This is a genomic window from Paenibacillus sp. FSL P4-0184 (genome assembly GCF_038004625.1).
Taxonomy (GTDB): domain Bacteria; phylum Bacillota; class Bacilli; order Paenibacillales; family Paenibacillaceae; genus Paenibacillus_AQ.
Window position 1 is genome coordinate 1 of the sequence record NZ_JBBORN010000002.1, and the last position, 115,343, is coordinate 115,343.

General features: G+C 43.8%; 73 protein-coding genes, 1 tRNA gene and 1 pseudogene (1 of these 75 running past the window's edge). 56 read left to right on the plus strand and 19 right to left on the minus strand.

Annotated features, from left to right (window positions below; genetic code table 11):
• Positions 1-213: 213 nt before the first annotated feature.
• From MKY52_RS21860 to MKY52_RS21870, 3 genes are all read right to left on the minus strand, one after another.
• The gene (locus MKY52_RS21860; RefSeq protein WP_341055587.1) at positions 214-279 is read right to left on the minus strand and encodes a putative holin-like toxin; all 66 of its coding nucleotides are present in this window, start codon (positions 277-279) and stop codon (positions 214-216) included.
• Positions 280-356: 77 nt separating this feature from the next.
• Positions 357-524, minus strand: coding sequence for a hypothetical protein (locus MKY52_RS21865; RefSeq protein WP_341053485.1), 168 nt, complete (start codon positions 522-524; stop codon positions 357-359).
• Positions 525-707: 183 nt separating this feature from the next.
• Positions 708-1,538, minus strand: a complete 831-nt coding sequence (locus MKY52_RS21870) for a hypothetical protein (RefSeq protein ID WP_341053486.1) — start codon at positions 1,536-1,538, stop codon at positions 708-710.
• 533 nt (positions 1,539-2,071) lie between these two features.
• Between MKY52_RS21870 and MKY52_RS21875 the strand changes: the two genes are divergently transcribed.
• Both MKY52_RS21875 and MKY52_RS21880 read left to right on the plus strand, forming a co-directional pair.
• Complete coding sequence (locus MKY52_RS21875; RefSeq protein WP_341053487.1) at positions 2,072-6,370, plus strand: S-layer homology domain-containing protein; 4,299 nt, start codon at positions 2,072-2,074, stop codon at positions 6,368-6,370.
• Between the two features lie 35 nt (positions 6,371-6,405).
• Positions 6,406-10,539, plus strand: a complete 4,134-nt coding sequence (locus MKY52_RS21880) for a DUF4855 domain-containing protein (protein ID WP_341053488.1) — start codon at positions 6,406-6,408, stop codon at positions 10,537-10,539.
• Between the two features lie 16 nt (positions 10,540-10,555).
• On the opposite strand, the gene MKY52_RS30415 is transcribed toward MKY52_RS21880, so the two are convergent.
• Positions 10,556-10,897: a hypothetical protein gene (locus MKY52_RS30415; RefSeq protein WP_445667193.1), complete on the minus strand. Its 342-nt coding sequence runs from the start codon at positions 10,895-10,897 to the stop codon at positions 10,556-10,558.
• Between the two features lie 57 nt (positions 10,898-10,954).
• Between MKY52_RS30415 and MKY52_RS21885 the strand changes: the two genes are divergently transcribed.
• The 7 genes from MKY52_RS21885 to MKY52_RS21915 all read left to right on the plus strand — a co-directional run bounded on the left by MKY52_RS21885 (position 10,955) and on the right by MKY52_RS21915 (position 20,027).
• Positions 10,955-11,027: transfer RNA gene (locus tag MKY52_RS21885), tRNA-Lys, on the plus strand.
• Between the two features lie 407 nt (positions 11,028-11,434).
• Positions 11,435-13,216, plus strand: a complete 1,782-nt coding sequence (locus tag MKY52_RS21890; protein WP_341053490.1) for a sensor histidine kinase — start codon at positions 11,435-11,437, stop codon at positions 13,214-13,216.
• 36 nt (positions 13,217-13,252) lie between these two features.
• Positions 13,253-14,797 carry a response regulator transcription factor gene (locus tag MKY52_RS21895; RefSeq protein WP_341053491.1) on the plus strand — a complete coding sequence of 515 codons (1,545 nt, stop codon included), beginning with the start codon at positions 13,253-13,255 and terminating at the stop codon, positions 14,795-14,797.
• Positions 14,798-14,902: 105 nt separating this feature from the next.
• Positions 14,903-16,234 carry an extracellular solute-binding protein gene (locus MKY52_RS21900; protein WP_149644696.1) on the plus strand — a complete coding sequence of 444 codons (1,332 nt, stop codon included), beginning with the start codon at positions 14,903-14,905 and terminating at the stop codon, positions 16,232-16,234.
• 32 nt (positions 16,235-16,266) lie between these two features.
• Positions 16,267-17,139 (plus strand): carbohydrate ABC transporter permease, encoded by an 873-nt coding sequence (locus MKY52_RS21905; protein WP_149644697.1) that lies wholly within the window; start codon positions 16,267-16,269, stop codon positions 17,137-17,139.
• Positions 17,140-17,195: 56 nt separating this feature from the next.
• Complete coding sequence (locus MKY52_RS21910; protein WP_341055589.1) at positions 17,196-18,056, plus strand: carbohydrate ABC transporter permease; 861 nt, start codon at positions 17,196-17,198, stop codon at positions 18,054-18,056.
• A gap of 60 nt (positions 18,057-18,116) precedes the next feature.
• Complete coding sequence (locus MKY52_RS21915; protein WP_341053493.1) at positions 18,117-20,027, plus strand: beta-N-acetylhexosaminidase; 1,911 nt, start codon at positions 18,117-18,119, stop codon at positions 20,025-20,027.
• A gap of 257 nt (positions 20,028-20,284) precedes the next feature.
• Here MKY52_RS21915 and MKY52_RS21920 read toward each other — a convergent pair whose 3' ends face one another.
• From MKY52_RS21920 to MKY52_RS21930, 3 genes are all read right to left on the minus strand, one after another.
• Positions 20,285-21,487, minus strand: coding sequence for an MFS transporter (locus MKY52_RS21920; protein WP_341053496.1), 1,203 nt, complete (start codon positions 21,485-21,487; stop codon positions 20,285-20,287).
• Between the two features lie 24 nt (positions 21,488-21,511).
• Positions 21,512-22,093: a TetR/AcrR family transcriptional regulator gene (locus MKY52_RS21925; RefSeq protein ID WP_094871492.1), complete on the minus strand. Its 582-nt coding sequence runs from the start codon at positions 22,091-22,093 to the stop codon at positions 21,512-21,514.
• A 96-nt stretch (positions 22,094-22,189) separates the two neighbouring features.
• Positions 22,190-22,639, minus strand: coding sequence for a MarR family winged helix-turn-helix transcriptional regulator (locus MKY52_RS21930; protein ID WP_094871491.1), 450 nt, complete (start codon positions 22,637-22,639; stop codon positions 22,190-22,192).
• Between the two features lie 168 nt (positions 22,640-22,807).
• On the opposite strand from MKY52_RS21930, the gene MKY52_RS21935 reads away from it, so the two are divergent.
• From MKY52_RS21935 to MKY52_RS22000, 14 genes are all read left to right on the plus strand, one after another.
• Positions 22,808-23,677, plus strand: a complete 870-nt coding sequence (locus MKY52_RS21935; protein ID WP_341053499.1) for an SDR family NAD(P)-dependent oxidoreductase — start codon at positions 22,808-22,810, stop codon at positions 23,675-23,677.
• Between the two features lie 255 nt (positions 23,678-23,932).
• Positions 23,933-25,732: a cache domain-containing sensor histidine kinase gene (locus MKY52_RS21940; protein ID WP_341053501.1), complete on the plus strand. Its 1,800-nt coding sequence runs from the start codon at positions 23,933-23,935 to the stop codon at positions 25,730-25,732.
• A gap of 118 nt (positions 25,733-25,850) precedes the next feature.
• Positions 25,851-27,146 carry an ABC transporter substrate-binding protein gene (locus tag MKY52_RS21945; protein ID WP_341053503.1) on the plus strand — a complete coding sequence of 432 codons (1,296 nt, stop codon included), beginning with the start codon at positions 25,851-25,853 and terminating at the stop codon, positions 27,144-27,146.
• 27 nt (positions 27,147-27,173) lie between these two features.
• Positions 27,174-28,805: a response regulator transcription factor gene (locus MKY52_RS21950; protein ID WP_341053504.1), complete on the plus strand. Its 1,632-nt coding sequence runs from the start codon at positions 27,174-27,176 to the stop codon at positions 28,803-28,805.
• A gap of 99 nt (positions 28,806-28,904) precedes the next feature.
• Positions 28,905-29,918, plus strand: coding sequence for an S-layer homology domain-containing protein (locus MKY52_RS21955; protein ID WP_341053505.1), 1,014 nt, complete (start codon positions 28,905-28,907; stop codon positions 29,916-29,918).
• Positions 29,919-30,061: 143 nt separating this feature from the next.
• A complete protein-coding gene (locus MKY52_RS21960) occupies positions 30,062-35,218 on the plus strand; it encodes an endo-alpha-N-acetylgalactosaminidase family protein (protein ID WP_341053506.1) in 5,157 nt (1,718 codons plus the stop codon).
• Positions 35,219-35,312: 94 nt separating this feature from the next.
• Complete coding sequence (locus tag MKY52_RS21965) at positions 35,313-39,281, plus strand: family 20 glycosylhydrolase (protein WP_341053507.1); 3,969 nt, start codon at positions 35,313-35,315, stop codon at positions 39,279-39,281.
• Positions 39,282-39,377: 96 nt separating this feature from the next.
• Entirely contained in the window at positions 39,378-44,258 is a 4,881-nt protein-coding gene (locus tag MKY52_RS21970) for a discoidin domain-containing protein (protein WP_341053508.1), read from the plus strand.
• Between the two features lie 49 nt (positions 44,259-44,307).
• Positions 44,308-45,027, plus strand: a complete 720-nt coding sequence (locus MKY52_RS21975) for a cohesin domain-containing protein (protein WP_341053509.1) — start codon at positions 44,308-44,310, stop codon at positions 45,025-45,027.
• 54 nt (positions 45,028-45,081) lie between these two features.
• Complete coding sequence (locus MKY52_RS21980; protein WP_341053510.1) at positions 45,082-48,993, plus strand: glycosyl hydrolase family 95 catalytic domain-containing protein; 3,912 nt, start codon at positions 45,082-45,084, stop codon at positions 48,991-48,993.
• 309 nt (positions 48,994-49,302) lie between these two features.
• A complete protein-coding gene (locus tag MKY52_RS21985) occupies positions 49,303-50,676 on the plus strand; it encodes an extracellular solute-binding protein (protein ID WP_076283291.1) in 1,374 nt (457 codons plus the stop codon).
• An 86-nt stretch (positions 50,677-50,762) separates the two neighbouring features.
• A complete protein-coding gene (locus MKY52_RS21990; RefSeq protein ID WP_341053512.1) occupies positions 50,763-51,659 on the plus strand; it encodes a carbohydrate ABC transporter permease in 897 nt (298 codons plus the stop codon).
• A gap of 13 nt (positions 51,660-51,672) precedes the next feature.
• Entirely contained in the window at positions 51,673-52,539 is an 867-nt protein-coding gene (locus MKY52_RS21995) for a carbohydrate ABC transporter permease (RefSeq protein WP_339246646.1), read from the plus strand.
• A 65-nt stretch (positions 52,540-52,604) separates the two neighbouring features.
• Positions 52,605-56,726: a beta-N-acetylglucosaminidase domain-containing protein gene (locus MKY52_RS22000; RefSeq protein WP_341053514.1), complete on the plus strand. Its 4,122-nt coding sequence runs from the start codon at positions 52,605-52,607 to the stop codon at positions 56,724-56,726.
• A gap of 118 nt (positions 56,727-56,844) precedes the next feature.
• Here MKY52_RS22000 and MKY52_RS22005 read toward each other — a convergent pair whose 3' ends face one another.
• Positions 56,845-57,210, minus strand: coding sequence for a VOC family protein (locus MKY52_RS22005; RefSeq protein ID WP_076283288.1), 366 nt, complete (start codon positions 57,208-57,210; stop codon positions 56,845-56,847).
• 203 nt (positions 57,211-57,413) lie between these two features.
• Here MKY52_RS22005 and MKY52_RS22010 point away from each other — a divergent pair, with 203 nt between their 5' ends.
• From MKY52_RS22010 to MKY52_RS22040, 7 genes are all read left to right on the plus strand, one after another.
• The gene (locus tag MKY52_RS22010; protein WP_341053515.1) at positions 57,414-59,453 is read left to right on the plus strand and encodes an alpha/beta hydrolase fold domain-containing protein; all 2,040 of its coding nucleotides are present in this window, start codon (positions 57,414-57,416) and stop codon (positions 59,451-59,453) included.
• Positions 59,454-59,634: 181 nt separating this feature from the next.
• Entirely contained in the window at positions 59,635-60,216 is a 582-nt protein-coding gene (locus MKY52_RS22015; RefSeq protein ID WP_076283286.1) for a TetR/AcrR family transcriptional regulator, read from the plus strand.
• Between the two features lie 83 nt (positions 60,217-60,299).
• On the plus strand, positions 60,300-60,758 hold the full coding sequence (locus tag MKY52_RS22020; RefSeq protein WP_341053516.1) for an FMN-binding protein: 459 nt from the start codon (positions 60,300-60,302) through the stop codon (positions 60,756-60,758).
• A gap of 20 nt (positions 60,759-60,778) precedes the next feature.
• Positions 60,779-61,300 (plus strand): flavodoxin family protein, encoded by a 522-nt coding sequence (locus MKY52_RS22025; protein WP_341053518.1) that lies wholly within the window; start codon positions 60,779-60,781, stop codon positions 61,298-61,300.
• Positions 61,301-61,434: 134 nt separating this feature from the next.
• A complete protein-coding gene (locus tag MKY52_RS22030) occupies positions 61,435-62,082 on the plus strand; it encodes a hypothetical protein (RefSeq protein WP_042186601.1) in 648 nt (215 codons plus the stop codon).
• A 300-nt stretch (positions 62,083-62,382) separates the two neighbouring features.
• Positions 62,383-63,192 (plus strand): acyltransferase domain-containing protein, encoded by an 810-nt coding sequence (locus MKY52_RS22035; protein ID WP_341053519.1) that lies wholly within the window; start codon positions 62,383-62,385, stop codon positions 63,190-63,192.
• Positions 63,193-63,456: 264 nt separating this feature from the next.
• Entirely contained in the window at positions 63,457-64,695 is a 1,239-nt protein-coding gene (locus MKY52_RS22040) for an RICIN domain-containing protein (protein WP_341055591.1), read from the plus strand.
• Between the two features lie 132 nt (positions 64,696-64,827).
• Here the strand turns inward: MKY52_RS22040 and MKY52_RS22045 are convergent, their stop codons facing one another.
• Both MKY52_RS22045 and coaA read right to left on the minus strand, forming a co-directional pair.
• Positions 64,828-65,832 carry a glycosyltransferase family 8 protein gene (locus MKY52_RS22045; protein WP_341053520.1) on the minus strand — a complete coding sequence of 335 codons (1,005 nt, stop codon included), beginning with the start codon at positions 65,830-65,832 and terminating at the stop codon, positions 64,828-64,830.
• Between the two features lie 160 nt (positions 65,833-65,992).
• On the minus strand, positions 65,993-66,928 hold the full coding sequence (gene coaA / locus MKY52_RS22050) for a type I pantothenate kinase (protein WP_341053521.1): 936 nt from the start codon (positions 66,926-66,928) through the stop codon (positions 65,993-65,995).
• A 179-nt stretch (positions 66,929-67,107) separates the two neighbouring features.
• Between coaA and MKY52_RS22055 the strand changes: the two genes are divergently transcribed.
• Positions 67,108-68,184 carry an alpha/beta hydrolase family protein gene (locus MKY52_RS22055; protein ID WP_341053522.1) on the plus strand — a complete coding sequence of 359 codons (1,077 nt, stop codon included), beginning with the start codon at positions 67,108-67,110 and terminating at the stop codon, positions 68,182-68,184.
• A gap of 60 nt (positions 68,185-68,244) precedes the next feature.
• Positions 68,245-68,895 (plus strand): suppressor of fused domain protein, encoded by a 651-nt coding sequence (locus MKY52_RS22060; RefSeq protein ID WP_341053523.1) that lies wholly within the window; start codon positions 68,245-68,247, stop codon positions 68,893-68,895.
• 29 nt (positions 68,896-68,924) lie between these two features.
• Here MKY52_RS22060 and MKY52_RS22065 read toward each other — a convergent pair whose 3' ends face one another.
• Positions 68,925-69,305, minus strand: coding sequence for a VOC family protein (locus MKY52_RS22065; RefSeq protein ID WP_341053525.1), 381 nt, complete (start codon positions 69,303-69,305; stop codon positions 68,925-68,927).
• Between the two features lie 221 nt (positions 69,306-69,526).
• On the opposite strand from MKY52_RS22065, the gene MKY52_RS22070 reads away from it, so the two are divergent.
• Positions 69,527-70,564, plus strand: coding sequence for an NADH:flavin oxidoreductase/NADH oxidase (locus MKY52_RS22070; protein WP_076120013.1), 1,038 nt, complete (start codon positions 69,527-69,529; stop codon positions 70,562-70,564).
• Positions 70,565-70,727: 163 nt separating this feature from the next.
• Positions 70,728-71,165 (plus strand): MarR family winged helix-turn-helix transcriptional regulator, encoded by a 438-nt coding sequence (locus MKY52_RS22075; protein ID WP_341053527.1) that lies wholly within the window; start codon positions 70,728-70,730, stop codon positions 71,163-71,165.
• An 89-nt stretch (positions 71,166-71,254) separates the two neighbouring features.
• Here MKY52_RS22075 and MKY52_RS22080 read toward each other — a convergent pair whose 3' ends face one another.
• A complete protein-coding gene (locus MKY52_RS22080; protein WP_341053529.1) occupies positions 71,255-71,839 on the minus strand; it encodes a GNAT family N-acetyltransferase in 585 nt (194 codons plus the stop codon).
• Between the two features lie 257 nt (positions 71,840-72,096).
• Here MKY52_RS22080 and MKY52_RS22085 point away from each other — a divergent pair, with 257 nt between their 5' ends.
• The 5 genes and pseudogenes from MKY52_RS22085 to MKY52_RS22105 all read left to right on the plus strand — a co-directional run bounded on the left by MKY52_RS22085 (position 72,097) and on the right by MKY52_RS22105 (position 85,799).
• A complete protein-coding gene (locus tag MKY52_RS22085; RefSeq protein ID WP_341053530.1) occupies positions 72,097-75,855 on the plus strand; it encodes an alpha-L-arabinofuranosidase C-terminal domain-containing protein in 3,759 nt (1,252 codons plus the stop codon).
• Positions 75,856-76,114: 259 nt separating this feature from the next.
• The gene (locus MKY52_RS22090; RefSeq protein WP_341053532.1) at positions 76,115-76,636 is read left to right on the plus strand and encodes a serine O-acetyltransferase; all 522 of its coding nucleotides are present in this window, start codon (positions 76,115-76,117) and stop codon (positions 76,634-76,636) included.
• Between the two features lie 110 nt (positions 76,637-76,746).
• Positions 76,747-78,579, plus strand: a complete 1,833-nt coding sequence (locus tag MKY52_RS22095) for a UbiD family decarboxylase (protein WP_076300818.1) — start codon at positions 76,747-76,749, stop codon at positions 78,577-78,579.
• 433 nt (positions 78,580-79,012) lie between these two features.
• A pseudogene (locus MKY52_RS22100) lies at positions 79,013-85,186 on the plus strand (rhamnogalacturonan lyase family protein).
• A gap of 148 nt (positions 85,187-85,334) precedes the next feature.
• Positions 85,335-85,799, plus strand: coding sequence for a DUF2269 family protein (locus tag MKY52_RS22105; RefSeq protein WP_042186633.1), 465 nt, complete (start codon positions 85,335-85,337; stop codon positions 85,797-85,799).
• Here the strand turns inward: MKY52_RS22105 and MKY52_RS22110 are convergent.
• The 5 genes from MKY52_RS22110 to MKY52_RS22130 all read right to left on the minus strand — a co-directional run bounded on the left by MKY52_RS22110 (position 85,771) and on the right by MKY52_RS22130 (position 92,526).
• Positions 85,771-86,931 carry a glycosyltransferase family 4 protein gene (locus tag MKY52_RS22110; RefSeq protein ID WP_341053533.1) on the minus strand — a complete coding sequence of 387 codons (1,161 nt, stop codon included), beginning with the start codon at positions 86,929-86,931 and terminating at the stop codon, positions 85,771-85,773. The two genes, MKY52_RS22105 and MKY52_RS22110, sit on opposite strands and share 29 nt — an antisense overlap.
• Before the next feature lie 144 nt (positions 86,932-87,075).
• Positions 87,076-87,918 carry a sugar phosphate isomerase/epimerase family protein gene (locus tag MKY52_RS22115; RefSeq protein ID WP_341053535.1) on the minus strand — a complete coding sequence of 281 codons (843 nt, stop codon included), beginning with the start codon at positions 87,916-87,918 and terminating at the stop codon, positions 87,076-87,078.
• Positions 87,919-87,935: 17 nt separating this feature from the next.
• Positions 87,936-89,036 carry a mandelate racemase/muconate lactonizing enzyme family protein gene (locus MKY52_RS22120; protein WP_341053538.1) on the minus strand — a complete coding sequence of 367 codons (1,101 nt, stop codon included), beginning with the start codon at positions 89,034-89,036 and terminating at the stop codon, positions 87,936-87,938.
• Complete coding sequence (locus MKY52_RS22125; RefSeq protein ID WP_341053540.1) at positions 89,023-89,739, minus strand: rhamnogalacturonan acetylesterase; 717 nt, start codon at positions 89,737-89,739, stop codon at positions 89,023-89,025. The genes MKY52_RS22120 and MKY52_RS22125 overlap by 14 nt, the downstream gene beginning before the upstream one ends.
• Before the next feature lie 441 nt (positions 89,740-90,180).
• On the minus strand, positions 90,181-92,526 hold the full coding sequence (locus MKY52_RS22130) for a helix-turn-helix domain-containing protein (protein ID WP_042186641.1): 2,346 nt from the start codon (positions 92,524-92,526) through the stop codon (positions 90,181-90,183).
• A gap of 179 nt (positions 92,527-92,705) precedes the next feature.
• Here MKY52_RS22130 and MKY52_RS22135 point away from each other — a divergent pair, with 179 nt between their 5' ends.
• The 11 genes from MKY52_RS22135 to MKY52_RS22185 all read left to right on the plus strand — a co-directional run bounded on the left by MKY52_RS22135 (position 92,706) and on the right by MKY52_RS22185 (position 105,796).
• Complete coding sequence (locus MKY52_RS22135) at positions 92,706-94,223, plus strand: extracellular solute-binding protein (protein ID WP_341053543.1); 1,518 nt, start codon at positions 92,706-92,708, stop codon at positions 94,221-94,223.
• 177 nt (positions 94,224-94,400) lie between these two features.
• The gene (locus MKY52_RS22140; protein ID WP_042186645.1) at positions 94,401-95,963 is read left to right on the plus strand and encodes an extracellular solute-binding protein; all 1,563 of its coding nucleotides are present in this window, start codon (positions 94,401-94,403) and stop codon (positions 95,961-95,963) included.
• A gap of 104 nt (positions 95,964-96,067) precedes the next feature.
• Positions 96,068-97,036 (plus strand): ABC transporter permease, encoded by a 969-nt coding sequence (locus MKY52_RS22145; RefSeq protein WP_042186647.1) that lies wholly within the window; start codon positions 96,068-96,070, stop codon positions 97,034-97,036.
• Between the two features lie 21 nt (positions 97,037-97,057).
• Positions 97,058-97,933 carry a carbohydrate ABC transporter permease gene (locus MKY52_RS22150; RefSeq protein ID WP_042186649.1) on the plus strand — a complete coding sequence of 292 codons (876 nt, stop codon included), beginning with the start codon at positions 97,058-97,060 and terminating at the stop codon, positions 97,931-97,933.
• A gap of 41 nt (positions 97,934-97,974) precedes the next feature.
• Positions 97,975-99,078 carry a glycoside hydrolase family 88/105 protein gene (locus MKY52_RS22155; protein ID WP_341053545.1) on the plus strand — a complete coding sequence of 368 codons (1,104 nt, stop codon included), beginning with the start codon at positions 97,975-97,977 and terminating at the stop codon, positions 99,076-99,078.
• A gap of 110 nt (positions 99,079-99,188) precedes the next feature.
• A complete protein-coding gene (locus MKY52_RS22160) occupies positions 99,189-100,310 on the plus strand; it encodes a glycoside hydrolase family 88/105 protein (RefSeq protein ID WP_341053548.1) in 1,122 nt (373 codons plus the stop codon).
• A 22-nt stretch (positions 100,311-100,332) separates the two neighbouring features.
• On the plus strand, positions 100,333-101,694 hold the full coding sequence (locus MKY52_RS22165) for a glycoside hydrolase family 28 protein (protein ID WP_341053551.1): 1,362 nt from the start codon (positions 100,333-100,335) through the stop codon (positions 101,692-101,694).
• An 11-nt stretch (positions 101,695-101,705) separates the two neighbouring features.
• On the plus strand, positions 101,706-102,596 hold the full coding sequence (locus MKY52_RS22170) for a dienelactone hydrolase family protein (RefSeq protein WP_341053553.1): 891 nt from the start codon (positions 101,706-101,708) through the stop codon (positions 102,594-102,596).
• A gap of 27 nt (positions 102,597-102,623) precedes the next feature.
• Entirely contained in the window at positions 102,624-103,580 is a 957-nt protein-coding gene (locus tag MKY52_RS22175) for a pectinesterase family protein (protein WP_341053555.1), read from the plus strand.
• A 386-nt stretch (positions 103,581-103,966) separates the two neighbouring features.
• A complete protein-coding gene (locus MKY52_RS22180; protein WP_341053557.1) occupies positions 103,967-105,472 on the plus strand; it encodes an alpha/beta hydrolase family protein in 1,506 nt (501 codons plus the stop codon).
• A gap of 90 nt (positions 105,473-105,562) precedes the next feature.
• Complete coding sequence (locus tag MKY52_RS22185) at positions 105,563-105,796, plus strand: hypothetical protein (RefSeq protein ID WP_341053559.1); 234 nt, start codon at positions 105,563-105,565, stop codon at positions 105,794-105,796.
• 102 nt (positions 105,797-105,898) lie between these two features.
• Here MKY52_RS22185 and MKY52_RS22190 read toward each other — a convergent pair whose 3' ends face one another.
• Positions 105,899-106,792: an AraC family transcriptional regulator gene (locus MKY52_RS22190; RefSeq protein WP_341053562.1), complete on the minus strand. Its 894-nt coding sequence runs from the start codon at positions 106,790-106,792 to the stop codon at positions 105,899-105,901.
• 196 nt (positions 106,793-106,988) lie between these two features.
• Between MKY52_RS22190 and MKY52_RS22195 the strand changes: the two genes are divergently transcribed.
• From MKY52_RS22195 to MKY52_RS22215, 5 genes are all read left to right on the plus strand, one after another.
• Positions 106,989-107,840: an aldo/keto reductase gene (locus MKY52_RS22195; protein ID WP_341053564.1), complete on the plus strand. Its 852-nt coding sequence runs from the start codon at positions 106,989-106,991 to the stop codon at positions 107,838-107,840.
• A 92-nt stretch (positions 107,841-107,932) separates the two neighbouring features.
• Positions 107,933-109,912: an ATP-dependent DNA helicase gene (locus tag MKY52_RS22200; RefSeq protein ID WP_076283257.1), complete on the plus strand. Its 1,980-nt coding sequence runs from the start codon at positions 107,933-107,935 to the stop codon at positions 109,910-109,912.
• A 581-nt stretch (positions 109,913-110,493) separates the two neighbouring features.
• Positions 110,494-111,537, plus strand: a complete 1,044-nt coding sequence (locus MKY52_RS22205; protein ID WP_042186676.1) for a YeiH family protein — start codon at positions 110,494-110,496, stop codon at positions 111,535-111,537.
• Positions 111,538-111,650: 113 nt separating this feature from the next.
• Entirely contained in the window at positions 111,651-112,463 is an 813-nt protein-coding gene (locus MKY52_RS22210) for a MerR family transcriptional regulator (protein WP_341053566.1), read from the plus strand.
• Between the two features lie 203 nt (positions 112,464-112,666).
• The gene (locus tag MKY52_RS22215) at positions 112,667-114,604 is read left to right on the plus strand and encodes an FAD-binding protein (RefSeq protein WP_341053569.1); all 1,938 of its coding nucleotides are present in this window, start codon (positions 112,667-112,669) and stop codon (positions 114,602-114,604) included.
• Positions 114,605-114,677: 73 nt separating this feature from the next.
• Here the strand turns inward: MKY52_RS22215 and MKY52_RS22220 are convergent, their stop codons facing one another.
• On the minus strand, positions 114,678-115,094 hold the full coding sequence (locus MKY52_RS22220; RefSeq protein ID WP_341053570.1) for a MarR family winged helix-turn-helix transcriptional regulator: 417 nt from the start codon (positions 115,092-115,094) through the stop codon (positions 114,678-114,680).
• Positions 115,095-115,231: 137 nt separating this feature from the next.
• Here MKY52_RS22220 and MKY52_RS22225 point away from each other — a divergent pair, with 137 nt between their 5' ends.
• Positions 115,232-115,343: the start of a DUF2798 domain-containing protein gene (locus MKY52_RS22225; protein WP_076298598.1), read on the plus strand. 347 nt of this gene lie beyond the right edge of the window; the window shows 112 of its 459 coding nt (coding positions 1-112); its start codon is at positions 115,232-115,234; its stop codon lies beyond the right edge, outside the window.

The following is a 115,343-nucleotide window of genomic DNA, read 5'->3' on the forward strand; positions in this document are numbered from 1 at the left end:
CTAAAGAAACGGCAGAAATGCCGTTTTTTTGTTGTTTGGAGAGTGGAGTCACTTTTTTTGGTTTAGATCGTGGTATAGTTTGGGTAGATAAAACGTACAATGCAAAGAGAGCCGTGCGTCAACACGACTCTCGGTGCAATAGCCGCTTTTAAGGGCGGCGGCTTTCAGATGTTCAGTCAGAAAATAGACCGTTTTCCTTTTCGATAGGGCGGTCTATTTCTTTTTGAGGTAATTTAGCAAAGTAATAACGAACATTCCGAACATGAACATCAGTGACAACGCTTAATAAACCTCCATGGCCTCACCTCCCTTCGGGGAGATTAGCGATCATTGAGTCTATTAGGGTTTACCGAGATTCAGTAGAACTGACGCCATTCACCACCGTCTACTTTTCTACGTATCTCGGTCAAACATTTCAACCAATGAAATAAATCGTTCAGCAAATCTTCAATCTGATCCGTCATGGACAGCTTGGTAGCGCCAGCGAAGATCTCCGTTGATCTGGACGAATCGAATTTGTACACTGTGAAAGACTCCGCCCGGTCTTTCCCTTCAAAATCCTGATCATAACGTTGGACAATGGCTGTGATTGCTTGTTGTTCGCTTTCTGTTAGGACATATTCCCTCGTGCATGTGTAATAAATAGAAACACTGATAAGTCATTCCCCCCAAACATAGAAATGGATGCAATATCCAGTTACTGTTCATTACCCTCCAAAAGTCGAAAGCAAACTAGGCCAAACCTGCATTCTGGCGCCGCATGAAGGACAATTCATATCCCCGGCCAAATACGGCAATTGGTTCAAAAAAGAGGAATCGCCCAGCTGATCGGCTCGCTCCGCCAGTATTTGATGTTCCGCTTCAACGAATGCCTCAACGGGAGTAACCTCATGTGCTGCCTGAAGGGGTTCGAATACCGGATCTTCCGCGAATGCTTGTATACGACCGCCTTCTCCGCTCGGCCACAAGTAAGCCTCTTGATTACATGCTCCGCAAACGGCCACATATTCGTCGCCAGCCGTAAAATTCAGAAACATGTTTGCCACGCTCTGGGATTCCCGATAAGCCGCGTCGGCAATGAGAACATATCTTTTTTCGGTATCGCTGCTTATTTCTTGTTTGGCGTAGGCCAACATCTCTGGAACCAGCGAAGCAAGCTCCGCTATCGCTTTTAAGTAAGATTGGTAAATCTCCGCGCAAACCTCGTTTCCCGCTTCAGCAGCGAGTCCGTTCCAATCAGAGGGATACGGCTCAGATCTTGTTTTGTCATGACACGACTCGATAATCCCGCAAGTGATGTAGATTTCATGGCGCACTTCCATATTTTTTGATTCGAGAGCAAGTTTGGCCAGATAAGGTACTGCCGCGTAAGTGACGGTATAGATCGTATTTTGGTGATATAAGTGCTCCTGGAATAGCTCGTCGAAAACTTCTTTATCGAAATCAAGCATCAGACGCTCCAACAGTTCAGGTACCATTTCGCCCGACTCGTAAGGACCGGTTAGCTTGCCCCACAGTTCGCTGTTTAATTGTAACAAGAGGAATCACTCCCATCCCTATTCAAGTGGATACATTTTCTATATTATCCTATAAGATCGGCGGGTCCTGAATAGGGCAACGGATATACTCCCCCTCGAGAATAGGGCTTAAAGCCTAGGACGATTCCCCTTAATTCCACATCAAAAGCCAAGATTTGTTCATGGGTCTAGTCGTTTTAGACTCCCATTACGGGTAGACGGAGAATGTGCAGGGCGTAGCGTATCCCCTAGGCTCCATTTCCATAACATGAAGAAAAGCCACTTCTACTGAAATGGCTTTTTTCTTTTTCACTACTCTTCGAAAGGATCACGATTTTGTACTATTAATTAGCATGAGATATGACAGAAATGCTGGCATGCTTGATTCATCATAGAAGGCCGAATGTCCACATTTGTATATGTATTGTAAAGACAAGTATATCGATGAAACGAATGCCCCTACTTATAATAAAATTGCTGCAGCAGTTGAGCATGGAGGGTCATGCGGTAAGCTGGAGTAAAATTCGAGCTAATAAACAACGGGGGGGATCTTAGTGCGTTTACGGTATAGGAATATTTTTTTAGTGTTTTTTGTTACCGCTTTCATTTTAGTTGCCGTTTCATCGGAGAAGTCCGACGCCGCAACAGGTAATCTGGCTTTAGGAAAGACGGCTTATTCGTCGTCGAACGAAGTAGACTTTTTCGGGCCTGAGAAAGCGGTCGACGGTGGCAATCGGGATGCAAGCCGCTGGTCTTCGGAAAGAACGGATGACCAGTGGTTCTACGTTGATCTGGGCGAGCCTGTAGAAATTGGAAGAGTAATCATCAACTGGCAGACTCCGGCGGAACAATATCAAGTTCTTGTGTCTGACGATGCGGTAACCTGGAGGAACGTATTCGCGGACAACCGCGTGCTCGTCGCCCGCGGACCAGTCGAGGATACGATCGATTTTGAGCCGACACTGGCGCAATACGTTAAGTTCCAAGGAGTAACGCGACGTCCAATTGAGGATATCTATTACGGATACTCCTTCTGGGAATTCGAGGTATACAAGGGCAAACCGCTGTTGCCGCCTATGATGGATGCGGTCAAAAACAGCATCGTCGTCTCCGAGGGAGACACTCAGCTGAACCTGCCCGCTGTACCGGATGGTTATACGCTGACACTGGTGAACACGGACAGCTTGCCGGTGATCGACGAGCAGGGCAATATTCATGCGCCGCTTGTGGATACTCAGGTTCAGCTGCTGCTGCAAATCGAGAGCGACAGCGATCCGACATATCTGTTAGCGGATAATGCGCTAGTCACCGTACCTGGTCTTTACGAGCAGACGAGCGATCGGAACCCGGAGCCGCGAGTCATTCCTTCTTTGCGTGAGTGGCTGGGCACAACCGGCGAGTTCCGCTTGACGGATAAATCCAATATCGTCATTCGCGCGGAGGATGAAGCGGCTCTGCAGGGGACGGCCAATATTTTGCGGAAGGACTTGCTTGAATTAACGAAGCTTCCGCTGACGGTTACGGTTGGTTCACCTCAAGAGGGGGACATCTATTTGGTGCTGGATGCCGCGCAAACGGGATTGGGGACAGAGGGCTATGAGCTGAATATCGGCGAATATACTTCCGTCGCTGGCTCCGATCAGACGGGCGTCATGTTCGGCACAAAAACGATCCTTCAACTGCTCGGCCACGATGCCGATCATAAGACGATGCCCAAGGGGCAATCGCGCGATTATCCGAAATACGCGGATCGCGGCTTCATGCTCGATGTGGGCCGCAAGTTTTATACGATCGAATTTTTGCGGGATTATGTGAAGTTGATGTCCTACTATAAGATGAACCGGTTCCAGATTCATCTGAACGATGATGTCGGCGATTTCGGTTACTTCCGTCTGGAGAGCGAGAAATTCCCGGGAGTGACGAGCAAGGACGGCTTCTATACGAAGCAGCAATTCAGAGACCTGCAGCTGCTTGGGATGGAATACGGCGTAAACGTCGTGCCGGAAATCGATACACCGGGCCATTCCGGCGCGTTCATCGCTTACGACCCTAGGTTGGGCAGCAACAATCAGCTGGATATCAATCGTCCGGAGACGCTCGACTTCATTAAAGAACTCTTTGACGAGTATCTTGACGGCAGCAATCCGACCTTCGTCGGCCCGGACGTGCACGTCGGCACGGATGAATATTTCGGTGACGACAAGGAGGCGTTCCGCAGGTACGCGGATATGCTCCTTAACCACATTAACAGCAAAGGCAAGCGCGCTCGTCTGTGGGGCAGTCTGTCCGCATATGACGGCACGACGCCAGTCAGCAACAATGCGACGATGGACATCTGGTATGAGCCGTACGGAAGTGTCCTGCAGGCCATTGAGCTTGGCTACGACGTTGTCAATACCAACACGAACTTGCTTTATATCGTTCCGCAACTGTACCGCAGCTATTTGAATTACGATTTTATTTACAATGAGTGGGAGCCTAATGATTGGCTGGAGACGAAGCTTCCTTATGGGCACCCGCAGGTAAAAGGCGGCATGTTCGCGCTCTGGAACGACGTGTCCGTAGAGAAGGGCGTCTCCATGGCGGACTCGCATCAGCGTATCTTGCCTTCCATGCAAGTACTAGCGGAGAAGCTGTGGAGAGGCAACCGCGTCGACCGGAACTTTGCAAGCTTCCAGGCGGACGCCGCAAAGTATGTGGACCCGCCAGGAGTTCATCAGTCGCACAAGCTTCAAGTCGACAATGAGCGCAATATCGTGCTCGATTATACTTTCGACGAGGGCTTCGCGGATCGTTCGGGCAACGGCTTTGATGGCAACGCGGTAAATGCAGGCGGGGAGAAGGGAATCTTCGGGCAAGCAGTAAGGCTCAAAGGGGGAGCAAGCTACGTGGAAACGCCGCTTCGCACGCTCGGTTTCGGATGGACGATGTCCATGTGGATCAAACCGGACGCTGACAACCCGCAAGGAGCTGTGCTGCTGGAATCTCCGGATGGACAGCTGAAATATAACATCGGGGGCAGCGGCAAACTGGCCATCACGAAAGAAAATTACGTCAGCGAATTCAATTATAAGCTGCCGACCGACCGCTGGACCCATGTCATAATGATCGGCGACGACACGGGGACCTCCATCTTCATTAACGGCAGTGAGTATACGGCTACTCTCAAAGACGGCTCCAAGTTGGAAACGTTCGTATTGCCAGTAGCCAAAATAGGCAGTGAAACGAATGCTTTTAAAGGCTTGATTGACGAACTCATCGTAAGGAACACCTACGTGGACCTACATGGAAATCTGGCTTTGCATAAGCAAGCCGAATCCTCGCTGCCGGAATCCTCGTCCTACACGGCGGACAAAGCGGTGGACGGCAGAGGGGACACCAGATGGTCCAGCGATTGGGTGGACGATACCTGGTTCATGGTGGATCTGGGTGAAATGAAGAACATTGATGCTGTATCTATTTTGTGGCAAACGGCTTACGGCTCGAAGTACCGCATTCTCGTGTCCGAGGACAAGGAGAACTGGACGAATGTCGTGAAAGACAACAACGGCGAGATTAACGGCAAGCCGGGACGCGTCGTGACTACCTTCCAAAGCACGCCGGCCAGATACGTGAAGTTCGAAGGCGTGTCCAGAGCTACAATGTTCGGCTATTCCTTTGAGGAATTTGAAGTGTACGGAGAGGAATATAAGCTCGGCAATCTACGGCCGATTATCGACCTGTTGACGGCTATTGAGGCCAACAAGCTCGTTGAGGACAATTACTCTCCTGAGGGCTGGGCACAGCTTCAACAGGCGATGGTACAAGCGACTGCGGCGATTCAAAACGCCCAGCTGACTCGTCCTGAGGCCGAGCAGGCGTATGCCGGGCTGAGCGTTGCGCGCGATCGTCTAACGATCGAAGACGTAATGGGTCTGATCGAGCTTAATGTGAATGAAAGCATTGCCGCGAATCTCTATCTACCGCAGAAAGGACAGCTCGGCACGCGTATCGTCTGGAGCAGCTCGAAGCCCGACTATCTGAATGCCAACGGACAATTGTTGCAACGTCCGTCAGGCAGCGACATGGAGGTCGTGCTGACCGCGACGATCAGCAAGGGAGATGCATCCGCGAAAAAAACGTTCAAGATCAAAATCAAAGCGTTGCCTAGCTCTGGTGGCGGAGGATGGGTTCCGACTCCAATAACTCCAGATCCGGAAGGAGGCCAAAACGGCGGTTCGAATCCGGGAGGCGGAGATCCAGGCAATGGCAATGAGAACGGCAACGGCAATGGCGGGGAGTCTGGCGGATCGACAACGGTTCGACTGAACGATATTGCGAGCCATTGGGCAGAAGCGTTCATCAAACGGGCCGTCGAGCTTGGATTCGTAGCGGGCTATACCGACGAGACGTTCAAGCCGAATAAGACGGTCAGCAGGGACGAATTCGTCGTCATGTTGGTCAAAGCGTTGAAGCTGAAAGGTACGAACAGTTCGCTGGACTTCGCGGACGCAGGTTCAATTCAAGCTTGGGCGAATCCTTATATTGCACAAGCCTTGGAATCCGGCCTGATCAGCGGCTATGCGGATGGGACCTTCCGTCCGAAGGCTTCGATTAGCCGAGCAGAACTGGCAGCGATGATTGTTCGCGGCTTGGGCCTGAAGACTTCGGAAGGGCATGAGCTCTCTTATGCGGACGCGGATCAAATCCCGGCTTGGGCGAAGCCGTACGTGGCAGCAGCCCAGGAGGCGGGAGTAATGAACGGTCGCGGGGACAACCGGTTTGCCCCGGCCGCCTCGGCGACGCGTGCTGAAGCTGTGGTCGTCATTCTGAACATGCTCGATGCGCTTGCAGAATTGCAAGCGCAGGAGTAGAACTAATTATGTATAGAAAGAGAGCGTGAGCTTAAGTGAAAACTAGACGAAGTTTGACTGCTTTGCTGCTTGTCCCGGTCATGCTATTCTCGTTGATATCCTCCGTGTATGCGGAGGAGCCGGGCGGAGAGAGTGCCAGCTTTTATAATTTGGTTCAAGGGAAAACGTACACATGGTTGGATCAGCCGGAGGACACTTTCCCGGATGACGGGACGAAGCTGACGGACGGCAATGCCGTAGACACATCCCGTGACAGCGGCAACTGGGTGGGCCACCGCTACAAGAAATCCCGTTCAGTTGTGTTTGATCTAGGCGAGCAAAAAACGATCAAGGACGTGAGCGCGCGTTTCTTGCAAGATTGGCCGAACAACGAAACGCTTGTACCGCTCACCGTTTCATTCTACGCGTCTGACGATGGGGTGAACTGGGGCGTATTGTCTCATAATGCGACTAAATTGTTATGGGGCGATCAGACCAACACCGAGACGTATAAATGGGACGGCAGCCCAGAGACCGGAGTCGTCAAGCGTGGCGATTATACCGAAGGATTGGTTTACGCTCAGTATGTGAAAGTGGTGTTCTCCGTGCATCCGAGGGCGTGGACTATGATCGACGAGGTGACGATAACCGGCGCGGACGGCTTGATCGACGGAGCCCAGCCAGTGCAGCCCGAACCTTATAGTCTCCAGCAACCTGGGGAGGCTACTGGCGGGATTGAAAATTTGGGCTTGCTGTATAACGGGCATTACCCGGATGGTACAGGAACCTGGACGAAGGAACGGGTTATCCCTAATATCAGCTATGTGAACAAGCAGGGAGAGCCTGTCGATTGGCTGTTCGACGGCGTGCTGTATCTGGGTTTGACGTCGGAAAACGGCAGAGGCTTCGGCGCGGTTGAAGCGGCCGGCAAAGCCAGAAGAGTGGAATGGGAATGGTATTTGAATAAAACGTTTAACACCGGCGGCGATATGAGCGCGCTGAACGAGGCGACGGCCGAGGTAGGCGCGAAGCTTGGCGAGCCTGACCGTAAGACGAAGGTTGTTATGATGATACCCGATCCGGGCGAATATCAGTCCGATTTTGGCAGCATTAACGATGAAAATCTGGACTTCAACCTAAGTGTGGTCGGTAATGCCGCATCGCTGAACAACCGGGCCAAAGCGATTCAGTGGTGGACCGATGAAGTACAAGCAAGATGGGCGGCTGCGGGCTACTCGAATCTGGAGCTCGTCGGCATGTATTGGCTGGAGGAACAAATAAGCACGCATTCGACTGGCCCGGAGATGGTCAAGAAAGCGAGCGACATCGTTCATAACGCTGACCTGAAGATGTTCTGGATCCCTCATTCTTTGGCTTATAAGAAATTCATGTGGAAGGATGTCGGCATCGATGCCGTATCTCTGCAGCCGAACTATTTCTTCGAGAAAATGGAGTTCTCGCGTCTGGAAGATACAGCGGATATGGCGAAACGGTACGGCATGTCGCTGGAGCTGGAGTTCGATGACCGGATGATCAATGACGCCGTCTTCCGCGAGCGGTTCATCGATTACTTGAACAGCGGCGTGGATACAGGGCTAATGCAGCAAGGGTATAGAGCGTACTATCAAGGCAACAACGCCATTTTCAGCGCGGCGAAAAGCGAGGATCCTGCTACCCGCGTCCTCTACGATTGGCTGTACCAATTCGTGAAGGGCACTTATCAGAAGCAAGACGCCGCTGCGCCTGATGTTGTAGCGCTCATGAACGGGGAGCCGATCTCGGAGCATACGATTGTGCCTGATACGACACAAGCCGCCTTCACCTGGGCCATTCCGGGAGATGATGACAGCGGTATCGTCAAAGTAACGGCCAAGTATGACGGCAAACCTTATACGCAAGGAACTATAGTAGATCTGACGGGCAAGCCGGGCAAGCATGTGCTGGAGCTGACGGTGGCGGCTGCCAAATCCAAGACGGTTAAGTTCGTAATAGAAGCTCGTTTGGGCGCTGAAGGTCTATTGGCTCTTGTTGATAAATACGCAGACAACAAGCAGCTTAGCAATGCCGATACGGTACGCGCTATGCGCAACGCTCTGATTATGATGGAGCGTACGCAAGAGAGCGATTCTGAGGAAGCCATAGGCTATTTGCTGGCATTCAATGCGAAGCTGGAAGGGGCTAAAGGCCTTGAATTTGTAACGAAAGGCGCTTATACGGCCCTGAAGGAAGGCGTGTATTACGAGATTGGCAGCATCGCACAAGACAAAGAAGCAGAGGCATCCTCGACGGAAGCCGCAGGTCTAGAGCCTTCTAAGGCGCTGGATGGCGCACCGGGTACGCGCTGGGCGAGCCAAGTGCGCGATACGGCTTGGTTCCAGATCGATCTGGACAGCAAGCAAACCTTCGATACGGTCCGCATCGATTGGGAATATGCGCGCGCGGACCAATACCGTCTGAGCGTCTCGGATGATAAGCAGACGTGGGAGCCCTTGAAAGTCGGCAACAATGGCGTGGTTAAAGCGTCCGACGGCAAGAATACGCTGGTATTCCCGGCAACGACGGCGAGATACATCAAGTTTGAGGGACTGAATCGGGCTACGTTCTACGGTTATTCCTTCTATGAATTCGGCGTGTACAATCTTTCCCAGCGGCAAGAGCTGAAGACATTGGACGGCATACAAGCCGCCGTGGACGCCTCCACGAAGAAAGTTACGATCAATGGGTTAGTCATGAACGGCAAGAAAGAACATTTGTATGTCAAAGTGCTTGACCCAAAAGGCAACATTCAATATACCGGCCAGACGGGCACTGAGGATGACGGAAGCTTCCGCATCGCCTTTACGTTGACCGGAGAAGAGCAAGGACTGTATACGGTCGAGCTTGAAACGGATGACATGACGACTCCAGCGCAGGCCGCCTTCGAATATCGCAAGCCGCCTTCCACTGGCGGAGGCAATGGGGGCAGCATTGGAGGCGGTTCGGCGCAAGATCCGTATACGTTGCAAACGTACGATTCAGTCAAAGCCGTGCTTGTCCCGACATTGAAAGGCAATCAGGCTGTGGCTTCGGTCGGAGTAGCAGATCTGAATGCCGCGATTCTCAAGGCAACAGCCGACAGCAACGGCAACAAGCATATTCGTCTTGAATTAAAGCTGTCGAACGCGGCTGTCAGCTATGCTTTGGAGCTTCCCGCAGCTAATCTGACGAACCAGTCTAATCTGATTCTGCATATCTCCACGCCGTATGCCCAGCTTGCTTTGACTGGCGACATGCTGGCTGGAGTCAAGGAGAATGCCGGAAAGCTGCTCGTTATCGTAAGCGACCATGCAGGCGAGTATCGCGGCAACGAAGCGGCTGGCCGGATCGGCAACAGGCCAATCGTTGAAGTTGCATTGCAACTGGACGGTGAAGCTCTGTCTTGGAACAATGCGAAGGCACCGATTTCCATTGCGATTCCGTATTCGCTTCAAGCGGGCGAGCAAGCTGCTGATCTGCAAGCTTTCGAGCTGACGGGCGACAGCGCGGCGGCAATTGATGGCACGTCTTATGACAAAGACAAGGGCGTACTGCGATTCTCCATCGACCAAGTCGGCGTCTACGCTGTCGGCGGCAAGAAACCAGTTGCGTTCACTGACCTTGGCAAGCATGAATGGGCGCGCGAGGCGATAGAGAAGCTGGCCGAAAGAGGTATCGTCAAAGGCACTTCGATCGAAAATGGCACTTTCAGCCCCTTAAATCAAGTAACGCGAGCTGATTTTATCCTTATGCTGGTGAACATGCTTGACCTGCGCGCCGAGATTACCTCGACGTTCACCGATGTGAAACCGAATGATTATTACTACGATGCGGTGTCCATCGTCAAGCAATTGGGAATCGTTTCGGGAGTGAACGAAGTTAACTTTGCTCCTCGTGACTCAATCAGCCGCCAGGACGCTATGGTTATGCTAACCCGAGCGCTTCAAACGACGGGGGCAATCAAGCCGTCCGCATCCGGTTCAACACTTGAGGGCTTCCGTGATGCGAGCCAGATTGCGCCATATGCTGCGGACAGCGTGGCAACTCTGTTCGAGCATGGGCTGGTTACGGGCTCGGGCGGCTATATGAAGCCGAAGAGTACGACCAGCAGAGCGGAAGCGGCGACGTTCTTGTATCGCGTTCTTCAATTAATCGAGGGGCAGCAGCAGGAGTAGACGCGGGAACAATTGATTAAAGCACATTCCGATTAGTGCGGCAACGCGACCGGAATGTGCTTTTTCGAAGATACAGAATAAAACTTCCTGAATGGACGGATGAAGCCGGTAAGCCGTCCCGCGCTTCCTCGGGTGTCCTGATGCGCCGTCCGCGACGAATGGTAACGCACAGCGCTTCGCTCATCCACCGGAGGAGCTCCAGGTCGGGGCCTTCGGACCGAGGGCCATGCGGGGTATAGCCGGATAACGTTGTCCCGACGAAATCCATAGAATGGATTGCAAGTTGTTTTTTTTGGAAAATTTTTGATTGCCTCGGGGTGTCTTTGGTAGTGAAACCAACAACGGCGGGAGAGCGCATCGCTGGCAGCGATGAGGTCAGGGATTCGATCCCCCTTGGCCCCACCAAACATCATATGTACTCTTAGCTCAGCTGGTAAAGCAGTAGATTCTTAATCTATTTGTCCAGGGTTAGAGCCCCTGAGAGTCCATCCTAAAGAAACGGCAGAAATGCCGTTTTTTTGTTGTGTGGAAAATGAATGGATTATTAATTGATTTCAATCATGGCATACTTTGGGTAGAAAAAACGCTCAATGCAAGCAGAGCCGTGTGGAAACACGACTGCCGGTGCAATAGCCGCTTTTCGAAGGATCAAACAGGAAATAGACCGTATTCCTTTGCGAAAGGGCGGTCTATTTTTTTGTGCTGAGGTAAGATCCGGTGCTCTCTCCCGGTACATCGACGACCTCAAGACCTGGCAATGCTTCATCAAGTCAACAATAGACTCTAGTCGGTACGAGCGACTTAGGTTATTATGAAAGCGCAAACAAGTTTTCTGGAAGTCTTGAAAGCTACAATTTAGCTACAGAGCACAAAGGTAATCTGAACGGAGGATACGATGGAAAACTGGTTAGGTAAATCGTTAAAGCAGAAGCTGAGCTTGTTGATTATTATTTCGGTATTGGTACCGGTGTTGTCTCTGGGACTGTTCTCTTATTATATTGCTGAAAGCTTAACGGAGGAGAAAGCGAAAAGCTCCGGCATGAACACGCTTCGGCAAATTGGTGCCTATTTGGAAAATATGGTGAGCGATGTCGAGAATCTATCACTATTCCTCATCGGCCACCCTGATGTCCAAAGCTATTTGAAAACACCGGAACACGATTTGTTAAAGCAAACCTCGATCGTTAATTTACTTACAACATTATCGATTTCCAAACCATATATCGCCAATGTCATGATCGAATCCAATGAAGATAATAAGCCATCTGTTTCCTTCAGATCCGTCCTCGAATCAGAATGGACCGATATTCAAAGCGAGTATCCCGGTTATTATGAGGAATATCCTAAATGGTGGTCTCCGGTGCATCACTTCGTTACGTCGGACGGCAAAGAGGATGTCATTACGATGTCGCGGCCGATTCGCAGCACATCCAAATATTACAGCATCGGCATGCTTAAAATTAGCTTGACACAATCGGTTATCTCTAGCCATTTAAAGCAAGCTGGACTAGAGGGTGAAGGCGTCGCCCTGCTGTTGGACGGACAAAATCGGATATTGGCTGGGCCAGAAGGGTATTCGACTAACAAGAACTTGAACGATTATTTTCCCGGAATAGTTGATTTCAAGAGCAAGTCGGGTTCGTTCGATTACGGAGAAGCGGAGGAGCGGAGTACAGTACTGTACTACCAGATGCCGAATGTTAACTGGAGGCTCGTAGGCATCATTCCGGCAAAAGCTTACAGAGCGCAGAACCAGTATTTTTTAACGTTAACTGCAATTGCAGTCAGCATTTCCATGCTTTTTGTCATCGCTTTTGTACTTGTACTTATTCAAAAGGTGACGAAACCGCTGTCTGCATTAACGAAGTTTCTTAGGAATTCCAGCCCAGACGAACCACTGCCGACGCTGCCCGTCACATCGATCGATGAGGTTGGACAACTGATTATTAGCTATAATCGGATGAGCTCGCGAATTATTAATCTAACCGATGAGGTGAAGCACAACGAAGCGTTGAAGAAGGAAGCGGATATGTCGGCGCTTCAAGCGCAGATCAATCCGCATTTTCTATACAATACGTTATCGTCAGTCCACTGGATGGCACTAATGAAGGGAGACGAAAAAATTGCAGATATGGTCGGCTCATTGAGTGATTTTCTTCGTTTCAGCTTAAATAAAGGACAGGAATATTGTGCAATCAGCCAAGAAATTTTGCATGTAGATCATTATGTGAAGATCCAGTCCATTCGATATCCAGATAAATTTGATTACGAGGCGAATATTCCGGCGGAGCTGCTCGATATGAGAATGCTGAAGCTGCTGCTCCAGCCGCTAATTGAAAATGCGATGATTCATGGCATTTTGAAAAGAGAGGGTAAAGGAAGCATTATCGTTAAAGCGGTGTCAGCGGGAGAGCGTATTACGTTTATTGTTCAGGATGACGGTGTCGGCATGAGCAGGGAAAGATTGGAGCTGCTGAGGGAGAAGATAAGCGCAAACTTGGGCATTGATCCGCTAAAGAATAATGACTCGGCAGGTAGCAGCTACGGATTGCGCAACGTGCATAATCGGCTGCAGCTTCATTATGGGCATGAAGCCGGTTTGCGGATCGAAAGCGTAGAAGGAAGCGGCACTAAAGTTAGTTTTACCATTATACCGATCCAATCAGAAATCAAATAGGCTACAACCTTTGTGGGAAGGAAGGAGAATCTGTACATGAAGCTGTTAATTGTAGATGACGAAGTCATTATTAGGACCGGCCTTAGCACGGTTATTAAATGGGAAGAGAATGGCATTGAGTTGCTCGCGCCGGCTGCTTCCGCGGAGGAAGCGCTGATGCGCATTCCGATAGAGTGTCCTGACATCATTCTAACCGATATTCGGATGACGGGAATGACGGGATTGGAATTGTCTCGCGAGGTTAAGCGGAATTTTCCTTACATTGAAATTGTTATATTGTCTGGATTCGATGATTTTGCATATGCACAGCAAGCGATGCGGGAAGGAATAAGTGATTATTTGCTTAAAAATAGCCGTCCTGGCGATATCATGACTGCGGTTATGCGCGTGAAGCAGCGTATCGTCAGCAGACGGGAGGCCGTGCTTCAAGAAGTCATCCATCAAACGGCGTTCCGTTGGAAGCAACTAGATCGGTTTCTTCGCGGGGACAATCTCCTGACGGAGCGTGAAAGTGAGGAACTGTTGATCTATTATCCTGAGCTGAGGCTCGGATCGGATATGGAGAAGCTAGAGTTATGGCTAGTTACATCTGCGTCTCCACTGACAATGAAGGAGGAGACGGAAAGTGAAATGAATGAGGCGGCTGCGATGATTAGGAATTCACTTGGCTGCGTCATTCTGGATTGGGAATATGGATGGCTGCTTATTTTCCGCAGGGGGCAGCCGGGCGCGAAGCGATTGGTTAAGGCGTCGATGGAGCGGGCGGAGCGCGTTTATAACCAGCCTTTTTTTGCCGCATGCGGTGTATGGGCCAGCAACGTGGTAGAACTGAGGGAGTCACTTCGCACCGCCGAACATACCGCCTCGTACCGCTGGTTGGCAGAGGAAGCAAGAATGCTGGCCTATGAGGATATTAAAGATCGGAAAGGAATGCAGACCGTTTGTACGGAAGAAGTGGAGAGTAAGCTAACCGCCGTTCTGAGAAGCGGGAGCCGAGAGGTCGTAAAACAGTGGATTAAAGGTGAACTGGCGAGCATTAGACAGGATGCGGAAGCGACGCCTTGTTCCGTTCAAGCGTATTTGCATTCCTTGATTGTTGGAGGGTACCGCTGGCTAGAGCGTGCAGCAGCGTCCGTTGGTCAATCGATGCCGAAGCTTCCACAGCTTGAACAGTTGGACATAAAGCTGCTTACTGCGAACCCAGAAGAAACTTTGCAGCAGATGCTGCTTGCGATCCATGCGCAGTATGAACGATTAAACGGCAGCAGGAATGAAGCCATTGACCGAACTGTAGCCTATATACGCGAGCATCTTGCAGACAGCTTGTCTTTGGCGCAAGTAGCGGCAAGCGTACATATGAATCCGAACTATTTTAGCAAGCTGTTTAAACAGGAAACAGGTAAAAACTATATTGAGTATGTAACGGAAGCGAGAATGGAATGGGCTAGCCGTTTGTTGAAGGAAACGCCGGCGAAGGTGAGCGAGATCGCTAAGCGGGTAGGCTACGAGGATATGAAGCATTTTAACCAGCTATTTAAGCGTTACAGTGGCGAAACTCCTTCGCAATACCGTTCAAGATGAATCGACGAAGGTGAAAATACCCCCCGTATGGGCTTAATTTTCCCCCCTACGACTTCTCGTCTGTCTTATCTATACTAGGGTTATTACTAAAGGGGGAATATTTGAATGAAGAAGAGACTTGCGTTTGTAACGACAATTATCTTGATGATTGCCCTTTTGGCAACCGCTTGCAACAATAGCGGAAAAAAGGAGCAGAGCAATGAAGACAACAAAAGCTCTGGAGAAAAAACGAAAATATCAATATGGCATAACTTCGCGGGTGACGACCTGCGTGCCAAAGCGGTTAGAGACCTGATTGACAAGTATAAAGAGGAGCATCCAGACGTTGAGGTAGACGCGCAAGCGATCCCGGTTGACGGTTATCGTCAACGCCTAAGCACGGTGGCTGCGGCAAATGAAATGCCAGACGTATTTTTCGTATATGCGGGCAGCCAATCCCAAGAGTTCTATGATGCCGGTAAGCTTCAACCGATTACAGAGTTGATGGATAAATACCCAGAATGGAAGAACAGTTTCTTGGCAGGTGCATTCGACCGCTATGAGTTTGAAAAAGGACAAATTTTCACAGCGCCGCTCGGTATGTCCGCAACTTCGTTCATGTATTATAACAAAGATCTTTTCGAGAAGCATAGTGTAAAAGTGCCGACTACTTGGGAAGAGATGATGACTGCAATTAAAACATTCAACGACAACGGCATTACTCCGATTGCCCTCGGCAATAAAGCGCCATGGGTTGCACAATCGACGATTATCGGTTCGTTGGCTGACCGCGTGACGGGCACGGAATGGTTCTTGAAAGCTGCAGCTCAAGATGGAGCGTCTTTTACAGATCCTGTGTTCATTGATGCTTTGGGCAAGTACAAAGAGCTCGTTGACAATAAAGCGTTTCAAGATGGCGCAAATAGCATCGACAACACGCAAGCAGAGCAATACTTCATTCAAGGCAAGGCAGCTATGATGATTAACGGCGCTTGGTCGCTTACGAATCTTGCAGCATCCGCAACTCCTGAGCAGTTGGCACCTATCGAAGTCACAACAATGCCTGGCATAGAAGGTGGAGCAGGCAAACCGAATACGATTTCCGGTGGCGCAGGCGCTGGCTTTGCGCTTAACAAAAATACAAAAGGCGCACAGAAGCAGGCAGCACTTGATCTGATCTACGCAGTAAGCGGACCGGATGGCCAAAAGGCGATCGCAGAAAGCAACTCAATGGTTATGTACAAAGTAGAACTGGATAAGTCGAAAGTAAGCCCGCTTTACTTCAAAGCTTATGAATTGGCTGTGAATTCTGAAATTACGCCGGTATATGACGCCTATTTATCTGCTGAAGCAGGCGAAGTGATCAACAACGGTCTTCAAGAGCTTATGATGGGCGGTAAGCCGGAGGATGTAGCTAAAAAACTGCAGGATGCGCAAGCGCGTTCGACTAAAAAGTAATCAGACAAAAGTACGTAAAGGAGGCTGTCGCCATGCCTGCATCATTGCGCAGCAGAAGCTTCGTCATCATGGCGCTGCTTCCTGCACTACTCATCTTTATCATCTTTGCGATCGTCCCGATTTTTTGGTCAGCTTACTACGGGTTCTTTGAGTGGAAGGGACTCGGTGCTGCTAAGCTTATCGGGTTGGATAATTATCGAATGATACTAGAGGATCCAGTATTCTGGAGAGCACTGAAAAACAACCTGATCCTTGTTGTCTCGGCAGTAATAGGTCAAGTATCGGTCGCATTGCTGCTTTCATTGTTCTTGCTCAAGAACACGATGTTCAATCGGTTGATGCGCTCCGCCGTATTTCTCCCGATGGTGCTGTCTACAGTCGTCGTCGGTCTCATCTGGGGCTATATTTATCACCCGCAAATCGGTTTGCTGAATCAATTATTGGAGACGCTGGGACTGGAATCTTGGCGCCGACCTTGGCTAGACGATCCTAAAATCAATATGTTTGCCGTATCGATCCCGATTAACTGGGCGAATATCGGCCCGTATCTTATCATTTTCATCGCTGCACTCCAAAATATCTCTTCAGAAATTGAAGATGCTGCGAAGATCGACGGGGCGGTAGCCTGGAGAAAGCTGTTTTTCGTGACGCTCCCGATGATTTGGGGAACAGTTGTTGTAACCATCGTACTGTGCATATCTGGAAGTTTGAAGGCATTCGACCATGTTATCGTCATGACGCGCGGCGGTCCTGCACAATCGACAGAATTGCTCGCCACATATATGTACAATAACACCTTTACGGTATACCGTTACGGCTACGGCTCTGCGGTATCCACAATGATTATTCTGATTAGCGCCGTGCTCATTGGCCTAAATCATATCATCACGAAGAGACGCGGCTAATGGGCGGTCGGCTAATGTTAGCCCGGCCGATGAAGGAGTGAATCGCTATGCAAGCAATGATAGACGCTCGGTCGGAGAAGATGAGAGGCTCGCTGTGGCGTAAGCCGATTTCCGGAATTGCGAAAATCATCCTGTTATTTTATGCCATAATTACATTGTATCCGCTATACTGGTTAGGAATAAGTGCATTCAAGTCGAATCAGGAATTTTTCAATCGTCCCTATTCCTGGCCGCAGCATTGGCAGTTCGACAATATAACCCGGGCATGGGATCTCGGAAATATGGGCCGGGCGGTGCTCAACTCCACAATTGTTACCCTCTCAGCACTGCTGCTGACCATTGTGCTCGGCATGCTTGCAGCTTATGTGCTTGCCCGGTTCCCATTCAAGTTGAGTGGCGTTGTAAAAGGATTGTTCTTGCTAGGCATGCTCATTCCAATTCATAGCACACTCGTTCCATTGTTTATTTTCATGAACAAGCTCGGGATGCTGAATACGTACTGGTCACTCATCCTACCGTATACGGCATTTGAATTACCAATTGCGATCTTCCTTGGAATGTCCTACATCGTATCCATTCCGAGAGAAGTAGAGGAAGCGGCGATGATCGACGGCAACGGCTGGTGGGGAATCTTTGGACGCATCATTTTCCCATTGTCCCTGCCGATCGTCGCTACGATTACAATTCTTGCATTTTTGAGGTTTTGGAATGATTTCTCCTTCGCGCTCGTCTTTATTAATTCTCAAGCGTTGAAGACGCTGCCCCTCAGCTTGTCGCTCTTCTCCGATGGATTCGGAACGGACTACAGCTTAACGATGGGCGCGATGTTTATTGCTGCAATACCAACCATTCTCATCTTTTTGATCTTCCAAGAGCAAATTATGAAAGGCATGGTAGCAGGCTCGGTCAAAGGTTAACACCCTTGATCGAGTTTTTGGTGTAATTTTATATATTTCATTTTTGTGGAGGGATTGATAGTGAAGTTACATTTTATAGGAGAATTGAGCGAGCTTCAATCAGGGCTTCAGTTGCTGCTTGCCGAACTTAAGTCAGAATGGTCGGAGGATGGAATTCCCGTTTTAATAGAACCGTCTTCAGGAGAACTGGAAGTTGGTTATGATGGTAAAAGCGCTTATATTCGTTATAGTGCTAAACATCAGTTCTTCCGCGGCTTGGGACTGTTGATTCAGAAGATTAGTGGCGGAGAGCAATTTCAAATTACAGAGCAACAACAATTCGATGCGATCGGTCCGATGTTTGATTTATCGCGCAATGGAGTGCTGACCGTTGAAAGCTTCAAGTTTATGCTGCGCAAAATGGCGCTGATGGGCTTGAATAGCGTCATGCTCTATTTGGAAGACACTTACGAGATAGAAGGCGAGCCTTATTTCGGCTATATGCGCGGCCGTTACTCGGTGGCGGAGTTGAAGGAAATCGACGATTACGCCGATCAATTCGGCATTGAAGCGTTTCCGAGCATTCAGACACTGGCTCATTTGGAGGAGTTTTTGAAATGGGAGCCGGTAAAGGAATATAAAGATACAAAAGGCGCGTTGCTAGTTGGAGCGGAGAAGACCGATCGTCTGGTCGAAAATATGATTGTCAGCATTAGCGCGCCGTTCCGCAGCCGGAAAATCCACATCGGCATGGATGAAGCGGAAGAGCTTGGACGCGGTAAATTTTTGGATCGCAATGGACATATGAACCGTTTTGATATCATGACAGGCCATCTGGAGCGGGTGCTCGCAGTAACTCGACGGTTAGGGTTGAAACCGATGATGTGGAGCGATATGTTCCTGAAGCTGGCTTCAGCTAACGGTGAAGATTATTATGGCCATGAGACGCAAATATCAGAGGATATGTCGAGCCGCATTCCTAAGGACATAGATATGGTTTACTGGGACTATAACCACGTCGAGGAGAAGGACTACGAAACATTGATCGCCAAACACCGGCCGCTCGGCAATAATCTTATTTTTGCGGGTGCTGTGTGGGTATTCAATACGTTCGGCGTCAATTACGGGCTATCCTTGCCGGCGACCGATGCAGCGCTGACGGTATGCAAGAAGGAAGGCATCCGGGAAGTTTATGCGACGATGTGGGGTGACGACGGAATGGAGAGCAATCCGTACATCGCTTTGCTCGGCTTGCAATTTTATGCGGAGCATGCTTATTCTTCATCGACGCCGACTGACAAGGCGCTGGCCGAGCGCGTTCGGTTCTGCACCGGCATCGAGGCGGATGCTTACATGGGGCTGAAGTATTTGGACGAGACACCGGGAGCTGCAGCAAATAATCAGAAGCAGAGCAATCCGTCTAAGTTTCTGTTGTATCAGGATGTACTGCTGGGGCTGTTCGACAAACAGATTGATGGGCTAGATATGGCGGCTCATTATGCATGGGTGGAAGGCGAAATTACTAGCCGCAGAAAAGCTGAGGCAGAGCTAGATTACTTGTTCGAGGTGCCGCAAAAGCTGTGTGCGGTGCTGAAGCAGAAGAGCGAAATCGGTCTTGAGCTGAAGCGGGCTTATGACAGTGGAGACAAGGCAGTGCTTAGGCGGATTGCAGAGGATGTTTTGCCCGAAATCTCGCTGGGTGTGCAAAATCTTCGCGCCGCACACCGGAAGCAATGGCTATCGATGTTCAAACCGTTCGGCTGGGAGGTGCTCGATATTCGTTACGGCGGCGTTGTAAGCCGGCTGGATACAGCGAGCATGAGGCTGTTAGAATATGCGGACGGAAAGCTCGAACGGATCGAGGAGCTGGAGCAGGAACGATTGTTGTATAGCACGACGAACCGTTTCACCGACAAAGGTGCAGGCTGGTGCAGCTATTATTACCGCATGGCGTCACCTAACGTCTTTTTCCATGTGATCAATCCATTCTAGGTTGAAGAATTATTCTCAAGCAAATTGAAATCAAAGGTACTGGTCATGAAGTGATGGTTAGGGGCTCCGTTTTTTGTATATTTAATGTACAAGCAGTGGGAACGAGGATAAAATACGTGGTGAAGACTGTAAATGATTAGATATAAAGAAAGCTGTCGAGACATTCTCGACAGCCTGAGCAGCTCGAGTCCCCATAGAGGTCGAGCTGTTTTTATTTTGTAAATCTTACTATTGGCTATGCGCATTTGTTCCTCACCTTAATTTACCAATCCGCTAGCGGATTGTTTTTCTTTCCATACCATCGTAATTACAAGACCAATAAACATAATGACAGCCGCAAAGAGATACGGATAGTTGATGTTTACATCAAATAATACTCCGCCTAATGCAGGACCGATGATATTACCAAGGCTAGTATAGGTTGAGTTCATGCCAGCGACAAAGCCTTGCTCTTTTTCAGCCGTTTTTGATAAATAGGTCGTTAGTGCTGGACGGAGTAGGTCAAACGCGAGAAAGATGAAGCAGGTTACTAGCAGAACAGTTAAATAGTTATTGATCATGGTGGAGGCTACAGCTAAGGCTACGCCAGCAATTAAGCAGAGTTGAATGAGCTTTTTTTCACCGAGCTTATCTACCATTTTACCGAATAAAAAGACCTGCACAACCACCCCGAAGATTGAGCTTATTGTAATGATGGTTGCAATATCCCGTGGAGTGAAGCCGAATTTATGATCAGAAAACAGGCTAAACACAGTTTCATATGCCGATAAGCCAAAGGCGAGGACAAACACTATAATAAACGCAATAATATATGCTGGATGAAACGAGCGTTTCAGATCACTGATAAAGTTGGTGTCTTTTTTAAGTTTACTGATTTCCAAAAGCTCCTCTTTGGATAGTGGCTCTTTCAGAATAAATATCGACGAAATACAAGTGATTAAGGCGAAGCCAGCAGCAAAATAGAATGGAGCACGTATACCTAGTTCAGTAATAAATCCTCCGATTCCTGGGCCAATAATAAAACCAATACTAATGGCGGCAGAAACATAACCCATTGCCTTAGGTCTTTCCTCTACTGAGGTGATGTCCGCAACATAGGCAGTGACAGCAGGCATAATGAATGCACCAGCAATCCCTCCAAGAATTCTGGCGATATAAAGAACGGATACATGTGTGCCTAAACCAAAGATTAATTCCGATGCACTGAAGAGCACTAAGCCGATAACGATCATTTTTTTTCTGCCGTAAGTGTCAATCCAACGCCCTGCCAGAGGAGACATGAGTAATTGCGCGAATGCAAATGCTGCTACAAGATACCCCATCGTTTTACCTGACAAATGCATAATGTTCATAAAGGAAGGCATAACAGGGACGATCAGCCCAACGCCTAGAAAAACAATGAATATGTTACTTAGCAGAATGAGTAAGACTGTTTTTTGTTCTTTCAATGGTTTCTTCATGAAGTAATACCTCTCTTTGTAGAATCACAGCTGTGAAATACCTCTCCAAAATACGGTCCATGAGGCATTTAGTTTTTCATTTAAACGGATTTCATTATTGCCATACACAAGCTCTAGCATGATCGAATCAACTACACCTAAAAAGGCAAGCGTTGGGATGGAGGCTGCATCTTCCATGATGACTTTGGCATCGATCCAAGCTTGGAATTTACTTTCAAGTACGGGTTGAATCTTTTTCTCTGTGTCGATTACTTCTTCATCAATCGCTTTAGCAAGATGGGGCGGTGGAAAAAAAGAGATACGCAGCCAAAACTTTAACTGCTCGTTCTTTTGAAACATATCAATGACCAATTGCAGATATCCTAATAAATCTGTTTTAGGATTTTGAGTCCCTACCTTACTCAAATATTGTAGTTTGGATGAGATTTCTGTCTCTTTGGCATCTTGTAGAACTTGCAGAAAAAGATCATCCTTCCCTTTGAAATGGGCATAAAGAGATTGTTTTTTCATCCCGACTTGCTCAGCAATTTGAGACAAAGAAGCCCCCTCATATCCATGAGTTGTGAAACATTTCAAAGCAATATCTTTAATTTCTTTACTTTTCAAAAAAATCACCTCGATATTAACGAACGTTCGTCAGTTATACTATCAAATTAAATTATTTTATGCAAATGAAAATTAACTCCACAATGCATAGTATGGCTAAAATCCATTGAATTCCTTAAGCATTTCGGTAAAGGTCTCAAGCTGCTGGTTATCCCATTGAGCAATACGCTCGTAAAATACGAACTCCTTATCCTGCAACGCAGCAAAGGTTTGTTGTCGTCCAAGCTCTGTGAGCGCAAGAAGTACAGCTCGACGATCATGTGGAGAGTCTTCCCTTTTAACATACCCTAAATTCTCAAGCTGTTTGAGAAGACGACTAACCGAACTACGATCCATAGCTGTTGCTTCCGCCAAAGCAGAGGCGCTAGTCGGACCATAGGAATACAGCCAACGGACGATATGGAAAGCAGCAGGTTGTATAGAAGAATCGAAAGCGGCGGCAGTTCTGACATTCAGTGCATGTGAGGCGCTAATAAGCGCATTAATTTGTTCGCCGAGCTTTAACTCGAGTTGTCCTCTTAACGTATCTTTGCGTTCGACATTCATTGGTTGAACCACCTAACGTAGATTATTATTCAAAAATTTTATACTTTTAATTAGTTGACATATATCAATCACTTGAATATAGTTGACATATATCAATTATATGTTTTCGATAACATCCTGTCAAAATGAACTTGCAGCTGTTTTAGTCCTATATAAAGGAGAATGAAGATGACGACAAAACCGATTATTGTAATTACTGGAGCTACAAGTGGTTTGGGACAACTCGTTGCCATTGAAATGGCAAAGCGTGGTGCTCATCTTGTTCTGACTGCTAGGAGTGAAAGTCGCGCAGAAGCTACTCAGAAAATGATTAAAGAGAGCGTACCTGCTGCCGAAATAATTTTTTTCTATGGGGACTTATCCTTAATGAAGGATGTCAGTCGTTTGGGGCAAGAAATATCTGACGCATATCCGAAGATAGACGTGTTATTAAATAACGCAGGACTTCATGCTTTTGAACAGCGGATCACTGCTGAGGGATTATCAGAAATGATGGCCGTGAACTATTTTGCCCCATGGATATTGACTCATACTTTACAGCATTCTTTGAAGGCAGCGGGAAGTGCGAGAATAATAAATGTGGCTTCTGAAGCTTCACGCACTCATGGAGAACTTAAGCTACCTGAGGATCTGATTAATACCTCTGATTTTACGGCTAGAGGTTCATCTGAGATATATGGAAAAACTAAATTACTTAATATCATGTTTACCGCTGAACTTGCTCGCCAATTCACAGGGACCGGAGTTACTGTCCATGCATTAAATCCAGGCTTTAATGTAACAGGTCTGGGGCGCGAATTGTGGTTTGCACCTATGCTTGAACGTGTATTGAAGTTTCTTCATATTGGGAATCCACGTAAGGGAGCTGATATCATTATTCGTTTAATGATCGATCAAAAATATCAGGAGACCACAGGGGGATATTTTAATGTTGGAACAGGCAATCCAATAGTGCCCGTACATCCAGGTGGAGATAAGGAAATGGAAAATAAATTATGGAATGATACGCGATTAGTAATACATCAGATAACTCAATGACAAAAGGAGCTGATCCTAAAGTAGAACTTTCTACAATAGTGTCGGCTCTTTTTCATTTTGAATCAGCTCGTAAGCGATGTCGAAAGATGAAAATAAACTCGGATTTATTTGTGAAGTAAATTTGAATGTGTAATATTCTGAGTACTTTTGTCGCCATGCAGGAAGTAGCACAAATTTAAGGGAATATGTTGTTCAATATTCATGGTGAGGTAGAAGTGAGCGGTTATAAGTTATCTTTTAAAGGGGAGGGAACTTATGAGAAAAAATTGGCGGATGTCTAGCACATTAAGGCTTTTTTTTATACTTGTAGTCATTCTGCCGATCATCTTATTCTCCATCATTATTCTAAATATTTATAAGCGAGATATTCTTCAGCAAAATACATCACGATCTCAGCAAACGGCTCAAGCGATCTCCTATTCCGTTAGTCAGGAAATAAGGAGGTTGACGGGACTATTTGCTTCCATCGGTATGGACAGGGATGTGATGGCAAAGCTTTATGAAATTAATCGTAAGAGTGGAGTCGAGAAACAGCAGGCTTACTATGAGCTAAAGGTCTTAATAGAGAAGTACACGGCATCCATCTCAGGACGAGTACTGTCAGTGAACTTCCTATTTAAAGATCATCAATCCTATTCGTACTTAAAGAACTTGAATTTGGATGATTCTTATTTTCGCCAAAAAACGTGGTATGGGCAGGTGCTGAATAATCCCGATAGCGTTCATTTTCTGGGGATGATGCCCAATATTTTATATGGTAACTACAATCCTTACAATATGGTTGCTGCCCTATCTCCAAGTGTAATCAATCCTTTATCCCAGCTAGAAATGATTCTTTTTACGTTTGAGAGTAGTGCCTTTGATCATATTTTGCAGTCACGTGATAATACGGAATCCAGCCTTTTCATCGTCACAGAGGAAGGTCAAATTATCTCATCCAATACCCTTGCCTCTAGAGGGGGGGGATTCCAAATGCACTGGTTCGCAAATCGTGGGCCGGAGGAAAAAGGGTACGTTGTGGATGTTAATGGTGAAGATAGAAATTTGATAACCTACGCCAAGATTGATCAGACCGGATGGTGGCTTGTACAGTCCATTCCATATGCTGATCTAACAGCCAATTATCTTAGTGTGAATTATATCGTCTGGGTGTTTGCATTGATGATCATCTTAGCATTTATTCTTGTTTCATTTTACTTTGTATCTAATGTTACTAAGCCGTTAAATGAGCTTCTCCGGCAAATGGATCTGGTTACTGAAGGTGATTTAAACGCTAAATTTATGAGAACCGGCAGCCTGGAGCTAATTAAGCTTGGGCATTCTTTTAATCATATGACGGAACGTATTCAGGATCTGCTCTACCATCATGAAAGGCAAGAGGTGGAGAAGCGAAAGGCGGAGTTTGCAGCACTTCAGTCGCAGATCAATCCACACTTTTTAATAAATACGCTCAATTCAATCAAGTTTATGGCTTTAATCAGTAAAGCAGATAACATACGGAATATGACACATGCGCTAACTCGTCTGCTGGCTTCTTCTTTTAATCGAGGTGGAATTCTGACTACGATTGATGAGGAAATAGATCATTTAAAGAATTATTTGTATATCATGGAGATTCGTTTTGGTAGACCCATTCAAACGAGATGGGAAGTAGATGAGGATTTAGCAGGTTATTATATATTGAAATTGCTACTACAACCTATTTTAGAAAACAGTATTATTCATGGACTAAAGAATGTTGACTATCCTGGTATCATCGAAATCATAGTGAGCAAACAAGCGGAAGATCTTCTTATAACCATAGCTGATAATGGTGTAGGCATGTTGGATATGGATGCTCAGGAATATGACAGCGATGGTATACGCCATCAGCATTCTTTCAGTGGTATGGGAAACAGTAACGTTAATAAGCGAATTCAGCTACATTACGGGAGGCGTTACGGTTTAAAGTACGAGAAGAATAAACCTCAGGGAACGATAGTATCGATAAGGCTACCGTTGATCGACACGCCGGAGGAAGAGATGCAGGATCAGTTGTTAGGGGAGGGAGGATGAAGCAAAATGCTGCGGAGGATCATAAAAGATCATAGTCCAGAGGGAAAACATCATTCATGTGTAACTTCAGAGGAGGTATGATGGTATAAACTTTTTTCGAAGGCTGTGATTAATAGAAGTGAAAATAATACTTCGTGTGTCTTTAATAGGGATCATTTCTCTTATTTTTGTAGGTGGCTTCTTCTCTTTAAGTAAGTTCAGTCCCAAAGGAGGGGCAATAGAGCAACAACAGGGAAAGGTGAATCTGGATCAACCGATTAAAATAAAATTCGGCATGTGGGAAGCGAAGACAGATATCAAATTTTGGACGGAAAAGGTAAGAGACTACTCTAAAATTAAGCCTAATGTAACGGTTGAAGTAGAGACAATTCCCGATAATAGCGGTCAGTATTTAAAGGTTCGTTTAGCAGCCAATGATTTGCCGGATATTTTTTACCTGAAGCCAGATGACCTACTCACTTACAAAGCAGTACTTCTTCCACTGGATGGATTAACCGCAGCAAAAAACAATAAATATCCCGCTAGATTAGATCATTCCATTCTTGGTTTACCTCTTGTATCCTTCTCTGAATATGTCTATTACCATCCAAGTATCTTTCAAGAGGTCGGCGTAGAGATTCCGCAAACGATGAATGAATTTATGGATGTGATGATGAAGATTAAAGCGCATGGCAAATATATTCCGATTGCGATTGGCGGGAAAGAGAATTGGACGTTTTATCCTTTTACTGAGTTCGGGCCGCCTCTACTATCCAAGGATGAAAATTATTTATCTTCAATCGCACAGACGAAACGCCCTTTTGGAAAAGGTTCTCCTTTCGAGAAAGCAGCAGTGATGATTAAGAAAATAGCAGAGAATGAACTAGCAGGGCGCGATGCACTCAATATTGGTGTGGATCAGGCAACGCTGCTGTTTCAAAATAATAAAGCGGCTATGCTTGCACTCGGTCAGTGGTATCTTAGAGATCATTTATCCAAAATGAAGGATGATAAAGATTTAGATGCGTTCACATTGCCCTGGAGAGAGACAACTTCAGAGCGTTTGCAGGCAATCACTATGCCAGATCAATATATGGCGATCAATAAAAATTCCAAGAATACGGAAGAAGTTAAAGCATTTTTGGAGTGGGTATTTAGCCGGGATGTTTACCAAGTGTATATTAATTATTCGCAAAATTCATCGACAGTGATCAATATCGAATCATTCCTCCCGTTCTTCAACAATGTTCAAGAGAAGCACCCCTTTGAGCCGTTTATGTACCTGGGGATCGATGAGAAGTTTGAAAAAGTAAAAAATGCCATACAGTTTGATGAAAAGAAGGCTGCACAAGAAATTTTTTCAGGTGCTGAGGTGTCCGATATTCAAGAAAAATTGAATGATGATTGGGAGATAGCGGTTGAGGCTTTGAGGTAATCCTATAGATCAATTATGGAGGGATTTATGATGAAATTTAAAGCTCTCATTGTTGATGATGAACCATTAGCTAGGTTAGCCCTCCGGGAGTACATATCCATTGCTTCGACCGATTTTGAGATTGCAGGGGAAGCAGGAGATGGTAAGGAGGCATTAAATATGCTGAAAATCCATCCAGATGTGGATCTAGTTCTGGCGGATATTCAAATGCCAAATATGAATGGAGTAGAGCTACTCGAAGCACTGAATAACACTACTTTTTCGAATCAACCGTTAACCATCATGCTTAGCGCATACGGAGATTATTCTTTTGTAAGAGATTCCTTTGTGCTCGGCGCCTTTGATTACATTGTTAAAGCCAAGTTAGATGAAACTTATATTGCACCGGTACTGACTAAGACTGTGGATGAATTGAAGCGGCGGCAAAGCTCCTCAAAGACAGTATCAACCTTAGAGGACGTAGAAGCTTCGATCTGTTCTGTTCTGCATCGACTTTGCCTATCGGATTCTTTAGAAGTGACAGATGATGATATAACGCCTTCGTTGGAGCTTGTTCGAAAGCATATGGGGGAAAAAAATCTGGAGGTTGCGCTTCTTAGACTATCAGATACCGTTCAATTTGAAGATTCACACCGTATGATTATGCAGACGATACGAACGGTAACGAATCGAAGTAGAAGTGAAGGGATCTGCAAAGTATGCAGATATGATGACAGGCAATATGTTTTGTTCTTCTCTTTTCCAGAGCAATGCAGCATCATCGCCATTCGTAGATTGACAGACATAATCTTGTCTGAGGTGAGCATGAGATTAAAGCAATTCATTAATTTGAAGCTTTCTATGGGCATCAGTGATATTGTGGATGGTCATCAACAGTGGAACCGATTATTCCGCCAAGCTGAACGATTAGCAGGTTTGAGTTTCTACCAGGGGTACAATCGATTATATTATCCGGAAGCTGAAAGGCGTCCATCTATTAAGGAAAGTGACTGGAAAGAAGCATGGTATTTGGCTAGAACCGAAATGCTGAAGTCATTAAGTGATCCGGATTTAATGAAATGGCAGGAGGTCTATGAACAATGCTGTAACTTGTTGATTCAGCGATACCCTTGTTCACCTGAACTTATCAAATCAGATGTAGTCGATATGACTTGGGAGGCAAGCGCATTAATTTATCAAAAAGGCGTTTCTTGGGAAAAGCTTCATGATAAGCTGCCTTATCCCATCACGGATCATATTTATAAGCAGGAAACCTGGGAGAATACGGTGCATTGGTGCCAACTGTTCTTGGAACATCTGCATCAAAAGCTGCATCCGAAAGATCAACCCAAGGAATGCTTTCTTAGCCCTGTTGTTGCTAAAACGAAAGAGCTAATAGAGAAAAACTTTAACGAAGATGTCCATTTGTCGAATATTAGTCAGATTGTCGGTGTAAGCGAGAGCTATTTAAGCAAACAATTTTCCAAAGAAATAGGTGTTAATTTCATTCAGTTTCTGACGAATCTGCGAATCGAGAAGGCTAAAAAGGCGCTGGAGAGTGGAATGAAAATATACGAGGTTTCTGAGCAAGTAGGATACGTGAATCCGGAACATTTCAGTCGTATTTTTAAAAAAATCACAGGAATTAGTCCCTTAGCTTATCGCAGAGAGAATGAATAACAAAAATAATCAATGTTGAACAAAATAAATCATGTGTATCCGATTTCAAAATCAATATGATAGGGGGGAGTTAAAATTCACGGGTGAAGGGATGTTCTTATGAGACGCAAACGATTCACATTCGCACTAATCTGTACGTTATGTTCTTCCATGTGGTTGAGTACAGTCCATGCTGAAAAAGTCTCTGACTTCGAGATGCAGACATCAGCTTCTGAATCTGCTAATTCTACGTTCACCGTTACATTAAAGGGTAAAGATATTCAAGACTTATACGCATATGAAGCTAAATTTAATTTTGACCCGAAAGTGCTTGAGATTGTAAAAGCAGAAACGAAGATCAAAGGCTTTTCTGTATCTCCAATCGTTAAAAACAATGAAATTACGATAGCCCATACCAAGATCGGAAATGTGAATGGTGAAAAGGGTAATTTGGACATTGCCACGATTACCTTTAAAGCTAAAAGGGCTGGTACAACTGCAGTAAAATGGACCGCATTAAAGGTTCTTGATCGTAATCTGAAAGATCAGGAATTCACCCCGAATCAATCCTCAACATTCACCAAGATTTTCAGCGACATCGTCTCACATTGGGCGAAGCAAGATATCATGGAAATGGTCACTAAAGGAATTGTTGAAGGCATGGATGCCGACAGCTTTGCCCCGAATAATAACATCACTCGCGCACAATTCGCAGCTCTTATAGCCAGAGCATTAGATCTTACAGAAGGTTCTGGAGGTAATCCGTTTACGGATGTGAAGTCAGGAGTTTGGTACGAAGATACGGTAAAGAAAGCTTATGCGGCCGGAATTATTAGTGGTTTGTCCACGACGAAATTTGCTCCGGAAAAAAGCATTACTCGTGAAGAAATGACAACGATGCTGATGCGAGCGAAAGCTTATGCTTCCGGTGTAAAGGTCGATAGTATGGCCTCAGATTCCACCACTGCGTTTAAAGATGATAGTAAAATAAGCCCGTGGGCTAAAGCGTCGGTGGGGTTTGCCTTAAAATCGGGATTAATGAAAGGTAGAACTCAGACTACATTTGCACCAAAAGAATCTGCAACAAGAGCGGAATCAGCCGCTGTTATCAAGCGATTGTTAAATTCCAAGTAATACAAAAAAACATATAATGACGCACCTTCTTATGGAAGGAGGGCTCATTATGGTCTTGTGATGTCAAAAACATACAATTAAAGGAAATATGTGAATTGATAATGTTCATTCTACTTATATTTAAGTGAAAAGAGGTCGTAGAGATGAGAAAACGTTACAAAGCGGTTAGCTTGCTATTGACGTTGTTGCTAGGGGTACAGCTTGGCTTGCCATCGGCAGCCGTATTCGCGGCTCAAGAATCGGACGTGTATTTCAGAGATTACAATGATGGCAACATCAACGGATGGGCTGCAGCTAAGGGGACCACTACTTTTTCGGCGGATCAAGGTGCTGTTAAGGCGGTGACACAAGGGGTTGTTATTTTAGCAGACCAAGATTCACCTCAGGTTGCCAATGCTGAATATGAGGTGAAGTTAAAATTTAGTCAGCCTGCCACACGATTTGGACTGGTCTACCGATTCGTCGATAGCAATAACTACAATGTTATCCAATATGATGCGGGTTCTTGGGGCTGGGATGCAATGAAAGGAGGGACGGAATCGTATGGAAATATTACGGCTCCTAGTTTTACCTTTGCTGCTGACCAACAGTATACCCTCAAATTGCGCTATGAGAAAGGTAGCGTAGCTATATCGATCGATGGCAATAACGTGCTTACGACGAGTCTTCCCTCATTATCGACAAGTGCAGGGAAGATTGGACTTCGCAGCTGGTTTAATAACAAGACCCTATGGATTGACGATGTGAAGGTAACTCCAATTGTATCCACTGATCCAGTACCGAGACCGATTACGATTACAGAAACTTTAAGCTCGGATACGATGAAGGTTGAAATCGATAAAGAGTTCCCACGGGTTAAACAATACACATGGTTAGACAGCGGCGCGGAAATGTATGGACAATTAAATGGATTTAATGAAATAAAAATCAATGAGAAGTCCTATTTCGTAGTCGCTTCTGATTTTAGTAAAAAAGCAGCAGATGCCACTCATGGTGAGTCTGCAGCCTACACGCTTCAGATTCCAGAAATTAAAGTGAATCTCAAAGTTGAAATGGAGGTTCAGGATAACATACTTCAGTTCAAAGTGGCCAGCATTGAAGAGAATGGTACTGAAAAAGTGAAAACGATCGAATTCCCTGATCATGACCTTGTCTCTGTAATTGGAACCCAGCCTACCGCGCAGGAAACGGCTGTCCGGATAACTGGGGGCTGGAACGTTGTACAAGACGAATTTAACGACCTTAAGACGGGAGTAGCAGACGTGAGTGGGGGACGTGCATATGCAATCGTTAACTCCGACGTCTTAGCTGCGAGTGTAATCACCAATGTAGTAAATGGTTTTGATAAGGTACGTATTAAGGTAGGCGATGATACAGCGCTTCATACGAAGAAAGCAGCGTTATCAGGAGGCTCATGGGTTTATCGTGGAAGTACTGTGCTTGATCCGGAGCCATTGCCTTGGGCTAAGGTTGTACTGACTCCAGATGCGAATGGAGACAATGTTGTTGACTGGCAAGATGGGGCCATTGTATATCGTCAGAATACGGATGCTCCAACGGGCAGTGAAATGATTAGGGACAATATCTCCTATATCAGCATGAACATTGGATCTACTACAACTTCTCCGTTCTTGCGTGCTTTTGATAATGCGAAGAAAATTTCTAATCTCACGGATGGCTTTGGACAGCTGATTCTATTCAAAGGATATCAAGCGGAAGGACATGATGACTCTCACCCAGATTACGGCGGTCATATCGGTATTCGTCAGGGTGGAGAGAAGGATTTTAATTATGTTTTGAGTGAAGGCAAGAAATACAATATCCGTGGCGGTGTACACATTAACGCAACAGAATACGCGCTGGATGCTTTCGGCACCAAAATGGAAAATATGAATCAGCCATTGAGTAAAGGTTGGGGCTGGCTGGATCAAACATTCTATGTTAACAAAACCAAAGATGTGGAATCCGGTGAATTGAAAAGACGTCTGGATATGCTGAAAAGCGACACAGGCGACAACCTATCCTTTGTATATGTGGATGTATATGATGGTGCCGATTACAATGCGAAGAAACTCGCAGATTATATCAACGGTAACGGCTGGATGCTCGGTACAGAATTTGCAGGACCTCTGTTTGAGCAGGCCTCTTGGGTTCACTGGGGAACAGATCCGGGGTACCCGAACCAAGGTGACGATAGTAAGGTTACCCGTTTCCTAAGGAATCAATCACTGGACGGCTTCTTAACAACCCCTTTACTGAAAGGGAATAAGCAGGTAGGCGTGGGTTACTGGCAGAACAGTGCTCCATTCTACAGCTACCAATCAACTAGTGCGGCATTCTTCAATCACAATCTACCAACAAAATATATGCAGCATTTCCCGATCATCAAGATGACCGATAACCGTATCGATTTTGAAGAGAAGGTTGTAGTTGAACGTAAGCAGGACGGTAAGATCCATTTAAGTAAGGATGGTCGTGAAATCGCTATCATGACAGATAGCAGCAACATTAGTGACAGTACGGTCTTTATTCCATGGAGTCCTGAGACAGAAGATAAAATCTATCACTGGAATCCAGCAGGTGGCCAAACGACTTGGAGTCTTCCAGAATCATGGAGTAACGTAACGACGGCACAGTTGTATAAGCTGACAGATTTAGGACGTGAGCATGTTGGCAGTGTAGAAGTAACTGGAGGTAAAGTCACACTTACCGCGCAGCCGGGGATTGGTTATGCCCTGTATAAGACAACAGCTGCTGAAGAGCCGGAAATGGTATGGGGCGAAGGGAGTTCGGTAAAGGACCCGGGCTTTGACAGCCAAACATTCGGTAACTGGAAGAAAACTTCCACAGCTGCAAGTGATGATCACATTAAATTTGTGAAGAACAGTAACGCTGATGACCAGCTTCAAGTGAAGGGTCTTGGTGATGCAGTAATTCAGCAGGAGATTACCGGACTTACACCGGGCAAGACGTATTCTGCATCAGTATGGGTGAAAGTAGATGGGAAACGCACCGTGGAAATCGGTGTGAAGCAAGGGGCTGACAAGGTTGTCAATACACTGGATAACACAGAGCATGGCTTTTTAGCCCAGCAGCATAAATATGTGAGCACGAACTTCCAGCGGATTAAGGTTACCTTTGATGCGGTTAGTGAGACCGCCAATCTCTATTTGAATGTAGAAGATGGAAGTTCGACTGTAACCTTTGACGATGTAAGAGTATGGGAGAATCCAACCAAGACTGACGCTGGTAATTCTGTATTGTTCGAGGATTTCGAGAACGTTGATGAGGGCTGGGGTCCCTTCGTTTATTCTAAAATAGGTCCAGTTCGTACGCATTTAGTTGAAAAAGGCGACAATCAGATCATGAATTATGTTCTGGATGGTAATTGGTCGCTTAAAACGAATGAAGATGCAACCGGTGAATGGCTGCGTACATTGCCTCACACGCTCCGAATGAAGGAGGATAACCGTTACCATCTGAAGATGGACTACAATTCAGATGAGACGGATATGTACACAGTGGCTATTCGAGTGAAGGAGAATGGGGTAGTTCGTGATCTGGTTAGTGAGAATTTGAAAGAAGGACGCGACACGCTGGATCTATCTTTTACAACCGAAGGGGCGAAAGATGCCTATCTGGCCATTATTAAAAACAAGCTGAACAGTCAGAAGGAGTTAACCGGTACGCTGGTGGTCGATAACATTCGAGTCGATGATGAGGGTGCGATCGTTCCGGAGGAAGGTGTACTTGTTTCGACTATTACACTAACGCCAAATAAGATGGATCTGAACAAAGGAGAGTCTAGTTCCATTAGCGCTCTAGTTAAACCAGCAAATGCCCACGACCGGACACTGCTCTGGACTTCTGACCACCCGGAAATTGTATCCGTGGATCAAGCCGGAAAAGTTACTGCACTTCAAGCGGGAACAGCCATCATTACTGCTACCGCAAAGGATGGAAGTAAAAAAAGTGCAACCTCGACGATTAATGTGTATATGCCTAACACGCAAATCCCACAATCGCAAATGACTGCAACGGCGAGCAGCTTCCAGCCTGGAGGTGAAGCGAGTCTTGCACTCGATGGAGATATGTCTACAATCTGGCATACGAAATGGACCCCGGCACACTTACCGGAATCCATTACTTTGGACCTCGGAGGCAAATATAACATTAATCAATTCAATTATTCACCTAGAGTATCTGGAACCAATGGAACGATTACAAGCTATAACCTGTACACGAGTGTTGACGGAATGAATTTCACAAAAATTGCAGATGGATCATGGTCCCTCGATCAGACCACAAAAATTGTTCGCTTTACAGCTGTAGAAGCAACATATTTGAGACTTGAGGCTATAGAAGGCGTGGGTACCTTTGCCTCTGCTGCCGAACTCAATGTGTTCAAGACGGAGGATGAGGCAGAAGCAGTAAAAGTCACAGGCATCGCTATGGATAAAGAACAGTTAGAGATTAAAGTAGGCAGCACGGGCGAATTGAACGCTGTGATAGAGCCTCTGAATGCTTCGAATAAAAAAGTGCTCTGGAGCAGCAGTGATGAAGCTGTAGCAACCGTTGAACAGCAAGAAGGTCATGCTCTAGTTAAGGGATTGAAGGTAGGCGAAGCCGTAATTACGGCAACGACAATGGATGGGGGCTTCTCTGCGACCAGCCGTGTCATCGTAATAGAAACAGACGGCGAGTTAAAATCTTCCTCTACTTTGACAGCGCCAATTCAAGTTCAGCCAGGAGAAGTGTTCAAAGTTCAATATGGACTACGGAATCTGTCTGATAAGATTTTTGCGCAGGACATCGCCCTAGAATATGCCGCGGATGTTATGGATTTCGTTGAGGTGCGCTCGTTAATTAGTGGGGTAAGCGTTATTGATTCAATCAACAGCACCTCAGGTAAACTTCGCTTTATTGTAGCAAGTGAAGGTGCGACTCATGGAATTAGTAACAGTGCAGACGTCCTCGAATTAACCTTTAAAGCGAAGGAAGTTAACCAAACGGTAAATGGGGCAATCGCTGTTAAGAGTGCAATCATTTCAGATGATCAGGGTAAAGAAATTTCGGCAGCGAACTCTTCCGTAAACGTAGAGATTGGTAAGAAGGGAACGCAAGGCGACATCAACGGTGACGGTAAAATAACGATCGGGGATCTGGCGATGGTTGCAGCGCAGTACGGCAAGACTACAGCAAGCCCAGATTGGGAGAAAGCGAAGAAAGCCGATATGGACGGTGACGGCAAAGTCGGGTTGGAAGATTTGGTTATTGTAGCACGCAAAATTGTAGAGTAATCAAAGTCATAGGCCAGGTACATGTGTGAGTAACTAAACATGATGTACCTGGTTTTTTTCAAAATTGATGATTTGACTAGTAGGAGGATGACAGATGAAAAAATGGGTTTACGCCTTTACAGTTTTTTGTCTAGTGCTTTACTCTACTCCACTACCATTTGCAGCAGCAGCTGAAGCAGAGAATGCTAAACCAAAAGTGATACCAAGTTTACAAGAGTGGACTGGCGGTAGTGGTTCTTTCAAGATGACTGACAGTTCCAGAATCGTAATCCCCACAAGTGAATGTTTATGTGAACTACCAGCTACCGCAGAGGTCTTTCAAGAGGATCTTAAGGAATTAACCGGATACGATTTACCGATTGTTCAAAATAAGCCTGCTTCTAAAGGGGACTTCCTGCTTAGGCTTGATAAGACAGCTGATGAATCGATTGGCAAGGAAGGCTACTACTTTGAAGTAGGAGATTATGTGGAAATACATGCAAACACCGAGACCGGTGTGTTCTATGGAACAAGAACGGCACTACAAATTTTGGAGCAAGATCCTGAGAAGGCAAGCATTATAAAAGGGGTAGCGAAGGATTTTCCTAAGTATGGAGAACGCGGTTTTATGCTTGATGTAGGACGAAAGTTTTTCACGATTGATTTCCTGAAGGATTACGCCAAATTTATGTCCTATTACAAAATGAATGATTTCCAGCTCCATCTGAACGATAACGAGATTTTTAAGGATAACAGCAGGGAGCATTGGAACAAATATACGGCTTTCCGTTTAGAAAGTACCAAATATCCGGAATTAACGGCAAAGGATGGTCACTACACGAAACAGGATATGCGTGAATTGCAGGACATCGCCCAAATACGGGGACTTAACATCACGCCGGAAATTGATACCCCCAGTCATGCTCTTTCATTTACAAAGGTTAGACCGGATCTGGTTAAGGATAATTTGCCTGTCGATCATCTGGATATTACACGTCAGGAAACGGTCAATTTCATCAAGGATGTGTGGGACGAATATTTAGATGGGGAATGGTTTGATTCAGAAACGGTTCATTTTGGAGGCGATGAATTCGCACCTAATGATCGGACTACTTTTGAGAAGTATCGCGAGTTTTTGAACACGATGAACGAACACTTAAAGAGCAAGGGAAAGAAATCAAGAATGTGGGGCAGCTTGAATGCATTCCCGGGTACCACGGTAGTAGATAAGGATATAGCCGTAAACGCCTGGAATAACGGTTGGCAAGATCCGGTAGCATCGGTGAGAGATGGATTCAAAATTATCAATACGGTGGATTCCACGCTCTACATTGTACCGAAGGCTGGATATTACCATGATTATCTGGATTCTCAGTGGTTGTTTAATAACTGGGACCCAACGAACTTTGGTGGAAATACGAAGCTGCAGGAAGGTGAGCCGAACCTGCTCGGTGCGATGTTTGGGGCCTGGAACGATATGATGGGCAAGAAAGTAAGTGAGGCGGACGTCCACGATCGTGTGAAGAAAGCGATGCCTGTCCTTGCAGAAAAGATGTGGAGAGGCCAGTCCACGGACAGCACATTCACCGAGTTCCAGCAGTTGTCAGCGAAGCTAGGCGAAGGTCCTGGAACGAATTTATTACATGAAGTGAATACGGCCACTGATCTTGTTGTTCATTATCCATTTGAAGAAGGCGCGCAGAGAGTCTCTGATCAGTCCGGAAATTCCTATGATGCTACATTAGGAGCTGGCGTTACTCGCGTGGATGATGGAAAAACAGGAAAAGGCGTACGGTTTGCAGGGACTTCAGATCATATTCAAACACCGCTGCAAATAAAGGGCTTCCCTTGGACGGTGTCCACGTGGGTTAAGCTTAATGATCAACAAGAAGCAGATGAAAAAATACTGATGGAATCCGAATATGGTGCAATTAAGCTGAAGCAGAAAGGGACACCAAATGCCGGATTCACCCGAGAGGGCTATGATTACAGCTTTAATGCAGCGATTCCAGTTGGGCGCTGGGTACATGTTGCCTTCAGAGGAGATCTAAATGGAACTTCTCTGTATATTGATGGGGATCTAAAAGGTTCTGTTACTGTAACGACAATGCTACCTGCGGCTATAATCGGCAGTTCATCCAAAGCATTCACTGGACTACTGGATGAATTCAAGATTTTTAATCGGGTGCTATCAGGAAAAGAAATTGCGGAGGAAGCAGGATCACCCGCTTGGACCATCAATTTAGCTGCTCACAAAACAGCAGTAGCTTCTTCCATCGAAGTATCTCAATTTCCGGCTAGTCTTGTAGTGGATGAGGTTGATACGGGAGCTTCTCGCTGGTCCTCAAAATATACCGACAACGAGTGGATCTATGTTGATTTAGGCCAAAGTACTGACATTAGCAAGGTTATTTTCAAATGGGAAAGTGCTTATGCCAAAGGCTATAAAGTTCAAGTATCCGATAATGCGGAGAACTGGCGGGACGTTTACACGACTAACGCTGGCGTTGGCGGAGTAGAGATTGTCAAATTCCCAACTGAACAAGCGAGATATGTCCGAATGTTAGGTACGAAGCGAGTGGGAACCTATGGTTACTCCATGTATGAATTTGAAGTCTACGCTCCTAACCCAGAGGATCCTGTAGAAGTTCCAGCGCCTGTGAGATATTCAGCGAGCTTTGAGAATAACTCGCTCGAAGGCTGGGAGCATGTCATTGGTAAAGGTGTCGGACGTATGGAGCTTGTAGAAGCACCTGATCAAGCGGGTGAGCATGCCGTTAAGTTCACCTCCAACAGTGTAAATAATCTGTTTATCGATCAGCAATCTCCGAGCATTGGAGATGGTGAGATCGAGTTTAAGATTACGCCGCAGAGTGATGTTATACGAACGGGTGTTATTTTGCGCTATGTCAATAATGATGCTTGGGCTTCTATAGGCTTTGATCAAGGTGCTTGGTACTGGGTGAACGCTCAGGATTCGTACGGTTTATTGAGCAATGCCCAGGCCGCCAAATTGAAAAAAGGCACAACATCGACCGTAAAAGTGAAGTTTGAAGGGAAACATGTAACACTGATTATCAATGGAACGACTTATTTCGATGATGCTATTGCACAGATCCCAACAGACGCTGGGAAAATGGGGGCTAGAGTATTCGGTCCTTCAGTTACCGTGTTTGATAATTTTATGTACAGCAATAACGTTCCTGAAGTTCCGGTAACCGGTATCAAGCTGGATAAAGCTGAGATTTCGATGAAGGTCGGAGAAACACAAACGCTAAGTGCCTCCCTTCAACCGGGGAATGCAACAAATAAACAGGTGACCTGGAGTAGCAGCGATGGCGCTATTGCGACTGTTCAAGTTCAAGGCGGGAAGGCTGTCGTAACTGCGTTAAAGGCAGGAACCGCTGATATTACTGCAACTACCGTATCCGGCGGATATAAAGCGGTGAGCAAGATTACGGTGGCAAGGGAGGTTCCAGGTGAAGCAGCAACAAGCTTAGCTGCTCCGCAAACCATTCCTTATGGTCAGAATTTCGATATAACGTTAGGCCTACACAATGTTACAAAGGCGGTGTATGCACAAGATATCACGATTGCATTCGACGCTTCACTAATCGATTATGTATCCGCTAATGCGTTGGTGGACGGCGTGAGTATCCTTGAGACGAAGAATACAGAAGGCACTGTACGTCTGATTCTGGCTAGCCAAGGTTCAGGGAGTGCGATTAAAGGGGATGTTGATGTAGCTAAGATTACCTTTAAGGCTAAGGATCTGACAGAACCCCAAACCGGACGTATTACTGTAAAGCGTGCAACGCTTGGGGATAGCGATGGACAGGAAATAAGCGCAGCCACTTCCTCGGCTCAGGTGAAGTTTACAACATCAACAGTGCCAGAACCTTCTAAGGATTTGAATGGTGATGGAAAAGTCAGCATCGGCGATCTGGCTATTGTCGCAGCTAACTACGGAAAGAGTTCTGCAGACCCAGATTGGGATAAGACGAAACGGGCAGACATCAATAGTGACGGCAAGGTCGACCTGACGGACCTGGTGCTTATAGCTAAAGACATTGTTATTGAATAACAATAGCAACTTGAATCCAAACGGCAAGACAAGGAATTCAAACTACAGTGGAGGCTGTATCCTGTCTTGCCGCTTCATTTGAATGGAGGGAATGGATTGAGATCAATTTATAATCGCTTTGGTATGTGGATGCTGGCATTGATGATCCTTATGGTTACAGGGCTCATGATTCGCCCGGAAACCGCCCATGGTGCTTCCGTGGGTAACATTTCTGACTTCGTAAAGAAAGATAATAACACGTTTGAGATTACGTCAGGCTCTGACAAGATTAAAGTGATTTTTCAGCGGGAGGATATGTTACGGATTTGGCTTGGTGTGAACGGGCAATTCAAGGAATTGTCAGGAAAAAGCGCGGAAAAGCCGATCGAGCCAATCGTCATCAAGGATGATTTCGGACCTGTTAACGTAAAGTGGTCTGATGAAGGTACGTATTACAAGATGGAAACAGGAAAATTCGTGCTGAGAGCCTACAAAAACCCGTTAAAGTTCGCCATGTACAAAAGTGACAACCAAACGGTGGTGTGGGAAGAATCCGCTAGCTTGAACTATAACGGACAGTCAGCCTCACAACAGCTTATCCGGGGTGAGGATGAATATTTCTACGGCGGCGGTATGCAGAATGGATTCTTCAATCATCGTGATCGCAAAATTACCATCGCTAACAACTATGGGGATTGGGGAAGCGGTACAGTTTCGAATCCTGCACCATTCTATTTGAGTACTGCAGGATACGGAGTGCTTCGTAACACTTTTCAAAGCGGTACTTATGATTTTGATTCGACCGTCAAGCTGACGCATAACGAAAATCGGTTTGATGCTTATTATTTCTACGGTGAGACAATGAAAGATATTTTGAACGCTTATACAGATCTTACAGGTAAACCATCCTTGATTCCTCGTTGGGGTATGGGGCTTGGTGATGCGGATTGTTACAACAGAGATCCAGAAAAGACCTCCGATGTCGTTAACCTTATTGCTAAAAAATATCGGGAAAATGATATGCCTGGAGCCTGGATTTTGCCGAATGACGGATACGGTTGCGGTTATACGGATCTAGGCAACACCGTTGACGAACTACATAAGGAAGGTTTCTATACCGGACTATGGACTCAAAATGGTGTTGATAAAATTGCGCAAGAAGTTGGCGTAGAGGGTACAAGGCTCGCTAAACTCGACGTTGCCTGGGTGGGACCTGGATACGATTTCGCCCTGGGTGCCAGCAAACAGGCGTTTACAGGAATTGAAGATAACTCTGACGACAGAGGTTATGTCTGGTCCGTTGGTGGCTGGGCAGGTACCCAGCGATATTCTACCGTCTGGTCCGGAGATCAGTCGGGCAACTGGGAATACATTCGATTTCATATCCCGTCGATGATCGGAGCAGGGCTATCTGGGATACCGTACTCAACCGGAGATATTGATGGGATTTTCGGAGGAAGCGCTAAAACCTACGTTCGAGACTTACAGTGGAAGATCTTCACTCCAATCCTGATGAACATGTCTGGTTGGTCAGCCAAAGATAAGCAGCCTTGGGTATGGGGAGAACCTTATACGAGCTATAACAGGGATGCATTGAAGCTAAGACAGCAATTGACACCATACTTGTATACCTATCTCAATGAGTCTTACGAGTCCGGGGCTCCGATCATGCGGGGAATGATCTATTCTTATCCGAATGATCCGAACTCCAAAGGAACTTTAACACAGTATCAATTCATGTCCGGGGAATCGTTCCTGGTTGCGCCAGTATATACCGACACGACTATGCGAAACGGAATATATCTTCCGAAAGGAAAATGGATCGATTACTGGACAGGAGAAGAACATTACGGTTCAAAAATGTTAGACGAATACAATGCTCCACTGGATCGCTTGCCGCTTCTAGTAAAGGGCGGGGCTATCATCCCGATGTATCCTGAATCGTTATACGACGGTCAGGTTCCTCCTGATCCAATTACTTATGATATTTATCCTTATAAATCGTCAAGCTTTACGATGTATGAAGATGATGGTACATCGAAGGAGCATCGTACAGGCAAATTTGCCAAAACATTAATAACCTCCATCGCTCCTGAGCAAGGGAGTGGAGACTTGATTATCAAGGTTGGAGCAAGCGTAGGTGACTATAAAGGCAAATTGGAGTCACGTAAGAATCAGTTTACAATCCACATGCCAGATCACCCGGAGGCTGTTTCTGTAGATGGAACATCCTATCCTGAATTGCAGTCCAAAGCAGCATGGGATGGAGCAACAAGTGGCTGGTACTATGCTAAGCAAGATAAAGGTGGCATCCTGTACATTAAAACACCATCAATATCCACTGATAAGGAATTTGTTGTGAAAGTCGCAGGCTTTACAGCAGATACGACTCCACTAGTAGATGCTGTCAAAATTGAGCTGCCTCAGGTGGACACAGACCCAAGTCGTATTCCGCAGGAAGATATGATTGCAACTGCAACGAATGCGGCTTCGGATACGCCGGCAGCTAATGTGCTGGATGGCAGCTATGAATCGATATGGCTTTCTTCAGCAAATGCTGGAAGTAAGCAGAGCATCACTTTAGACCTGGGGATTAAACAGCATGTGAATAAAATGAAATACTTGCCAAGACAGTACGGTGGCAAAGACGGCACAATTACAGGTTACAAGCTGAATACGAGTATGGATGGAATCAACTATACGCTCGTAAGCAGTGGACAATGGAATGATGACAAACTAGAGAAGACGGTGAATTTTGATACAGTTGAAGCTGTTTTTGTGAAACTTGAAGCGACAGAAGCTGTTGGAGGTGTCGTATCTGCTGCAGAGATCAATCTGTATCGTGATCTATCACAGCCTTCACCGACAGTGATACCTAAAAATGAGATGACAGCCTCAGCGAAAAGCTTTCAGCCTGGTGCGGAAGCAGCTAAAGCGATTGATGGGGACCGGAATTCCGCATGGCATACGAAATGGGATGGATCCGATAAACTCCCGCAATCCATCATTCTCGATTTAGGTAAGGTTCGCAATATTAGCCAATTCCGATATGCACCACGAACGGATGCTGGGAACGGGACCATTACTTCATACAACCTTTACGTCAGCACAGATGGAGAAGCATATACGAAGGTATCCAGTGGTACATGGCTCAGAAACAACTTGAAAAAGTACATCCTTTTCGATAGTGTTTCCGCCCGCTATGTGAAGCTTGAAGCAGCTGTTGCACTTGGAGGGTTCGCTTCGGCTTCGGAGGTCGATGTCTATGAGGCGCCGAAGGCAGCTCCTGAAGTTCGATTGATTTCAGAAGGTAAACCTGCTACAGCGGACAGTGCGGATCAAGCGCATCCGGCTGGCCTCGCTAATGATGGGAAAATGGACACATTCTGGTCAGCAGCGGATACGAACAATGGCCATAGCTGGACGGTTGATCTTGGCATGATGCATTCCATTAAATCCTCCGAGGTTTCTTTTGAACACAGTAACAAGGCTTATCAGTACAAAATTGAAGTTCGGGAAACCGCGAACTCCAATTGGATTACAGTAACGAATCGAACGAATAATCAGGAAACTGGCACCATTCAGGATACATTTGGAAGCCAGGGTAGATTCGCTAGAATTACGATCACCGGACTGCCTGATGCTCAATCAAAGGCTGCTATTCGTGAATTCAAGCTGTTCGGCATCCCGCTGGAAGACGGACAGAAGGTTACTGGCATAAAGCTTGACCGTGAGACACTCTCACTTAAGGCGTTGGATGCACCGGTTCAATTGAAAGCGAGCATTGAGCCTGAGAATGCCGGTAATAAGACAGTTAAGTGGGTAAGCAGCGATCCTGGTGTTGCCAGCGTGGACAGTAAGGGAATGGTCACACCAAAAGGGCAGGGTACGACATCGATTACCGCGACGACGGAAGAAGGCGGATTTACAGCAACAAGTGTGGTGACGGTTACTGGACAGAGCAACCTAACCGAAATTCCGCAAAGTCAAATGAGTGCAGAAGCTACGAGCTATGAAGCAGGCGAAAACGATCCGAATTTGGCATTGGACGGCGATCCGGATACACATTGGCATACGAAGTGGTTTAACGTTGATCCACTTCCGCAATCGATTATGGTGAATCTGGGTGGAAAGTATACCATCAGCAAGCTAGGATACTTACCTCGGCCGGATGAAGGCAATGGCACAATTACTGCTTACAACGTGTACACAAGCACCGATGGTGTGAATTACACGCTCATGACAAGCGGGAACTGGCTGCGAAGCAAACAGCTCAAGGAAGTGAATTTCGCTCCGGTGGAAGCGACTCACATTAAGCTGGAAGCTGTAAAAGGCGTGGGTGAATTCGCATCCGCAGCCGAGATTACAGTGTATCAAGTGCAGCAGGAAACGGCTCAAGTGCAAGCCGTATTGAGTGCTGATGCATCCGTTACTTCCGGCAAGCCTTTTGTTGTCCGGTATGATGTGAACAATATCTCCGGGAAGGTATTTGCACAGGACATCACCATTCAGTACGATGCTGACCGCATGGATTATGTGTCCGCTAAATCACTGATCCAAGGTGTTGCGATTGTTGAAGAGACAATTAAAACACCTGGAAAGCTTCGTTTGATTATGGCGAGTGAAGGTGCGGAATACGGATTAAGCGGAAATCAACAAATTGCCGAGCTGACATTCCAGGCAAAAGAAGTATCTGAGACGGTTACCGTTAATATCAGCGTGTCAGAGGTACTGCTAGGTGATGAAGACGGAGCAGAGACCGCAACTGCACCAGCTACAATCTCTGTAAAAGTGAAACCAGAACAAACAGGAATATCAGGCGATCTTAACGGCGACGGAAAAGTCAGCATTGGTGACCTGGGTATCGTTGCTGCACACTACGGCAAAGACTCATCAAGTCCTGATTGGCAGCAAGCGAAGCGTGCGGATATGAATGGTGACGGTAAGATCGATATTACAGATCTTGCTCAATTAGCGAAACAAATCGTAACTCAATAAGACACGCTAACATCCTGAACAAAATTTAAAAGATGAAGGTGAGAAGAATTTGAACAGTAGTCGATGGTACAAAAAGGCGGTAATGATGACCATTATCGCCGTGGTTTTAAGCTGTGTATCTTTTACGAATCCTGTAGTGAACGCAGATGCATCTGATCCTACGCCTTCTGCTACTTTAGTAGGGAGTAAGAAGATTGTTGCGCCGGGGGAGTCTTTTACCGTGAAGTATGGGATCACCAGTGTCTCCAGTGATGTGTATGCACAGGACATTACCTTTGAATTTGATCCGGCTGTCATGGAATACCTTCCAGATTCAATCCGCTCACTGCAGGAAGGCGTAATTATTATCAATGAACCATCTACAAGTACTCCCGGTAAGCTACGGGTTCTCTTGGCAAGTTTGGGTAGTCAGTATCCGATTACTAGCGATGCTGAAATTGTTGAACTTGGTTTCAAAGCAGCAGATGTAATACAAGACACAGAGGGAGTTATCCGGCTTACTCAAGCGATAATAAGTGACAGTCAAGGGGAAGAATCCGTGCTCCAACCGGTATCCTTAACCATTCAGATCACAGTAAATACGGAATTACCTGGAGATCTTAACGGCGACGGCAAAGTGAGTATTGGTGATTTAGGTATCATGGCCGCGCATTACGGTAAGGATTCCTCCAGTCCAGATTGGAGTAAGATTAAGCACGCAGATCTGAACAAGGACGGCAAAATAGATATTACTGATCTTGCTGCACTTGCGAAAAAGATTGTGGAGTAGTAGGTTGCCTCATTTTTACAATCAGTGGTTGTTATTATGAGAGGGGATCAACGCATGCCAATCGGTAAAAGTAGATTAGTCAGAAAGACTGCAATTCTACTATCTGTATGGATCGCTTGCTCGCAGCTACTTATCAGCATACTTCCGTCTAATGGTGTTTTAGGTCCAAAAGTGTATGCAGATGTTCAGTCGGCAGCTGAAACTGCGCCTGCGGCAGATCAGGATTTGTCATTATGGTATCAAGCACCGGCCACGAACTGGGAGACGCAGGCGCTCCCTATCGGAAATGGTTATATGGGTGGCATGGTATTTGGTGGTGTTGAGCAGGAGCGAATTCAATTTAATGAAAAGACACTGTGGAGCGGTGGGCCTGGAGCAGATTCAAATTACCAATATGGTATTAAAGACGGTGCTCAGCAACATGTTGAGACCATAAGACAGCTTCTAAAAGAAGGGAAAATTAATGAAGCTAAGGCTCTTGTAGGGAAGATTACTGGTGTTATGGGTGCTGGTGATAGTTCTTTCGGAGCGTATCAAGCATTTGGTGACGTGTTCTTAGATTTTAACCGTCAGTCAGCGTATACGGTAACAGCGAGCTCGGATAATCCACAATACGGAGAACCTATTTCCAATTTAACCGATGGTTCGGTAAATACGAAATGGTATTCAGGTGATGGAGCACCACCTTTTTGGGTGCAGTGGGCATATGAAGAGGCTAAGGTAATTACCGGCTATTCGTTCACTTCAGGGAATGATGTACCTGATCGGGATCCGAAGAGCTGGACGCTGAAAGGCTCGAATGACGGGCAGCAGTGGACCCCGCTAGATAACAGATCCAATGAAGAGTTTGCAAGCCGCAAACAGAAGAAATCATATACTTTTTCCAATACTACAGCTTATAAATTTTATAAATTCGATCTTGTAAGCAAGGGCGGAACGAAAATTCAATTGTCCGAGATGGAGATGACAAGCGCATCGGGGAATAGCGGTGCTCAGACGTACTCTGATTATCGGCGTGAATTGAATCTTAATGATGCCATGGCAAGAGTGTCCTATACTTCGGGCAATGTAAAATACAAGCGGGAGTATTTCATCAGTTATCCGGATAAGGTCATGGTCATGAGACTGACAACGGAAGAGAATCAGCCGATGACCTTTGATGTTCGCCTTACTGGTGCTCAGCCCTCTAATACCGTTAAGGGCGAAGGAAATAAACTAACGCTAAGTGGAAAGGTACCCAGTAATAAGATGGCATACGAAGCGCAGCTTCAAGTACAGCATGAAGGAGGAACTGTAACAGCGAAGGATGGGAAACTTACCGTAAACGGTGCGAGTGTTGTCACGATCCTAATGACCGCTGCAACAGATTATGCCAATAATTATCCTACGTATAAGAATGACAAGACGCCAAAAGAAATTGTAGAAGCGAACCTAAACGCAGCATCCGCTAAATCATTCAATCAGTTGCGTGCATCCCATTTGACAGATTATAAGGAACTGTTCGATAGAGTCTCACTTGATCTTGGTGGGGTTGCTACAAATCTTCCTACGAATGAGCTTTTGAATGGTTATAAAACGAATGCTAGTGACGGAGAGAAAAGAAGCTTGGAGGCATTATTTTTCCAATATGGCCGTTATTTGCTCATTGCATCCTCCCGGGAAGGCTCACTGCCTGCCAATCTACAAGGGGTATGGAATCAAGTAAATAATCCACCATGGAACAGTGACTATCATACGAATATCAATGTGCAGATGAATTATTGGCCTTCCGAGGTTGTTAACTTAGCGGAAACCGATATTCCGTACATTGATTATATTGATTCCCTGCGCGAGCCGGGTAGGGAAACAGCCCAAAGACATCATGGAATTGAAGGGGAAGGCTGGGCGATTCATACCGTCAACAACCCATTTGGTTATACTGCACCAGGCTCTGATTTCTATTGGGGCTGGTCACCGGCTGCCAACGCCTTCATGGTGCAGCAGGTGTGGGATCACTATGCTTTTAGTGGAGATAAAGATCTTTTAAGAGGCCAAGTGTATGACATTATCAAAGAAACAACACAATTCTGGGTTAAATACCTGGTCGAAGATTCAGACGGAAGTTTAGTATCATCTCCTTCCTACTCTCCAGAGCAAGGGGATATATCCATCGGTGTGTCTTATGATCAGGAATTAGTCTGGGAGTTGTTCACACAGTTCATCAAGGCTAGTGATATCTTGGGTGTGGATGAACAGCTGCGTAACGAGGTCATGGAGAAACGAAGCAAGCTATGGATGCCGCAGGTCGGAAGCTGGGGGCAGGTGCAGGAGTGGAAGAATGATATCGATAGTCCAACAGATCAGCACCGCCATATCTCGCATCTGATCGGCTTGTATCCAGGCACGCTTATTAATGAAGTGAATAATCCGGAGCTATTTGCAGCAGCAAGAGTCACCTTGAATTCTCGTGGCGATGGTGGAACGGGGTGGAGTAAAGCGAATAAGATCAATTTATGGGCACGTCTGCTTGATGGTAACCGTGCACATAAACTGTTAGGTGAGCAGCTTAGAGGCAGCACGCTCGAAAATTTGTTCGATACACATCCACCGTTCCAAATTGACGGTAACTTCGGAGCAACTTCAGGAATCGCAGAAATGCTTCTACAAAGCCAAACTGGAAGTATCGATTTATTAGCTGCTTTACCAGATGCATGGGCTACCGGAAACGTTAAAGGACTTGTGGCAAGAGGTGGATTTGAAGTGGATATGCGCTGGGAAGGTACGATCTTGAAAGAAGCCTTGCTTACTTCTAAGCAGGGTAATAAGGCTTCTGTTAAATATCCTGGATTTGTACAATCCAATAAATTCAAGGTCGTTCGCGTAGGAAGCGGGGAATCCATCAACTTCACGGTGAATGGGAACTTGATTGAATTCCCTACAGTGAAAGGACAGCAATATAAGATTGTATCCAGTGTAAAGCCACCAGTGCTTCCAATAAAAGTAGATGATAAAGATCCGTCGATTGTATATACCGGAACGTGGAGTCCTTACAGTGACGCAGGCGATTACAAAGGCACAGAAAGCTATAGTAATCAGCAAGGGGCTTCAGCGTCGTTCATGTTTACAGGAACATCGATTAAATTTATCAGCGCTTTGCAGGCAAACCACGGACATTTCGATGTGTATCTCGATGGAGGGTTAGTCGCTGAGGGTGTTGATGGATATGGTCCATCGACGATGAAGCAGCAGGTATTATTCCAACAATCCGATCTCTCCAAAGGGGAACATACAATTAAGATTGTCGTGAAAGGGGCGAAGAACAACGCCTCTTCGAATACCATTGCGATGATTGATGCTTTCGAATATGTTCCTGTTGAACGGAATGAACCTACTGCGATAACTTTAAGTGGACCTAAGTCGATAAATCAAGGTCAGACCTTTACAGTTGACATGGGCGTAAGCAATGTCACGGATGCGACCTATGCGCAAGACATTCGATTGAAGTACGACGAGAATCTTCTAGAGTACATCTCGGGCGAATCGATGAACGATGGGATACAGGTGTTAGAATCAAAGAATGATCCAATCGGAACCATTCGCCTAATCACGGCTAGTACGGGAACTGGTATAACCGGTGATGCCAAGGTGCTTGAACTAAGCTTCAAAGCAAAGCCAGTGACGAAGTCTGAGTTAGCGAGCATAAAGGTAAGCAGTGCTGTATTTGGTGACGCGAATGGACTGGAGACAGAAGCCGATCTTTCAAATATCGAAGTCGAGATTAAGGCGGATGAGCAACCTCCGATAAAATCCGGAGACTTAAATGAGGATGGTAAAGTGAGCATTGGTGACTTGGCGATTGCAGCTTCGCACTATGGTAAAGATCAGAATAGTGTAGATTGGCAGACGGCTAAGCGTGCAGATCTTAACAATGACGGAAAGATCGACATTATGGATTTAGCAGCAATTGCTCAAAAAATATTGAATTGAGAGAAGGACACCTGAGTTTTTACTTAGGTGTCCTTCTTTTGTAAAAATATAAGAATATATAAGTTTCACGCTTTACATTATCCTTTTACTTCTCGCATTAACGCTTACCATCCTTATAAGGACGCAGAAGGCATTAATGCTTGAAAAAAAGGTTCTATAGGACAAAAAGTATCAACTCCACATCAAAAGAGATCATGTGGTTACGTTTTTATAGCCTATATAATGGAAAAGTGTTAATAGAATTACAGTCAGAATTGCAAAATCAAGTGTTTACAGAAGTCGAGCAAGTTTATTCGAGGGGGATAGCCAATGAAAAGCAAGGGGAAAAAGAAAGCGGCATTAAGTCTAGTTATGATGTCCATTGTATTGTCTCTGGCAGGATGTGGCGGGGGGACAAATGGGGCTGAAGCTCCAGCTCCCGAGAAAACAACAGCTGCGACGCAGACTGAGCCAGCGAAGACAGACGAGCCCAAACCTGAAGAGCCGAAAGTAGCGGGAGACCTCGAAATCCAATACTTTGTCGGTGGATATGGAGACGGTTGGTGGAAAGAAGTCATTGGTGAATTCAAGAAGAAGTACCCAGATGTCAACATTAAAGAATCCGCAGGTTCACAAATCAACGAGCAAATGAAGCCCCGCTGGATCCAAGGTAATCCACCAGATGTTGTATACATCGATGGAGCAGGCTCGAACGAAACGCAAATGGTGCTCGACGACCAATTGATGGATATTACAGATTGGGTTAAAGATGCGAGCAATGTGGACGGCGAGCCGCTTACGAGCAACTTGATCGCACCTCCACAAGACTACAGTGGCAAAAACTATACGATTCCACTCGTATTCGGATCATGGGGAACCTTCTATGATGAAACCCTGTTTACTGAAAAGGGATGGGATGTTCCGAAAGATTGGGATAGCTTTCTTGCCACTAGTGAAAAAATCAAAGCGGATGGCGTATATCCTTACATCCATACCGGTAAATACCCATACTACATCGTGGGAGGTCTCTTAAATACAGGTTTTGTATCTGAGAATGGAGACAATCCGCAAATCTTGAAGGATCAAGAAGCAGCAAAAGAAGGTTCTTTCAAAAATGATGCTGTAGCGAATACCTTGAAAAAGATCGTTGATATGAGGGACAAAGGGTATTTCGATAACGCATCGTTCGGTATGAGTCATACAGACTCCCAAATGCTCTTCTTACAGCATAAAGATGCAATGATTCCTAATGGCTTGTGGCTCGAAAATGAAATGAAAAAAGATGTTCCAGAAGGCTTCAAATTTGGATTCATTCCTTCCGTTATGCAGAAGCCAGGCGGTAAATTTGTGGCTATTCCTTACACTAGTAACATTGCAATTGCAAAGAAGGCTAAAAATCCAGATGCAGCAAAAGCATTTATTGAATTTATCTTTACGAAACAAGCCGCAGTTCGTTGGGCTGAGCTGACTGGCGCTTTGATGAACGTCAAGGCAGATCTGGAATCTTCAGGCGCAAGTGATGTTGTTAAAACGGCAATGAAATATTTCAACGGTAGTGACACGATCGTTGCTCCTGTATTTAAATTGGCCGCGGACATTGAGCAGGCTGAGAATGATGCAACCATTGCATTGCTGCAAGGTTCCATTACACCAGAAGAATGGATGGACCGTATGGAGAAGGCGGCAGCCAAAATCCGGAAGTAAGTTCATGACTCTTCTTTCTAAACAATCAGAGGACATACGTGCCTCTGATTGTTCTTTCAAATTTAAGGGGAGGATGGCTTACGCCCATGAAGAAGAATAAATTGTGGAAACGTAATTTGTTTATTGCGAGTTTCTTGCTGCCTACGTTTGCTATCTTTTGTTTATTCACTATTTATCCGCTGTTTCGAGGCTTGTACTTAAGCTTCTTCGATTGGTCAGGCGGTTCCGAATCGATGAATTTTATCGGTATTGATAATTATAGACAATTATTCTCGGATGAGATTATACCAAAAGCCATTTCGAATGATTATTTCTTGATTTTTTGGAAGGTCATCTTAATCATGTTATTTGCAACGTTTTTCGCAGTATCATTAACCCGTTTAAAATTGAAAGAATACGGTTTTTACCGAGTGGTGTTTTTCTTTCCGAATATCATTTCCGTAGCCGTTATCGGTGTATTGTGGAGTTTTATATACAATCCCCGTCTTGGATTCCTGAATGCGTTCATCTCGTTATTTACAGGAAAACCTGTAGAAACGAACTGGTTAGGTGATTCAAACCTCGCAATGTGGTCACTTCTTCCTCCTAGTGTATGGGCTGGTATCGGATTCTATATGCTGCTTATCATTGCTTCTATTCTAGGTATTCCTTCCTCGCTATATGAAGCAGCCAGTATTGACGGTGCGGGGCAATGGCAACAGTTTACTCGAATTACATTACCTCTGATCTGGGAGCAATTCAAAACCTCTATCATTCACATCGTAATCACAACACTGAACGGTTCCTTTATTATCGTTAAGCTGATGACGGATGGTGGCCCGGACAATCAGACACAAGTTCTCGGTTATTATTTGTATCAGATGGGCTTCAAGCAGTTCCATTTAAGCTACGGGGCCACCATCGGGGTGCTGATCTTACTGTTATCTTTAATCACTACTCTAATTTTGCAGCGCATTCTTCACCGAGAGTCCATTGAAATGTAAGGAGGAAAATACTTTGAACGATAATCCCGCCAAAAAACCACTTCTGCTGATATCAAAAATTGCAGTTCGATTTTTCCTCATCTTGTGGAGCTTGGTAGTCTTATATCCTGTTCTTTGGACATTCCTGACATCCTTAAAGGATAATCAGCAGGTTATGCTCGGGAAACCGTGGGATTTCCCATCTATTTTTCGTTTTGAAAACTATTCAAATGTGTGGAGCAGAGCAAACTTTGGCGATTACTTCCTGAACTCCATTATAGTAACCGTGGCTAGTACACTGTTATCGCTTATTATGGCTGCTACAACAGCATATATATTAGCTCGGTTTACCTTTAAATCTAGAGGCCTGTTTTATTTTGTATACGTTGCTTCAATGATGATTCCAACCACACTCGGATTGATACCGTTGTTCTTTCTTCTCGGAGATATGAATTTGTCCAACTCCTTAGTAGGGCTCACGCTTGTTTATTCTGTCGGAACGATTGGCATCCTTCCATTCGGTATCTTCTTTCTGGTTGGATTTTTCAAGGCACTTCCCCGTGAGCTTGAAGAAGCCGCAACAATTGATGGATCTTCACTATACGGCGTTTTCTTCAAGATCATGTTGCCATTATCGAAGCCAGGATTAATCACAGTAGGAATTATGAATGCTTTAACGGTGTGGAATGAGTACATTATGGCCACAGTATTGATCAACGATCCAGCGAAATACACCATTCCTGTCGGAATAGCCATTATGCAAGGGGAAATGCAATATAGAACGGAATGGGGGCCATTGTTTGCGGGTCTTTCCATTTCTATGATTCCCGTCATTGTGATGTATGTGTTGTATCAACGTCAAATTACGGGTGGGTTAACAGCAGGTGCGTTGAAAGGTTAATTGCTGGTATTTAAAATTTCAAGAAAGTATAAGGCGTTTTAGCTAGTGATAGGAGGGTTAAGGAAATGCCGAAGAAGATTCTCAGTATCTTCATTACACTTATGATGGTGGCCGGCTTGTTCTCCAGTTTTGCAGCTGCAGCGGATGTAGCTTCTGATCTTCCACAAAAAAATGCAAAAATAACGGAATCCTATGAAATCTATCCATTACCGCAGCAACAAACCGAAGAAGAGACAGCCTTAACCATTACACAAAATGTAAACGTTGTTATTGAAGATTCGATTGACCAGCCGACAAGAAAGCTGCTTCAAAGGATACTGGATTCCAAATCACTTCAGGTCACTGAGTCAGTAGCTGTAGTAGCAGGGAAAACAAATATCTTTTTGGGAACTAGAAATTCATCAGGCTATGTAGACAACTACTTCACTCAGAATATTCCCTATGAGGCGGATCACTTCAATGAGCTGGACGCTTATGTTCTTAACGTTAGCACCAAGCAACAGAATAAAGGTGTTATTGCGATATTAGGTAAAAATACGGATGCGGCTTATTATGGCCTGGCATCGCTGAAGATGATTTTTGATCAAATTCCTGATCTGCAGGTTCGTAATCTCACCATCGAAGATTTCTCTGATACTCGCTCACGGGGATTTATCGAAGGCTTTTACGGCACACCTTGGTCACATGAAGATCGAATGAGCTTGATGCGTTTCGGTGGAGAGCTGAAGATGAACTCTTATATTTTTGCACCTAAAGATGACAAGTACCATAACGCGCAATGGAGAACACCCTATCCTGCAGCTGAGCTTGCCAAGATCAAAGAACTGGTTGATGTTGGCCATGAATCCAAGACGCAGTTTGTATGGGCAATTCATCCAGGGTTCAATATGATCAATTGGAACAATTATGATGTAGAACTCCAAACCTTACTTGCAAAGCTTGAACAATTGTATAGTGTAGGCGTACGTCAATTTGGACTATTTATGGATGATATCAGCACATCACAATCATTAGTGGATAAGGATAAACATGTTAAGCTTATTACGGATGTTGCGAATTGGGTAACGTCCAAGAAAGACGTCAAATCATTAATTTATTGTCCTCCATATTATAATAAAAGCTGGACAGGAACGACTGGCAGACCCTATCTTGAAGCCTTGAGAAATGTGCCAGAGAATGTAGATATAATGTGGACCGGAAACGGTGTTGTTGCCTCTGTTAATGCGGCTGATATGCAGTGGCCGAAAGATGCACATGGAAGAGATCCGTATATGTGGTTAAACTGGCCAGTGAATGACTATAAGGATGCAAGACTGCTACTTGGTAAAGCTGAATTGCTCATTCCAGGTACACATAATATTTCAGGTGTAGTGTCTAATCCTATGAAGCATGCGGAATTATCTAAGGTCGGTATATTCGCGGTAGCGGATTACACTTGGAATGTAGATGATTTTGATCAAGAGGAGAGCTGGCTCGATTCATTTAAGCATATTGCTCCAGAAGTTGCCTCTGAGCTTAATACGATCGCCTATCATATGAGTGACCCATCGCCTAGCGGTCATGGACTTGTAGTAGGTGAATCGGAAAATATCAAAACTGAGCTAGCGCAATTCTTAAGTCAATACTCAAGTGGTCAGCCGATAGAAACGACGGGGAATACATTGATTCAAGAATTTGATCTAGTATTGGATGCCATCGCGTCGTTTAGAGTAAATAACACTAATGAAAATATGGAAGAGGAAATTGATCCATGGCTAAATAGCTTGCAAAATGTCGTTCTTGCCGATAAATCGGCAGTTCTCTCTGCGATAGCGATCCAGAAAGAGAATGTAGATCAGGCATGGGAGGAACTTGCTAAGGCCACAAGCGCATTAAGCTTATCCAAAACATTCAAAATTGAGAAGCTTAATTCTCCAGATGTGACAGTCGAGGCAGGAGCAAAGCGGCTGGTTCCTTTTGCTGAGCAGCTCATCAATAAACTGGATGCTCAGATTTATACTTTGATGGACCCGGAATATGTTAAACCTCTAGCTGTAAGCTCTTATGGTTCTCCTTCAGGATTAAACCTGATGGTAGACGGAGATTTAGCAACGAACGTCTATATTCAGACCCTTCAACAGAATGGAGACTGGTATGGTGTTGATTTTGGAAAAACCATTAAAGTGGAAGAAATTGCGATCACACAAGGTAGAAATGATGCGGATCACGATATATTCCAAAGGGGGATTCTTGAGTATTCCGTGAACGGTCAAGAATGGACTGCAATCGGAGAAGAGCGTTCCGGGTATAAAATTTCTGCTTCCGGGCTCAATGTGGAGGCAAGGATGGTTCGATATCGATTGACTCATGCTGGAATACCTGGAGGTAAGCCTGATTTATGGACGGCAGTTCGCGAGTTTTCCGTAAATGCAGGTAAAGATAAGGTAGCCATTTACACCGATGTAACCGAGTTGAAGGATACTCCTGTTATGGTAGCAGATAATTCTGTGCAATTATCGAATATGAACGGAATCACATTAAAGCCATCCCAATATGTTGGGATTAATTTGAAATCCATTGAAGAGATCACGCAAGTGGTGTTGGAAGCTTCAAACGGAGAAGTTCGGTTAGAATCCTCAAAGAACGGTGTGGAATGGGAACAGGTTAATGAGGGGAATGGGGCGTTTGCTAGTGCTGCCTATTTCCGGATCATAAACAAGGGAACTGAGAATATCACTGTAGATCTGACAAGGCTCATGATCAAGCTGAACAAATTCTCTCCACCTATGATTACTCATAATTACGGAAGCATTTATGAAGGTTCTATCAACAACGTGTACAATGCTTCTTTAGAGAACAAGGTTTGGTTCGGTTCGATTCAATCGAAAGGGAAGTATATTCAGATCGACATGGGCGGTGTGGTGAATGTCCAGAATGTAGCTGTCGTGATTGGAGACGGTGAAGGAGATTTCTTCCGTAAAGGAGATTTACAGCTGTCGCTAGACGGAGAGACATGGGATACGATCCATACGTTTACTAATCCGAGCGATCGGAGTTTGAATTTCCCAGAGCACGAGGTGCCTTACCGTTATAAGCGAGTTCAAGTTGACGGTGGGAAGCAAGCCCGATATGTAAGATTGATTTCAACAGAAACACAAGATGCATGGCTCGCGCTCAATGAAATTTTGGTTAATGAAGGAATTGAAAGACCTGGAACTGCCAATCCGGCTATTCAGGCTGAACCTGCTGGAGTTATAGGGAATGAAGCGTCTCTGTCCGTTGACCAAAAGCTATCCACCTTCTATATGCCGGGTACTGGGAATACGGGTTCCTTAAATTATAAGTTGTCGAAGGATACAAAGGTAAAAGAAGTGATAGTTTTGCAAAATCCATCGGATAATTCAAACGCTGCGGTGTCCGTGCGAGATGCGAGTGGATGGCATAAGGTAGGTAACCTGTCCTCATCTTATAATACATTTGATACCTCCAAGTATAGTAATGTGTTTGAAGTGAAGATTCAGTGGGAGGGTTCGACTAAACCCAAAATCCACGAGATCATTACCGTTAAAAAAGACGGGAATGGGGAGGTTGATCCATCGGGTAAGATGACTTCTGTTCTGTCTGGGGTAGACACTGTAGCTGGCGGAAGAGATTTTCAACTAGCGTTTGGAGTGAAGAGTGTAACTGAAGCTGTCTATGCGATGGATGTAACCATGAACTATGATCCTAAGCTATTGGAATTCAAATCGGCTACTTCCTTGCGTAGTGGAATCCAGGTGCTTGAAACCTCTAATAACACGCCAGGAAAATTGCGACTACTGGTGGTCAGTGAAGGAGCGGACAATGCTGTGACTGGCAATATGCAGCTGGTAACCTTGGATTTCGGTACTAAAACAGTGGCGGAAGCTACAGAGAGTACTATTCAGATTGAAAAAGTGATCGTAGCAGATGCGGAAGGCAAGGAGAGCGAAACTGTTACGTCGAGCCATAAGCTCAAGATAACTGCAGAGGAGCCGGAGCCTGGTGTGACTGGTGACATCAATAAAGATGGCAAAGTGTCCATCGGTGACTTAGCGATTGTCGCTGCTAATTATGGCAAGGATACTAGCAGTCCAGATTGGGCTGAGGCCAAACGTGCCGATATCAATAAAGATGGCGTGATTGATTTGAAAGACTTGGCGCTGGTAGCTCGTAAGATAACAGAATGAGTAGTAGCCTTCAACCTATAACAAATTAGCAGATATAATCAAAAAAAAGGAAGTGTCACCGCAGCCATTTCATGGCTTTTGGGACACTTCCTTTTTTTTTTGCTTGAAGAGTGCTAGCCTAGCTATGCTCCGCTAATTGTACCTCGAAGCCGTCCGGGTCCAGTATATATAAGAATCGCAGATGGGGATTTGGTGTGATCGGTCCGCGTGCGACGGGGATGCCTTGGCTTTTCAAATACGCTATGGCATCGTCGAGCGATTCCACTTCGAAACCAACAGAAACGCCGCATTCCGGCTTCAGTGCCGGATCACTACCCTGAATAAGCTCGATTTTGGGCTGATCCACCGTGCCTAACATAACAATTTGTTTTCCTCTACTCTCAAATCTGCGGTCAATGGGAAGCCCCAGAATCCGGTTATAAAAATCAAGGGAAGCCTCCAGATCGCGCACCCTAAGCGTTACCCAATTCATTCTCAACTTCATGATTGTAATGTCCTCCTCTATCTATTTCTATGACAAAGCCGATCCTACTTAATTATACGCTTTCTTGTTCACTAAAAGTTCGTAATATTAAACCTAATTCACGAAGGAATACATAATTGTTAAACGATGCCTTGAATTCTAGAATGATGATATTGGAATTATATTACTTTTCAAATCTAAAATCATTCTGGGAGGTTGTCATAATGAAGCGTAGGCTTATTTACGTTCTTACGATCCTAGTAATCGTTCTAGGTTCCTGGTTGTTACTGCATAACCAAGAGAATAAGAGCGCTTTAGAAAAGGAAGGAAAAGAAGTGACTAACGTGATTACTACTGACAGTAGTACATCAGCGGCTAAAGTTACTGTCAATAACGGACAAATTTCGGTTCAGTACTTGACTCCCGCTTATAAGGTTACAGTGAAAGGAGATATTTTGTATGCGAGCAAGAAGAATGAGACAGATGCTCTAGAACCGTTGAAACTCGATCTGTACGAGCCGTCTGGCGATAATAACGAGAAGAGGCCTGTATTTATTTTCATTCACGGTGGTGGTTATACAGAAGGGAATAAGAACGATGCAGCAGACTTTTCTACGGGATGGGCGAAGCGAGGATATGCTGTATTGTCCGTTGATTATAGGCTGAAAAAAGATCCATTTACTAATTTCAGCAGCACACTTAATGACGCTTATGAAGATATAACCGATGTGATTAAATGGATCAACGATAACGCAGAGATTTACGGGATGGATGCAAGCCGTATTGTTATCGGTGGTGATTCGGCGGGGGGACATCTAGCCATAAACTTTGTCAATCAATATGTATCACAGGATCCTTCCATCATTAAATCTGTATTTTCTATTGTTGATATTTATGGCGGTGATCTGACGAAAAGTGCGGACAGCAAGCTGCCGCCGGTCCTCATCATTCATGGAACGATAGACAAACTGGTGCCGTACCAGCAAAGTGTTGAATTGGCCGAACAGCTGAAAGAGAAGGGGGTGTATCATAATCTACTCACCATGGAAGGTGTCGGACATGACTACAAGAATGATAAATACATCGATGAAATTATGGAGACGACAACACATTTTCTATGGAATGTCATGAATAGTTCTGATCTTACAAAGCTGCCAGAGAATTCCGGAATTTCGATTGCTTCCGGCGATGCCTTTGATATTAAGCTGCCTGAGGCCTGGATACTTCGTGAACAGGAGGAAGAAGACAGACTTCGGATACAGGTTCCGGAAGGCTTGGTACGAGGAAACGATACACTGTTTGTCTCACGAGACGAAGATCCTAAAACGGCAATGAGCTTCGCTGTCAATGTTAACGTAATCGACCCGCTGATGGTGAAATATGAGACATTTTATGATGAAGCTGCTAAGGAAATAAAAACTCATTTGGATGTTACTAATCAGTCTACGAACAATTTCAATGGTTCAGTGGAAGCCGATTATGAAACAGGACGTTCTACTCAGGGGACCTACAACGCCACTGTGGAGAATCTGGAATCAGGAAAGAGTGTGCGGTTAGAGATTCCTGAGCTTGCTAGAGGACAACGGACGCTTAAATCTTATAATGACATAGGTAATCTATTGCAGACGACGTTAGATTCCTTTAACGCACTGTTGTTGCCAAAACTCAGTAAGCCCATTGAAATCAATGGTAACCTATCAGATTGGAGTGATCTGGCTCGCTTTGATGTGAAGGATATCAAAATCAATGGTTGGCGAGGTGAGCAGGATATCAGTGCGACCGGTTCCTTAGCTTGGGATGCGGATAACCTTTATCTAGGGGTAGAAGTTATAGATGACAAGCATGAACAGTCGGCAACAGGCGATGCCATTTGGAGTGGGGACAGCATTCAGATTGGGATAGGCATTGCAAACTCAGACGGAACGGTACCCTCGGAGTATCATGAACTAGGTGTGGCTCGGGGAAATGCAGGGAATTTACTCAAGTGGCGCTGGCTAACCCCAAGGGGATTCAATATAAATGATGCCCTAGAGCTAAAGTATGCGGTGAGTCGTTCAGATTCAACAACCAGCTACGAATTAGCCATACCCTGGCGTGAACTGAGCCATGACATTACGCAGGTGAAGCAAGGAATGAAGCTTAAGTTTTCGCTGCTGGTCAATGATAATGACGGCGAGGGGCGTAGAGGCTGGCTGGAATACAATAGTGGCATAGGTTCTTCGAAGGATGTTAATGCCTTCGGGGATCTGTACCTGATGGATTAAGAGGATCTCATGAAACTATAAGTTTCTGTAACTATCGGGAAAACGGCAGAGATGCCGTTTTTTTATTTTATTGTCGCTCAATGAACGAAAAGATAACAAATAAGTTTTGCATTGACACATCCAACTTTTGACATTATGATATGAATGAAAAAATAATTATTCATTCATGGAGATGCGGAAAGTGGAAGATAAAAAAACAAAGATTTATGATTGTGGGAAAGAGATATTTAGCAATAAAGGTTTTAAGGATACGAATGTCTCGGACATTACAAAAAAAGCTGGAATAGCTATAGGAACCTTTTACAACTATTATCCTTCTAAGGAAAAGCTTTTTATGGATATCTTTCTTGAAGAAAATGCGAAACTCAAAAAAAACTGTATGGAATCCCTTGACATGACCCAAAGCCCGGTGATTGTAATTCGGCAGATGATGGCACTCAATGTGGAAGGCATAATATCCAACCCCATTCTAAAGGAATGGTACAACAAAAGTGTTTTTGGGAAAATCGAACAGCTTTATCGAGAAGAAACCGGCATTCAGGTGAACGATTTCCTATATGATAGCTTCCATGAAATTGTGCAGCAATGGCAAACCGAAGGCAAGATGCGAAGCGATATGGACAGCAAAATGATTATGATGGTCTTCGCCGCCATGATCAATGTGGAAACCCACAAGGAAGAAATAGGACTGGAGTTCTTTCCACAACTACTGGACCATATGATGGAACTAATCATGAAGGGTCTTACAGACTGCCCCAAATAGAACGAATGAGGCAGTTTTTTCATCTCTTAAAGTGAATGAATATAAAAATATTCATTCAAAAAACTGAGAAGAGGGGCATGCGAATGAACATTGTTGTAAGAAGTAAAAGGAAGATCTCAATGTGGATGGTTATACTGATCATCTTCGTCGTGATTGTAGTCATCGTATGGGGAGGGATTCTCTTAAGCGCTCCAGGGAGGCGTGAAGTTCAGAAGCTTACTATCGACGTCATTGATTTCCAAAAGCTACGTGATGGAACCTATGTGGGAGAATATATCGGCACAAAGGATCATTCCAGAGATACCAAGGTTCAGGCATCAATATCTGAGGGTCAAATATTAGATATTAAAATACTCAAAGGCGCTTTAGATAAAAATGGAAATCCGCTGAAAATGAAGGGGGGGATAAGCATTGGTGATTTGTTTAGACATGTGATTGAATCACAATCACTTCAGGTAGACGTTATTAGTGGGGCAACGATTACCTCTAAAGCACATCTTAAGGCACTAGAAAATGCACTGGAGCAAGCAAAGACGAAATAATTCGTTTCAGGAGGGCTAAGATGAACATTGCAGTCATATCGTATTCATTCACAGGCAACAATGATGCATTAGCTGGCAGTGTGGCTAAAGAACTGTCATCTGAATATTTTCAGATTTCTGAATCCAAGCCGCGGACATTGAGTTCCATTACAATGGATATGATTTTCAGCAGAATACCGTTGGTACAGCCATCACCTAATGTATTAGTGAAGTATGATTTGATCCTCTTTTTCGGGCCGATCTGGATGGGGCAAGTGGCCACACCACTCCGACCCTATTTAAAGCATTTGAAAACAAACCCGAACAAGTATGTTTTTATTTCAATCAGTGGTGGAGCGGATGGACCCAACACGAAGGTACCAGGCGAACTCAGGAAAAGAACTGGGGCTGATCCCGTTGTATTTATAGATCTGTATATCGCTGACTTAATATCGACAAATCCTAAACCGACACGAAAAGCTACTTCTGCTTACAAGTTAGATCCTGGGGATATCAAACAATTAACCAGTATAGTAGTGAAGAAAATAATAGATGTGACTTAAGTAAGAGTTGACCCATAAATAAACGGCAGAGATGCCGTTTATTTATTTTCTCCTCAACTGGTAGGAATTTGTCTATTATTAAAGTGTCAGTTCAATTCACTAGATGGTATGATAGGAGCGGGAGGGAATTTAAAATGACCAATGAGATAACAAATGAGAACGAAGAAACATTAAACGAGAACGAGGAAATAACCAATGATCCAGAAATGTCTGAGGAGGATATGAATAAGCTAGTGATGGCTGTTCATCATAACGGTCTCGTAGCTTTGAGAGTGCACTTTCAAGACGTTGAAGGACAAGTGTTGAATATGGAGGCCTACGGCCCGGTTTTTGTTTTTCACGTAAAGTCTGAGTTAGACCATGTCTATTCTTGTGGCTTTTTTCTGCGTGAATTGATTGCAAGATTCCAATCGGGTAAGGATCCTGCAGCATGGATGGCTTCATTCTTTGTTGATCTGATGAAGATTGAGGGAGGCAAAACGCTTCCAAAACCGCCTTCAAGTGAAGAAGAAGCTAAAGCGATCATAGACAATGTATTAGTTCCGCAATGTATTAAAGAAATAACTGAAGAATTTGCGCCAGAAGATGTACATGTTGGACTAGCTTGGAACGAAAAACTAGGTCCGGTTTTCGAGGCTGGATTTCCAGCGATAAGCGATGGGAATAACGTTTGTGCGTTCCCACTGCATTTATTGTTAACGCACTTGCAATTGAATCGGGATCCTTCCGAGCTGCTTGTTCAAGGCATGTATAACATCCGTAAGGAACATGGATTGGAGTAAAACAGGCTCCGAGCCCTGGCCATCCATAAAACAAAGAAACGGCAGAAATGCCGTTTCTTTTGTTTTATTTTATGAGTTCTTACAATCCGTAGAATCAATTCACTTCAGAAGAGCTTTAGAATTCACTAGGTGTTAGGCCATATCTGCGATGCGGTCAACGATTCCGTTGACAACAGAAGCACTTGATTCTATATTATGCACAACACGATATGGATTCTATAGTTATGAATTTAGCATTCCAGCGCGTGAGAATGTATATTTAAGGCTATGATTTAACGTAGTCTTTTAGGAGGTTTTCTAGTGAACATCAGAGCATTGTGTGAAGGGATAAAGCTTGATCCAGCGGCTAGACAGCAGGTTTATGAGTTTCAGATGAAAGAGGATCAATATCTAGTTTATAAACAACATTTTTATTTTGATAGATTTTCTTTTTTTGAATCTGTGAAAGCATCGGAGGGCTATCGAAAGCTACTATTATATTTATTTGTGAGATTCGCAGTAGATGCTTATGAAGAGTATCGTATTCGTAACATTGAGGATGAGATCTATTATGATACATTCTCAGATATTCAGATCTGGTGCATGCAATGTCTGCGTGATTACGGTGTATATGGTATCGAAGAATATAACTGGCTGCAAGAGCATGTTCAGCTTCGTTTATTTCGTTTGGGAAGAATGCAATTTCAACCTTTTGCGATGGACCGCGATTTAGTTGTTGATGGTTGTAAAATCTTTACCAATCAAATCGTGCTTAATGTGCACATTCCAGCGGGAGAGCCTTTATCCGTTCAAAGTGTCGAGGAATCCTTTCAGTTAGCCAGAGTTTTTTTTAGAGGTATAACTCCAGTGTTTATTTGTCATTCATGGCTGCTTGATCCGGAATTAAGTGAGATCATGAACCCAGAATCGAACATTATTCAGTTTCAAAGTCGGTTCTACATTTATGAAGTCGATAAAAGTTCCAAGGAAGCAGAAGAAAGAATATTTAGTAAACTAAATATGACCCCTCAAGAGTACGAAGAGAACACCCAACTGCAACGGAGTGCAAAAGCCTTTTTAATTGCAGGAGGTAAACTAGGAAGTGGCTATGGGATTAAAGTACATAAGTAAGGTTGAAATCTTGGCATATTACGGATAGAGAAGACGTACACTGCAAATGAAGTGATGCGTTAACCTGACTCTGGCTGTAATAGCTGGTTTTGGGGATAGCGTTTTGTTTTATCCAAAAACGAAACCGGTTTCAAATGTACGAGCGCGCCGTGCAATGAAATCAATAAGTTCAAAGAGGTGATTCCATTGGGCTGACCCTGGGCAGATATCGTCTTAAGCATTCCTGTGTCCTATGATTTTTTCATTTATTAGGAGGAGACGATGATGTTGAGAAAAGGAAAAATGCTAAGTCTATTTCTGCTGTTTACACTCATGATTGCTCTAGTGCCTACAGGTAATACAAGTGCAGCCTCGAACTGGAATCTGGTATGGAGCGATGAATTTGACGGGAATTCTCTGAATACTAATAATTGGTCGGCTGAAATCGGCACGGGGATCGACGGTTGGGGAAACCATGAGCTTCAGTATTATACCAGTCGTCCACAGAACCTGCAGGTAACAGGTGGGAATCTAGCAATAACAGCGCAAAAGGAATCGTATGGAGGAATGAATTATACCTCTGCACGGATCAAAACACAGGGACTTAAAAGTTTTACCTATGGAAAAATCGAAGCTAGAATCAAGCTGCCTTCAGGCCAAGGACTCTGGCCGGCGTTTTGGATGCTGGGATCGAATATTGATTCGGTGGGTTGGCCGAAATCTGGGGAAACGGACATTATGGAGCATGTGAACAATAATGCTTCTGTTAATGGGACGGTACACTGGGATGCCAATGGGCATGCCAGTTATGGTCAGGTTTCCGGTAATCTTGATTTCTCTCAGTACCATGTGTACAGCGTGGAATGGGATACGAATTATATTAAATGGTTTGTAGATGGCAACCAATATAATGCTTTTTATATCGAGAATGGAACTGGAAATACGGAGGAATTTCAGAAACCCTTCTTCATTCTGCTAAACCTTGCAGTGGGAGGGGATTGGCCTGGAGGACCAACCGGTTCAACTGCTTTCCCTGCACAAATGCTGGTTGATTACGTACGTGTGTATCAGACTGCGCCTAACTCAAGCATCGTGAGTGGCGGGATTTATACTTTAGCTGATAAGGCTAGTGGTAAGGTTCTCGACGTTGTAGATGTATCTACAGCAAACGGGGCAAAGATGCAGCAATGGACCAATTACACAGCCAATAATCAGAAATTTAAGGTGGAAAGTACAGGAGACGGCTACTATAAGCTGACAGCAGTGCATAGTGGAAAAGTGTTGGATGTGCCGAACTCATCAACCGTCAGCGGCGTACAGTTGCAGCAGTGGGATGACAATGGTACCAACGCTCAGCGGTGGAGCATTGTAGATGTAGGGGGTGGCTACTATAAACTCATTTCTAAAGTAAGTGGCTTAGCCATGGATGTAAACGGAGCCTCAACGGCAGATGGTGCAGCGGTTCAGCAGTGGACGGATAATGGAAGCGATGCTCAGAAATGGTTTTTTACTAAAGTGAACTAAAAGGATCTATCATACAATCATGTTTAAGAAAAACGGCAGAGATGACGTTTTTTAGAATGAAGAGAAACCCAATTCACTGGATGGCCTTGGGTTTCTCGAGAGCCTGAGCCCCTATTCAATAGGGGCTGCTTTTTAGCGTTTAATACGTCGTTGATATTGAATTCTTGTGTTGATTACTGTCCCTTTTCTTCTCCTAATCGTTCTAATTAATTTCAATTGAAACAGCGAAAGGGGCGAGATTCTTGTGCGAATAATTTTAATTCTACGTTTATAAATGATTCGTCTATTACTTTTTCGCATGAACCGCCGCTTAACATAGCTGACCTTCCGTCTTCTTCGTTTTAATTTGGCTTTAAAAGCTCTCCAAGGGGTTAGATTTAGGAACTTACGATATAGCGCAAATCCTGAGGAATCTTTATTCCAGCATTTCTCATCCCCGGCAAAATGGACAATTTTATTATTGTAGTCATGATCTGGGATGGCCATGTTAAATGAATTAAAACGGATATCGAGAGGGAGGTAATTCGCTCCAAAAACTGCATTTAGAACATCCTGGTCAGGCATGGTGACATCAGGGAAAGTGCGCAAGAAGTTCAGCATCTCTTGGTACCAGTTCGTATTCTGGCGGATATTATTCAAAGCAAATACGATCACTCCAGAATTAAAATAAATCTCGGGATTCAGCCCTTTGGCGCTCACAATAGATGCAACATCCATAATGCCCTGATCCCAAATCGCCCCTAAATATTTTTCATTCAGCTCGACCTGCCACAGCTCCGCGATGTCTATGTTTACCAATACATCACAATCCAGATAAATAATTTTGTCAGAAGGAATTAACGCGGGAAGCAGCAATCGGTACATACTTGCATGTGTCCACATATCGATAGAATTAATATTGGCAAGAACCTGGAGCATATCTTCGGGTAAAGTAATCGAATAAAAGCTAATCGTATGCTGATGTTTAGTGGTTAATCTGGTGAGCTTTCGCTTGTTAACTTCGGTTAAAGAGGCATCATGTAAAATATGAACATGAATTGGGGAACTTGTATGATGAAAAACTGACGCTAAAACGACACCGGCATGCTCTACATATTTTCCATCCTTATCTTGAAAGGCTAAGGCAATTTCGATCATTTGATTTATCCTCTCTCTACATTAGTGTACGAATGTACCACAGTATACGTTTGCCCTGGCGAGAGGATAATGGCATTACACCTACGATATTCACCCAATTTTTTTGCACATAAAAAACCAAGCTCTGCAAATCAGAGGCTTGGTTTGTGAAAGCACTTATTTATTTTCGCAGCTTAATGCGATCTATGTGATGATTGTTATTCTTAAATAGTATAAGATCTGCACGATTTCTGGTAGGCAAAATATTGTGTATCAAATTTTCAAAATTGATTTCTTTCCATATTCTTTTCGAGATCTCGATAGATTCTTCTAGTGATAACTGTGCATATTTTTTAAAATAAGATTGCTCATCTTGGAAGGCGGTATCTCTAAGCTTAATAAACCGGTCAATATACCATTTCTCAATATTATTCATATCAGCATCCACATAAATTGAAAAATCAAAGAAATCAGATACAAAATAGTTTGGCATACTTTGATTAATTGTCAAACTAGTCTGAAGAACATTTAATCCTTCAACAATTAGGATATCCGGGTTCTCGATCGTAATACATTCATTTGGCACGATATCATAAGTTAGATGCGAGTATACAGGACTTTGAACACCCGAAACACCAGACTTCACTTTAGTTAAAAATGAAATTAAACTACGTGTGTCGTAGCTTTCAGGAAATCCCTTTTTCTTCATGATTCCACGCTTTTCCAGCTCAGCATTGGGAAGTAGGAACCCGTCAGTCGTAACTAAATCTACTTTTGGATGAGAAGGTAATTGAGAGAGGAGCTTCTGAAGAAGTCTAGCGGTTGTACTCTTGCCAACAGCGACACTTCCGGCGATGCCTATGATAAATGGACCTTTTTTAAGATCATTATTAAGAAAGTGATTTATAGAATCTTTAAATGTATGAGAGGCTTGAAGCTGCAAATGTATCAATTGGGATAGAGGAAGATAGACCTCATTTACATCCTCAATCGAAATTTTATCGTTAATACTTTGGATATCGCTAAGCTCTTCTTCTGATAATTGGATAGCGGTGAAATCGCTTAGCTTCTTCCAATCCTCACGTAAATAAAGTGTATATGCTGAATTATTCACCATTAAAGTTTCCACATCCCTGAGTTTTTTAAAGATTCACCTGCACTTAGGTATTATAACCGTTCATTCAACTTGATTCCATTCATAGCAATCGACATTAGTATGGACATTATGGAGAATTCATTTCAATAAATAGGAAAATAAATTAAAATATAGTGAACGAGGAAGAATGGAGTGGAATCATGGGAGTTTTTCGAAAAGTTGAAGTATTAACTGATTACACGCGCAAGGGTACGTTCCAAGAAGAGTCAGAGCCCAGAAAAATCGTGATAAGTATTTATTATCCGGATAAGGATGGTTTGCTCGATAACAACGAATCTGAAATGAAATATATGGATCTTTTCCGGCCCTGTGAACAACATGCAAGAGAAATTCTACAAGATATTGGAATGAATATGGATATCATAGATGGATTATCTATCTCAATCAGCGAGGGAGCATTGCAACAAAAATCCAAACGATCCTATCCTGTCATTATCTACTCTCCTGCACTAGGCTTAGATAGAGATATGTATATTTACAATATACAAGCGCTGGTAAAGCGAGAATTTATAGTGGTAACCGTCAGTGCTGCTTATGAAGCCATGTTTACAGTTAGTCCAAGTGGAGAATTTATGAATCAATCAGAGGTCATGAGGACAATACAGGCTACAGATTATAGCGAATTACATCACTTAATTTCTATTCGAAAAAAGGATATAAAGTATGTATTAGATCACCTATCCAATCTGAATTCAAGAATGGAAAGTTTTGATATGGACAAGGTTGGCATTATTGGACATTCAATCGGCGGTGCTACTGCATTAGATTTAACTATGGAAGATGATAGAATTAAAGCCGCAGTTTTATTAGATGCAAGTATGCATTTATATATTGAGAATGAAGTGAAGAATACGGTACCCCTACTTGTAATAAGGCAAAAAGCTTCTACTTTAGAATCGCTAAGCATTATTTTACAGGAAAAAATAGCAAATGATTTCATCAAAGGACAAGAGAAGCTTTTCCGGAATTGGAATGGATATAAGTCTTTTTTGAAAATACGAAAGGCAACGCATATGTCCTTTAGTGATATGCCTCTTTTTGAGGAGGACGAAACTTTATATCATAGAACTTGTGGGATTCATAATCAGATAAATGAGCTTGTCGCTAATTTTTTTCAAGAGCATCTATTGAATCAGGGGAATGCTTATTCTACATTCATTAGTCATAATCATAGTGATTTCTGTGAGATCAATGGCAGTGGAGAAGAAATTCTGTAATCTAGTAATAAAATCCTTTTTGTTTATACCGATAAACATATATAAGGGAGGGGATTATAAATGCATTCAGCTCAGTCACATCAGATGATATGTAATCATATTGAACAATACATAGGGGTTATTGATAATGTTTTTAAAGAGGTTATTTCAGATGTTCTGTCCATTGATATTCTAATTGTTAACCCGACGCCTGAGCGGAATTACTATACTTTAATTACATCAGGAATGAGTGAATTTGCGATGCAGGTTCCAGATGGTGCAGAAGAATATCAATTTACTGAATTAATGATTTGCCTTCCTCCTACATGGAAGCTGTCTGATGAGGCTTTTAAGGACGAAAGAAATTATTGGCCAGTTCGTGCGCTAAAAACAACGGCTAGGTTTCCACATGAATATAATACTTGGCTCTATATGGGGCATACGCTAGTAAACGGTAATCCAGTAAAGCCTTATAGTGAGGATACAGGATTTCAAGGGATGTTTGTGTGGGTGCCAGATGTTGAAGATAAAGCTGGATTTTTTAATTTGGAGATGAACAGTGAGAAAGTGGTGCACTTCTATACTTTAATTCCGCTTTATGGAGAAGAGTTAGATTATAAAGTTAAGCATGGCGAGGAAGAACTGCTCAATAAGTTAAATAAGATTGAGGTCACCGATGTTCTGAATCCTTCCCGTAAAAATAGCTGTAAGAAGATATTTGGACTCTTTTAAAAATAGAAAAACGGCCGAGGGCCGTTTTTTTATCCTTTAATCCCAAAAGCAAGCCAGCGCCCATCAACATCTTCAATAACAAATTCCTTGTTATTATAGTCGGTGTTAGCTAATGCTCGGACAATGTTAACACCAGCCGCTTCGAATTCTTTCTCCAACTGCTCTTGCTGTTTCGTAATAAAATAGGCATCGTAACCATAGCCATACAATTCTCGATTAGGAATAACCCTTTGTCCTTGGGATTGAGTAAGGATAATTTCTGTATCATCACGATAGAGGCAAACATGCGGTTCTTCCGTATCTAAATAGGGCACAACTTGAAAGCCTAAGTACTGATTGTAATAAGCAGCGGTGCGCTCGATATTCAGGGTAGGAAAGATACTATGTGATTGTAAAAGCTTTTTGTCCACTTGTGAGTTCATCCTTTCTAAGAAAATAGATACCCATATATTACCTTGCGACAAAGATTTCAACAATACGTGGAGTTATTAAACCGCAGGAGACATTCATGGTTGACACCATAGATATTCTATAATAATATACATGCATGAGCATACATTAATTAATTTCTGCTAAAACATGTTTTTAATGTTCATAATAAATTTAGTTTTTTATAAAGAGGAGAGATATCATGAAGAACTTGTTTACCCCTTATGAAATGAAGGATTTGAAATTGAAGAACCGCGTGGTTATGCCTCCAATGTGTCAGTATTCAGTGACTAACAAGGACGGAATTGCTACCGATTGGCATTATAATCATTACGTAAGCCGCGCCATTGGAGGAACAGGATTAATTATTATTGAAATGACCGATGTAGAGCCTGATGGCCGAATTACAGATTTTGACCTTGGCATTTGGTCCGATGAGCAAATACCTGCATTGGCTAGAATTGTTGATGCTTGTCATGCTTATGGAGCAAAAGTAGGTATTCAAATTGCTCATGCTGGGCGTAAGGCAGAAGATGCAGCAGTTCCTGTATCCTCTTCTGCCGTTCCATTTGATGCTGACTCCAAAACACCACGTGCCCTAACGACTGAAGAAGTGAAGGGTATGGTTGAAAAATTCCGGCTCAGTGTGAAGCGTGCGATTCAAGCGGGGTTTGATGTTATCGAGCTTCATGGTGCGCACGGTTACCTTATTCATCAGTTCCATTCACCACTAACGAATCAAAGAACAGATGAATATGGCCAAGATTTGACCTTGTTTGGTACTGAAATCATTCGTGCAGCGAAAAGTGAAATGCCTGAAGGAATGCCATTGATCATGCGTATCTCAGCTCAAGAATATGTAGAGGGCGGATACGGCATTAAAGAAAGCTTGGCATTTAGTAAAGCTTATAAAGAAGCTGGCGCAGATATTTTCCATATTAGTGCAGGTGGTGAAGGTCCTATCGCGGCGGCTGGCAAGCCAGGAACACATGCGGCGTATCAAGTTCCTTTGGCAAGAGAGATCAAATATGGTTTGAATGTACCGGTGATTGCTGTAGGCAGATTGGATGAACCTGCTCTTGCTAATGCAGTCATTGGGAATGAGGAAGCAGATCTTGTTGCAGTTGGTCGGGGGATGCTGAGAAATCCATATTGGACGCTGGAGGCTGGGGTTGAGCTTCAGCAAGACCCTAGTATTCCTCGGCAGTATGCCTTTGGATTTCCTAGAATTAAAGGCTAAGGAATAACGAACTAAATGGAATCATTTGGAAAGACCGACTTCTTGGAGAAACGGTCTTTTCTCTTTTTTGGATTAAGCTTGGCACAATGGATGTGGAGTGTAGTACTATTATATAGAAGAAAAAATTCATGAATAGTCATACGCTCAGGAGATGAAGAGATAGATGAACAAAATTCTTAACAATGACCTTATCGCGAATTGGTTGACGTTAACGCATATACAAATGAATGTGACGAATGAATTAGAAGTTAATTTGCAAGCGAATCATGGATTATCTTTAAAAGAGTTCTACTTGTTATTATTCTTGTCGGAAGCCCCAGAGAAAAAACTGAAATTGCAGAAACTTGAATCCATGGTTGGTTTAAGCCAAAGTGCCGTTTCACGTCTAGTTAGCCGGTTTGAAGCCAAGGGCTGCGGAGCCTTAGAGAGAAAAGCATGCGACAGTGATCGCAGAAGTATTTATACCTCCCTAACCTCCATTGGTGAGGCCAAGCTCATCCGTGCACAAGAAACCTTTAAAGACACGCTAATGAAGGCATTCCCGGAAAAAGATGTAGAACAGCTTCTAGCGCAAATGCTTCGTATGAAGCAGCAATCATGAATCAGCTCAAAAAAACCTCTGTTTAGGTAAATGGATCGTATCTCCATTTCCCATGCAGAGGTTTTTTTGCGTGAGAATTTCTTATTCTATTACCGCTTAGAAAGCTGGTAATAATTATAGCTTTCATTTTCAATCGTAATTTCATTCATTAAGTCGAAGTCACATTTTTGTATGACTCTATTTGAGGGCGTATTGTGTACCAGAGCAATAGCGTTTAATACATCGGTAGAAGTGTGCTCAAACAAATACTTAATTAACCCCTCGGCAGCTTGTGTGGTATACCCTTTGCCGCGATGATCCTTGGATATGGCATACATGATTTCTCTGTTCGGAGCGGGTAATTCATCCTTCATTCCTGTACAGCACCAACCGATAAACTCATTCGTCTCTTTTAAAATAATGCCTAAACGAAGACGAAGCTCCCCGATATTTCCATCCGCAGAGACCGCTTGTAGAAACTGTTGGTTTTCTTTTATTTCATAGTTTATTAACCAATCTAGCCGTTGTTCTTTAGGGACATTCCAGTCGGGCAGAAATTCTATGATTTCAGGCTGCGTGGTAAGTGCGTGAAACTCGTCTAAATCCTCCACTCTAAACTCTCGTAACAGGATATCTTTACATTCAATTGTAAATAAATCGCGTTTTGTTGTTTCATAACCTACATGGTTATTCATATTTCATCTCTCCTTCATACATTCTAATTCATTTTATCATGAATAAAAGGGTCTATTTGGTAATTTTTAATTATAAAAAAGTTTTCTTTTATTTCACACAAATATTAATTAGTTAATATATTAATTGATTATAAAGTGTGTTATTATGTTTCGTATAAAGGTTAAATGATTCACGGATGGGGCGGTTTTGTCGTAGTAATCAGTAGATTGGTTAGGCTTTTATGATTTCTAATACAAAAGATGACAGGTGATCTTCTATGAACAATGACAACAGTAACAAATCTATTAATGGTAATTTGATAGCGCATTATAAGTTTGATAACCCCGATCATGTGGGTCAAGATTACTCAGGGAATGGGAACGATGGAACCGCTTCAGGGACTAAGCTGCCATCCATACAGACTGTAGCGGGTAGAAGTGCTGTTTCACTAGCGGGTGGAGAACATGGCACATCCTATATTTCTTTGCCAGATGATCTTCTTAAAGAGGTCAGCGACCAAACGGGCCTTACTGTCTCGACTTGGATGCATGTAAGTACTGGCGGGAGTTTATGGGAAAGACTGTTCGATTTCGGCAAAGGCGAGACAGGACCCTATATTTTTTTAACGCGTAATTTCCGGGGGACTTGTTTTGCGGGGGAAGATTTAGTCGCAGATCCTGGTAAATCCTTTGCTGCTGGTGAATGGGTGCACGTTGCCTTTTCGGTCACAGGAACAAAAGGTGGAACACTAAGCAGTGCAGGACCTGTGATGTATGTCAATGGTGAGATCGTTGCGGATGGAATGATAAGTCAGACTTCTAGCGGTACATATGCTAAGCTACGCACGTGGTTTGCTACATTTGAGGATCAAGTGAATTATAGTAACAATACGATCGGCAAGTCCCAGTACGCTGCAGATGTAGATTTTGGCGGCTCTCTTTCGGACTTCCGTGTATATAAAGCGGGATTAACGCAGGACGAAGTGATTGAGATTATGTGTGAGTCTTTGACAGATGAAGAGATCGTTAAGCTCGCAAAAGATAAATATTTAACCTTCACTAGCTCAATCATCACCAAAGATATCGAATTACCAGCTTCGCTCATGGGTGGAAAAGTTGACGTGTCCTGGGTATCCAGTGACTCAGCAATTATTTCTAATGCGGGAGTTGTAAATAAAACCGTCCATTCTGCTAAAGGTGTAACGCTTACAGCAGTTTTGAAAAAAGGTGACAGTACAGTAGAGAAGAGCTTCACCGTGTCTGTGCTCCCAGAAGGTTTGCCCCCCTACACCTTAACGATCGATGGAAACCATGAGATTTTGGATGTTAGCGAAGTTCTATATGGCCTATTCTATGAAGATATTAATAATGCGGCAGATGGTGGAATTTATGCAGAGCTAGTGCAGAATCGTTCCTTTGAGTCGTTTGCTTTTGACAGCTATTCGCATGTATGTGGTGTGCACGGGACTTCAACAGGAAGAAATTATACACCTCTTCATGCATGGTCCGGTGACACGGACAAAATGACGGTTCATCATACAGGCGGCTTGAACGATTTCTTTGGAATCGAAGATAAAGATATGAATGCGCATTATGTGACAGTAGCAGATGGCGCGACGATCAATAACAGAGGCTTTGCGGATTCCAATCAGCACTGCTCAATGTTTATTAAGAAGGATGCTAAGTATAACTTCACGATTTGGGCGAAGGCTGAGGCAGCGGGAACAATCACCCTGCAATTGCTCGACAAAGATGGTAAAGCCATTAGCGATACAACGGTAGTTGAGGTGTACGGTGACGGTAACTGGAAGAAATATGGTGTAGATTCTAAGTATGTATTAACAGGATCTGAAACTATACTCGGTCAGCTGGCGTTAACCTTTAACGGTGAGATTTCCATTGATATGGTCTCCTTAATGCCGGAAGATGTTTGGGGCGCTGGGGAAGAAGAACGTTCTGCTACAGCTCACGCTAACTATAAGGGGAATTCGAACTATAGATTAAGAAAAGACTTAGTGAATGCACTTGTTGATCTTCATCCTACATTCTTACGTTTCCCGGGGGGCTGTATTTCTGAAGGCTCTCACATTTGGGAGAATGTGTACGATTGGAAAGAGTCTGTCAACGATATTGAGCTTCGCAAAGAGAACTATAATGTATGGGGCTATATGATGACCATGGGTCTTGGATATATGGAGTATTTTCAATTAGCCGAAGATTTGAATGCAACACCACTTCCGGTTATGGCCTGCGGCGTACTGTGTCAAGCTCGTTCGGATTATGCGAATCCAGCTGGCGGTGCGTTAAGAGATTATTATGTGAAGAACTTTACGGATCTGATTGATTTCGCGATTAGCATGGATTTTGACAATAACGAGTGGGCCGCTTTGCGTAAAAGGATGGGCCATGAAGCAGCGTTTGACCTGCGTTACTTGGGCGTGGGGAATGAAAACTGGGGAACAGAGTTTTTTGCTAACTTCGAGTATTTTAAAACAACGATTGATGAATATATGGTGAAAAACTACCCTGATCATGAACTGACCATTCTTTCTACGGTTGGCGCACAAGCAGATGACGATGCTTATCAGCAAGGCTGGAAATTCTTAAGCGGAAATCTACAGGGCTCGGAACAGATCAGCTTCACGGATGGAACATCGAGTATTGAAGAGACGGTTACCTGGTATGAGAAACAAAAAAACTACATGGATACGATTGCGGACGAGCATTACTACCGTTCCAACGAGTATTTGTTAGAGAATGCGGATCGCTACAATTACTATTACAGAGCTTATAAAGAAGACGGCAGCTTGGACGAGGCTGAAACTTCGAAGGTTTTTGTGGGTGAATATGCTTCGACAGATAAAAATACTTTGGCAGGAGCGATTGCTGAAGCGGCGATTATGTCCAGCTTCGAGAATAACTCTGATGTGATTAGACTAGCTGCAACGGCACCTTTGTTCAATAAGGTATTAACAGATGGCACCTACAGATGGACACCAGATTGCATTTGGTTTGATGATGAAACTGTATGGTACACGCCGAACTACTATGTTCAACAGCTGTACGCTAAATATCTCGGCACCAAAGTGGTTGGCACATCGTTCTCGACATATCGCAACGGGGAAAAGGTAGACCTCATTCCTCACGGAGGAATTGAAGTGGCTGCCGGAAAATCATCTGTAGTTGTGAAGCGGGTGAAGGTTACTTCGAATACGGATGACAGCGTTATGTTAGAGCAAGATTTTACACAGCCGCTGCATGAAGCTTGGAAAGTCATTCCTGGTTCTGCTGGATATACGATTGATCCTTCCAAAGGTCTAGTCTTGAAGGCACAGAACAGCGGGCTGAATGGATTGTATATTCTCAATGACGCGTGGACTAATTATAAAGTAGAGGTCGTTCTTGAAAAAGCTTCCGGCGAAGATGGCTTCTATGTAGGTGCAGGTCTGACAGACATTTCACCGGAAAATAAAGATGTTATCGAATATGCGATTGGCTATAATGGCGATGCCACAGGAGTCAAGGTGTACAAGCAAGGGATTGAGGCTTATACACTCGGTGATTATTCCTCTAGTACAGCAGCGGGTAACCTTAGAGCTAGTTGTTATGAAGAACTAGCGGATCATACGGAATATACCATCACTGTTAATTATGGTGGAGCAGATGGCAAGCATTTGATTTGCTCTTACACAGATGGCAAGACAACAAGCAAAGTGCTTGATTATAAGCTCGAAGCGTATAACAGAGAAGTATACAATTCCGTTACTAAAGATGATAAGCATCTCTATGTGAAGCTTGTGAATGCGGATCGTGTAGAGAAAGCAACGAAGCTTGATCTGAAAGGCTTAAACGTAGCTACTACCGGTAAATGGATTACTTTAACGGGCGATGCTTCGCTAGTTCACACACCTAATGTGAACAGAAAAAATGATGAGAAGGTTACTCCAGTTGAAACGGAAATCAGGTTTGATAAAGACACCGCAATTGTAAATCTAGCTGCTCATTCTGTGAACGTGATTGTTCTGGATCTTATTTAATAGAAAAGATAGCATTCAGCGCGCGCCGATATCACCTCGGCGCGTGTTGTTGTTTAGGAAGGCTTGTAATCGGTTGATGTTTATATAGGGAGAACTGTCCACTTCTTGATGAATCTCTGAATCTAACATACACTGGTGAAAGCACAATCACCCGAATGACTCTCCATCCTGCGATCCTCCCAGAATATTTTTCACCACACTAATGCTTTCATTTCACGAGAATATAGTTCATATCTTGCCCCTATAGGAGGATGATACAATGATGAAATCATTCAAAACGGACTGGAAGGCAAATCTAAAAAATCCACAAACGATTATGGCTTTGTTTACTTATCGTTTTGGAAATTGGGTGTATTATCGGGTGAAAAGTGGCCTGATCCGCAAACCTTTGTGGCTCCTATATCGAATAATGGATGTGCTTTTTGTTCGAATTGTTGCCAGTGGAGAGCTTCATGCAGAGGCACAAATTGGTGATGCACTTCATTTACCGCATGGGTTAAATGGCATTATCATTAGTCCTAAAGCGGTGATTGGTAACAACGCTACTATTTTTCACCAAGTGACCATTGGGGGGAGAAATAACTTAGGGGAACCCGTGATTGGTGATAGAGCATTTATCGGAGTAGGTTCTAAGATACTAGGCCCGGTTACGCTGGGGAACGATGTTAATATCGGAGCTATGTCTGTTGTGGTTAAGGATGTGCCGGATAATGCTTCAGCAGTAGGGATTCCTGCTAGAAATATTTTGCGAGATGAACCCAAACCTGAGAATACAAGATAACGGCGGGATGTTCTATTACATAGGGTATCGCTTTATTTTAATAAGTTACAGGGTATAATTAAAGCATCCAAGAAATCTTGTAATAACCTTCTAGAGATCGGAGTAATGAAATGAAATATAGCAATTTAGAAGAGTGTGTTAATGATTTAGAGAAACATGGACATTTGGTTCGTATTCGTGAAGAAGTGGACCCTTATCTGGAGATGGCCGCGATTCACTTGAAGGTTTATGAAGCTGGTGGCCCTGCATTATTATTTGAAAATGTAAAAGGCTCGAAATTTCGTGCCGTATCTAATCTTTTTGGAACGCTAGAGCGCAGTAAGTTTATTTTTCGGCGTACTTGGAACTCCACACATAACGTAATTGCACTTCGTAACGATCCTATGAAGGCACTTAAGAATCCTTTTAAATATGTAGGGACAGGACTATCCGCAAGAAAAGCATTGCCTATTAAAAAGCCGGGTGGTCTACCAAGTGGTTTTCAGGAAATCAGTATTTCTGATCTTCCGCTGATCACACATTGGCCGGAGGATGGTGGCGCTTTTGTCACATTGCCGCAAGTGTATTCCGAAGATCCAGACAAGCCTGGCATTATGAACTCCAATCTGGGGATGTACCGTGTTCAATTGAATGGTAATGATTATGAACTCAATAAAGAGGTTGGTATTCACTATCAAATTCACCGCGGTATCGGTGTGCATCAAGAAAGAGCTAATCGAAAAGGAGAACCGCTTAAAGTGAGCTGTTTTATCGGCGGACCTCCAGCGCATACGTTATCGGCTGTAATGCCTTTGCCAGAGGGTATGAGTGAGATGATCGTTGCCGGTTTACTTTCGGGACGTCATTTTAGCTATAGCTATGTAGATGGATATTGCATTAGTAATGATGCGGATTTTGTGATCACAGGGGAAATTCATCCTGGTGAGACGAAGCCGGAAGGACCTTTTGGCGATCATTTAGGTTATTACAGCTTGGTGCATCCTTTTCCAGTTATGAAAGTACATAAAGTGTACGCTAAAAAGAATGCAATCTTTCCATTTACGGTTGTCGGCAGACCCCCACAAGAGGATACCGCTTTTGGTGAGTTAATTCACGAGTTAACGGGTGGAGCTATCCGACAAGAAATCCCGGGTGTCAAAGAAGTTCATGCAGTAGATGCTGCAGGTGTTCATCCCCTTTTGTTTGCGATTGGCAGTGAACGGTATACACCTTATCAACAAGTGAAGCAGCCAGCGGAGATTCTTACGATCGCGAATCGGATATTAGGCACAGGTCAGCTTAGTTTAGCTAAATTCTTGTTTATTACAGCTGAAGAGAAACAACCTATCAGCACACATGATGTTGAGGATTTCTTGACGTATATTTTAGAGCGAATTAATCTTCGCAGAGATATTCATTTCTATACGAATACAACGATTGATACCCTTGATTATTCCGGTACAGGACTAAACAGCGGAAGTAAGGTGATTTTCGCTGCGGTTGGGGAGAAGAAAAGAGAGCTATGTACAGAGGTTCCTGACATACTTGAAGAACTACAGGGATTTGGACATGCAAAGATGGTGATGCCGGGTCTCGTGGCGCTTCAAGGCTCTAAATTCACTACTTACGCTGAAGCAGCGCAGGAAATGAACAAGCTTAGCGAAGCGATTCAAGAACAGGGAGCACTCCCATCTTGTCCGATGATTATTGTGTGTGATGATAGCGAGTTCTTAAGTGATAGAATTGAGAATTTCCTATGGGCGACGTTCACACGCAGCAATCCTTCTCATGATATATATGGCGTGAACAGTTCAACGGAGTATAAGCATTGGTCATGTGATAACGTGATTATTGATGCGCGTGTAAAACCTCATCAAGCGCCACCATTAATTCCGGATCCAGTGGTTCAAAAGCATATTGAACGATTATTTGCTCCAGGTGGGAGCTTAAACGGTAAGATCTAACCATAACTCAAAGACCTTCTTGGGAAACCAAGGAGGTCTTTTTGCTGTTTTTTGAAATGATTTTACTCAAATGAAATTAAAAATGTATAGGTGTATTCTGGGTTTTATGTCCCAGCTTGTCACAAAATCGTAGGATTTTATAACTAGAGGCGAGTGAATTGAACGGTTTAGTGTATGATAAACTCTGTTTTTTAAATGTTCATAGTGAAACTTAGGTGGTAGTATCGTGTTGGATATGAGTGCATCTGGAAATAATTATCCAGAAAAGTGTCTGAGCAAGGAGGAGGGGATACGCGCACGAATTGAACTTGTATTTGAAGAACGAATGACAATAAAGCTTATTGTAAGCGTTTACTACAAAAGGGCCAGATGCGTACTAAGTTCTTTCAATCATAAGAAAGCGGGTGAAGCACGGAAGATGAAGAGAAATAAAATGGGGAATAAAATACTTATTGTGTTATTGTCGTGGGTCTTCATTTGTTCATCTCTATTTCCCTCTACAACATTTGGAGTGCAACCAGCCAGTGCGGATTCAGGTCCAATAACTTTGCGATATGATTTTGGAACGGCAACAAGTCCTGAAATGAGTGGTTATACAGCCGTGTATGAATCAAAGTTGTATACGAAGGAGCTAGGATATGGTTTAGATCAGGCGGTTGCCTCAAGAAATCGCTCGGGCGGAGATGAACTGACTAATGATTTTGTACTGGGATTGTCCTACGCCTTTCTAGTGGATCTTCCTAATGGGGATTACGATGTGACTGTATTCTCAGGAGATTTATTGGCAGGTACAAGTACAACTAAAACTACGATTACCTTAGAAGGTGTTACGGCTGGTTCAATAAGCAGCAAGCAGGCTGTAAATCAAGCCACTTACCGCACGACTGTCCAAGACGGTCAACTAACCGTTGGCATCACGGGTACAGGGGTTGGCGGGTATTTAAATGGACTTATGATTCAGCAAATCGTGCCGGGTCCACTGCAGGCTCCTGAGGGCTTAGCGGTTACGAATCTCTCGCCCACTGCGGTCTCTCTCGGGTGGAGCAGCGTGACAGAAGCAGTCTATTACAATATATATCGGACAGAGCTTCCTAGCGGGACTATTCAATCGGTAGCTCAAGTTACTGCTAACAGCTACGTGGATTCAGACGTAAATGAAGGCAGTGGCTACATTTATAATGTGTCTGCTGTTAAAGGCAGCGGTGAGGAGTCTGCTTTGAGTGCACCTGTGACGGTAGATGAAATTCCGGGGGCAGAGGTTCCGGCAGCACCAACGGGCCTTTCGATTGTCAGCGTGGGTGCGAGTTCTGTTCAGCTAAGTTGGAACAACGTGGCGGGAGCTACCCGTTATACAATCTTAAGGTCTGATTCAGCAGATGGATCCTTCCAAGAGATTGGCCAGTCGGAGACAGCGACATTTACGGATGTAGCAGTGGATACCTCTAAACGGCAATATTATGGGGTAAAAGCTGCTAATGCCCAAGGAGAATCCCAGTTATCTAACAAAGTTGAAAGTATGGTATACACGCCACCTGTAACATTGCCAGAAGGAAATGTATATTCCTTTGATTTTGGCCCAGGTGCTGCGGCGGAAGGTTATCTTAAGGTCGATGCAGGGGTATCTTATTCCTCTGCGGTTAAATATGGATTTACGGATATATCAAAGGTAACTGGTGTAGACCGGGGAACCACTGATCCTTTGCGATCGGATTTGGTGGTCCCTAAGGATACTACCTTTAATGTAGATTTACCGAATGGTGACTATACTGTGTCACTTATCGCTGGAGATAGCGCCGGAGACACAGACATTGGCATCAAAGTAGAATCCATTCAAAAAGTTCAGAAGACAAGTAAAACAGCTGGTCAGTATTTGGAAATGAGCTTTGATATCGCTTTGGTGGATGGACAAATGAACTTGGTGTTCTCTGGCATGAAGCCTAATATCAATGCACTGGTGATTACTAAGCAGCCAGATCGTCCTGCTAATGAATTGCCTACAGTTTATATTGCGGGTGATTCAACTGTGCAGACTTACGATCCTTACTGGATACCACAGGCTGGCTGGGGACAAATGATTCCTGATTTCTTTAGTGAGGAAGTAACGTTTAAGAATCACGCTATCGGAGGCCGCAGCTCTAAGTCATTTATTGTAGAGGGGCGGCTGGATGAAGTACTCCGAAAGATACAGCCAGGTGATTATTTCCTTATCCAATTTGGCCACAATGACGCAACGATCAGTGTTCCTGATCGGTATGCCTCTCCAGCAGATTACAAAAATTATTTAAAAACGTATGTCGAGGGTGCCAGACAAAGAGGAGCGACTCCGATTCTGGTGACCCCGATGGGCCGCAGAGATTATAATGCTGCCACGGAAAAATTTAATGTGAGTTTCCCTGAATATGTGCAGGCGATGAAAGAGGTAGCCAATGAGCTGCATGTGGAATTGGTTGATCTTAGCGCGCTAAGTGTCGCTTATTACAATTCGATCGGTTTTGCAGCTACACGCTCTGTATTCCTTCACCTCGATGCAGGGATATATGGTGCTTTCCCGAATGGGTCGGCAGACGATACTCACTTTCAAGAGTACGGAGCGATTCAAATGGCTCGTCTGCTGGCCAAAGGAATAGAGCAATTAAATATTCCGCTCTCCAGCTTTGTACAGGACATTAAGCAGCCAGAAACAGTGCCTGCCAAGCCAAAAGGTCTTGTGGCGGGAAGTATCAGTAATGCAGGTGCAGTACTGAAATGGGATAAAGTAGAGGGTGCTGATATTTATAAAATCTATCGTAAGCTAGCGTCAGAAGCTGAAACTGCTTACGCATTGGCGGGAACTGCCACTGTTCCAACTTTAACATTAAGCGGAATGGCGGAAGGTAACAGCTACTCCGTTCGAGTGACTGCAGTAAATGGGTTAGGAGAGTCTGAGCCTTCAGATGAAGTTAAGCTGACTACGAAGTCCGCTCAATATCGTTATGATTTTGGACCTGTTGGCTCACCCGTTGCCGCCGGTTATACGGAAGTGAACCGTAATGTACTTTATACAACAGAACGTGGTTATGGCTTGTCCTCAAGTGAAGGTATGAGTGATCGAGATCGCGGTAGTGCGACTGATGCCCTTCGTAGAGATTTCGTGATCTATTTTGGAGGTTCGTATGAATTTAAAGTTGATTTACCGAATGGTTATTACTCCGTTAAGACCTATACCGGAGATTGGATTGGTTCTACCAAGACGAACGTAGCAATTGAAGGCAAAGATTATGGAACAGTCTCTTCAGGTAAGGAAAATATTGCTGAGAAGCTGTATAACCAGATCGCTGTCAAAGACGGTCAGATGAATCTTGTTTTTAGTGGCACAACGGCTCATCTCAATGGACTGGAAATCACACCTCTATTATTAGCCCCAACGAATCTAAAACTGGCTAGTCTGGACTTAAACAATGAGCCTATCACAGCTAATCTATCTTGGGATGGTATGGATGGTGCGTTGAAATACCGAGTGTATCGTCAGGCAACGGTTGCGAATAGTGCAGAGCTGCTGGGCGAGACAACAGAGCCGCTTTACACAGATACCACTGCGGATATCGGTATGGAATACATCTATACGGTAACTTCGGTGGACAGCACGGGACTGGAATCCGTAACATCTAATGCCTTAAAGGTGTCTATGATTGATCCAGCTGTAGCAAAAGCAGCCGTACCTAGTGGTCTATCAGTACAATCTACGAACAAAAATGATGTGACCTTTACGTGGAATGAGGTATCGGATGCAAGGATGTTCAACATTTATCGTGCGAAATCCGCGGATGGTGAGTTCATTCTAATCGGCAAATCATTTGAAGCTTCATACACAGACACGACCATTTTAAGTACAATTCCTTACTATTACAAAGTTGCCTCGGTAAATGCAGGCGGTATCTCTGATCTTTCCGCTTCGCTGGAAACCTCAGCGGTGACAACGCTATACCGGAAGATGGAGGCGCTGGATCGTGCACCTGTAGCGGTTAAGACAGATGCGGGTGTTTATATCAGCTGGCGGATGTTAGGTCTGGATCCAGAATCGATTGGATTCAATCTGTATCGTGGGGAAGAGAAGCTAAATGATTCGTTGATTACGCAAAGCACGAACTATCTTGACACTTCCGGTACAGCTGACGCCAAATATAGAATTACATCAGTAATCAATGGAGTCGAAAAAGCGGCTTCGGAAGAATTCAGCGTATGGCAGAAGCAATACCTATCTATCCCCTTGCAAAAACCAGCAGATGATTACACCAAAGACGGTCAGCCTTATACGTATAGTGCAGGGGATGCAAGTGTAGGGGATGTGGATGGTGATGGGGTCTACGAAATCATTATGTTATGGTCGCCTTCGAACAGCAAAGATAACTCCCAGGCAGGTTATACAGGACTAGTCTATATGGATGCTTATAAGCTAGATGGCACACGTTTATGGCGGATTAATTTAGGACCTAATATTCGTGCGGGCGCGCATTATTCACCATTCATGGTTTACGATTTGGACAGTGACGGGCGTGCTGAGATTATGCTGAAGACAGCAGATGGTACGGTTGATGGTCAAGGTACTGTGATCGGTGATACTAGTGCAGACTATCGCAACAGTTCGGGTTATGTGCTCCTCGGCAATGAGTATTTAACAGTGTTCGAAGGGGCAACAGGCCGGGCTGTGGATACGGTTAGTTATGATCCGCCGCGTGGTGACGTAGGTGCTTGGGGCGATGCCTATGGTAATCGGGTGGACCGCTTTTTAGCCGCCGTAGCTTACTTAGATGGTGAACAGCCAAGCGTGATTTTCAGTCGTGGATATTACACTAGAACTGTACTTGCAGCGTATAACTATCGCGGAGGTAAGCTAGAGAAGGTATGGCGATTTGATAGTAATGAAGAAGGGTATGGCGATTACGCAGGGCAAGGAAACCATAACCTTTCAGTAGGAGATGTAGATGGTGACGGCAAGGACGAAATAACCTTCGGCGCGATGGCGATCGATGATGATGGATTGCCACTGTATAATACAAAGCTTGGTCATGGGGATGCGATCCATTTCGGAGATCTTGATCCTACCAGACCGGGGTTGGAGGTCTTTGATGTACATGAGCATACCGATTCCAAGTATGGTATTGAAATGCGTGATGCAGCTACAGGGGAAACCATATGGGGTGTGTTCACAGGAATTGATACTGGACGCGGAATGTCAGCAGATATTGACCCGCGTTATGCTGGGGAAGAGGTATGGGCTGCAACGATCACCAATGAAGTGTAGATCCCTGTTACAGGCGTATACAGTGCACAGGGAGAGCTAGTCACGAATAAGCTGCCTTCCTCAACGAATTTCGGCATTTGGTGGGATGGCGATCTTTTGCGGGAATTGCTGGATTCTAATCGAGTGGATAAGTGGGATTACACTAACCAGACAACAGCTAATTTGTTAACGGCAACTGGGGCCTCTTCTAATAATGGCACCAAGGCGAATCCAAGCTTGCAGGCGGATCTGTTCGGGGATTGGCGTGAAGAAGTGATCTGGCGAGCAACGGACAGTTCTGAATTACGAATCTATACAACAACGGATATGACAGATTATCGTATCCGCACTTTGATGCATGACCCGATCTACCGACTGGGAGTGGCTTGGCAGAACGTGGGTTATAATCAACCTCCGCATCCTGGATTTTTTCTTGGCGAAGGCATGGAACAACCAGCGGCGCCAAAAATTCAATATGTAGGTTCACCGGGGGAAACAGAAGATACTACACCACCTGCAATCACGGGTTTACCTTCTACTCAAATGAGTGAATCGGATGTTTTGAAAGTACAGGTCGTAGCAGAAGATCCTGAATCGGGTGTTCGTAGTCTGGATATCACCTTTGATGGAAAAGAAGTTGTCTATGGAGATGAGATTCCACTAACAGGACTTACGGGATCACATACGTTCATCGCAACAGCTGTGAATAACGCTGGACTCTCGACGACAGAACAAGTAATTATAGTCGTAAACGGGCCTCAGAAGGCTACAGGAATTCCGGGGCAACCGGTTCTATCCAATAACAATGGGCAGGATACAGGACTCTTGGATGGTGATTACCAAATCACAATGAACATGTGGTGGGGCAATAATGGTACGATCTACAAGCTATATGAGAACGGTACCTTAATAGACACGCAAACCTTACGTGACGACTCCCCAACCGCACAGACCGCAGTGACTAGTGTTACTGGAAAAGAAAACGGTACCTACACCTATACTGCTGAGCTGACCAATTCTTTTGGCACAACGGTGTCTGCTGCTCATGTGGTTATCGTGAAGGATGCTACACCAGGTAAGCCAGTGTTATCTAATGACAACTGGGATGGTGATGGAGAGTATAAAGTGACCATGAATCTATGGTGGGGGATGAACGGCAAAGTGTATCGCTTGTATGAGAATGGAGTGCTGATCGATACACAGACTTTAACAGCAAATACTCCGAATGCCCAAACGGCTTCTACTTCGATCACGAATCGATCTCCGGGTGTTTATGAATACCGTGTAGAACTGATGAATGATCAAGGCGTTAGTGAAAGTACAGTTATGAAAGTCTCGGTAAAATAATTAAGCAATAGTTAAAAAAGCGCCTACGTCGGTAATATCCGGCTAGGCGCTTTTTGAGATTATCTAAGATTTAAAGGATTCTGCAAGACTATTTCCACTATCATCGTCATATGAATCTAAACAACGAATGATAGGGAGGATTGTAATCATGGAATTGACGGATATTATCTCTAAGATTGTGGTAGTCATACATGTTATAGCGGCCATAGTGGGAATTGGACCAGCTTTTGTGCTGCCAATACTGACAAGCTCTGCCAAGACAGGCAGCCAGCTTCGTTTTGTATTTGGCATGATGAAGACAATCAACAGATTCCCTAAAACGGGTGGAATTACCCTGATCGTTACAGGCATTTTGTTAATGATCATTGATAAAATGGGCTTGTCGGTGTTGTGGATCAATCTTTCGTTATTATTTTTTATCGTGATAGAAGTCATTATTATTGGATTTGTTGAGCCTCGATTGAAAAAGCTGACCCAGCTCGTGATGGCGAGTGAAGGCGACGAAATCCCTGTAGGCTACAACGCCGCTATGAACAAGATCGCTCCGTTAGAAGCAGCTGTACATGTGCTCACTATCGTCATTATTATATTAATGGTAGTAAAGCCGGTATAAGATCGAAGCGTCTATTCTCAATGATCTCTTCATAATCGCGAATGAGTCCATCAAAAATGCTCTCCCACGAGCGGCCGAGCGCCAGCTGTCGCCCCTCATAACCCATAGCAGTCAGCTTTTGGGGTTGCTCTATACATGCACAAATCTCACGAATAAAAGCATCCGGGGAACGAGGTGGGGCGATTATTCCGGTGCGACCGGGTGTAACCAGATCCTTCACCCCGCCTTCATTTACGGCGAGGACAGGCAGTCCAGAGGCCATGGCTTCAAGGACAACATTACCGAAGGTTTCCGTACTGGAAGGGAAGACGAATAGATCAGCTGAGGCATACAATTGGGCAAGCTCTTCACCGTGTTTGTAGCCCGTAAACGTGACATTTTGCGGCGCCTGCGCCCGCATCTCTGATAATAAGGGACCGTCTCCAACAACTAACCAATGTACCTGAGCTTGCATAGACTCGGGCAATTGCTGCATGGCGAGAGCAAGGGTGTTGATATCTTTTTCAGGAGCAATCCTTCCCACATACAGAAGTAATATCGGTGCGGTAATTCCGTAACGATCACGGACCTGATGGCTGCGTTTTTTCGGAGTGTAGAGATTGCAGTCGATGCCTCTAGACCAAAGCTTCAAACGTTGAAAACCTTGAGCTTGTAGGGAATCGAGTGTTTCATTGGAGGGAGCGAAGGTAGCATCGCAGGACCGATGAAACCACTTCATGTACTTCCAATAAAGAGGAACAATTTTTTTCATCCGATAATATTCAAGATAGCGATCAAAATGGGTATGGTAGGAGGCGACATGAGGCAGGCCAAGCTTTCGCGCATAGCGAAGGCCGCATAGACCAATATTGAATGGAGTAGCCAAATGAAGCAGATCGGGTCGAAAAGCTTTTAGCTCTGACTGGATGGAGGACATATTCGGCAGCGCGAGTCTACATTCCGGGTATAAGAAAAAGGGGATACTGGTAATGGGACGTATGGGATCGGCATAACTGTCTTCAGGAGCAGATTTCGGCGAAAATAGCAGATGCTCGATACCTCGCCGGTTCAAATGAGTGGTTAAGCGCTGAAGCGTAAGTGAGACACCATTCGTTTGCGGAAGAAATGTGTCTGTAAATAAAGCAAGACGCATAGAACCCCTCCCAGGTACTCTTGATGTCTTGATCATAACAGCCCATTATTTCATGGAGGTCAAACGGATGTTAAACAGAATATAAAAATCCACTGCACAAGGTAATGAGGTGTACAGTGGATTTTTTTGTATGTGATCTTATATTTACACTTCTTCATATATCTGCTGTAAAAAAGCGATGCTTTCTCTTAGATGCGATTCAGGAGTACTCTCTAAAATACCCTGAATATGAGGACGTTCATATTTCATATAACGAAGGATCGGCTCAAACTCTAGCCACCCTTGACCTACAGGGACTATTTTTATGGCTCCATCTTGGACGATAAAATCTTTTAAATGAATGATGGCAATTCGATTTCCTAGAAGCTTCAAAGCTTCCATAATAATAGCTTCCTGATGCAAGTAATTTGTAGGTGACATTAGATTTGCGCAATCCAATATGATCTGAAGATTATTAGAAGGAATCTCATCCAACAGTCGGCGAGTTAAGGAAGCGGAATACAGCGGATGATGAAGTCCTGCTTCAATACCTACCGTCACACCAAAACGTTCGGCCTCTGCGACCATTAGCTTTACCGAAGTAACGACCTGTTGAAAAGCTTCTTCTGTAAAATTATCTGTGGTATACCCAAGTCCCATACTTCCGGTTTCCGTACCTACTAGACTGGCACCGAAATCTCTGGCCAAGCGAAGATGGGTATTGAACTCGGCTAACGCTTGTGCCCGTTTGTATGGATTGGTGTCTACAATATTAACGTAACAGCCAAGCACCGCAATCTGAATACCAGCCTGTCTAAAGGCATTTCCGTAATAACTAGCTGTTCCAGGGCTTATAGCAGTCAGACTCGGAGTGCTGTCAGGAAAAGATTTCTTAAGTGCAAACTGAATATGAGCGAAATTATAAAACTGAAGCTTCTCAATTAAATCCTTCAAGGGAACTTGTGTGAAATCATGTGCTCGAATACCTAGGTGCAGGGGAATACTCATATGATAGATCGCTCCTATTAGTATTGTTGTTTGTGAGGTGCTAATTTATCCCAGTCAAAGGTAACACCAGTGCCTGTTACTTCAGGCGCAACTGCCATCCCATTGTCTTTGTTAATCACTAGCGGGCGAGTGGTGTATTGATCGATAGGGAAGCTATGCATTTCGAGATAACCTGCATTTGGCATAGCTGCTAATAAACTAACGTGTAATTCCTGCATCCCATGTGTGGAAACGGAAAGGTTATAGGCTTGTGTTAAGTGAGCCACCTTTAACCAGCCCGTAATTCCGCCTATATTGGAAGCATCCGGTTGAGGAAAATCAACATGACCATATTGCAGCATGTGATGGAATTCGGTTAATGTTCGCAAGTTCTCTCCGCCTGCAACGGCCATTCCTGTTTCTTCAGCAATCCGTGCATAGCCGACATAATCTTCCGGAATTGTTGGTTCTTCTAAGAAGAGAATGTCGTATTTCAAAAATTCGCGTGCGGCTTTTATCGCTTTTTCCACACTCCAGCTCATATTGGCATCGACCATAAAGGCTACATCTGGGCCGACCAATTGGCGTACCGCAGCCACTCGTTCCACATCTTCAGCTAATGTTTTTTGGCCTAGTTTAATTTTGACAGCCTGCAGGCCCATATCTAAGTATTTTTGATTGTTGAGGAGGAGCTTTTCTAATGGGAAATTCAAATCAATCGCTCCGCCATAACATTTGACCTCATTGCTTGCGCCACCCAGAAGTTTGTAAAGCGGTTCATCTGCTTTCTTCGCACGTAAATCCCATAAAGCGATGTCACATGCTGCAATGGCGAAGCTAGCCAGACCCCCGCGAGCAACATAATGTATTCCCCAGTTCATCTGCTCCCAGATACTTTCCACACAGCTAGCATCCTTACCGATTAAGATCTGAGTTAATTCATTCGCAATTAGTGAGCAGATCGCTTTGCCGCCAAATCCGCCAGTATAGGTATAACCTACCCCTTCACGACCGTCATCGGTTTTAATTTTGACAATGGGAACTTCAAAGTGAGTGTGCAGTCCGTGTTTAGCGTCCTCCATGATTTCCGGCAAAGGGATACGATAGTATTCTGTAATAACTTCATTAATTAGAGACATCTGTGATCACTCCTTGTAGTAGTTGTTGTAAGTCTGTTAATGGTAAGGCAGTAGATTGTTCAATAGCCTGAACCACAAGTCTGGCGATGTGCTGAGCACCTTGAACAGAGAAATGAGTATCATCCATAACTCCATTTGGGTAATTCGGATGTGCTTTTTCAGGCAAATGCATGAATAACTTTTTGGATTCTTCAACACCTAACGAACGATAGAGCACTTGCGAAGCTGCGAAAATATCAAGCAGCGGTGTGTGCGTTTCTTCAGCTACCTGCTTCATAGCCTCGGGATAAGCGCCTACAGCAAGCGGGTCAAGCTCTCCATCGGAGTTGAAGCGGCGGCGACTTACAGAGGTTAGTAGAACCGGAGTCCCGCCTAACTGCCGAGCAGCTTCAATATATTGAATTAGGTTGCGGCGATATTCAGTGTCGGGATCAGTGTAACGCAAAGGATCTTCTTTTTTCTCATCGTTATGTCCAAATTGAATGAAGAGGTAGTCACCGGCCTTGAAGTCTTTAAGGATGTCCTCCAGACGGCCGTCAGTTATAAAAGATTTGGTACTGCGACCATTAATGGCGCGATTCTCGATTCGAACAGAAATCCCAAAATAACCGTGCAGGTATTCTCCCCAGCCAGTCATAGGTTTTTCTCCAGCGCCTTTGATAGCCGCAGTGGAATCTCCCGCGATAAATAATGTGGGTGTCATAGGATCTTCTCCTTGAATGTAGTGGTGTTTACTTAGCCATTTCTCAGAAAGGGAAAGCCATTGCTGGCAATGAGGATGTTCTTTAGCAAGCCCTAAACCATGCCCTAAACCATGCCGTCCTTATTCTCCACAGGAACGGTGGCATCATTTGCAGTAGTCCATATAAAAGTTGGAGGTGGTAGAGAAGTCATCTGTGATTCTGAGGAGTAGGCGTGAAGCTCAGCTTGTGTTGGGCGGTCTCCCAGGCGTTGCAAGGGGATAAAGGGTGAGTTGTGAGGTTTCCAGAGAGAGCTCGGTTTGTTCTGTATGGTTGGAATGTACACGGAAGCTCAACATTGTGTTCCAATTCCTCCTTAAAAGGTTATATGCACACGTTAACATATTTCGAAAAAAAAGAGAGACTCTTTTTTTTGATTCCACCTGAACAATAGTTCTCTCTTTTTACATTGATTCGTCAAAGGTGGATTTAAGTTTTGTGCCAGCGTTGTGATCCCGGTATTGTCCGGGTGTCATGCCTTCCTGCTTACGGAAAGAGCGAATGAAGTTCTGAGAGTTGTTATATCTTAATTTGGCTGCAATATCTTTAATGGGCATGTCAGTTTCCTTCAGCCATTTTTTCGCCATTTTAAATCGGTACATCGTTAAATATTCGCTGAAATAGTACTGGGTCTCCTTACGGAAGACGCTGCTGATATAGTTGGCATTATAATGCAGACGTGAAGCACATTCTTCTAAAGTAAGATCTGTATCGTAATCATGTTGTATTAAATCGATGATCTTCTCTGAGATGTTGTGGTATTGAGCATTTTGTCTGCTGTTAAAAATCTTGATCATCGGATAAATGACCATGCTCCAGAACCAATCTTCAATCTCCGTTACAGTATGGAGGTCATGCAGCTCCTCAAATATGGAACCATTAGCATGATAAATTTGATTTAAGCTAATACCGGATTCCTGCATCATAATGAGTAAATTATTGAGTAAGCGCGTCAACGGGATCTGGTATTCCTGTGGTGAAAGCTCATGAGCAAAGATAGATTTGAAGAGCAAATGAATGAGTTCTTTTGCTTTATCTGTTTCAGCTAATTTGATAGCGTCCAGTAAGTCATTTTCTTTATGAGTAGGGTAGTTCAAATTCAGATAGTGCTTGCCAGAGTTAATATTTTCATACTGGATAATGACACCTTTACCAAGTTTGATCCGATGCTTCAGTGCTTCGAGTCCCTCTCTGTAAGCCGTGGATAATTTATCGAAGGTGTTGAAGGGAAGGCTCAGACCAATGCTCACCTGAAGCTTTAGGTAGTTGTTTATTTCCTGCTGCAGCTTCTCCGTTAATGAATATAATGTCTTGTGAAAAGACTCGGTATCACTGTCTGGACTCCCCAATAAGACGACTACTGCATGATCCATAATTACTGGTGCCAGTCGTTGTTCAGGGCAGACTAACTCTTCGATTATATTGTGGGCAGCGAATAATAAGAGATTAAGATCTTTTTTCTCATAGCTGGAATCATCGGCAAAATCAATCGACAACGTAATCACAGCCATCGTCTTCCATTCTTCGAGCTGCTTATGGTAGCCGAATTGTTCCAGCTCTTCATGCAGATCGCGCTTCTTAACGTTGCCATGGAAAGCATTGATTAGGAAGAAGGTACGCACCTGTTGGATATGCTGACGGACTTCTTTTTCCAGCTGTGATTTGGATTGGAATAAAGAATGAACTTGTTCTCCAATAATCTGAAATTCATTCGTGTGTCTGGATTTAATGTCCGGTTTGCGTTGGCCCATTTGATTGAGTAGTCTTTCAATGGGAGTGTACATCCGTCTTGAACCGATCCATGCCAAGAGAATAGACAATAGAAGCATAAAGCTACACACGAATATCGTAAACAGGCTAATTTTTTTGGATTCTTTCGTTAAACTTTCCATGGATGTGACCGAAAGATAGACCCAGCCATTCATCTGAGAGCGCATGTAAGTGACGGAGTAATCCTTCTTGTGGATCCTGGTCTTAAACTGACCTGAAAGTTTAGATGGATTAGTAATGAATGAATCTTCTGTAAATCCGCCTTCTTTCATTGGTTTCCCGATCAAGTTGCGGTCCGGATGGAGCAGGAATCGACCTGTCTTATCCAGAACGATAATATCATCGAGTGGCTGTACATCCGAGTTAATGAAATCCTGAAGACTGCAGACAGGAATATTAGCTAAGGCAAGCCCATATTTTTGCAGCTTATTGGTTGGGAGTTTCTTGATAAGACTAATGCTGTAGTTACAGCCTGTGACGTTAATGCTTTCCTCACTGTAAAATATGGAGGACGGGTTCAGGATCCACGAGGTATCTTCGGCAATATTCATCAGGTTGGTGAGCTGCGCATGGTCCTTGTACTCATTTAAGCGATAAACGCCAGAATTTTTGATCATCCAATTTTGCTGCTGATTTAATAAGATGACATCTTCCAGCTTCGTATCGAAGGACTGCATATTGCGAATTTCGTTTCTTAAATCATTGTATAAAATGAAATCGGTTTCATTTAAAGGGTTGTTTAGTGCTTTTTTTAATACACTAGAATTGATCACTTGGTTTAATGTTTGATTGACAGTTGTTAACTTATGTTCTACATTTGAGGTGATTTGTAAGATTAATTCCATTTTGCTGTTGTTAACGTTTTTTTGAATTTCTTTTGAAGATGTGAAATATGAAAAAGAACCGATGAACAACACAGGCAGCGTGCTAATTACAAAGGCAAACATCGTTAGCTTACTTAGAAAGCTTAATGGTCTCACGGGACTCAGCACCTTTACTTATGTAGAAGTAGACACTTGATCTAAGTGTATGTAACTTGGTATGAAATAACAATAATCATCTCGTTCTGTGATAATCATTAGCTCTAATTATGCTTATAAATTGTAAAATTTTCAAGATATAGAGTGATAATCCTTACAATACCTAGGAGGCCACAGAAATGTCTAAAGTATCTATGGGTAAAAGGGCAACGCTGTATTTCTGCTTATTTACCATGCTCGTCTTCTCTTTTTTAAGCGCTTGCAACGATAAGGAATCTGCCGAAGCCGGCCCAGTAGTATCTCCCACGAGCATCTCAATTTTGGCACCCCTTCATTTTCCACAACAGCCTTCGAAAGAGATTATGGCAGAGATCGAAAGACTGACAGGTGTGAAGCTCGATATAAGGTGGGTTCCAGAGGGGGTCTACACGGATAAGATGAACACGGCGCTTACGACCAATTCCCTGGGAAAGGTCACATTTGTAAAATTCTCAGATTACAATCTGGTGAAAAATGCTATTCGTTCGGATGCCTTTTGGGAGATCGGCCCCTATCTTCAGGAGTTCTCCAATCTTAAACAACTGAACCCTGCTATTCTTAAGCAGACTTCTGTAGATAGTAAGATCTATGGCCTATATACGGAACGCCCCTCTTCCAGACAGGGGGTCATTATTCGTAAGGATTGGCTCGACAATCTCCATTTAAATAATCCACAAACACTGGATGAACTGTATGAGGTTATGAGGGAATTTACATACAACGATCCAGATCAGAATGGAAAACAGGATACCTTCGGATTAGTCGATCGAAATGATCTTGTGTATGGGGTATTCAAGACATTAAGTTCGTATTTTGGCACCCCGAATAATTGGAAACTAGAGAATCATCAATTCGTTCCTGAATTTGTGACCGCTGAGTATATGAACACCATGAATTTCATGAAGAAATTATATGATGAGAAAATTATTAATCAGGATTTCGCCTTAACGAGCAAAGAAGTACAACGTGATAAGTTCATTAATGGTATTGCTGGTGTATTTATTGGCAGTATGACAGATGTAAAGCGGTTGTCTATTGAAGCTCAGAATTTGAATCCAAAGGCAGAACTTACGTTAATCAATCGGATCGAAGGGCCAGTAGGATATAAGGTGTGGTCGATACCCAATTATAATGGACTCTATCTCTTCTCCAAAAAAGCCATTGCTACGGAGGATGAACTCCGCGAGGTACTCGAATTCTTTGATCGAACCATGGATAAAGATGTAGCGAATATAATGATGTATGGGTTTGAAGGGCGCCATTATAAGCTTGAGGGAGGGAAAATCATTCTTCCCGAGGAAACCTCAGAACTGCGGGTGCAAGAAGTAAATCCGTTATATTCTTTGATGATTGCAGATATTAGTAATAAGAACATTATGGAAGTGGCTCAGAAGGAGCAATTGACCTCACTTGCGGATCAGCTAAGTAAAGATAATGAATCTTTTCTGGTCGACGATCCGACCGTGTCTTTAAGCTCATCCACCTATGATGAGAAAAATGTGGAATTGTCTACAATCATTGTGGATGCTACGTACAATTACATACTAGGCAATATAACCGCTGAGGGATTCCAGAAGGAAGTTGAGAAATGGAGAGCTAGCGGAGGAGATCAGATTATTAAGGAATATGGTGAGGCTGAGCTTGGGATAGAGAAGTAAATAGGTTAGTTTGATCCACTGCGGATGACGCGGTGGATTTTTTTGTGTTATCACCATAATCATTTACTCAGATCCCTTTAAGAACGGGCCTTTATGGGGAAATGATTGTTTTCGTAACCTTGCCGACGATGTAACGTGGAACTCGTAACCAATACAAATTATGGAGGTCAAAATGGTATGAAGAAGAAATCCTTCACCATGTTGTTGACGGCACTGTTAGCGTTCAGCACATTGTTAGCTGGATGTGGTGGTAACAACAACAATCAAGCAAGTTCTGAAACTGCAAGTGGTGAGAGCACTGCTAAGCCGGTTGAGACAGAAGCACCTAAAGAAGAAGTGAAAGCAGGACCAACAGAAATTAAGATTATGCTTCCATTAAATATTCCAGAGACCCCGCCTGATACGATTAAGCTTGAACTTGAAAAATTGACCAACACGAAGCTGACCTATCAATTTTTCCCGGCTGATACTTATGAAGAAAAACTTAATTCATCTTTTGCAACCGGCTCACTGCCGCAAGTGACGTACTTGAAGAATCAGACAACCTTCATTCAGATGAAAGAAGCGATAAAAGACGGACAATTCTGGGAAATAGGTCCGCTATTAAGCGAGTTTCCTAATTTGAGTAAATTGAAACCAGAAATTCTGAATAATACGAAAGTGGACGGCAAGCTGTACACCTTATATATCGGCCGCCCTCTAGCACGTCAAGGTATCATTTACAGAAAAGACTGGGCAGATAAATTAGGACTTGCTGCACCAGCAAATGTAGATGAATTATTCGAAATGGCTAAGGCCTTCACGGAACAAGATCCAGACGGTAATGGACAGAAAGATACTACAGGTATTATTGACCGTAATGAGTTGACCTATGGAGCTTTCAAAACTGTCTCTTCTTGGTTCGGAACACCGAACACCTGGGGAGAGAAGGATGGAAAATTAGCACCTGAATTTACATTCGATGAATATTTCGACACGATGGACTTCTTCAAAAAAGCTCGTGATGGCGGATACATTAATCAAGATTTCGCTGCTACCAGTAAAACAGATGCTGTAAATATGTTTAAGGCTGGAAAGGGTGGACTCTATATTGGGGGCTCCATGCAAGATATTGATTCCCTCAATAAAGATACTATTAAGAATAACCCTGATGCTGTTTTGGATGCGCATAGTATGGTTGCAAGTCCAGATGGAAAGTATGCTCAATGGATGATTCCAGGCTATAACAATGTTGTCTTGTTCCCAAAATCTGCTGTGAAGGATGAGGCAGAACTCAAGAAGATTCTTGCTTTCTTTGATCAAATGATGACCCCAGAAGTAGCTAATTTGATGTATTGGGGAATCGAGGGTACTCACTATACCGTTGAAGACGGTAAAGCAAAAGCTACAGATGACAAAGAATTGATTGAACGTGAAGTAAAAGGATATAAGGACAGCGTTATCGGCGAAGCTGAAACCAATGGAATGTACGAGAACTATAACACGCTGCCAGGAAGAATTCATGCGGATCAATTGGTTCTTGAGAATGTCAAGGTGGGGGTACCAGATCCAACAGCTGCGATGGATTCGGCTACGTACACAGAAAAAGGTGTTGAGCTTCAACAGATTATTACCGATGCAACTTATAAATATATCTATGGACAGATCGACAAAGCAGGGTTCGAAAAAGAAGTTGAGAACTGGAAGAACCGTGGCGGAGCTAAGATTATTGATGAGTACAACGCATTGTATAAGAAATAAAACCTAGCTGAAAAGGTTGTTGATTTTGTTTCAACAACCTTTTCTCTTCATAGTCACATGGAGAAATAAAGAGTTTGAATAAAGAAGGAGAAAGGAAGAGAATCATGCAGGAACTCACCGCACAGCCCAGTCCAGCTCCACAAATAAAGCGTGAGACTTACAAGAGCAGCAGTGAACTTAAAAAGCGTCTGTGGAGAAATAAATGGCTCTACGTCATGCTAACACCGGGAGTGCTATATTTTATTATTTTTAAATATTTTCCTATGTACGGACTAATTATCGCCTTTCAAGATTACAAACCTTATCAAGGAATAACAGGCAGTAACTGGGTAGGAATGAAGCATTTCAGCAGGTTGTTCACAGAGCCGGATTTCTTAAATATTTTAGTGAACACACTTGTGCTTTTCGGATTAAACATTCTTATCTATTTCCCAATGCCGATTATTCTTGCCCTGATGTTGAATGAACTTCAAGGCAGCTTTTTCAAAAGAACCTTTCAGACGATCTTCTATTTGCCCCATTTTCTGTCGTTGGTTATCATCGTCTCCATTTCTTTTGTAATGGTTACGATGGATGGAGGAATTATCAACGAGCTACTTTCCTATTTCGGATTTGAAAAAATTAATTTCCTGCTGAATCCTGGATGGTTCAGGCCCATGTATATTATTCAGGTGATTTGGAGAGAAGCAGGCTGGGGAACGATTATTTATTTAGCTTCCATAGCTGCCATTGATCCAGGGCTTTACGAAGCATCACGTATGGATGGTGCTGGACGACTCAGACAAGTCTGGCATATTACACTTCCAGCGATTAGAGGCGTAATTATCACATTATTTATTCTGAAAATTGGTTCCGTTCTGGATCTTGGATTTGAACATGTGTTTCTGCTGCTTAACTCCATGAATCGAGAAGTTGCGGAAATTATCGATACGTATGTATATACTGCTGGTCTGAGACAGGGGCAGTTTAGTTACAGTACAGCCATTGGATTCTTCAAATCAATTGTCGGCTTGATCATGGTTATGTTGGTGAATAAAGCATCTAAGAAAATGGGAGAAGAAGGCGTTTATTGATATGTTGTGGGAGGAATAGAAATGGTAGAAGATAAAACAATCAGTGGCAGAATTTTTTCTGCTATAAACTTCACGCTGCTTGCGATCATTGCTTTAATAACTGTGCTCCCCCTTGTTCACGTTGTAGCAGGCTCTTTCACAACGAGTGCAGAACTAGCTTCTAGTAAGTTTGTACTGATCCCAAAGGTATGGAGTCTGGAAGCATACAAGTTCATCTTTTCAACGAATACAATATTTAAAGCCATGGGTGTTTCCATTGGTGTTACGGCAGTCGGTACTTTCCTCAGTTTGTTTATAACTTCTTTGATGGCCTACGCTCTTACCAGAAGAGATCTGGATGGACGTAAAGTGGTTAACTTTATGGTTGTGTTCACGATGCTCTTTCATGGTGGAATGATCCCAACCTTCCTCGTGGTAAAGGAATTGGGACTAATAGACAGTTATGCAGCGCTTATTCTTCCTTCAGCAATTAGTGCGTTTAACATGATCATTTTGAGGAATTTTTTCCAAAATATACCTGAAGGTTTGGAGGAGTCGGCCAAAATTGATGGTTGCAACGACTTCGGAATATTATTTCGAATTGTATTGCCATTATCCTTACCTGCGTTAGCGACTATCGGATTGTTCTATGCGGTTACGTATTGGAATACTTACATGAATGCGATTCTGTATTTGGATGATAGTTCGAAGTGGCCAATACAGGTTCTGCTCAGACAAATTGTTGTCCTTGCCAGCGGTATGGATCACAGCTCTACACTGGATACAACTGTTCCACCGCCAGACCAAACCATTAAAATGGCTGTTATCGTTGTTGCTACTTTACCAATAGTTTGTGTATATCCATTCATACAGAAGCATTTTGCCAAAGGTGCCATGTTAGGTTCTATGAAGGGCTAATAAGAGGAAGAGAGAGATTATTCTTTGGAAGGAGCTTGGAGATGACTGGCAGGATACCAACAACACCAATGGATTGGGCAAAAAAGGCATGCGATTCTTTAATGGATACTTACAGAGCGGGAGAGCTTCCTCCAGCACATCGTTGGCATTACCATCAAGGTGTATTTCTGTGTGGTATGGAGCTTTTGTGGAATGCTTATCAAGAAGACCGCTATATTAACTATATTCAGGAATACGTGGATGATTTGGTAGATGAATATGGTAACTTTTATTTCGCCCGCGATGAGCTGGATGCTGTTCAAGCTGGACAACTGCTGTTTATTCTTCATAAACGGACAGGTAAACTCAAGTATCACATTGCTGCGGAGAAGCTGAGGAATTTATTGCTTACGTTAAACAAAACCTCTGAAGGTGGGTATTGGCATAAGGATAAATATGCTAACCAAATGTGGTTAGATGGGCTTTATATGGCAGGCGTATTCTCGTTAAAATATGCTAATGTCTATGGCGATCCTAGCTTGCGTGATACAGTTCTCCATCAAGAGATGTTAATGCGTAAGTATATGAAAGATGAGACAACCGGGTTATTGTATCATGCTTGGGACGAGAGCCGCCGGATGCCATGGTCAAACCCGGAGACAGGGTGCTCACCGGAATTCTGGAGCAGATCGCTGGGCTGGTATGGTCTCGCATTGTCGCAATTTCTTGATCTGTTGGCCGTCCAAGACCCAGCCCGAGCTGAATTATCTTCTACTTTACGTGATTTTGTTGATGCCCTTATTCGTTATCAAGATCCGGTAAGTGGACTTTGGTATCAGGTCGTAGATAAGGGGCATGAGCCGGATAATTGGCTGGAGGCCTCAGGTTCATGTTTATTCGTCTACACGATTGCCAAAGCAGTGAAGCATGGCATTGTAAGCGATGTGGAAGTCGCTACAGCCGCGGCTAGAAAAGGGTATGAAGGGTTAATCCAAATCATTCAGTGGGATGAGCAGGATAGGTTGATTTTGCCGGACATCTGTATCGGTACTTCGGCTGGGGATTACGAGAGTTACGTCACTAAACCTAAAGTTAAAAATGATTTACATGGCGTAGGCGCGTTGGTGATGGCTTGCGTTGAGATGGAGAGCTTAATCCAAGGGTGATTCGATTGAATTCTTACTAGACAATGACTTGATTCTCTGGGACTGAGAATCAAGTCCTATTATTTTGTGGGAAAGTTATTCTTAAATTTAATGATAATCAGGGGGTTGGGATGAAGAGATCTCATTGGGCAATCCGCACAGCAGACTCAATCATGGCGAGGACACCAAAGCTCTATGAAGATAAAGGCTACAACGGAAGCTGGACGTATGACTATGGTGTCGTATTGAATGGATTTGAATGGCTTTGGAAGCAAACTGGTGATGCGAAGTATCTGCAATTCATTCAAGATCAGATGGATAACTTTATTCAGGAGGATGGCAGCGTTAAGGGTTATCGCCTAGATGAATACAATATCGATCACATTAACAACGGGAAATTATTATTTACGCTATATAAAAAAACCAAGCAGGAAAAATATAAACAAGCGGCTACCTTATTTAGAAAGCAGCTAGAGACACATCCGCGAACCTCAGAAGGTGCTTTTTGGCATAAAAATATTTATCCCTATCAAATCTGGTTAGATGGTCTTTATATGGGCGCGCCTTTCTATTTAGCCTACTTGCTAGCTTTTGAAGATGGGCAAGGGCTTGAAGATGTTACAAAACAATTTATCTTGTGTGAGAAGCATACGAAGGATTCGGAAACAGGTCTGCTATATCATGCATGGGATGAACAGCGTCTTCAACCTTGGTGTGACCGCAAGACAGGATGCTCTCCAAACTTTTGGGCGCGTTCACTTGGCTGGTATCTTATGGCTTTAGTAGATGTTCTAGAGTTATTGCCGAGTGAGCATTCCGATTATTCAGAGCTGGTGCGTATCCTAAACGATACTTTATCAGCTGTAAAGAAATATCAGGATCCTGAATCTGGCGTCTGGTATCAAGTAGTGAATCTGGGGCAACGCAAAGGGAATTACTTAGAGGCTTCCGCTTCTAGCATGATTGTGTATGCTATGGCAAAAGGTATTCGATTAGGCGTATTAGAGGCTAGTTGGTACGAACCGTTAGATCTCGCCTTCCAAGGACTTATCTCAGAGTTTGTTCTTGAGACCAAAGAAGGATGGGTCAATTTAAATAAGAATTGCCAAGTAGCAGGGTTAGGTGGAGCAGATCAACGCGACGGCACGTTCGCTTATTACATTAGTGAGCCTATTGTTACTAACGACCAAAAGGGTGTCGGTGCTTTCTTGCAAGCCTGTGTGGAGTACGAACAATTAAGAGGCTGGATCTGATATAGAATAGGAGTGCTATAAAATGTCCGTATATAATATTGAGGATTTTGGGGCGCTTAAGAATAGCGGGATGTTAGCGACAGAGGCGATTGCGCATGCGATTGAAGCGGCAAGTGAGGCTGGTGGAGGAACCGTTTATGTGCCAGCAGGTACTTTCTATACGGGTGCGATTGTTATGAAAAGCAATATTGAATTAAATTTAAATCCAGGAGCGATTCTTTCATTCAGTACGAATTCGGTGAATTATCCTGCGGTGGAATGCAGATGGGAAGGGGTGAAGCAGCAGGTTCATACGCCTTGTATTCATGGCAAAGGTTTAGTCAATATATCGATCACCGGAAATGGAACTATTAATGGTAATGGCAAAGCATGGTGGGATGTATTTCGGAACCGCCCTGAAGAGCTCAAGTACCCCCGTCCGACTTTGATTGGATTTGATAGCTGTCAGCGGGTAACGATTAAGGATGTCTCGCTAGTGAATTCTCCAAGCTGGACCGTTAATCCTGTGGGCTGCTACAATGTGACGATTGATAATCTGTCCATTAATAACCCGGCTGATTCTCCGAATACAGATGGTATTAATCCAGAATCTTGTACGAATGTTCGGATTAGTAACTGTAATATTGATGTAGGTGATGACTGCATTGCTATCAAAGCGGGAACTGAAGATACGAAAGAGCGCATTCCATGCGAGAATATTACGATCACCAATTGTACCATGGTTCATGGACATGGGGGAGTTGTACTCGGAAGTGAAATGAGCGGAGATATTCGTAATGTAACCATTAGTAACTGTGTATTCAAACAAACCGATCGTGGCATACGAATGAAATCAAGACGTGGACGAGGAGGGACGATTGAAGATATTCGGATCAGTAATATTGTAATGGAAGACGTCATTTGTCCGTTCACACTAAATCTATACTATTTCTGTGGACCTCGCGGGAAAGAGAAGTATGTGTGGGACAAAAACCCTTATCCGATTACAGATGAAACGCCATGCTTTAGACGAATTCATTTCGCCAATATTACCGCACGTAATGTACATGCATCTGCGGGATTCTTATATGGACTTGCAGAGCAGTATGTATCGGAGATTACTTTTACAAATATTGATATCTCCATGGCACGTAATGCAATTCCCGGGCATCCGGATATGATGACAGGGATCGAGAACATGAACAATCGCGGATTTTTTCTGGGCAATGCAAGGGATGTGCAATTTCATCAGGTGAGCATCGAGAATCATGAAGGGCCTGCTTTTTATATTGAAAATGGCGAAGCGATAGAGATCATGAATTGTCATTCGAAGAACACGAGCAAGCCTGAAAAACTAGTAGAACAAGTTACAGTTTCGCCCACAGAACAGAATGTGTGTCCGTAAGGGAGGGAACCATGGAGCGTGATAAACTGAAGGAACTGTTGGGCGATCTTCCGTCGGATAAGCCGATTGCCGTAACTGTGATGAACCAAGAGGAGCGGGACGGATATAGTCTGGAATCTCTTTTACTGGATCTTAATGGAATTGAACAGGTGCCGGCTTATGTGGCAATCCCTTTGGATAAGGAAGGACCGTTTCCACTAGTTGTCTTTAATCATTCTCATGGAGGGAATTACGCGAATGGACGTAACGAGTTTGTTCAGAGTAGTTCCTATTTGCAACAGCCCTCTTTTGCTAAAGTCTTAACAGAGATGGGTTACGCTGCTTGCTGTATCGATATGTGGGGATTTAATGAGCGTGGTGGCAGAACAGAGAGTGAGTTAGTGAAGGAAATGCTGTGGCAGGGGCAGGTCATGTGGGGCATGATGCTATATGACAATATTCGTATGCTAGATTACATGTGCCAACGTGAGGTTATTGATACGTCACGAATCGCAACAATCGGTATGTCCATGGGTGGTTTGATGGCATGGTGGCTGGCTGCATTAGACGAACGAGTCGGGGTGATTGTCGATATTTGTGGTCAAGTAGATGCACATACCCTAATTGCTGTAAGAGGACTAGATCACCATGGTTACTATTCTTATGTGCCCGGGTTATTGAAGCATTTCACAACGCTCGATATTCAAAAGCGGATCGTTCCCCGCCCGCGAATGAGCCTAGTAGGCAGAAATGATCGGCTATGTCCCACTGAAGGAGTAGCACTCTTGGATAGGGGGCTGTCCGAAGCTTATCAAACGGCAGGGAAATCAGAACATTGGCAACCTGTCATTTCTAGTGGTGGGCATATGGAGACCTTGGAAATGCGGACTCTATGGCAGCAATTTTTGGCGAAGCATCTCTAAAATCCATAGAAGGGAACTGAACCAACGATGCTAGTAGTAGGCAAAGAATCCTTTTGTGACTATCACACGATTCAAGAGGCGATAGATTCGCTAGAGTGCGAGCCATCGGGCCAAGCAGATACGCTTTATATTTTGTCAGGCATCTATAATGAGACAGTTAGGATTTATCGCTCTTATTTAACGATTATAGGGATTGGCCTCGTGGAAATAACCATGAATCATTATGCCAAAGAGCGTGATGAAGCGGGTAAAGAAATCAATACGTTTGCTACACCAACGTTATTTCTGGGAGGTACCGACCTGGTCTTAGAGAACCTGGTGATTTCTAATAGTGCTGGGCAGGGAGAACATATTGGTCAGGCGGTAGCCGTTTATGCGCATTGTGACCGAACTGTGTTCAGACATTGTACCTTTAAAGGGCATCAAGACACGTTGTTCACAGGGCCTTTGCCACCTACTCCACGAGAGCGAGGAGCATTCGGAGGCGTTCCGCTGAGAGAACATCATGCCCAGTATCATCAGTTGTATCAGCATTGCTATATAGAAGGAACGATTGATTTTATTTTTGGCGGTGCAACGGCTTATTTTGATCAATGTGAAATCCGCAGTTTACGTCATTATGAAAACAATACAGGGTATATAACAGCTGCCTCCACACCCGAGAGACAGTCACATGGTTTTATTTATAAAAATTGCTTCTTAACAGCCGACCCTGATATTGCTCCAGTGTTTTTAGGACGTCCTTGGCGTGAGTACGCTAAGACTGCATTTGTGGGTTGTCAGATGGGTTCGCATATTCATCCTTTGGGCTGGGACAACTGGAATAACTCAGCCAATGAGCAAACTGTAAGATATCAGGAGTTTGGCGTGAAGGATGCTGCTAATGTGCGAAAGCAACGTGTTCCCTGGGTGGATTGCTTTAAGGATGGGGAAGAAGCGCTGGATAAAGAGTTTGTTTTTGCTGGGACGGACTTTTGGAAGTAATACTGTAATTTTTGACTAGTCTATAAAAAAGAGGCAGTCTTGGACGAGTGAAACAAAGTCCTAGGCTGCCGTTTTTTAATGAATGAGCTCTTTATCATTTATTCTTTTGTTTTCTTTCAATATATCTCCAAAAGTAATAGATCAACCAAAATACCATAGGAACTATTTAAGTGTTAATGCCCTCGTATAAATTTGTCAATATCCCTTGGGCATGACATGCGGCAGATGGGGCATTTCTTTCCCCTACATAACAGTATATTACACTGCGCCATCGTCACGAAACCTTACAAAAGTGTTAGGTGATTGTCATCTAGATCAATCGCATCAACCTAGCAGCTCCTCTATACTAATCCATTAATAGGATTATTTTTAAGGGGGAGTTGGTCATGAGGTTTTTTGAAATGCTGCTATTCTTTTCAAGTGTTAGTTTTTTGGCACTCCTGTTCATTTTAAATCAACGTATTCGAAGATCTGCTTTGCTCCTGACAAGCGGAGCAGGCTCCATTTTTTTAGTCATACATTTGCTTGTCGAAGGATACAGGGTTCAGCTTGTATTTTTATACGGATTTACGATCCTGATGCTTATGCTTTCGCTTATAGACGTTTTCATAAAGCCGAAATTCGCTCGGACTGCCTCGCGAATTCGTAGGGTGCTGGGCCGCCTTTTTATCGTGATTGGGCTAATCGTAACGGGGTGCTTCCTATATGTGTTTCCTGTATTCGACTTTCCGGCGCCAACCGGCGAGTTGCAGGTAGGCACGAAAATCTTTCATTTCATAGACCAAAACCGTGAGGAAACATTTAGCAAAACCGCGACAGGCAAGAGAGAATTGATGGTTCAGGTATGGTATCCGGCTCAAGATGGCACCGGCAAGTACGCTCCCTTTATTCCAGATACCCAGATTTTACGTTATATGGCTACGAACTATGGCCTTCCCGGGTTTACTTTACAACACCTAAAGTACGTATCCAGTCATGCTTATTCGGGGGCTGAAGTCTCTTCTGCACAGACTTCATACCCACTGATCCTTGCGAATCCCGGCTTCGGCTCTTCCAGGTTCCTCCACACGGCGCAAGCTGAATATCTCGCGAGTCACGGATATATCGTGGCAGTGATTGACCACACCTACAATACATTTGCAACTAAGTTTCCAGACGGTCGAATCACGACCAGCACAACTAACGATTTATTCTCGCCTGACCATGATTACCAGACGGAAAGAGGTAATCGCGACAAGTTGGGTAAAGTTTTAACCCACGATGTGGCGTTTGTGCTGGACCAATTCGAGCTCATCCAATCGGGGAAGATTCCAAGTCATCTAAAAGGGAGAATTGATCTCGGTAATGTCGGTGTATTCGGTCATTCCATCGGCGGAGCGACGGCCTATGACGCCTCTTACGATCCGCGAATCGCGGTTGGAATAGACTTTGATGGAGGGCTTTATCGTTTGCGTGAAAGAGAGGGTCTGCGTAAGCCGTTTTTGTTCATCAACTCGGAAAGCGAATTTGAAAAATTAAAAATGGTGATGGATAACCGGGTATACACGGATTCAGAGCTTAACCGTATGGGCTCAACAAGAGAGTGGGAGGATAAAGTAACGGAAGATAAAAAGTTGGAGCTTGAACGGATGCGCCAAACAGTCGACGAAGGGGGACAGGTCCTCTATATTGAAAATACGGAGCATTTGAATTTTACCGACGTACAGTTCATTACTCCGATATTCAAAATACTGGGCATTACCGGAAAGATTGCTCCCGAAAGAGCAAACTCCGTTATTAATGCCTATATGCTTGATTTCTTCGATATGTATCTGAAAAATCAAGGCGGAATCTTAATGAAAGGACCGAATAGCGGCTTTCCGGAGGTGAAGTCCGTAACCTCACTATTATAAATTACGTAACAGGCTACCGATTTTGATAAGCTCCTCTTCAAGTAGACAAGGGTTTAATTAATAACCGTTACTTGAAGGGGAGTTTTTATTTTGTCTAAGAAGAATGATGTTCCCATTCGCTTTAAGCAGTGTTCTGTTAATCCTAATTTGCATGAAGATCCGACTCACAGACTCGTCAAGCTTGTTGCTATTGAACGGAGGGGTATGAAACAAATTAGAGTCTTTGGACCGCAGAATTTCAGAGTCGCAACGACGGAAGTTCCGCTATTGGCACCCGACGAGGTATTGATCGACCTGAAAGCTTGCGGCATCTGGCTGTCGTGATGACCGGCTGCCTACTAGTCTTACTAAGTTATCGTTTCTTACAGTTAGCTATGCTCGCCCTTATTTGGGTAACTATTTAAGATTAGGTTTTATCTAAACGTGTTATGCCTTCAGACGCTTTACATCCTGTTTAGGCGGAAAACCAAACATGCGGGAATACTCACGGCTAAATTGCGAAGGACTTTCATAGCCTACTCGAAATGCCACATCGGTGGCATCTGCTGACTCGATTAGTAATAACCGGCGGGCTTCCTGAAGTCTCAGATGTTTTTGGAACTGAATAGGGCTCATTGCAGTAACTTCCTTAAAGTACCGATGAAACGAAGAAACACTCATATTCGCTATTTCGGCAAGCTCCTCAATCTTAAAAGAACTAGCATAGTTATTCATGATATGTTCAATAACATCTTTGATTAGATGAGTTGAGCTTCCTTCCATTACAATATGCTCCAATGCAATCCCATTCTGCCCATGTAGCACCCGGTAAAGAATCTCTTTTGTAAATAATGGAGCTAACACTGGAATGTCTTTAGGCTGATCTAACAAACGAGCCAACCTGAGGACGGCGTCCATTAAAGAAGACTCCATCTGGCTAACAAACATAGCTCGCTTAGGATTGTCTTTAGCGTAAACTCGAACTTCAGATTCCTGTAAAACCTCTAAAATTTGACTTGGTGTAAATTCAAGCTTGAACCCTAAGTATGGAACATCGGAAGTGGCTTCGGTGACTTGGGCGGTAACTGGCAGGTGAACGGATGCAATGAGGTAATCGGAGGGGGTGTATCTAAAACGCTCCTGTGCCAGCCAAACCTCCTTTGCCCCTTGAACCACCAAACATAAGGAAGGTTTGTAAACTCCATGCCTTGGTATGGACGCATTCGAGTCACGCATGAAAAATAAAGAGGGAATAGCCGTTTGGTGAACACCATCTTTTTCTGTGAAATGGTCAATGATTTTTACGAGTTCATTCTGCTGTTTAGTGATTATTTCAGGCATTTGATCCTCTCATTTCCTTATCTCTATATAGTCTGATTATAGTCTATATTCTCCCTTACATAAGTGTTAGTGAGAGGATTAGGCAAACATTTGGCAAGAATGGGATAACGGTCGCTTTGTCATCAGGTACATAATAAGGATATGCAAACAGAAAGAGGATTTACACTTAATCATTGAAAACTTGGAGGGTAATATTATGCAAAAAGTAGTTTTGAACAATAATGTTGAAATGCCTATACTCGGTTTTGGTGTTTATCAGATTCAAGATGCAAATGAATGTGAGCAAAGCGTTTATGACGCTATTATGGCAGGTTATCGCCTGATTGATACTGCCGCCTCTTATCTAAATGAAGAAGCAGTTGGCAGGGCGATTAAACGGAGTGGCGTGGCAAGAGAGGAATTATTTATCACTACAAAGCTTTGGGTTCAAGATACGGGTTATGAGCGCACAAAGAAAGCATTTCAACAATCACTGAACCGATTAAAGCTTGATTATTTGGACTTGTATTTAATTCATCAGCCATTTGGCGATGTGTTTGGCTCATGGCGAGCTATGGAGGAATTATATCGTGAGGGCAAGATCCGTGCTATCGGCGTTAGTAATTTTCATGAGGATCGTTTGATTGATTTAATTCTTCATAATGAAGTAGTCCCAGCTGTAAATCAGGTTGAAACGCATCCTTTCAACCAGCAAATCGAAAATGCGGAATTTATGACTGAAAATAATGTTCAAATCGAGTCATGGGCACCTTTTGCTGAAGGGAAAAATAATTTGTTCCAGAATGAGTTACTGGTATCCATAGCTGAAAAGTATAATGAATCCGTGGCTCAGGTGATTTTACGGTGGCTCACACAAAGAGAAATCGTTGTGATTCCGAAGTCAGTTCGTAAAGAAAGAATTATCGAAAACTTCAATATCTTTGATTTTGAATTAAGCCAAGAGGATATGGCATCCATTGCTACGTTAGATACGAATCAGAGTTTGTTCTTTTCACATCGGGATCCTGAAATGGTGAAATGGATTGGTACTCGTAAACTCGATATCTAACATATTTTCGAATGAACTACTTTGTAATTACTCCAATCTTATGAGATAATAGAGTTTTTCCGTTGATTCTATTTTTCATGGCATAACGTGATATGCCTGATCAAATATTGGAGGTAGGCTTGTTGGCGACACAGTATCCTTTTGAATACGATCGGACCAGACCTTTTATGGAGCAAGTAGGGGAATGGGTCGGCGATGTATTCTATGAAATTCTTCCTGAGGCAGGATTTGAAGTTCGTGATGAACAGATTTACATGGCGTTTCAGGTGGAGCGAGCTTTTGCTGAGAAGAAGACGATTTTTGCTGAGGCAGGGGTCGGTACGGGTAAGACTTTAGTGTATTTGTTATATAGCATTTGTTATGCGCGGTATATGGGTAAACCTGCGATTATCGCTTGTGCGGACGAGTCCTTGATTGAGCAGTTGGTGAAGCCAGAGGGTGATATTGCCAAGCTTGCGAAGCATCTGAATATGAATATTGATGCCAGACTAGCGAAATCTCCAGATAAATATATGTGTCTGAAAAAGCTGGATCATGCTCGCAACAATGATGATGGGAGCTTGCCGCTGGAGAGTTTATATGGTACTTTACCTGATTTTGTACATTCTCATGCACCAATGCAGCAGTTCCATGCCTACGGCGACCGTAGGGATTATCCAGATCTGAATGATGAACAATGGAATAAGATCAACTGGGATACGTTTCAGGATTGTTTTACTTGTGATATGCGTCATCGCTGTGGACAAACGTTGTCCCGTGATCATTACCGGAAATCAAGCGACCTGATCATTTGTTCCCACGATTATTACATGGAGCATGTCTGGACTTATGAAGCGCGTAAACGAGAGGGTCAAATTCCTCTGCTTCCAGAGCATTGTGCGGTTGTGTTTGACGAAGGGCATTTGTTAGAATCTGCGGCCATGAAGGCGTTAGGCTATAAAATGAAGCATGTTGTCTTTGAAGAACTAATCTCTCGTCTGCTACAGAATGAGATTCGTGAAACGCTTGCTGTTCTTATAGATGAAGCGATTATGCAAAGTGAGCAAATGTTTAAACACATTCGTCGTCAATGCCGCACCATTCCTGGATCGGATCGAAAAAGCATTGAGCTAAATGCATCGCTAATCCGTGAGGTGCATCGCATGCGTAGTGTAATTGCCGCTATTGAGGAAGAATTAGTATTCGAAAGTGGACTGTACACGATTGATGAATATCAATTGCGGATTGTGGAAGAACGTTTGGAGACCATAGAGATCGCATTGAGGTTGTTTGAGGATTCAGGTGCATTAATCTGCTGGGCGACAGAAGATAGCGATGGCTTAACGCTGTCGGTCATGCCGCGTAATGTTAAGGAAGTACTTCAAGACAGCTTATTCACGCAAAAAATGCCAATCGTATTCTCTTCGGCTACATTATCCGTGGACAAATCATTTCAATACTTGAAGGATAGTCTTGGAATACACGACTTCCTGTCTTTCTCTGTAGACTCACCTTATGATTATGAGCACCAGATGAATATCTATGTACCTGAGCTTCAGAGCGGTGATTTTGCTGAGAAAATGAAGATCTCCCTGAAGCTTATCCAGCAGACAGAAGGAAGAGCCCTGTTGTTATTCCGTACGCGAGAAGAACTTCTGCAGTTCAAGCAGCTCAGCTCGCAGAGAGCTGAATCCAGCAAGTATTCTTTCCTCTATGAAGGGGATCAGGAGATCAGCTATCTGATCTCAGCTTTTCAGCGGGATGAGCATAGTGTTCTTTGTGCGGTGACGCTGTGGGAAGGATTAGATATACCAGGACCTTCACTATCTAATGTGATCATTTGGTCGCTACCTTATCCTCCGCTTGACCCTGTATTTATGGCAAAACGTGCGGAGACTTCCAATCCTTTTGAAGATGTGGATTTACCTTACATGCTGCTAAGACTTAAACAAGGAATGGGACGTCTGATCAGAACGGGTACGGACCAAGGAATTGTGACGGTACTTGCGGAAGCTGAAGGACAACATCCCGTTCACGAGTATATAACTTCTGTACTCCCGAAGGGAACTAAGCTCCAGAAGCTTGAAGTGTAAATTTAAAAAAAATTAATATAGGAACACAATTGCTCTTTTGGAGAGGTGGATGCTTCGGCATTCTCCTTCTCGAAGGAGTTTTTTTGTGTGAATGTGAGGAAATAAAGTAGCTAATTGAGATGACGGGTAGAGGATAAACCTGCAAAAATACATCTTTAATTGATATAAGCAATCGCTAACCGACTTATTCATGCGGATCTGCAGTAATACTTGCGTCAGAATTCATTTTCAAGTGATAAGCGGGGGGATTGCTGTATTTTTGCAGTATTTACCGATGTGAAAGAGGATATCAGAACATTTGATGTACTTTAGCAGGAATTCACTAATTCGGTCATGGATTGGATAAGTGTATACCGGATCATTGTCAGTCGCAGATGGGGAGAGCGAATAACATTTAATAATGAAATGGCGCTCATGTACATAAATGAGTTTTTGCATGGATTCAAGCATAAGGAATACTAATCTTACGGATAGTATATTGGTATTTAACTTTCGAGCCATGGCGTATTATTGTTGATTCATGGGGGAAGGGAAATACATACCTCCGTCATCTAGAGATTCATACAAGGGGTGTACACGACATGGGGGATTCACAGGGATTATACCAATCGAACAATAAGAAACAAGTTGGTTTTGCACTTGGCATTGGGTTAACCTTAATCATTGCATTAGTCGCAAAATATTTAGCAGGCTTTCCATTTCTCTCTATTATGGGCCAATTGGTCATTGCCATCTTAATCGGAATTATTTGGCGGGCAACCGTTGGAGTGCCGGGTACGATCACCCATGGCACTGATTTTTCCAGCAAAAAGCTGCTACGTCTAGGGATTATCCTGCTCGGTATGCGGTTGAATTTAATGGATATTGTTGCTGCAGGTCCACGGGTATTTCTACTGGCTGTGATTGTGATCGTATTTACGATCTCTGTTGTATACGGACTTGCCCGACTGTTCAAAGTTGATAAGCGACTCAGTATTTTAACAGCCTGCGGAACAGCGATCTGCGGTGCGGCAGCGGTGGTGGCGATTGCTCCACAAATCAAAGCCAAAGACGACGAAACTGCGATTGGTGCAGCGATAGTTGCAATTTTAGGTACAATATTCACGTTGCTATACACTTTTTTGTATCCTTTACTAGGCTTATCGAATCTAGGCTATGGGGTTTTCTCTGGAGCTACCTTACATGAAATTGCTCACGTCATCGCAGCAGCAGATGCAGGTGGGAGCGCAGCAGTAGATATGGCGGTTATCGTTAAATTGACTCGGGTGGCCTTACTCGTTCCTGTCGCTATCTTAATTGGGGTTTGGACCAATCGTGCAGAAAGAAAAGTGCAAGGTGGACAGTCTAAAGCCTCATGGAAAAGCATTCCTATTCCTTGGTTTATTCTAGGCTTCTTACTTGTCAGTGGTGTGAATTCATTAGGGATCGTATCTGCATCAGTGGCAAATGGAATTGTAACGATAGCTTATATGCTAATCGCTATGGCGATGGCTGGACTTGGTTTAAACGTTGACTTGGCGGCATTTAGACGACTGGGGATGAAGTCTTTTGCAGCAGGGCTTATAGGTTCGGTCTTGTTGTCCTTAGTTGGATTTACATTAGTTCACTGGTTTGGTCTGGCGTGATCTTTTGCATACATTAGAATCGTAAGAAATGAACTACTTCATATCTAAAAATGGTCCTTCTGTGTATCATTTCATGTGGCTGGGTATGCATGATATGGATGGAGGGACATCAGTTGAAATATTGCATAGGGGAATTTGCTTCCATTCTCGGTGTGACTGCGGATACGCTGAGGTTATACGAGAAACATGATATTGTTAGACCCACTAAAGATAACAGCAATAATTACAGATATTTTAATGATTTAGATGCAAGAGATTTGCTTATGAGTAGATGGTACAGAAGTATGGGAATTCCATTACCGGAAGTGGCAAACCTCATGAAGGAGTCTTCTTTAGAGCAAGTTATGGGTAGGATGCAAGAAACAGCGTTGAATTTAGAAGAAGAGATCAAGCAGAAGACGATGCTGCTTAATAAGATGAATGAAATTCATAAAGAACTCAGGGGATTAGAGTCCTCTTTATATACGTGTAAACTTAAACAACTGCCAGGTATGTACAGACTAAAGCAAACGGATAAGAATGCATTAATAAAAAATGATATGGTTAAAAGCTTGGTCAACACTTGGATGGATTTACTTCCTTATGCATTTTATTCTTTTAGAATTGAAGATACAGATAACTTTGTCAGCGAAAACAATAATTTTGATTACAGCTGGGGCCTTACCTTACTAGAGGAAGAAACGCAAAAATTCGAAATGGATAGCGAAGAATATGCAGAGTATATTAGCCCAAGTCATTGTATCTCAGCTACCATATTATGTCCGGATGAAAAATATACCACGAAGAACTCTTTGCAGTTCATGATCGACTATATCGAGGCTAATCATTATGCCATAGCGGGAGATGTGGTCGGGAAATTATTGCTTACTGAGAAAATTGAAGGCCAGAATAGATCTTATTTGGAAGTGAATATCCCAATCCAATAGCTTCTCTTATTAAACATCTGCTCTTTGAGCGGGTGTTTTTTTCTAGTTGGACAAAAAGTATACATTGACCTTGGTGCAGCACCAAGGTTTACACTTCGGTATATAGCCTGTCGGATTACGTTGTTGATTAACAATTAACTTTGTGAAAATTATCACGTTATTGGTTTCAGGTTATAAGATATTAGACACTGGGGGAGAACAGAATGCGTAACAGAAATTTCGTCAAGAAAATGCTCATGTTATCTTTTTGTATGGTGCTGATCGTTTCCATGCTGAGCGGATGTACGGGAAATGGGGAGTCGGCTAATTCGTCGTCATCGTCCTTTAAAGCGGGTACGTTCATTGGGGAAGCGGAAGGTAAAGAGGGAATTATTAAGGTAGAAGTAACTATGGATGAGCCCGATAAAATTAAAGATATTAAGATTGTAAGCCAGTCGGAAACAGGGGGCCTAGGCGATAGCGCACTTGAAAAAATGAAAGAACAAATTCTAGAAGGACAAACCTTGGCAGTTGATGCTGTTAGTGGTGCCAGTCTTTCCAGTGAAGCCATGCTTGCCGCTGTAGAGGATGCCGTAACCAAAGGTGGAGGTAATCTAGAAGTCCTCAAAGCTGGAGGTGTCAAAAAAGCCGGTGAAGGGAAAACAGAAAAACTGGAAACCGATGTTGTTGTAGTGGGCGCTGGAGCATCCGGTGTATCTGCAGCGGTTACAGCAGCTGATAAAGGTGCGAAGGTTATTATTATAGAAAAAACTGGTGTCATCGGGGGAGCAAGTAATCTGTCTTGGGCAGGTAAGTTCTACAACTCCTCTGCTGCTACTAGTAATAATCTAAAAGTAAATGTGGAAAAAGAAATTGCGGATTGGATTGTCAACAATCACTGGAGAGTGGATGCAGCAGCGATTAGACAATATGTTACTAAATCCGGTGAAACTTACGATTGGTTAGCCGAAAAAGGATATAAAACTAGCTTCCTGAACTTCTTCGGTGAACAACTACATGTGCTGCCGGCTTATGAAACCCGTGAAGAGACCCTTCGGAAAATGTTGTCCGAATCGGTTGAACAACATGGCGGACAAGTGATCACAGAAACGACTGCCAAGAAGCTGATTACGAATGAAGCTGGAGAAGTTACGGGAGTAGTCGCTGAGAAAGCAGACGGTACAACGCTAGAAATCTCAGCGAAGAGTGTCATAATGGCAACGGGTGGTTATGCTGCAAATAAAGAGATGGTTAAAGAGGCTTTTGGTTTCGAAGGGGTTAACGGTGGATTAGGACAAAACGTAGGGGAAGGTCTCGAAATGGCATGGGAAGCTGGAGCTAAGGTACCGGACAACTTCGGTGGACAAATGCTTCACCAAACATTAGCTAGAGCAACACAAGGTCTAAAAGCACAATATGAGCCTTTTGAAGCAAGTTATCCACTAATGTTGACTTATCTTCCGAATTTCATGAATGTAGGTACTTCTGGCGCAAGATTCAGAGATGAAGCAGCGACTCTAACTTCGGTTGCAGCAGCGAACACAAGTGCATTTAATGGACCCTATCATATGGTTATTGTCTCGAAATCCCAATTGGATGCACTTCAGACCAAAGGAATGAACGGTGTTCATGCACCAAGTCTTCCAGGAATGCCACCGGAATTCTATGCTGAATTTGCGGTTCAATTTACACTTGAGAACCCTTGGGCAAATGTCGGGAAAGTATTTGATTCGATGGTGGAGAACGGAGATGGCTTCAAAGGAAATACGATTGAAGAATTAGCTACGAATGCAGGAATGGATGTTGACGTGTTTGTAGAAAATTACAATAGTTATAAAGAAGCGACAAAAACTGGTGTTGACTCTGAATTTGGTAAAGCTGCTGAGTATTTAGAACCTATGGGTGAGGAAGGTCCATTTTATGCAATCATTGCTGAAATCAATAACTTGGGTTCTGTTGGGGGCTTGCTAGTAAATACAAAGTTCCAAGTTCTGAATGATAAACGGACGCCAGTGAAAGGATTGTTTGCTGTGGGTCTTGAATCTGAAGGCGTGTTGTTTAACGATACTTATGTTGGAAACGGCGTTGGTATTGGGTACTCCTTTACCTCAGGTCGTCTTGGCGGGGAGAGCGCGGCAAACAGTGCTTTGAAAGCTAATTAACGACAATTTCCCGGAAAATAATTGAAGATTTTTAAAGACGCAGGGTGGAGCCCTGCGTCTTTTTTGCTTGAGCTTAGAGCCATTCCTCTTTTATCAAAGATTTGAGATGCTCTACGTTAGCTGCCCCAAGCTTGTTAGCGATTCTTTGCTCTAATTCGATTTTGGTGATCATCATTCTTTGATTGCATTCGATACCCTTCTGGGTAAGGATGATGTTTTTGTCACGTTGATTTCCTTTGACCTCCACGGCTTCTACATAGTTGCGGGATAACAGTCCTTGAATACTTTTATGCGTACCCTGTCTTGAAATATGAATAATTCTACTGATTTCTGAGATCGTGAGCATTTCATGTGTTTCAAGAACTGCTAGGATATGGGATTCAGTCTTATTAATTTGGTCCGGGTCTTGGTCAGTCACTATTTTACGTAGGGCTAGATGTTTCTCACTAAGTAAATCAATAAGATTCATTTCTTGCAGATGGTTATCCATGTGAACACTCCTAAATCATCGCTCATTAATCCAAGTATAAGTTATTTGTATTCATTGTCAACTTGGTTGACTTACTTTGAATGGTTGTGATATTGTAATCCAGGTTGACAATGCTGAAAGATAAAAGGAGCTTGAAGATGGGAAGAAACAAAAAAGAAGCATTATTATTTACATTCATCATGTGTGCTTTGATGGTGCTGGGTATGAGCATTTACAATGTAGCGCTGATGGAGGGCTGGTCAGGTACGT

What these genes read in the sequence shown, in the direction of transcription:
- MKY52_RS21920 (WP_341053496.1), bottom strand. Translation starts at nt 21,487, where the DNA reads ATGAAGAAACCATTGAAAGAACAAAAAACAGTCTTACTCATTCTGCTA.
- MKY52_RS22045 (WP_341053520.1), bottom strand. Translation starts at nt 65,832, where the DNA reads ATGATCGAAATTGCCTTAGCCTTTCAAGATAAGGATGGAAAATATGTA.
- MKY52_RS21990 (WP_341053512.1), top strand. Translation starts at nt 50,763, where the DNA reads ATGAAGAAGAATAAATTGTGGAAACGTAATTTGTTTATTGCGAGTTTC.
- MKY52_RS22150 (WP_042186649.1), top strand. Translation starts at nt 97,058, where the DNA reads ATGGTAGAAGATAAAACAATCAGTGGCAGAATTTTTTCTGCTATAAAC.
- MKY52_RS21935 (WP_341053499.1), top strand. Translation starts at nt 22,808, where the DNA reads ATGACGACAAAACCGATTATTGTAATTACTGGAGCTACAAGTGGTTTG.
- MKY52_RS22145 (WP_042186647.1), top strand. Translation starts at nt 96,068, where the DNA reads ATGCAGGAACTCACCGCACAGCCCAGTCCAGCTCCACAAATAAAGCGT.
- MKY52_RS21890 (WP_341053490.1), top strand. Translation starts at nt 11,435, where the DNA reads ATGGAAAACTGGTTAGGTAAATCGTTAAAGCAGAAGCTGAGCTTGTTG.
- MKY52_RS21930 (WP_094871491.1), bottom strand. Translation starts at nt 22,639, where the DNA reads ATGAATGTCGAACGCAAAGATACGTTAAGAGGACAACTCGAGTTAAAG.
- MKY52_RS22020 (WP_341053516.1), top strand. Translation starts at nt 60,300, where the DNA reads ATGAACATTGTTGTAAGAAGTAAAAGGAAGATCTCAATGTGGATGGTT.
- MKY52_RS22095 (WP_076300818.1), top strand. Translation starts at nt 76,747, where the DNA reads ATGAAATATAGCAATTTAGAAGAGTGTGTTAATGATTTAGAGAAACAT.
- MKY52_RS30415 (WP_445667193.1), bottom strand. Translation starts at nt 10,897, where the DNA reads ATGCGCTCTCCCGCCGTTGTTGGTTTCACTACCAAAGACACCCCGAGG.
- MKY52_RS21960 (WP_341053506.1), top strand. Translation starts at nt 30,062, where the DNA reads ATGAGAAAACGTTACAAAGCGGTTAGCTTGCTATTGACGTTGTTGCTA.
- MKY52_RS22010 (WP_341053515.1), top strand. Translation starts at nt 57,414, where the DNA reads ATGAAGCGTAGGCTTATTTACGTTCTTACGATCCTAGTAATCGTTCTA.
- MKY52_RS22080 (WP_341053529.1), bottom strand. Translation starts at nt 71,839, where the DNA reads ATGAATAACCATGTAGGTTATGAAACAACAAAACGCGATTTATTTACA.
- MKY52_RS22060 (WP_341053523.1), top strand. Translation starts at nt 68,245, where the DNA reads ATGCATTCAGCTCAGTCACATCAGATGATATGTAATCATATTGAACAA.
- MKY52_RS21980 (WP_341053510.1), top strand. Translation starts at nt 45,082, where the DNA reads ATGCCAATCGGTAAAAGTAGATTAGTCAGAAAGACTGCAATTCTACTA.
- MKY52_RS21955 (WP_341053505.1), top strand. Translation starts at nt 28,905, where the DNA reads ATGAGACGCAAACGATTCACATTCGCACTAATCTGTACGTTATGTTCT.
- MKY52_RS22105 (WP_042186633.1), top strand. Translation starts at nt 85,335, where the DNA reads ATGGAATTGACGGATATTATCTCTAAGATTGTGGTAGTCATACATGTT.
- MKY52_RS22055 (WP_341053522.1), top strand. Translation starts at nt 67,108, where the DNA reads ATGGGAGTTTTTCGAAAAGTTGAAGTATTAACTGATTACACGCGCAAG.
- MKY52_RS22165 (WP_341053551.1), top strand. Translation starts at nt 100,333, where the DNA reads ATGTCCGTATATAATATTGAGGATTTTGGGGCGCTTAAGAATAGCGGG.
- MKY52_RS22110 (WP_341053533.1), bottom strand. Translation starts at nt 86,931, where the DNA reads ATGCGTCTTGCTTTATTTACAGACACATTTCTTCCGCAAACGAATGGT.
- MKY52_RS21985 (WP_076283291.1), top strand. Translation starts at nt 49,303, where the DNA reads ATGAAAAGCAAGGGGAAAAAGAAAGCGGCATTAAGTCTAGTTATGATG.
- MKY52_RS22205 (WP_042186676.1), top strand. Translation starts at nt 110,494, where the DNA reads ATGGGGGATTCACAGGGATTATACCAATCGAACAATAAGAAACAAGTT.
- MKY52_RS22115 (WP_341053535.1), bottom strand. Translation starts at nt 87,918, where the DNA reads ATGAGTATTCCCCTGCACCTAGGTATTCGAGCACATGATTTCACACAA.
- MKY52_RS22220 (WP_341053570.1), bottom strand. Translation starts at nt 115,094, where the DNA reads ATGGATAACCATCTGCAAGAAATGAATCTTATTGATTTACTTAGTGAG.
- MKY52_RS22175 (WP_341053555.1), top strand. Translation starts at nt 102,624, where the DNA reads ATGCTAGTAGTAGGCAAAGAATCCTTTTGTGACTATCACACGATTCAA.
- MKY52_RS22200 (WP_076283257.1), top strand. Translation starts at nt 107,933, where the DNA reads ATGCCTGATCAAATATTGGAGGTAGGCTTGTTGGCGACACAGTATCCT.
- MKY52_RS21910 (WP_341055589.1), top strand. Translation starts at nt 17,196, where the DNA reads ATGATAGACGCTCGGTCGGAGAAGATGAGAGGCTCGCTGTGGCGTAAG.
- MKY52_RS22120 (WP_341053538.1), bottom strand. Translation starts at nt 89,036, where the DNA reads ATGTCTCTAATTAATGAAGTTATTACAGAATACTATCGTATCCCTTTG.
- MKY52_RS22195 (WP_341053564.1), top strand. Translation starts at nt 106,989, where the DNA reads ATGCAAAAAGTAGTTTTGAACAATAATGTTGAAATGCCTATACTCGGT.
- MKY52_RS21940 (WP_341053501.1), top strand. Translation starts at nt 23,933, where the DNA reads ATGAGAAAAAATTGGCGGATGTCTAGCACATTAAGGCTTTTTTTTATA.
- MKY52_RS22215 (WP_341053569.1), top strand. Translation starts at nt 112,667, where the DNA reads ATGCGTAACAGAAATTTCGTCAAGAAAATGCTCATGTTATCTTTTTGT.
- MKY52_RS22030 (WP_042186601.1), top strand. Translation starts at nt 61,435, where the DNA reads ATGACCAATGAGATAACAAATGAGAACGAAGAAACATTAAACGAGAAC.
- MKY52_RS22000 (WP_341053514.1), top strand. Translation starts at nt 52,605, where the DNA reads ATGCCGAAGAAGATTCTCAGTATCTTCATTACACTTATGATGGTGGCC.
- MKY52_RS22155 (WP_341053545.1), top strand. Translation starts at nt 97,975, where the DNA reads ATGACTGGCAGGATACCAACAACACCAATGGATTGGGCAAAAAAGGCA.
- MKY52_RS22025 (WP_341053518.1), top strand. Translation starts at nt 60,779, where the DNA reads ATGAACATTGCAGTCATATCGTATTCATTCACAGGCAACAATGATGCA.
- MKY52_RS22125 (WP_341053540.1), bottom strand. Translation starts at nt 89,739, where the DNA reads ATGACACCCACATTATTTATCGCGGGAGATTCCACTGCGGCTATCAAA.
- MKY52_RS22005 (WP_076283288.1), bottom strand. Translation starts at nt 57,210, where the DNA reads ATGAAGTTGAGAATGAATTGGGTAACGCTTAGGGTGCGCGATCTGGAG.
- MKY52_RS21895 (WP_341053491.1), top strand. Translation starts at nt 13,253, where the DNA reads ATGAAGCTGTTAATTGTAGATGACGAAGTCATTATTAGGACCGGCCTT.
- MKY52_RS22190 (WP_341053562.1), bottom strand. Translation starts at nt 106,792, where the DNA reads ATGCCTGAAATAATCACTAAACAGCAGAATGAACTCGTAAAAATCATT.
- MKY52_RS21965 (WP_341053507.1), top strand. Translation starts at nt 35,313, where the DNA reads ATGAAAAAATGGGTTTACGCCTTTACAGTTTTTTGTCTAGTGCTTTAC.
- MKY52_RS22170 (WP_341053553.1), top strand. Translation starts at nt 101,706, where the DNA reads ATGGAGCGTGATAAACTGAAGGAACTGTTGGGCGATCTTCCGTCGGAT.
- MKY52_RS21900 (WP_149644696.1), top strand. Translation starts at nt 14,903, where the DNA reads ATGAAGAAGAGACTTGCGTTTGTAACGACAATTATCTTGATGATTGCC.
- MKY52_RS22040 (WP_341055591.1), top strand. Translation starts at nt 63,457, where the DNA reads ATGTTGAGAAAAGGAAAAATGCTAAGTCTATTTCTGCTGTTTACACTC.
- MKY52_RS21905 (WP_149644697.1), top strand. Translation starts at nt 16,267, where the DNA reads ATGCCTGCATCATTGCGCAGCAGAAGCTTCGTCATCATGGCGCTGCTT.
- MKY52_RS22135 (WP_341053543.1), top strand. Translation starts at nt 92,706, where the DNA reads ATGTCTAAAGTATCTATGGGTAAAAGGGCAACGCTGTATTTCTGCTTA.
- MKY52_RS22085 (WP_341053530.1), top strand. Translation starts at nt 72,097, where the DNA reads ATGAACAATGACAACAGTAACAAATCTATTAATGGTAATTTGATAGCG.
- MKY52_RS22075 (WP_341053527.1), top strand. Translation starts at nt 70,728, where the DNA reads ATGAACAAAATTCTTAACAATGACCTTATCGCGAATTGGTTGACGTTA.
- MKY52_RS21950 (WP_341053504.1), top strand. Translation starts at nt 27,174, where the DNA reads ATGATGAAATTTAAAGCTCTCATTGTTGATGATGAACCATTAGCTAGG.
- MKY52_RS22160 (WP_341053548.1), top strand. Translation starts at nt 99,189, where the DNA reads ATGAAGAGATCTCATTGGGCAATCCGCACAGCAGACTCAATCATGGCG.
- MKY52_RS22090 (WP_341053532.1), top strand. Translation starts at nt 76,115, where the DNA reads ATGATGAAATCATTCAAAACGGACTGGAAGGCAAATCTAAAAAATCCA.
- MKY52_RS22070 (WP_076120013.1), top strand. Translation starts at nt 69,527, where the DNA reads ATGAAGAACTTGTTTACCCCTTATGAAATGAAGGATTTGAAATTGAAG.
- MKY52_RS22140 (WP_042186645.1), top strand. Translation starts at nt 94,401, where the DNA reads ATGAAGAAGAAATCCTTCACCATGTTGTTGACGGCACTGTTAGCGTTC.
- coaA (WP_341053521.1), bottom strand. Translation starts at nt 66,928, where the DNA reads ATGGTGAATAATTCAGCATATACACTTTATTTACGTGAGGATTGGAAG.
- MKY52_RS22180 (WP_341053557.1), top strand. Translation starts at nt 103,967, where the DNA reads ATGAGGTTTTTTGAAATGCTGCTATTCTTTTCAAGTGTTAGTTTTTTG.